Here is a 115343-nt window from a genome sequence, read left to right as displayed (position 1 = left end):
AAAGCCGCGCTTATCCCGGACAGGATAGCAGCGGCTACGGCGGCCAGCCCGACAATCAGGCCAGCCAGACGGCAGACAATGCGCGGCGCCAGGGCCGCATGAGCCCCGAGGAGCGCAAGGCGCTGCGCCGCCAGATCGACGAAGTGGGGCACGACATCTACGCGCCCAAGCGCTGAATTCACGCTTCGGGCAGGCGGCCGGCCTTGCGATTGTTGCAATTAGCCGGACATCCGGTCTGCTGCGTTCTTGCCGGGACAGCGCTTACTGCCCGTTCATTTCCGCCGCCTGGCCGCAATATCCGCGGTCAGTTTCCCGAACTGCTTGTACAGCGCTCCATAGCCCTCGTTCCAGGCATTGACTGCACGGTACTGCCGGACGGCCGTACCAATGTCGCCGCGCGCGATCGGACCGGTCAGCGCGTCCGTCGGTCCCAGGCGAAAGACATTCTCGACTGTCCCCCTTACCAGCGGCATCATCAGCTGCAGGGCGGTGTCTTCAGGGATGCCTGCCTTGACGTACGCCTGCTGCGCCGTATCCAGCAGCGTGACCAAGTAATTTGACGCGAAGACGGCGGCGGCATGATAGACGGTCTTGAAGGCGGCATCGATGGGCACCGCGATGCCGCCGACTGCGGACATCGCCGCGCTCAGCTTCTCCACGGCCGAAGGATCACCCTCGATTCCGCAGTAGGTGCCGCCGAAACTGGCCGCGACTTGGGCCGGGTCGGCAAAGCTTCGGATCGGATGCGCGCTTCCCGTGGCGGCGCCGGCGGCTGCAGCGGCCTGCAAAGCGGCGGAAGGCAGGGCACCGCTGCAGTGGAAGACGAGATTCCCTTGTGCAAATAGGCCAGCTTTGGCGAGTGCATCGCAACTGCTTCCGATGTCGTCGTCGGGCGTACCAATCAACCAGACATCGGCGGGACGCAGATCCTCAATCGATGCTGCCGCAGTACCCGTGCCGATGAATGCCGTTGCCTGCGTACTGCTGGTGGCGGAGCGGTTCATGACCTGCTCGATCGCAAACACGCCGGCCTCCGACCAGAGTTTTCCAAGCGTCATGCCGACCTTGCCGCAGCCGACGATATTGAGAGTAGGGCAAGGGTGCATGGTCTTCGTCAGCCTTCCTGCAAGTCGTTCCGCTGCCGCCAGTCCTGTTCCAGTATGGAATAGCAGTTGAGATCATGGAAGCGGCCGCCCCAATAGGCCTGTTCGCGGTGAACGCCCTCGAAGCGGAATCCCATGCGCTCCGCCAGCGCGATCGATGGATGATTGTCGGGATGGGTTTCGGCCTGTATGCGATGCAAATGCATCTCGGAAAAGCCGAACTCCAGAATCGCTTCCAGCGCCTCGCGCATGTATCCCTGCCGCTGGCAGAAGCGCGCAATTTCATAGCCGATCACGCAGTTGCGCCAGCTGCGGTTCCAGCGGAAGAGGCCGCAGGTGCCGATCAGCCGGTGATCGCTGCGGCGTTCCAGCGCCCATCGGAAGCCGGTCCCCGCATGGAACCAGCCCGCAAAAAGATTGGCCAGCTGGCTTGCCTGCGAAGGATCGACCAGGGGATCGACGCCGTACCAGCGCATCCATTCGGCATCGGAATGGATGGCGTAAAGCGCCTCATTATCCGTCGGCCTGATTTCCCTCAGCCGCAGGCGGGCGGTATGCAGCTCCGGAAAGGTCGACAGCATGCCGTGACGCTGGCTGGAGCTGCGGGAACCTGCGGAGTCATTCATGGAATTTCACCGCCGGGCCCGTCGCCCAATAGTCGCCTTCGGTCGGATGCTGCTGCTTGCGCACCATGCCGCGCGCCTGCATGAGCGGATGGGCGAGGGCTTCATCGGCCCGCAGGATCGGCGTCACGCAGCAGTCGGCCTGCGCGAAACGCTCGTTCCAGACCGCCAGGGTTTCGGTTGCGAAGAGCTGGTCCAGCTCTGCCTTGACATGCATCGCCTCCGCGCCGCCGACTTCCTGGCCGAGGCTCCAGTGTTGCTCCTTCAGCTCGGGGCGGCCGAGCACATCGCAGCAGGCCTGCCAGAACTTCAGTTCGAGCGCGCCGACCGCCATGTGGCGGCCGTCGCTGGTGCGGTAGACGTTGTAGCAGGGGACGCCGCCCGTCAGCAGGTCGCGTCCCGGCTGGGCCGGCTTGCCGAAATTGTTGACGGCGACCAGCGGCATGATGTTGTGGGCAAATACCGCGTCGGTCATCGACACGTCGATGAAACGTCCCGGGCCGCCGTTTCTGACGCCGAGCAGCGCCGCGAGTATGCCTTGCACGGCGGCTTGCGCGCCGCCCAGCAGGTCGCCGACCTGCAGGTTGCCCAGCGCCGGCGTACCGTCCGGCCCGACATTCTGTTCCAGCATGCCGGCCAGGCCGATGTAGTTGATGTCGTGCCCGGCCAGCTGTGCATGGGGGCCGTCCTTGCCGTAGCCGGAAATCGCACACATGACCAACTTGGGATTGCGTGCCTTGAGCGCTTCCCAGCCTACGCCCAGCCTGTCCATGACGCCGGGGCGGAAGCTTTCGACCACCACATCGGCCTGTTCGACCATCTTCAGGAAGGTGTCGCGCTGCGCAGCGTCCTTCAGGTCGAGCCGCATCTCGCGTTTGCCCCGGTTGACCGCGATGAAGAACTGCGACACCTCGTTGCCGACATGGCCCATGGTGCGCGCATAGTCGCCGGGCCCCGGGTCCTCGATCTTGATCACCTCCGCGCCCATGTCCGCCAGATGCATGGTGGCCACCGGCCCGGGAAGCAGGCGCGTCAGGTCCAGTACACGTATGCCTTGCAGCGGCTTGTCGATCGGTTGAGTCAAGCATGCCTCCTTCGTGTTGTGGAACGGTGCCGTAGCACTTGCACCGGCTTCGTTGCGCTGCCCCAAGCTGGGCGGCAGAAATTTTCTGGCAAACCCCGGTGCGTCTATATTTTGCTCCCTCTCCCGCAGGCGAGAGAGGGTTGGGGTAAGGGGGATTATGACGAAGATCGGTCTTGGCAAACCTTCTCATCCTCAACCCTCGCTCCGCGCCCCGTCTGCGGGAGAAGGGGGAAGACAAGACGCGTCCTGCAATTTTTGTTGTCCTGCCTGGTTACTCCCACCTCAGGCAGTCAGTTGCTCCAGCGCTTCCTGCTGCTCCAGCCATTCGGTTTCGAGCTGTTCCAGTTCCTTGGCAACATAGGCCTGGTCAAGGATAAGCTGCTTCAGGGCTTCCTTGTTTGCGTCCTCGTAAATGGCCGGATCGGCCAGCTTGGCGTCGATCTCGGACTTGCGTGCATTGGATTTGGCCATTTGTTCGTCGAGCCGCTTGATGCGGGATTCGATCGGCTTTTTCAGGGCCGACAGGCGCTGGCGCTCCTCGGCTTCCTGGCGGCGGCGTTCCTGCCTTTCCTCGCGCGATTCGGATGCGGTGGTGGCCGGAGCATCCTCCGCAGCCTTGCCGTTCGACGAAGGCAGCTGTACTTCGGCCTTGCCCAGCTTGGTCTTGAACAGCCAGTCCTTGTAATCGTCAAGGTCGCCGTCGAAGGGCTGCAGCTTGCCGTCGGCGACGATCATGAACTGATCGGTCGTGGCGCGCAGCAGATGGCGGTCGTGGGAAACCAGCACCAGCGTGCCTTCGAACTGGGCCAGGGCCATGGTGAGGGCTTCCCGGGTTTCCAGGTCGAGGTGGTTGGTCGGTTCGTCGAGCAGCAGCAGGTTGGGGCGCTGCCAAACGATGAGGGCCAGCGCCAGTCGCGCCTTCTCGCCGCCGGAGAATGGCGCGATCTTGCTCGTCACCATCTCGCCGCCGAAATTGAAGCCGCCGAGGAAGTTGCGCAGTTCCTGCTCCCGCGTGGTCGGTGCAATTTTTGCAAGATGCCACAGCGGCGATTCGTCATGCCGCAGCATTTCTACCTGGTGCTGGGCAAAGTAGCCGATCGACAGCCCCTTGCCGAGACGCGTGTCGCCGGCAAGCGGCGCAATCTCGCCGGCGATGGTCTTGACCATCGTGGATTTGCCCGCGCCGTTGACCCCGAGCAGGCCGATGCGCTGGCCGTTCTGCAGCGAGAAGTTGATGCGCGAAATGATGGTCTTGTCGACGGTGGCATCGCCCTGCTCGATCCGGTAGCCGGCCGCCACGTCTTCCATGACCAGGAGCGGATTCGGCGCATTGAGCGGTTCGCGGAACTCGAACGAGAATTCCGCCGCCGCCCGCAGTGGCGCGATTTCTTCCATCTTGGCCAGCATCTTCATCCGGCTCTGCGCCTGCCGGGCCTTGGTCGCCTTGGCCTTGAAGCGGTCGATGAAGGACTGGAGATGGGCGCGCTGGCGGGCCTGCTTGTCGGCGGCGGCCTGGGTCAGCGCCATCTGCGCGGCGCGCTGGCGTTCGAAGGCCGAATAATTGCCGGAATAGCGCTTGAGCTTGAGGTTGTCGATGTGCACGATCACATTGACCACGCCGTCCAGGAAATCACGGTCGTGGGAAATGATGATCAGCGTGCCCTCATAGCGCTTGAGCCAGTCTTCCAGCCAGATGATCGCATCGAGGTCGAGGTGGTTGGTCGGTTCGTCGAGCAGCAGCAGGTCGGACGGGCACATCAGGGCCTGCGCGAGGTTCAGACGCATGCGCCAGCCGCCAGAAAAGCTGGCCACCGGCTGCTGCATCTGGTCGTTGGAGAAGCCGAGGCCGGTGAGCAGCTGCTCGGCCCTCGACCGTACCGTATAGGCGTCGGCATCCGCGAGCGCCGCATGCAGTTCGGCGATGCGGTGGCCGTTGCCGGCACTTTCCGGCGCCTGTTCAAGCGCCGCCAGTTCGGTTTCGAGCCGGCGCAGATGGGCATCGCCGTCGATTGCGTATTCCAGTGCGGGGCGGTCGAGCGCAGGCGTCTCCTGCGCGACATAGGCCATGCGCCACTTGGTCGGGAAATCGACTTCCCCGAGATCGGGATGCAGCTCGCCACGCAGCATGGCGAACAGGCTGGATTTGCCGGCGCCGTTGGCCCCGATGAGGCCGATCTTGTCGCCCGGATTGAGGGTCACGTCGACATCTTCAAGCAGCGGCTTGATGCCCCGCGTCAGGCTGACTTGCTGAAATCGTATCATCGCGTCTTGGTGCTCTTCGTCGTCTTGGCGCTGCCGGCCAGCTGGTCGGCATGCAGCAGGAAAACCGTGTCGTCGCCCGCGCTGGTGGAGACCCAGGTCAGTTCAAGGTCGGGAAAGGCGGCTTCGGCGAAAGCCCGCTCGTTGCCGATCTCGACCATCAGGATGCCTTTCTTGGTCAGACGTTCGGCGGCGCCTGCGACGATGCGGCGCACCAGGTCCATGCCGTCATCGCCTCCGGCCAGGGCGATCTGCGGCTCGCGCAGGTATTCCGGCGGCAGCTTGCTCATCGAACCCGCGTTCACATAGGGCGGATTGGTGATGATCAGGTCGTATTTCTTTTTCGTCAGCTTGTCGTACAGGTCGGATTCGAACAGGCTGATGCGGTCCTGCAGCTGGTATTCGTCGACGTTGCGGCGCGCGACGGCAAGCGCGTCTGGCGAAATGTCGACTGCATCGATATGCGCGGCCGGAAACGCATCGGCCATCATGATAGGCAGGCAGCCCGAGCCGGTGCAGAGTTCCAGGATGTTTTCCACGCTGTCCGCATCCTCGACCCAGGGTGAGAACTGCTCGGGAATCAGTTCGGCGATGAAAGACCGCGGTACGATCACGCGTTCATCGACATAGAAGCGATAGTCGCCAAGCCAGGCTTCATTGGTGAGGTAGGCCGCAGGCACGCGTTCGCCCACGCGGCGCTCGATCACGTTCAGCACCGACCGGACTTCTTCCGGCAGCAGCCTGGCGTCGTAGAAGGGCTCAAGCTTGTCGAGCGGCAGGTTCAGCGTGTGCAGAATCAGGTAAGCCGCTTCGTCGAAAGCGTTGACGCTGCCATGCCCGAAAAACAGCTTGGCGCCGTTGAAGCGGGAGACCGCGTGGCGCAGCAGGTCGCGGATGGTGGTGAAGTTGTCTGGTGTCATTGATGAATGAAATCGTTGGGAGCGCTGTGCACTGTTTCCGCCACCGGCATGCATGTGCGGCGGTGAGGTATGGGCAAGTTACAGCAGCAGGTTTTCGAGAGTTCGTCGGTAGATGTTTTTCAGCGGATCGATATGGCGCAATTCCACATTTTCGTCGATCTTGTGAATGCTTTCATTCGACGGCCCGAATTCGATAACCTGCGGGCAGATTTCCGCGATGAAACGACCGTCCGAGGTGCCGCCCGTAGTGGACAGATCTGCATCGATGCCGGTTTCGCGCTTGATGGCTTGCATCAGCGCATCGCTCAGGTTGCCGCGCGGTGTCAGGAAAGGCCGGCCGCCGATGGTCCACTTGATGTCGTAGCCGAAATCGTACTTGTTCAGGATTTCATGGACGCGCTGCTGCAAGCCTTCTATCGTGCTCGCGGTGGAAAACCTGAAATTGAAATCAATGACGACCGTGCCGGGAATGACGTTGAGTGCGCCGGTGCCGCCATGGATGTTCGAGACCTGCCAGGAAGTGGGAAGGTAGTATTCGTTGCCTTCGTCCCATTTCTCTGCGGCCAGCTCAGCCAGGGCAGGGGCCATCAGATGGATGGGGTTTCTTGCCAGCTGCGGATAGGCGATATGGCCCTGCACCCCCTTGATGGTGAGCCGGCCGGACAGGGAACCGCGGCGGCCGTTCTTGATGACGTCGCCGAGCTGCTCGGTAGATGTGGGTTCGCCGACGATGCAGTAATCGAGCTGTTCGCCTCGCTCTTTCAGCCTTTCGCAGACGACGAGCGTGCCGTCCGTGGCCGGGCCTTCCTCGTCGCTGGTGATCAGAAAGCCGATGGAGCCCTTGTGATACGGGTGTTCGTGAATGAATTCCTCGGCGGCCACGACCATGGCGGCGATCGAGGTTTTCATGTCCGCGGCGCCCCGGCCATAGAGCCTGCCGTCGCGGCGGGTCGGCTGGAACGGCGGCGATGTCCATTGCTCCAGCGGGCCGGTGGGAACCACGTCGGTATGGCCGGCGAAGACGAGCAGGGGCTGGGCGGTGCCCTTCCGCGCCCACAGGTTGGTCACGCCGCCGGATTCGATGCGTTCGCATTCGAAGCCCAGCGGCGCCAGCAGGTCGGCGATGCGGCGCTGGCAGCCATTGTCATCCGGCGTTACGGAAGACAGGGCGATCAGTTTTTCCGCCAGTGCGAGAGTCCTGCTCATTGCAAGTTGCTCATCATGCGCATGCCGCTCATGTCCATCACTTGCCGAAAATTTGCCGGTAGGCCGCATCGGAGAAACCGACGTGCGCACTGCTGCCGTCGACCAGCACCGGGCGCTTGATGACCGAGGTCGTCTCCAGCATCAGCGCCTTCGCACTGGCGGCGTCGACGATGGACGCCTTGCGCTCGTCGGACAGGCCGCGCCAGGTGGTTCCCTTGCGGTTGACCAGCGTCTCCCACGGCACATGCTTCAGCCAGGAATCGACGGTGCCGGCGCTCAGGCCGGCTTTCTTGAAGTCGTGGAAGGTATGCGCAATGCCTTGCTCGTCGAGCCAGGTGCGGGCCTTCTTGACCGTATCGCAGTTGGGAATGCCGTAAAGAGTAATTGCCATCAAGTCAGACGTTGAGTGTGAATTCGGTGAATGTCGGGCCGTCGTCTTTCTTCGGCTCCGGCACGGGTTCGGGCGCCTTGCCGCCCTTGGAATTGTTGATCAGCCAGTAGAGATTGGTGGCCGAGTCGGCGTTGGCCAATGCTTCGTCCTGCGTGACCACATCGTCTTCGATGAGGCGCAGCAGGGCCTGTTCAAAGGTCTGCGAGCCGGGCGCCATGCTCTTCTCGATCGCGTCCTTGATCTGGCCGATTTCGCCTTGCTCGATCAGTTCGGCGATATGACGGGTATTGAGCATGACCTCCACCGCGGCGCGCCGGCCGCCGTCCTTGGCCACGATCAGGCGCTGGGAAATCACCGCCTTGATGGTCGCCGCCAAGTCGGGCAGCAGCGAGGGCCGGTTTTCCAGCGGATAGAAGTTGATGATGCGGGTCAGCGCCTGGTAGCTGTTGTTCGCATGCAAGGTGGCGACGACAAGATGGCCGGACTGCGCATAGGCGATGGCATTGGCCATGGTGTCCTTGTCGCGGATTTCGCCGATGAGGATGCAGTCGGGCGCCTGGCGCAGCGCATTCTTCAGGGCGACCTGCAGGCTTTCCGCATCGGTGCCGATTTCGCGCTGGTTGACGATGGATTTCTTGCTGGTGAACAGGAATTCGATCGGGTCTTCCAGCGTCAGGATGTGGCCGGTCCTGTTGATGTTGCGATGGTCCAGCATGGCGGCGATCGTGGTCGATTTGCCGGAGCCGGTGGCGCCGACCACCAGGACCAGGCCGCGCTTTTCCATGATGACGTCCGCGAGTATGGGCGGCACGTTGAGGTCGGCGAGGCGGGGAATGTCGCCGGGGATATAGCGGATCACGGCGGAGACCGAACCGCGCTGGCGGAACGCGGACAGGCGGAAGCTGCCGACCCCAGGCACCGGGATGCCCATGTTCAGCTCGTTGCGGGTATCGAGTTCATGCAGCTGGGCGGCGCTGACGACCTCGGCCAGCAGGGCCTTGATCGTCGCGTTGTCCATCTTCTGCTGGTTCACCGGCACCAGGCTGCCATTGATCTTGACCTGGATCGGCGAGTTCACGCTCATGAACAGGTCCGATGCCTTCTTGTCCTTCATCAGCTGGAACAGGCGGTCCATCGCCATCGTGTTCTCCTGCGTCATTGCTTGCGGGATTGCCGGGCGAATGCCACGGTTGATTCGCTTGATTCACTTTGCACGCCGGAGTCGCTCCGGCGCGCAAAGGCAGTGCGAAGCTGCGGTATGCGCCGGGTATCAGGCGTCGCGCAGCAGCTCGTTGATGCCGGTCTTGGCGCGGGTCTTTGCATCGACGCGCTTGACGATCACCGCGCAGTACAGGCTGTACTTGCCGTCGGCCGAAGGCAGGCTGCCCGAGACGACGACGGAGCCCGCCGGAATGCGGCCGTAGCTGACTTCGCCGGTGGCGCGGTCATAGATCTTGGTCGACTGGCCGATGTACACGCCCATGGAAATCACCGAGTTTTCCTCGACGATCACGCCTTCGACGATCTCGGAGCGCGCGCCGATGAAGCAGTTGTCTTCGATGATGGTGGGGTTGGCCTGCATCGGCTCCAGCACGCCGCCGATGCCGACGCCGCCGGACAGGTGCACGTTCTTGCCGATCTGCGCGCAGGAGCCGACGGTGGCCCAGGTATCGACCATGGTGCCTTCATCGACATAGGCGCCGATGTTGACGTAGGACGGCATCAGCACGACGTTCTTGCCGATGAAGCTGCCGCGGCGGGCGACGGCCGGCGGCACCACGCGGAAGCCGCCCTTGGCAAAGTCTTCGGCGGTGTAGTTGGCGAACTTGGTGGGCACCTTGTCGTAGAACTGCATGCTGCCGCCGGCCGGCATCGGCACGTTGTCTTCCAGGCGGAAGGACAGCAGCACGGCTTTCTTGATCCACTGGTTCACGACCCAGGCGCCGCTGTCTTTCTGCGCAACGCGCAGCGTGCCCTGGTTGAGCTGCTCGATGACATGGGCCACGGCGTCGCGCACTTCGGCGGGAGCGGATTTGGGCGAGAAGTCGGCGCGGTTTTCCCAGGCCTGGTCGATGATCTGTTGAATTTGCTGAGTCATGTGAAGGACGTTGTCAAAACGTTGAAAGGTGGGTGAATCAGGAAAGTTTCTTGGTGAATTCGACGATGCGCTGCGCCGCTTCCAGGCATTCCTCGACTTCGGCGACCAGCGCCATCCGGATGCGGCCCTGCCCGGGGTTGATGCCGTGGGCTTCGCGGGCGAGATAGCTGCCCGGCAGGACGGTCACATTATATTCGGCATACAGGCGCCGCGCGTATTCGGTATCCGACATGCCGGGCACCTTGGCCCAGAGATAGAAGCCGGCGTCGGGAAGCGCGACGTCCAGCACCTCCTCCAGCATCGGTGTGACCCGGTTGAACTTGGCAACATATTTGGCGCGGTTCTCCTCGACATGCATTTCGTCGTTCCAGGCGGCGACCGAGGCCGACTGGATGGCTGGGCTCATCGCGCTGCCGTGGTAGGTGCGGTAAAGCAGGAAATTCTTGAGCACCTCGGCATCGCCGGCGACGAAGCCGGAACGCATGCCCGGCACATTGGAGCGCTTGGACAGACTGGAGAAGGCGATCAGGCGCGGATAGCCGGTGCGTCCGAGCTTGTGCGCCGCTTCCAGGCCGCCGAGAGGCGCTTCCTGCTTGAAATAGATTTCGGAATAGCATTCGTCGGCGGCGATGATGAAGCCGTAGCGGTCCGACAGTTCGAACAGTTCCTTCCAGTCTTCCAGCGTCAGCACCGCGCCGGTCGGATTGCCGGGCGAGCAGAGATACAGCAGCTGCACGCGGGGCCAGACGTCGGCCGGAACGCTCTTGTAGTCGGGCGCGAAATTGCGCGCCGGGTCGGAATTGACGAAGTAGGGTGTAGCTCCCGCCAGGTAGGCCGCGCCTTCATAGATCTGGTAGAAGGGATTCGGGCACATCACCAGCGCATCGCGGGTCGGGTCGATGACCGTCTGCGCCAGGGCGAACAGGGCTTCGCGCGAACCGTTGACCGGCAATACCTGCGTCGCCGGGTCGATCTTCGACAAGCCGTAGCGGCGCTCCAGCCATCCTGCAATGGAAGCCCTGAGCGCCTCGGAGCCGGCAGTCGAAGGATAGCTTGCCAGACCGCCCAGGTTGTCGGTCAGCACCTGTTTGATGAATTCGGGCGTCGGATGCTTGGGCTCGCCGATGCCCAGGCTGATGGGCGCGTAGGCGGCATTGGGGGAGACACCGGCAAACAGCTGGCGCAGCTTTTCAAACGGATAAGGTTGTAATTTGGTTAAGAGCGGGTTCACGGGGACGGGCTCGGTCGAGAATGGATTGCAAAGGCGGCATTATACCGTCGCACCTGCGCCGCGCAGCGTTCCTGCGGCCGGGAAAGTGATGTGCGCAGGACTTGAAATGATATGATAAGGCCCTTTTACGGGGCGCTTGCCTCGACCCGAGTCAACTCGTCTGGAACAGTCGATAAAGTGCGTTTAACTTCTCTTAAATTAGCGGGATTCAAGTCGTTCGTGGATCCGACCAATTTCCAGGTTCCGGGCCAGCTGGTCGGCGTCGTCGGACCCAATGGCTGCGGCAAGTCGAACATCATGGATGCCGTCCGCTGGGTGCTGGGCGAGTCGAAGGCCTCGGAACTGCGCGGCGAATCCATGCAGGACGTCATCTTCAACGGCTCGACGTCCCGCAAGCCCGCCGGCCGGGCGTCGGTGGAACTGGTGTTCGACAACGCCGACGGCCGCGCCGCCGGGCAGTGGAGCCAGTATGCGGAGATCGCTGTCAAGCGCACGCTGACGCGCGACGGCACGTCGACCTATTACATCAACAACCAGGCGGTCCGCCGCCGCGACATCCAGGACATCTTCCTCGGCACCGGCCTCGGGCCGCGCGCCTACGCCATCATCGGCCAGGGCATGATCTCGCGCATCATCGAAGCGCGCCCCGAAGACCTGCGCATCTTCCTCGAAGAGGCGGCCGGGGTGTCGAAATACAAGGAACGGCGCCGGGAAACCGAAAACCGCCTGCACGATACCCGGGAGAACCTGACCCGCGTCGAGGACATTCTCCGCGAGCTGAATGCCAATCTCGAAAAACTCGAAGCCCAGGCCGCGGTGGCGCAGAAATTCCGCGAACTGCAGGCTGACCAGGACGAGAAGCAGAAGCTGCTCTGGCTGCTGCGCAAGAACGAAGCCAAGTCCGAGCAGGAAAAGTTCTTCCGCGACATCGAAAAGGCCCAGACCGATCTGGAAGAACAGACGGCAAAGCTGCGCCATGTCGAAACCGAACTCGAGCACATGCGCCAGGCGCATTACGGAGCGGGCGACCGCATGCATACGGCCCAAGGCAACCTGTACCAGACCAACTCCGAGATCGGCAGCCTCGAAGCGCAGATCAAGTTCGTGATCGAATCGCGCAGCCGCCTGCAGACCCAGCTCAATTCCCTGACCGCGCAGCGCGACCAGTGGCAGCGCCAGAGTTCCCAGCAGCAGGAAGAGCTGGAAGAAGCCGAGATGCATCTCGAAGAGCACGGCATGCGGGTGGAGCAGGCACAGCAGGCGGCGCACAACCAGAACGATCTGATTCCGGCGCTGGAACAGGCCTGGCGCGAAGCGCAGCTCAAGACCACCGAGTCGCGCGGCAAGATCATGCAGATTCAGCAGCAGATCGAATTGGAATCCGCCCATCAGCGCAATGCCTCCAACATCCTGGCCAACCTGGCCTCGCGCCGTGAGCGACTGTCGCAGGAAAAGAGCGGCATGTCGATGCCGGATGCCACGCATCTGAACAACCTGAAGATGCAGCTGGAAGAAAAACAGGCAACGCTGGAAGAGGCCCGCGAACAGCTGGAAGCCGCGCAGGAACAGCAGCCGAGACTCGAAGAGGAGCGCAGCGCCGCACAGCAGCAGGTCAATGCCGAGACTGCCAACAATGCCAAGCTGGAAGCGCGCCTGAATGCGCTCAAGCAGCTGCAGGAAAACGTACAGACCCAGGGCAAGGTGCAGCCCTGGCTGAAAAAGCATGAATTGGGCGAACTGCCGAGGCTGTGGCAGAAGCTGCATATCGACCAGGGCTGGGAAACCGCGCTGGAATCGGTGCTGCGCGAACGCACCTCGGCGCTGGAAGTGTCCAACCTCGAATGGGCGAAGGCCTTCTTCAACGACGCGCCGCCGGCCAAGCTGGCGCTGTTCACCGCAAACGACGTGGCGGCACCGGCGGCTTCCGACGCGCCTGCCGGTCTCAAGCCCTTCATCAGTCTGCTGCAGCTCAACGATCCCGGCCTGCGCGCGCTGATGCAGGACTGGCTCAACCATGTCTATGCGGCCGAGGATGTCAACGCCGCCTTCGTCGATCGCGCCAAGCTTCCGGCGGGCGGGTGTTTCGTCACCCGGCAGGGCCATGTGATCAGCCGGACCAGCGTGCGGTTCTACGCATCGGATTCCGAGCAGGACGGCATGCTGGCGCGGCAGCAGGAAATCGAGAACATCACCAAGCAGCTGCGTGCCCAGCAGATGCTTGCCGACGAAGCGAAATCGCGCGTGGTGCGCGCCGAGGCGGCAGTGACGGCGGCCACCCAGCGGCTGCAGGAACTGCGCCAGCGCGTCTCCGGCCTCACCCAGGCGGTTCACGGTCTGCAGCTGGATGTGATGAAGCTTTCGGAGGTGCAGGAGCGCTTCAATCAGCGCAGCACGCAGATCGCATCGGATCTCGCCGAAATTGCGGCCGAAGAGGCTGAGCAGCAGCAGGCCAGGGCGGAATCGGAAGCGAAGTTCGAACAGCTCGATCTCGAACTCGCCGCGCTGCAGGAAAGCCATGAGGACGGCCAGACGGCTTACCTCGCCAAGGAACAGCAGCTCAATGATGCCCGCCAGCGGCTGCGGGAACTGGAACGCGCGGCGCAGGAAGCCGAGTTTGCCGAAAAGGCGCACCGCAACAAGATTGAGGAACTCAAGCGCGGCATTTCAACTGCGAAGGAGCAGTCGGCCCAGCTGTTTGCCAGCATGGAGCAGGGCCATCTGGAACTGGAAAGCCTGGATGACCAGGCGGCGCAGGCCGGCCTGCAATCGCTGCTGGAACGGCGCTCCGACCAGGAACGGGCGCTGGCGGATGCCCGCCATGAACTCGACCAGCTGACGCAGAAACTGCGTCATACCGAAGAAGCCCGCATGCAGGCCGAACGCAGCCTGCAGCCGCAGCGCGACCGCATCATGGAACTGCAGCTGAAGGAACAGGCCGCGCGCCTGAACCAGGAACAGTTCGCGCAGCAGCTGGCGGAAGCCCAGGCCAATGAAGCTTCACTCGCCGAAAAGCTCAATCCCGACATGCGGCCGAGCTATTTGCAAGGCGAAGTCACCCGCCTGACCAATGCAATTGCCGCGCTCGGTGCCGTCAACCTGGCTGCGCTGGACGAACTCGCGCAAGCCTCCGAACGGAAAAACTTCCTCGACGCCCAGCATGCCGACCTGTCGGAAGCAATCAGCACGCTGGAAGATGCAATCAACAAGATCGACCGCGAAACCCGCGACCTGCTGCAGGATACCTTCGACAAGGTCAACAAGCACTTCGGGGAGCTGTTCCCGGTGCTGTTCGGCGGCGGTCAGGCCAAGCTGATCATGACAGGCGAGGAAATCCTGGATTCAGGCGTGCAGGTCATGGCCCAGCCGCCCGGCAAGAAGAACGCCACCATTCACCTGCTGTCGGGCGGCGAAAAGGCGCTGACGGCGACCGCGCTGGTGTTTTCGATGTTCCAGCTCAATCCCGCGCCGTTCTGCCTGCTGGACGAGGTCGATGCGCCGCTGGACGACGCCAATACCGAGCGCTTTTGCAACATGGTCAAGCGCATGTCGTCCCAGACGCAGTTCCTGTTCATCTCGCATAACAAGATCGCCATGGAAATGGCGCAGCAGCTGATCGGCGTGACCATGCAGGAACAGGGGGTGTCGCGTATCGTTGCCGTCGACATGGAGTCGGCAGCGAATTTCGCGAGCGAAGCGCAGGCTGCGTGAGTTCGAGAGTTGCAGCCGCCGCGTTCATAGAAACCGGCGAGTGTGGGGCAACGCCGGCCGCAAGCGGCTTGCCCCGCCCAGACAGGTTCAGATGCGGGAGGAACGGGCGAGGGCGGCGCGCTTCTGGTAATAGGCGACGTTCATCTGCGCTTCCTTTGCACGTTGCAGTTCGACGTCGGCGCAGATCAGGTAGTGCTTTTCTGCGCGCTGCAGCCACCAGTTCTGGATGGATCGGATGACGGGACTCAGTGACAACATCGCCAGTTCCTGCAGTTTGAATTCTTTTGCGGATACATCGAATTTCGATTTTTCCAGGTGTGTATTCATGTTTGCTCCTTGGATGCTGGTTGCCATTGTCCTGACCTGACGCACCTCGGGGAACATGTCTGACAGAGTCTGCGTCTGTTTCTGCAGCCTGTGCCGGACAGAGCCGTTCCCCATAAGGGAGAGGAAGTTGGTATGCTTTCCTGCGCAAGGTGAATACGGAGCGACTTTCATCAATCCAGTTTAACGGTGGAAATGTGTCGCTCCGGAACAGTTGTTATTCTTCAGCTCGCCGATGTAGCAAGTGTTGATGGCGGTCAACGGTGTGAACCCGCAGGTTCGGCAATGATCAATTCCGCACGTACATTTTTTCCTGGAAGCATCAAATAGAGCGGTTTTATCGTCCAAAGGTGTTCAGCTTGACAACGTTATCGAGGAACACTACCCTGATTTTCCAAATTTATCCGGTTCAACTATTTGTGTGTAACACGAACTCCCAAACCTGCATTGCAAGCTCGTCATGCCGCTATCTGGGAACTGCTGATCCGGTGATGAAAATAACTCAGTGCAGGCGGCAATGGAGCCGCCTCAAACTATCTATGCATTCGATCCACCTCCTTGAACCTCTTCGGAAGGCAAGCGCATGACCGACCTTCAAGCTAGCCTCATGGCCATTGGCGGCACGATCCTTGTCGGCGTTATCAGCTATAACAAATGGCAGGAGCACAAGGCAAAGAAAACCGTACAGCGTGCTTTTGCTTCCGAGCATGACGATGTGCTGATGCAGCCCGGCACCGCGGAAAAGAAGCCAGTTGCCGACCGCCACGAACCCACCCTGGCGCCGGAAGACATGATTTCCGGCAACGAAGCCGCACCGCCCGTTGCAACAGCAGTGGACGCCACCTTCACCGAAGGCGCTGTCGCACCCGAGGAAGCGGTGGAAGCGCCCGCACCCGCGGCCGCGGCCGTACAGAAGGAATTGCCCATCGATGAACTCATCGACTGCGCAATCGCGCTGGAACTGGCTTCGCCGCCGGTCAGCGGCGAGAAGATCCTGCCCAAGCTGCAGCCCCTGCGCCATGTGGGCAACAAGCCTGTGCAGTTCATCGGACAGCGCGAGGACGGCAACTGGGAACCGGTCACCAACGGCGTGACCTACTACGGACTGTTTGCGGGCGTGCAGCTGGCGAACCGCAGCAGCGCGCTCAATGAAATCGAATACTCTGAGCTGATCATGCGCCTGCGCCAGATCGCCGACGAGATCGATGCCGAACCCGACGTGCCCGACATGGGCGCGGTGATGGCGAGCGCCAAGTCGTTGCACCAGTTCGTCGCCGAATACGATGCCCAGCTCAGCGTCAATGTCCATGCGCGCAGTGCGCCTTGGGCCATCAACACTTTGCTCGGCGCGCTGGAGCGTCAGGGATTCGATCTGCGTCCGGACGGACGGCTGGTGATGCCCGACGGCGAAGGCGGCGTGCTGTTTTCGCTGTCGACCAATGTCACGCTCGCGGAAGAGACGACGTCGCGCCTGACCCTGCTGCTCGACGTGCCGCGCGTAACACCATCGCACGACGGCTTCGGTGCGATGATTGCATGCGCGCGCATGCTGGCATCCCGCCTAGACGGCGTCGTGGTTGACGACGGCAACCAGCCCTTGTCCGACACGGCTCTTGCCGAAATCGCCGAGCAGGTCAACGACTTCTACCGCCATATGGAGTCATCGAATGTGCCCGCGGGTTCGACCCGTGCCCTCCGCCTGTTCAGTTGACGATGCAGCCAGATATGTTCACCGAACCCTCCGCCGCCGAGTCGATGGCCGGCCGGCCGGAGGAAAGCCACTGGCAGGAGCGTGCCGCCTGGCTGAAGTCAGAGCTCAACCGGCATAGCCACGCCTATTACGTGCTCGACAATCCGACCATTCCGGACGCCGAATACGACAAGCTGTTCCGCGAGCTCGTTGAGCTGGAACAGGCGCATCCTGACCTGCTGACCTCGGATTCGCCGTCCCAGCGCGTGGGCGGCAAGCCCTTGCCCCAGTTCGAGCAGGTGCGGCACGCGATTCCGATGCTGTCGCTGAATAACGCCTTCGGCGAGGAAGACATCGTTTCCTTCGACCGCCGCGTCCGCGAAGGCCTGGGCCAGGCGGAAGAGGTCGTCTATTCGGCGGAGCTGAAATTCGACGGCCTGGCCATCAGCCTGCGTTACGAAAACGGCAGGCTGGTGCAGGCGGCCACCCGCGGTGACGGCACCACCGGGGAAAACGTCACTCCCAATATCCGCACGGTGCGCGCCATCCCGTTGCGCCTGCATACCGACAATCCGCCTGCTGTGCTCGATGTGCGCGGCGAGGTGCTGATGTTCAAGGCGGACTTTGCGCGGCTCAACGAGCGCCAGCGCGAGGCCGGGCAGAAGGAATTCGCCAATCCCCGCAATGCGGCTGCGGGCAGTCTGCGCCAGCTCGACTCCAGGATTACCGCCCAGCGCACGCTGCGCTTCTTCGCCTACGGCATCGGCGTCCTGGAAGGCGCGGAAATGCCGCATTCCCATTCCGCCTTGCTGGACTGGTATGCATCGCTCGGCCTGCCCGTATGCCGCGAGCGAGCGGTCGCCGAAGGCGCGAGCGGCTTGCTGAAATTCTTCCATGAGATCGGCGAAAAGCGGCGCGGGCTGGCCTATGACATCGACGGCGTGGTCTACAAGGTGGACCGGCTCGAGCAGCAGCAGAAGCTCGGTTTCGTTTCCCGGGCACCGCGTTTTGCGATTGCCCACAAGTTCCCGGCCGAAGAGGCGATGACGGTGGTGCAGGACATCGGCGTCCAGGTTGGCCGTACCGGCGCCATTACGCCGGTGGCGCGGCTGGCTTCCGTCTTCGTCGGAGGCGTCAACGTGACGAACGCGACGCTGCACAACGAAGATGAAGTCAGGCGCAAGGACATCCAGATCGGCGATACCGTCATCGTGCGCCGTGCCGGCGACGTGATACCGGAAGTGGTTTCCTTCGTGCCCGAGCTGCGGCCGGCCGATGTGCGTCCCTTTGTCATGCCTTCGGCGTGCCCGGTGTGCGGTTCTCCCATCGTGCGTCCGGAAGAAGAGGCGGTGGCACGCTGTTCCGGCGGCTGGGTCAAGTGCCCGGCCCAGCGCAAGGGCGGCCTGCTGCATTTCGTTTCGCGGCGGGCGATGGATATCGAAGGTCTCGGCGACCAGCTGGTGGAACAGCTGGTGGACAAGCACATCATCACCACCGCCGCCGATCTGTACAAGCTCGGCCTGACTTCGCTGGCGGAGCTGGACCGCATGGCGGAAAAGTCTGCGAAGAACGTGCTCAACGCGCTGGAAAAATCCAAGTCCACGACACTTGCGCGCTTCATTTATGCACTGGGCATCCGGCATGTGGGCGAGGCGACCGCGAAAGAGCTCGCACGGCATTTCGGCAAGCTGGACGGCTTCCTTGAGGCCAGCGAAGAGCAGCTCCTTGAGGTGGCCGATATCGGCCCGGTGGTGGCGCGTTCCATCACCAGCTTCCTGGCGGACCCGCTCAATCGGGAATTGATCGAACAGCTGCGCGCCGCAGGCATCCATTGGCCGGAAAGCGAACCGGCTGCGATAGCGCCCAAGCCGATGGCAGGCAAGACCTTCGTGCTGACCGGCACCTTGCCCAACCTGACGCGCGACGAGGCGGCTGCAAAGATCGAGGCTGCCGGCGGCAAGGTGGCTGGCTCGGTGTCCAAGAAAACCAGCTATGTCGTTGCAGGCGAAGAAGCCGGCAGCAAGCTTGTCAAGGCGCAGGAACTTGGGGTGCCGATTCTCGACGAAGCCGCGCTGTTGGCCTTGTTGGACGAAACATAGGATCGAGGAGCAGAACATGGCTGTCAGAGACATTCTGAAAATGGGCGATCCGCGCCTGCTGCGGCAGGCGGAGCCGGTGCGGGAATTCGGCACGCCGGAACTGAACGCGCTGATCGAAGACATGTTCGATACGATGCGCGCGGCCAACGGCGCCGGTCTTGCCGCGCCCCAGATCGGCGTCAACCTGCAGGTGGTGATCTTCGGTTTCAAGCAGAATCCGCGCTATCCCGATGCACCGCCGGTGCCCGAGACGGTCCTGATCAATCCGGTCATCACGCCGCTGTCCGATGACATGGAGGACGGCTGGGAAGGATGCCTGTCGGTGCCCGGCCTGCGGGGTGTGGTGCCGCGCTGGAGGCGGCTGCATTACGAAGGCGTCGACCAGTTCGGCAACGCGATCAGCCGTGACGCCGAGGATTTCCATGCGCGCGTGGTGCAGCATGAGTGCGATCACCTGACCGGCACGCTATATCCGATGCGCATCAAGGATTTCAGCCAGTTCGGCTTTACCGAGATCCTGTTTCCGCAGCTCGATGCTGCAAGCGACGACTGATGCGTAGTATTGAAGGAATGCGAATGCACTCCGGGCGCCTGATATCACGAATCTCCGTTACGCGCCGATCCAAATGACAACGCCGCCTTCCATACTCATCGTCTACGCCCATCCCGCCAGCCATCTTTCCCATATCAACAAGCGGATGCTGGAGCATGTCAGGGACCTGCACAATGTCCGCGTGCACGATCTTTACCAGACCTATCCCGACTTCTATATCGACGTCGCCCGAGAGCAGGCGCTGCTTGAGGAAAGCGACCTGATCGTCCTGCAGCATCCGGTCCAGTGGTACAGCATGCCCGGCCTGCTGAAGGAGTGGATCGATGTCGTGTTCGAGCATGGATGGGCTTACGGGCGCGAAGGCCGTGCCTTGCGCGGCAAGGACATCTGGCTCGTGGCGTCCACCGGCAGTCCGGCCGGCGCCTATCAGCCCGGAGGTTCCCACCGCCGCCATTTCAGCGATTTCCTTCCGCCCTACGAGCAGACCGCGCACCTGTGCGGCATGCGCTGGCTGCCGCCGCTCATCGTGCACGGATTGCGCAAGGAGGAGGCAACCGAAGTCGAGCCGTTGGCGGCGGAATACCGCAACCGGCTGATCGAATATCCGTCCTGGTCTCGGACCATCTTGACACGCGCGGACGAAGACCCCATCACACCCGAACTTCAGCCGGAAGATCCTCATGACGAATGACCTGCTGCCCAATGCGCTGATCTACCTGTCGGCGGCGGTCGTCGCCGTTCCGATCGCCAAGAAGCTCGGCCTGGGTTCGGTGCTGGGCTACCTGATGGCCGGCGTAGCAATCGGCCCCTGGGGTCTGCGCCTCATCAGCGGCGTCGAGGATATCCTGCATTTCTCGGAATTCGGCGTCGTGCTGCTGCTGTTCCTGATCGGGCTCGAACTCGAGCCGCGCCGGCTCTGGTCGCTGCGCCGCTCCATTTTCGGCTGGGGCAGTGCGCAGGTGGGTTTCGTGTCCCTCGGGCTGTTCCTTGCCGGACTTGCCCTGGGCATCGACTGGAAAACCGCGCTGATCGGCTCGCTCGGCCTGTCGCTGTCGTCGACCGCCATCGCGCTGGCCACGCTGGGAGAGCGTCACCTGATGGCGACGGCGGCGGGCTCCGCCGGCTTTGCCATTCTGCTGTTCCAAGATATTGCCGCGATTCCGATGATTGCCATCGTTCCCATGCTGGGCGGCACCGTCGCCGACAGCGATGCCAACGGCTGGATGACCGCGCTCAAGGTGATCGCGGTGCTGGCCGTGCTGGTGTTCGCCGGGCGTTATCTGATGCGTCCGCTTTTTCGATTGATTACCAAGAGCGGAATCCGTGAAATCTTCACTGCTTTTGCGCTTCTGCTGGTGATTGCCATCGGATTGCTGATGCAGTCGGTCGGCATGTCGATGGCCTTGGGCACTTTCCTGGCCGGCGTGCTGCTCGCCGACTCCGAATACCGGCATGCATTGGAAACCGATCTGGAGCCGTTCAAGGGCTTGCTGCTCGGGCTGTTTTTCATCGCGGTCGGCATGTCGATCGACTTCGGCGTGCTGGTGCGCGAGCCGCTGCTGGTGCTGGGACTGGTAGCCGGTTTCCTGGCGATCAAGGCCGTTATTCTGTACCTCCTGGGCAAGCGCTTCGGCATCCTGCCGGGCCAGCAGCCTTTCTTTGCCATCCTGCTGTCGCAGGGCGGCGAATTTGCCTTCGTCATCTTCGCTGCGGCCGCTGCCGCGCGGGTGTTTTCGGAGGAGGTTGCAGCGACGCTGCTGGTTGTCGTGGCGCTGTCCATGGTCACCACGCCGCTGCTGCTGGTCCTGCACGACAAGCTGATCGCGCCATACTTTGCCGGCGACAGGACGCGGTCCGACGATGCCATCGACGGCGAAATGCAGCCGGTCATCATTGCCGGTTTCGGCAGGTTCGGGCAGATCATCGGCCGCCTGTTGGTTGCGAACCGTATCGGCGTCACGGTGCTCGACCACGATCCGGACCAGATCGACCTGCTGCGCCGGTTCGGCCTGAAGGTGTACTACGGCGACGCGACCCGCATCGACCTGCTGCGCGCGGCAGGTGCGCAAAAGGCGAGGGCGCTGATCGTTGCGCTCGACGCTGTGGAAGACAGCATCAGGCTGGTTGACGCGGTGAGGCATGAATTTCCCGACCTGCCCATCCTGGCTCGCGCGCGCAACGTCACCCATTATTACGACCTGATGGACAGGGGTGTTACCGTCATCGAACGTGAAACGTTCGAGGCGGCGCTGCAACTTGGACGGCGCACCCTTGAAACGCTAGGCTTCAACGCGTTCCAGGCCCGGCAGGCGGCAATGAAATTCCGGGCCCATAACCTCAGGACGCTGCACAACGTCTATCCGTACTACAAGGACCAGGAGCAGATGGTTTCGCTGGCGGTGCAGGCGCGCGAGGAACTGGAAGCGATGTTCGCGCGCGACGCCGAAATCACGGTGGAAAAGCATAGCCGCGACTGGGGGCGGGAAGGCCAGTCCCCGATTGCCGCGATGGTGGATCAGAATCTTTCGTCGGAACCCAAATAGCGCCATTGGCCGGGGGGCAGGTCGCCAAGCATCACGCGGCCGATCCGCACCCGCTTGAGCCCCAATACTTTCAATCCCACGGCTTCGCACATGCGGCGTATCTGCCGCTTCTTGCCTTCGCGCAGCACAAAGCTGAGCTGGTCGTCATTCTGCCAGCGCACCTTGGCCGGCAGCAGCTTCTTGCCGTCGAGCGACAGGCCGTGGTTAAGCAGCTTGAGATCGGCATCGGGCAGGCGGCCGGGCTTGGAGTATTGCACCCGCACCAGGTACTCCTTCTCGATCGAGGTGTCCTCGCCGATCAGTTGCTTGGCGATGCGTCCGTCCTGGGTCAGCACCAGCAGGCCGACGGAATCGATATCCAGGCGGCCTGCAGGAACGAGGCTGCGCAGCTGGCTGGGATGGAACTGGATCGGTGCCTTGTCTTCCTTCCAGCGGGTTTCCGGGCCAACGAGAGTGACGGCGGGCTTGTAGCCGTCCTCGGCCTGGCCGCTCACATAGCCGACCGGCTTGTTGATCAGCACGGTGACGCGGCGCGCCTGCTGGGCGCTCGCCTGGCGCTCTACCGTGATGCGCTGGTTCGGCAGCACCTTGCTGCCGAGTTCGGACACGATCTTGCCGTCCACGCGGACCCAGCCGCGTTCTATCCATTCATCGGCTTCACGGCGCGAGCAAAGTCCCAGTTCGGACATGCGTTTGGAAAGGCGGACAGGTTCGGTCATCGGAAATGCAATACAAAAGAGTGAATGGCTATATGCGCAGCGCGTCGAGCAGGTCGCGCTCGAGCTGAATCTGGCTGCGCGCGTTGTTGAGCACGGGACCGTCGACCAGAAACACGTCTTCGACCCGTTCGCCGAGCGTCATGATCTTGGCCGTATGCAGATTGATCCGATACTTGGCGAGCACATTGGCGATGGAATACAGCAGGCCGTTGCGGTCATTGGCCGACACCGACAGCAGGTAGTACTGGCCCCGCTCGTCGGGGCGCAGGTCCACCGTCGGGGTGATCGGGAAGGTGCGCGACAGGCGTGACAGGCGGCCGACGGTAGGCGGCGGCAGTTCAGCGCGGGCCTGCAGGAGTTCGGTCAGTTCGTGTTCGATCAGGCTGATGATGTCGCGGTAGCTGTTGGCAAATGCAGGCTCGGTGACCAGGAAGGTATCGAGCGCATAGCCGTTGCGGGTGGTATGGATCTTCGCATCCAGGATGCTGAAATTCTTGCGGTCGAAGTAGCTGCAGATGCGGGCAAACAGGTCCGGCTGGTCCTTGACGTAGACGGCGACCTGCACGCCTTCGCCGATGGGCGCAAGGCGGCATTTGACGACGGGCGTGGCGCTGTCGGTCTTGTTGTACAGCGAGCGCGTCTGCCAGGCGATGTCGGCGGCGTCATGCCGCAGGAAATAGCCGACGTCCAGCTGTTTCCACAGGCGTTCGTGGGCGTTTTCAGGCAGGCCGTAGAGGCGCAGCGTCTTCAGCGCCGCATCCTGGCGGTTCTTGAGTTCGTGTTCCGTGGAAGGATCCTCGCCGCCGAGCACGCGCAGGGTCATCCGGTACAAATCTTCCAGCAGCTTGCCTTTCCATGCATTCCAGACCTTGGGACTGGTGCCGCGGATGTCGGCCACCGTCAGCAGATAGAGAGCCGTCAGGTGGCGTTCATCCTTGACCACGCCGGCGAAGTTGCGGATCACGTCGGGGTCCGACAAGTCCTGCTTCTGGGCGACCTGCGACATCGACAGGTGATGTTCCACCAGGAAGACCACGAGTTCGGTGTCTTCCCTCGACAAGCCGTGATCGCGGCAGAACTTGCGGGCGTCGGCCATGCCGAGCTGCGAATGGTCGCCGCCGCGGCCCTTGGCGATATCGTGGAAGAGGGCGGCGATGTACAGCAGCCACGGCTGGGCGAAATTCGCCATCAGCTGGCTGCAGAACGGATATTCGTGGGCATGCTCCGTCATCGTGAAGCGCCGCACGTTGCGCACCACCATCAGGATATGCTGGTCTACGGTGTAGACATGGAACAGGTCATGCTGCATCTGCCCGATGATGCGCCTGAAATTGGGCAGGTAGCGGCCCAGGATGCTGGTCTGGTTCATGCCCCGCAGCGCGTGGGTGATGCCCTTGGGCGCCTGAATGATTTTCAGGAACAGCGCCCGGTTCGCAGGATCGCGGCGGAACTCGCTGTCGATGCGGAAGCGTGCATGCCAGAGCGCGCGCAGGGTGCGTGCGGTCATGCCTTGCAGTTCCGAATGCTGGGCGAGCAGCAGGAACACTTCCAGCATTGCCGACGGAGTGACTTCAAAGGTGTCGTCCTGTGCGATATCGATCAGGCCGTTGACTGCATTGAAGCGTTCGTTGATCGGCTGGGCATTCGCCGGCTGGGGAAACAGCTGGGCTTCGATGTTCTGCAGCAGGATGGTGTTGAGCTGCGTGACCGCCTTGGCCGCCCAGTAGTAATGCTGCATCAGGTATTCGCTGGCACGCCGGGTCTCGGTGGTCTGGAAGCCGAAGGTTTCGGCGATCGGCGTCTGCACGTCGAATACCAGCCGGTCTTCGCGCCGCCCGGTATGGATATGCAGCCGGATCCGGATGTCCTTGAAGGCGCGTTCCTTCTGCGTCAGCTGGCGAGCTTCGGTTTGCGTGATCAGGCCGCGTTCGGCGAGCTTGCGCCAGGAATCGCCCAGGCCGGCCGCCTTGGCGACCCAGAGGATGACCTGCAGATCGCGCAGGCCGCCCGGGCTTTCCTTGCAGTTCGGCTCGAGGCTGTACGGCGTGTCTTCATATTTCACATGCCGCTGCCGCATTTCCAGGGTCTTTGCCTGAAAGAAGGCCTGAGGATTCATTGCGGCATTGAATCGATCCTGCAGGAAGTGGAAGAGCTTGCGGTTTCCGGTCACCAGGCGCGCTTCGAGCAGACTGGTCTGCACGGTGATGTCGGCTTCGGATTCCGTCAGGCATTCGTCGATGGTGCGTATGCTGTGGCCAATCTCGAGACCGATATCCCAGAACAGCTGGACCAGTTCTTCCAGCTTTTCCCGCAGCGCAGGATCGGGCGCCGATTCCAGCAGGACCAGGACATCCACGTCGGAATGAGGGAAAAGCTCCCCGCGCCCGTACCCGCCGACGGCAACCAGCGCCGCGCTGGAAGGAAGGGCGATCGTGTTCCATGCGCGGATCAGCGCGGCATCGACATCCTGGCGCAGGCAGGCCAGCAGCTTCTCGGGCTTGCGGTGTTCGTTGAACGCCGCCATCGCCGCCTGCCGTTCGGTCTTCAGCTGCTCCTTGAGCGCCAGTGCGAGAGAAACCATGCTCAGGCCGTGACTGTGCTGGACGCACCCGCTCCTGTAATGAAGGCCGGCGGCGGCGGCATGCCGGCGGAAACCGTCAGCACTTCATAGCCCGTTTCGGTGACGAGCACCGTGTGTTCCCATTGCGCCGACAGGCTGCGGTCCTTGGTTTTGATGGTCCAGCCGTCGCCCATCTCGCGGATATCGCGCTTGCCGGCATTGATCATCGGCTCGACCGTAAAGATCATGCCCGGAACCAGCTTGTCCAGCGTTCCCGGCCGGCCGTAATGCAGTACCTGCGGCTCTTCGTGGAAGACCTTGCCGATGCCGTGGCCGCAAAATTCCCGGACCACGCTGTAACCGGCCTTTTCCGCATACTGCTGGATGACATGGCCGATGTCGCCGAGATGCGCACCGGGCTTGATCTTAGAGATGCCCAGCCACATGCAGTCGTAGGTGATCTCGGCCAGCCGCTTGGCGAGGATGGAGGGTTCGCCGACGAAGAACATGCGGCTGGTATCGCCGTGATACCCGTCCTTGATGACGGTGATGTCGATGTTGACGACGTCGCCGCTCTTGAGCACCTTGTCGCCGGGAATGCCGTGGCAGACGACGTCGTTGACCGAGGTGCAGATGGACTTGGGAAACGGCGTGTAGCCGGGAGGGCAATAATTCAGCGGAGCGGGGACGCAGCCTTGCACATTTGTCATGTAATCATGGCAAAGGCGGTCCAGTTCACCGGTGGTGATCCCGGGCTTGACATGCGGCGCAATGAAATCAAGCACTTCGGCGGCGAGTCGGCCAGCGATGCGCATGCCCTTGATATCTTCTTCGGTTTTGATCGTAATGGAGCCCATAGCTAGCCAGACTGCGCAAAAGCGCAAACAATTGATGATGGTCGATGCGAAATTATAGACGAGCCGACAAAGCTTCGCCGGAATCCGGCTGCAGAGCAGCTTGAATAGTTCGGGAAAATTGGGGTAGAATCTCGGGTTAGCTTGATTTGTGTACGAGCTGACCTTCGACTTTTTGGAAATCGCGAATCCGGTCGCAAAGGGTGCTTCACTGGCCGTCATCCGTATTTACCCGGATGCGGCTCATGAAGTCACTGGCCGGATTCCAGACCTAACCCTGGAGAAATTCTCATGTCCGTTACTATGCGCGAAATGCTGGAAGCAGGTGTCCATTTCGGTCACCAGACCCGCTTCTGGAACCCCAAGATGGCTCCCTATATCTTCGGCCATCGCAACAAGATTCATATCGTCAACCTGGAAAAGACCCTGGGCATGTACCAGGAGGCGATGAAGTACATTCGCCAGTTGGCCTCCAACCGCGGCACCATCCTGTTCGTCGGCACCAAGCGCCAGGCTCGCGACATCCTCGCGGCTGAGGCCCAGCGCGCAGGCATGCCTTACGTCGACCAGCGCTGGCTCGGCGGCATGCTGACCAACTTCAAGACCATCAAGACCTCCCTCAAGCGCCTGAAGGACATGGAAGCCACAATCGAAGACGGTTCCATCGAAAAGCTGAGCAAGAAGGAAGCGCTGATGTTCTCCCGCGAGATGGAAAAGCTGCAGAAGTCCATCGGCGGCATCAAGGAAATGGGCGGCATTCCTGACGCTATCTTCGTGATCGACGTCGGCTACCACAAGGGCGCCATCACCGAGGCTGCAAAGCTCGGCATCCCCGTCATCGGCGTGGTCGATACCAACCATTCCCCGGAAGGCGTTACCTACGTCATCCCGGGCAACGATGACTCTTCCAAGGCAATCGCGCTGTACGCACGCGGCGTTGCTGACGCGATCCTCGAAGGCCGTGCCAACGCAACCAACGAAGTGCTGGAAGCCGTCAAGGGTGGCAGCGACGAATTCGTTGAGGTCAACGAGCAGGCATAAGCCCTGCGCCTGATGTGTCGGGCAATCCAAAAGGGGGCAACTGTCGTTCGCCCCTTTTTTGTACCCGTGCTGAACGTATTGTGATTGAACGCGTCGCATAGACGCTTATTGAATTGAGGAGAATGACATGGCGGCAATTACCGCAGCGATGGTAGGCGAACTGCGCGCGAAAACCGACGCGCCGATGATGGAGTGCAAGAAGGCACTGACCGAAGCAGAAGGCGATCTGGCACGCGCGGAAGAAATCCTGCGCGTGAAGCTGGGCAGCAAGGCTTCCAAGGCGGCTTCCCGTATCACTGCGGAAGGCGTGGTCACGGCATTTATCTCCGGCGGCGTCGGCGCGCTGGTTGAAGTCAACTGCGAAACCGACTTCGTCACCAAGAACGACGATTTCATCGCCCTGGCCAATACCGCGGCGAAGCTGGTTGCAGAAAAGAACCCCGCCGACGTCGCGGCCCTGTCCGCTCTGCCGGTCGACGGCAAGACTCTGGATGAAGTGCGCGCAGCGCTGGTCGGTAAGATCGGCGAAAACATGTCGTTCCGCCGCTTCAAGCGTTACGAAACGGGTTCCAAGCTGGTTTCCTATCTGCACGGCACCCGCATCGGCGTCATCGTTGAATTCGACGGCGCGGACGAGCAGGTCGGCAAGGACGTCGCCATGCACATCGCGGCGATGAAGCCTGTGGCGCTGTCGTCGAAAGACGTGCCCGCGGACCTGATCGAAAAGGAGCGTTCGATCGCGACGCAAAAGGCTGCCGAATCCGGCAAGCCTGCTGATATCGTTGCCAAGATGGTCGAAGGCACGGTTCAGAAGTACCTGAAAGAGGTATCGCTGTTCGACCAGCCGTTCGTCAAGAACGACAAGCAGACCGTCGAGCAGATGCTGAAAGCGTCGAATGCGTCGGTCAAGTCCTTCACCATGTTCGTCGTCGGCGAAGGCATTGAAAAGAAGCAGGACGATTTCGCAGCCGAAGTCGCCGCACAGGTTGCTGCGGCGAAGCAAGCCTAAGCAGCAGCGCAATAAAAAACGGGCCGAAAGGCCCGTTTTTGTAGGTGAGCCGATATCATAATGTTCACCTGCAGTTTCAATCTCTTGACCGAGATCCGACATCAATGGAAGGCGTGCAATTGAGCCGTCTGCAGTAGGACGAGACCTCGTTTTATTGCCAAATGACATTGATTTAAGTTTCGTCAATAGTAAAGCACCCCCGTACCGCCGGATTTCATCTAATCTGGAGCTTCATGAAGGCTTTTCGAAGATGATCTCCGGAAACGGAATGATTTCATCTTGAATCGGACAATGATTAGGAGTCCAAGCCCATGACAAAACCAGCTTACAAGCGCGTCCTCCTCAAACTCTCGGGTGAAGCGTTGATGGGCGATGATGCCTACGGCATCAACCGTTCAACCATCGAGCGCATGGTGGCGGACGTAGCCGAAGTGGCAAGGCTGGGAGTGGAACTGGCAATCGTGATTGGTGGCGGCAACATCTTTCGTGGCGTCGCGCCGGGTGCACAGGGCATGGACCGTGCAACCGCAGACTACATGGGCATGCTGGCAACCGTGATGAACTCGCTTGCGCTGGCTGATGCCATGCGCCAGGTAGGCATTACGGCGCGCGTCATGTCGGCGATCAGCATCGAGCAGGTCGTCGAGCCCTATGTTCGCCCGAAAGCGCTGCAGTATCTTGAAGAAGGAAAGGTTGTGGTCTTCGCAGCCGGAACCGGCAACCCGTTCTTCACGACCGATACCGCAGCAGCGCTGCGCGGATCGGAGATCGGCGCGGAGATCGTGCTGAAAGCCACCAAGGTCGACGGCGTCTACAGCGCGGATCCCAACAAGGACCGCAATGCGACGCGGTATTCGACCATCACCTTCGACGAGGCGATTGCCAAGCACCTGCAAGTCATGGATGCGACTGCCTTCGCGCTCTGCCGCGATCAAAAACTGCCGATCAAGGTGTTTTCCATCGTTAAACCGGGCGCCCTGAAAAACGTGATCATGGGCGATGACGAGGGGACATTGGTTCACGTATAAATCGAGTCTTACTCGTTGCAACTGAGGAGAGCAGCATGACAGTCGTTGACGTCAAAAAGAATGCCGAACAAAAAATGCAAAAATCGATCGAGACGTTGAAGGCCGATCTCGCCAAGGTTCGCACCGGCCGTGCGCACGTGGGTATTCTCGATCACATCCAGGTCGATTATTACGGATCGCCGACGCAGATCAGTCAGGTTGCCAATGTCACCCTGATCGACGCCCGCACCATCGGTGTTCAGCCTTGGGAAAAGAAAATGGTCGCGGTGATCGAGAAGGCGATCCGCGAGTCCGATCTCGGGCTCAATCCCTCCACGCAGGGCGATCTGATCCGCGTTCCGACACCGCCGCTGACCGAAGAGCGCCGCAAGGAAATCGTCAAGCTCGTCAAGGGCGAGGGCGAAGATTCCAAGGTGGCGATTCGCAATATTCGCCGCGACTCCAACGAGGCGCTGAAGAAGCTGTTGAAGGACAAGGCCTGCTCGGAAGACGATGAGCGCCGCGCGCAGGACGATGTACAGAAACTGACTGACAAGTTTGTCGCGGAAGTCGACAAGCTGATTGCAGAAAAAGAAAAAGAACTGCTGACCGTATAAATTTGCAGTTGCGGTCAAGGCGGCAAGCCTCATGGGCTTCTGCGCAATGGCGGAAGACATGAGGTGGAGGCGACGGTGCCATGCCGGATTTTGCCGGTGTCGGCAAAAGCAGGGCGCCAGCGGCGATGGACGGTTCGGGGAGGAAGTTGCAGTTTGCTTCGCCGGCCATTCGTTATAACCAAACTTATTTCGCTTAAGCCATTACATGACCTATAAAAGCTCAACGCAAGCAGTACCCGAAGTGTCCATCGTGCCGAAGCACGTCGCCATCATCATGGACGGAAACGGGCGCTGGGCCACCAGACGCTTCCTGCCTCGCGTCGCAGGACATGCCAAAGGCGTGGAAGCCGTGCGCACCATCGTGGAAGCCTGCGTTGAACGTGGCATCGAATATCTGACGCTGTTCGCATTCAGCTCGGAAAACTGGCGTCGTCCTGCGGAGGAAGTGTCGCTGCTGATGCGCCTGTTCGTGACGGCGCTGGAGCGGGAAGTCGCCAAGATGCACGCGAACGACATTCGGCTCAAGGTCGTCGGCGATCTCAGCCGCTTCGATGCGAAGCTGCGCCAGCTGATTGCCAACGCAGAGCGCCGCACGGCAAACAATTCGCGGCTGACTGTTACCATCTGCGCCAACTACGGCGGCCGCTGGGACATCATGCAGGCTGTCAACAAGATGACGGCGGCCAATCCCGGAGTCACTGACTTCACCGAGGAACAGCTGTCCGAACACCTTTCCATGGCGTACGCTCCGGAACCTGACCTCTTCATCCGCACCGGCGGGGAGGAACGCATCTCCAACTTCCTGCTCTGGCAGCTTGCCTATACCGAATTCTATTTCACGGAAACCTACTGGCCGGACTTCGATGGCGCAGCGCTCGACGCCGCCGTGGCGTCCTACCAGCAACGCGAGCGCCGTTTCGGGCGCACCAGCGCACAGTTGATCGAGCAGAAGAAGGCATCCTGATGCTGAGGACGCGAGTTATTACCGCGGTCGTGTTGCTGGCGGTATTGCTTTCCGTACTGTATTCAAAGTCCTTCCTGTTTTTCGCGCTGGTAGTTGCGGCATTTTTCGCTGCCGCATCATGGGAAAGCTTCCGGCTTTTCCATAGCCGCCAGCCGGTCGTCGGTGCGGCCGTCTGGACCGCGGTATTCCTCTATCTGCTTTACACAGGGAATGCCGCGACCGCCCGGCTGCTCTTCATGCTGAGCGCAGCCATCTGGCTCATCCGCCTGATTCCATCGCTGAAGATCGGCTTGCCGCCGATCGAAGCGCTGGGAAGCCGGCTGCTGAACGGCATCTACGGCATTGCCATTCTTGCCTGCTTCATCGCCATCATCGCGCTGTTCCAGCAATCCCCGCTCTATCTCCTGTCAGTGATGGCCCTGATCTGGATCGCCGATATCGGCGCCTATTTCGCCGGCAAGGCCTTCGGCAAGCGCAAGCTCGCGCCATCGATTTCACCGGGTAAATCCTGGGAGGGCGCCATTGGCGGCTGGATCGCGGTGCTGGTCATCGCCGGCGCATCGACAATGCATCCTGCGCTCCAAGGCACGTTCGCCGCGCAGATCCTGGCGCGCTGGGGGTGGGGCGGCTTCAGTATCGTCATGACCGTCATCGTGGCCTTCAGCATCGCCGGCGACTTGTTCGAGTCGCAGCTCAAGCGCCGCGCCGGCATGAAGGACAGCAGCAATCTTCTTCCGGGCCACGGCGGCGTACTGGACCGGATCGATGCCCTGATACCGACACTGCCGCTGGCAGTATTGTTCGGTTCCTGGCTTTAGCTTCTATACAGGTAAGGCAGCATGCAGCACATCACAATACTCGGCGCGACCGGCTCCATTGGCGCTTCAACACTGGACGTGGTTGAACGCCACCCCGACCGCTACCGGGTGTATGCACTGACCGCTCACCAGCGCGTCGAAGAACTGGCGGAACAGTGCCTGCGGTTCCGGCCGCAGGTCGCCGTCGTCGGCAATGCCGATGCGGCGCTGCGCCTGTCGAAGCTGCTCGATGCCAACGGATTGAAAATCGACATCGGCCATGGGGAGACAGACCTCTGCGCGGTCGCCAGTGCATCGGGGTGCGATACGGTCATGGCCGCGATCGTCGGTGCGGCAGGATTGGCACCCACGATGGCAGCTGCAAAGGCCGGGAAGAAAGTGCTTCTCGCAAACAAGGAAGCGCTGGTCATGTCCGGCAGGCTGCTCATGGATGCCGTGTCGGAAAGCGGCGCGACGCTGCTTCCCATCGACAGCGAACACAATGCGATTTTCCAGTGCCTGCCGCATTCCTACCAGCGGGTGCCGGAGCAGCACGGCGTCGCCAAGATACTTCTGACCGCCTCGGGCGGCCCCTTCCTGAACCGGGCAGTCGAAACCCTGGAAAATGTCACGCCGGAAGAAGCGGTGGCGCATCCGAACTGGGTCATGGGGCGCAAGATTTCCGTGGATTCCGCCACCATGATGAACAAGGGCCTCGAAGTCATCGAGGCGCACTGGCTGTTCGGTGCGCCGGCCGACCGCATCGAGGTCGTGATTCATCCCCAGAGCGTAATTCATTCCATGGTGTCCTACGTCGACGGGTCGGTGCTGGCGCAACTGGGCAATCCTGATATGCGCACGCCGATTGCGCATGCCCTGGCCTACCCGGAACGCGTTGCCTCCGGCGTGGAACCGCTGGATCTCGTCCTCATCGGTCAGCTGGCATTCCAGCGTCCCGACTTCGAACGCTTCCCTTGCCTGAAGCTGGCCTACGACGCGCTCACTGCCGGCGGTACCGCGCCGGCGATACTGAACGCGGCCAACGAGGTTGCGGTCCAAGCATTTCTGGACGGGGAAATCGGATTTCGGACGATAGCCCGGACCATCTGCCGTGTCATGAACGAACTTCCCCATGACGAGATGTCCGACATCGAAGCGCTTATCGAACAGGACCTGCGGGCGAGAGCACTCGCTCGATCTTACATTTCATAGATTCCATAGGCGGTCAGTATGAGTCTGCTGCAAACAGTGCTTGCTTTTCTTGTGGCCCTCGCGGTTCTGGTTGTGGTTCATGAACTCGGGCATTATTGGGTGGCGCGCTGGTGCGGCGTCAAGGTGCTGCGCTTTTCCGTCGGCATGGGAAAGATCGTCTGTTCGCGGCGCTTCGGTCCCGATCAGACGGAATGGGCCGTGTCCATGCTGCCGTTCGGCGGTTACGTCAAGATGCTCGATGCGCGTGAGCAGGACATCAGCGCCTTGCCTCCGGAAGACCTGAAGCGCGAGTTCACGCGCCAGTCGGTCTGGAAACGTATTGCCATCGTCGCGGCCGGTCCGCTTGCCAATTTCCTGCTGGCGATCGCCGTCTTTGCGGGACTTTACACCTACGGCATGCCCGAGCCCACCGCCCGCCTCAGGGAAGTTGCTCCAGCCACCGCAGCCTATCAGGCAGGCTTGCGTGGCGGAGAGCTCGTGACCGCCATCAATGGCGAGCCGGTCAGGAACTGGTCCGACATGCGCTGGAAGATCCTGCAGCTTGCACTGGAAAAAAATCCTGTCCGTCTCGAAGTGCAGCGCCCCAATCCGGCCGACCCGAAAGGTTCGCTGAACGAATCCATGAATCTGCGCCTGGACGGGCTGCAAACATCGGATCTCGAGGGAGATTTCCTCGCCAAGCTCGGCCTGGACCTTGCACGTCCGAAAGCCGTCCTCGGGCGGATCGTCGAAGGCGGACCGGCGACGCGCGCCGGCCTGCGTGAAGGCGACCTGATCACAGCCGTCAACGGCAACGCGGTGACGGACGGACTGGCCTTCGTCGAACTGGTGCGGTCATCTCCCGGGCAGGCGTTGAACCTGAGCGGCCTTCGCAACGGACAGGAATTCAGCGCTACAGTGACGCCCGAAACCGTCAACCGCAACAATCAAACCGTTGGCCGCATCCAGGTCGAGGTGCCGCTGGCGCCCGAAATGGTGGTAACGGGCGATGCGCCTGTCGCCGCCTTGGGCCGGGCGGTTGCCAAGACTTGGGATACAAGCGTACTGACACTCAAAATGCTTGGTAAAATGCTCATCGGTGAAGTTTCCTGGAAGAACATCACAGGTCCGATCACAATTGCCGACTATGCCGGGCAGACCGCCCGCATCGGCATCATCAGCTATCTCACCTTCATCGCGTTCATCAGCATCAGCCTGGGCGTGATGAACCTGCTCCCGATACCGGTGTTAGACGGGGGGCTTTTAATGTATTATTCGCTGGAACTTTTGACCGGACGCGCTTTACCAGAGCGGTTCGGAGAGATGGCCCAGCGTGCAGGAGTGGGCATTCTGATGACGTTGATGGCAGTAGCCGTCTTCAACGACATTGTGCGGCTTATGTCCTGAGTCCCGGCTGGTCTGCCCATAGGCGCATCGGCGGGGAGTTTGATTACAAAATACCCGATGAAATTACAATCCGAGCGCCTTTCCCAGTCATTTTTCCCCCGTCGTCTCATCGCCTTCGCTGCATTCGCCCTTTGCGCAGGCAGCGCATGGGCCGTCGATCCTTTCACGGTCAAGGATATCCGCGTCGAAGGCATTCAGCGCACCGAGGCGGGCACCGTATTCAGCTATCTGCCGGTGCGCGTCGGCGAGACCTACACTGACGAGAAGGGTGCGGCGGCGATCAAGGCGCTGTACGCGACCGGCTTCTTCAAGGATGTGCGGATCGAAGTCGAAGGAGACGTGCTGGTCGTCATGATCGAGGAAAGGCCGGCAATTGCCGGCGTCGATTTTTCGGGCACCAAGGAATTCGAAAAGGACCAGCTAACCAAGGCGCTCAAGGACATCGGCCTCGGTGAATCCCGTATCTTCGACCGCGCGCTGGTTGATCGCGCCGAGCAGGAACTCAAGCGCCAGTATCTGTCGCGCGGCCTGTACGGCGTTCAGATCACCACCACAGTCACGCCGATCGAACGCAATCGCGTCAACATCAGCTTTGCCGTCGACGAAGGCGAAGTCACCCGCATCAAGCAGATCAATATCATCGGAAACAAAGCCTTCTCGGAAAAGGAACTGCTGAGCCTCCTCAATCTGCGCACGCCCGGCTGGTTCACCTGGTATACCAAGGCCGATCAGTATTCGAAGCAGAAGCTGACCGGTGACATCGAGGCGCTTCGTTCCTATTATCTGAATCGCGGCTATCTGGAGATGCAGGTCGAGTCGACCCAGGTTTCCATCACGCCCGACAAGAAAGACATCTACATCACCATCAACATCAACGAAGGTGAGAAGTACACGGTTTCAGGCGTCAAGCTCGAAGGCGAAATGCTGGGGCGCGAGGGTGAACTGAGGTCCCTGGTGCAGCTCCAGCCCGGTGATGTCTACTCCGGCGAAAAGCTGGCCGAGAGCGTGAAGAAGATCACCGAACGCATGGGCAATTTCGGCTATGCCTTTGCGAACGTCAACGCCAATCCCGATATCAACCGCGAGAAGCGGGAAGTAAGCTTCACCGTCCTGATCGATCCGGGCAAGCGGGTCTATGTGCGCCGCATCAATATTGCAGGCAACACGAAGACGCGCGACGAAGTCGTCCGGCGCGAATTCCGCCAGTTCGAGGATTCCTGGTACGACGGCGAAAAAATCCGCCTGTCTCGGGACAGGGTTGACCGTCTCGGCTATTTCACGGAAGTCGGCATCGAAACGCCCGAGGTGCCCGGTACGACCGACCAGGTCGATCTCAACATGTCGGTGAAGGAAAAGCCGACAGGTAACATCCTCCTCGGCGCCGGTTTCTCAAGCAGCGAGAAAGTGATGCTGACCGGCTCGATCCAGCAGGCCAATGCCTTCGGCAGCGGCAATACGCTCGGCGTCGACGTCAACACCAGCCGCCGCAACCGTACCATTGCGCTGACCCAGTCCACACCGTATTTCACGGATGACGGCGTCAGCCGCAGCTATGAAGTCTTCCTGCGCACGACACGTCCGCCGGAAGTCAATACCGGTGACTATGTCGTCAAGACCACCGGTGCCAACGTCAAGTTCGGCGTTCCGTTCTCTGAGGTCGATACCGTGTTCTTCGGCGCCGGCGTCGAACGTACTCAGGTGACGACCTATACCGGCGTACCCGGCTTCAACGACAGCCCGGAGCTCTACAAGCGCTATGTTCAGGATTTCGGAAACGGCACTGAAGCGACCACGACCAGTTTCCCGCTGACGGCGGCCTGGCAGCGCGACAACCGTGACAGTGCGCTGGTCCCGACCACCGGCCGCTATCAGCGGGTCAACTTTGAAGTCGCGCCGACCGGCAGCCTGAAATACTATCGCGCAGTCTATCAGCACCAGTATTTCACACCCATCCTGCGCGCGATCACGCTGGCGTTGAACGGCGAGATCGACTACGGACGCGGCCTTGGCGGCAAGCCTTATCCGATCTTCAAGAATTTCTATGCGGGCGGCATCGGCTCGGTACGAGGCTACGAAGGTTCATCGCTTGGCCCGAAAGCGTCCAATGGCGACCCGCTGGGCGGCGCGTCCCGTATCATCGCGAACGTGGAATTGCAATTCCCGTTCCCGGGTTCAGGCAACGACCGCACCTTGCGCTGGTTCACCTTCTTCGACGCCGGCAACGTCTACGCGGAAGGCGCCAAGTTCCAGGTGTCGGATCTGCGTTATTCGGTGGGTGCGGGCATCAGCTGGGTGTCGCCGATCGGCCCCCTGAAGCTGAGCTTCGGCGTACCTCTGAACAAGAAGGAAGACGATCGCAAGCAAAGCTTCCAGTTCCAGCTCGGAACCGGGTTCTAACGCACTAGTGGCATAATAGTAATTTGATTTGCGGAGAACGATCTTGAAGTTTCCAATGACAATTTCAGCACTGCTCGGGCGCATCGCGGTATTTGCGGCGCTGACGCTCCCGCTGGCCGGCGTGCAGGCGCAGGAGTCCCGCGTGGGATTCGTCAGTACCGAGCGCATTTTCCGCGAAGCCGCGCCTGCCAAGGCTGCCCAGGCAAAAATCGAACAGGAATTTTCCAGGCGCGAGAAGGAATTGCAGGAGATGGCGGCACGGCTGAAGTCCATGTCCGACCGGCTCGACAAGGACACGGCGATCCTTCCCGAATCCGATCGCCTTAAGCGCCAGCGCGAACTCTCGGATCTGGACAAGGATTTCCAGCGCAAGCAGCGGGAATTCCGCGAAGACCTGAACCAGCGCCGCAATGAAGAGCTGGCCATCGTCCTGGAGCGTACCAACAAGGTGATCAAGCAGATCGCCGAATCGGAAAAGTACGACATCGTTTTCCAGGAAGCGGTTTATGCCAGCCCGCGCATCGACATCACCGACAAGGTGCTGAAGGCACTGAACAAGTAATCGCCGCATCCGCGCACTTATCGCTGCGCAATTAACCATGGGCAATGCATGGCAGCTGGTTTTGCCGCAGCCCGCCGGGTCGGGCCGACAGTGACGCGCTGTTCAAGTCACGGGATCATCTCCAGGCCAACCCGGTCGAATCACCTTTCCATCATCACAAGAGGGCCGCAATGAGCTATCGGCTGAGCATGCTGGTCGAACGCCTGGGAGGCCAACTGTTCGGAGATGCGGACATTGAGGTATCCGGCATCGCGCCGCTCGATACCGCCGACGCATCCCATATCACCTTCCTGTCGAATTCGAAACTGCGCTCGGCTGCGGCGCAGACGAAGGCATCCGCGCTTATCCTTTCACCGGTGGATCACGACGAGCTGCAGCATGCCTACGGCGGCGCCCGCATCGTCACGAACAATCCCTACGCCTATTTCGCCCGGGTCGCGCAGCTCTTCGTCGAACAATCCAGAATCGTGCCCGAGCCGGGAGTTCACCCCACCGCGAGCGTGCACCCCGAGGCTCAGGTGGATCCGGCTGCAACCATCGGTCCGCATGTCACCATCGATGCGGGCGCGCGTATCGCCGCCGGCGTCGTCATCGACGCGGGAAGTTTCGTCGGCAGGAATGCCGTGGTCGGCGAGGGCACGCATTTCCATGCCAATGTCAGCTTCCATGCGGGCTGCCGTATCGGACGCAACGGCATCGTTCATTCGGGCGCGGTCATCGGCGCCGACGGTTTCGGCTTCGCCAAGGAGAACGGCGCCTGGGTGAAGATTCCGCAGACCGGAGGGGTGAACATCGGCGACGACGTTGAAATCGGTGCAAACACCAGCATCGATCGCGGAGCACTGAGCGACACGGTCATCGAGGACGGTGTCAAGCTCGATAACCAGATCCAGATCGGACACAATTGCCATATCGGCGCTCACACCGCCATGGCCGGCTGCGTGGGCGTGGCCGGCAGCGCGAAAATCGGCAAGTACTGCACCTTCGGCGGCGCCGCCATGGTACTTGGGCACTTGACCATCGTCGATAATGTGCATGTGTCATCCGGCAGCATGGTCTCCCGTTCCATCCTCGAACCGGGGCAATATACCGGTTTTTACCCGTTGGCAAAAAATGCCGATTGGGAAAAAACCGCAGCCATCGTGCGCAATCTGGGAACAATGCGTGAGAAAATCCGCGAGCTGGAAAAAACCATCAAAACGCTTACAAAAGACAAGTAATAATGGAAACGCAAGAAGTCATGAAAACGCTCGACATCAACCAGATCAAGCAATACCTGCCGCATCGCTATCCGCTGCTGCTGGTTGATCGGGTGCTGGAGTGGGAGTCCGGAAAATCGATCACCGCGATCAAGAATGTGACCGTCAATGAAGAGTTCTTCAACGGCCATTTCCCGCACAAGCCCGTGATGCCGGGTGTGCTGATGATCGAAGCGCTGGCGCAGACCGCAGCCTTGCTCTCCTTCCTTACCATGGGACAGAAGCCGGACGACAGCAGCGTCGTGTATTTCGTCGGCATCGACGGCGCACGCTTCAAGCGCCCGGTGGAGCCGGGCGACCAGCTCCGGATGCAGGTTGAAATCCTGCGCACCGCGCGCGGCATCTGGAAGTACAAGGCGCAAGCCACGGTGGACGGCCAGGTTGCGGTGGAAGCCGAACTGATGTGCACCATGCGCAGTGCCACCGACGCGAGCCAGCCAGCGGGGCAGTAATGACGATCATCCATCCTACCGCCATCGTCGATCCGAAAGCGGAGCTGGACGACACGGTCGAGATTGGCGCCTATTCCATCATCGGGCCGAATGTGAAGATCGGCGCGCGTACCCATGTCGGTCCGCATGTCGTGATCGACGGCCATACCACGATCGGTACCGACAACCGCTTCTTCCAGTTTTCCTCGATCGGCGGTCCGCCGCAGGACAAGAAATATGCCGGCGAGCCGACCCGGCTGGTGATCGGCGATCGCAACACGGTCCGGGAATTCTGCACCTTCAACCTCGGCACGGCACAGGATGAAGGCATCACCTCGCTCGGCAACGACAATCTCATGCTGGCCTATGTGCATCTGGCCCATGACTGCCGCGTCGGCAACAACACGGTGTTTTCCAACAATGCCTCGCTCGCAGGGCATGTTCACGTCGGCGACTGGGTCATTCTGAGCGGTTTTGCGGCCGTTCATCAATTCTGCAAGATCGGCGACCATGCCTTTGTCGGCATGAACACCAGCCTGACGCAGGATGTACCGCCGTTCGTGCTGCTGTCGGGGAATCCGGCCGAGCCGCACGGCATCAATATCGAAGGGCTCAAGCGCAGGGGCTTCACCCGCGAGCAGATCAATGATCTGCGCAATGCCTACAAGCTGATCTACAAGTCCGGCCTGACCCTTGAAGCAGCCAAGACCGCGCTCGCCGAGGCCGAAGCGCTGTCGCCGTCGTCGGCGCAGCATCTGCGCCAGCTGCGTGAATTTCTGGATACGACCACCCGTGGCATCGTCCGATAAGCTGTCGCTCGCCATGGTGGCCGGAGAAAGCTCCGGCGACCTGCTTGCCAGCCGCCTGCTGTCCGGCTTGCGGCCGCATCTGCCGCAAGCCGACATTCATGGGATCGGCGGCGCCCGCATGGCCGAGTACGGTTTCCGCAGTGACTGGCCGATGGAGAAGCTGTCGGTGCGCGGTCTGTTCGAGGTACTTGCGCATTACCGCGAGATCAAGGGCATTCAAAACTCTTTGCGCGATCAATTGCTGGCGGAAAGGCCGGCCGCCTTCATCGGCGTCGATGCGCCGGATTTCAATTTCGGTCTGGAGGCCCAGCTGCGCCAGGCCGGTATCCCGACCATGCATTTCATCAGCCCGTCGATCTGGGCCTGGCGGGGCGGGCGCATCAAGAAGATCGCGCGCGCAGTGTCCCACATGCTAGTGGTGTTTCCGTTCGAAGAGGAAATCTACCGCAAGGCGGGCATCCCGGTAACGTATGTCGGCTATCCGCTTGCCGAAGTCATTCCTATGGTGCCAGATGTATCGACCGCGCGGACCGAGCTTGATCTTCCGGCCAGTGCGCCCGTGGTCGCCATTCTTCCCGGCAGCCGACTGTCGGAACTCAAGTACAACACGGCGGCTTTCATCGAGGCGGCGCGCATCCTGCATCGCCGGGATCCATCGATACGCTTTGTCGTGCCCATGGCGGGAGAGCGCCAGCAAAACTATTTCCGTTCGCTGGTGGCCAGCGCCGGGCTCGGCGACGTGCCGCTGGAAATCGTTCCGGGCAAGTCACATGCGGCGATTGCTGCGGCGGATGCAGTCCTCGTGGCCTCAGGCACGGCAACGCTGGAAGTCGCATTGTTCAAGAAACCCATGGTCATCGCCTACAAGATGATGCGCGCGTCATGGGAAATCCTGCGGCACATGGGATATCAGCCGTGGATCGGCTTGCCGAATATCCTGGAGCGGGAGTTCGTCGTGCCGGAACTGCTGCAGGATGCGGCCACGCCCCAGGCGCTGGCCGACGCATTGGGCAGGCAGCTCGACGATGCCGGATATCGCGAGCGCCTTTGGCAGCGCTTCACCGACATGCATCATTCCCTGCTGCGTGACAGCGCCAAGGAAAGCGCGGAGGCGGTATTGAGACTGATCGGGTTTTCGGAGCGGGCACATGAAGCACGATGACATCAGCCTTTCTCTCTTCGACAATGCCAATGAAATCATCTGCGGCGTCGACGAAGCGGGACGCGGTCCGCTTGCCGGCGCTGTCTATGCCGCCGCCGTCATTCTCGACCCGGCACGGCCGGTGTCCGGACTGCGCGATTCCAAGAAGCTCAGCGAAGCGCGGCGCGATGCCCTGGCGGAAGAGATCAAGAGCAATGCACTGGCGTGGGCGATTGCATACTGCACCGAAGCCGAGATCGACGAGCTGAACATCCTGCACGCATCCATGCTGGCGATGCGCCGTGCCGTCGAAGGACTGCAGGTAGCACCGACATTGGCGCTTATCGACGGCAATCGCTGTCCGGTCATGCAGATCCGCTCGGAAGCGATCGTCAAGGGCGACGACAAGGTGGCCGCCATCTCGGCCGCTTCCATTCTGGCCAAGACCGCGCGCGATGCCTCGCTGATGCATCTTCACCAGCAATACCCGATGTACGGTTTCGACCGGCACAAGGGATACCCGACGGCACTGCATCTGGAGCGCCTGCGCCTGCATGGCGTATCACCGGTACACCGGCGCTCCTATGCGCCGGTGCGCGAGCTGCTCGGGCAAGAGGTCAAGGCCTGACATGAAAAGCATTACATCGCGCGACAATCCGCTCTACAAGGAAATCAAGCTGCTGGCGTCCAGTTCGCAGGCGCGCAGGAAAGCGGGCCGCACGCTGCTCGACGGCGTGCATCTGTGCGAAGTTTATCTCGATCAGGTCGGACCGCCCTCGCTCTGCGTCATCAGCGAAAGCGCGCGTCAGGGAGGAGAAGTGGAAGCCTTGCTCGTACGCTGCGAGAGCCGCCGCGTACACTGCGTAATGCTGCCCGACGCGCTGTATCAGGCAATCAGCCAGGTAGAAAGCGGAGTAGGGGTGCTGTTCGTGGCGGAGACGCCGCATTTGGAAATGCCGGGCCGGCTGAACATGTCTGCCGTCCTGCTCGACAATCTGCAGGACCCCGGAAACATGGGGTCAATCCTGCGCAGTGCGGCGGCGGCTGGCATCAATCACGTTTTCTGCAGCAAGGGAACGGTTTTCGCGTGGTCGCCCAAAGTGTTAAGAGCGGGTATGGGAGCCCACTTTCTGCTCAAGATTTTCGAGAATGTCGATCTGCAGGCCCTGCTTGCCGACGCAAGCGTGCCGGTACTTGCCACGAGTTCCCATGCAAGCCAGCGTGTCTTCGACATGGATCTGAGCGGCCCGGTCGCCTGGCTGTTCGGCCATGAAGGCCAGGGCGTGTCGGACCAGCTGCTCGCCAGCGCCACGCATAGAGTCGCCATACCGCATCTGGGAAAAGTGGAATCGCTAAATGTGGCGGCAAGCGCCGCCATCTGCTTCTTCGAGCAGGTCAGGCAGAAAACCCTGCGCTGATCCTCGGTTCTCGCATCAGGTGCCGGTCAGCGGCACCTGGCCGCAGTCGCTGCATTCCTGATAAACAAGGCCCGGTGCCAGGCAGCGTTCATCGGCGTCTATCGAAGCGCCGCTCTCCATGGGGCAGACACGGTCGAACTGATAGGTTCTTCCCTGTATTACCGCATAGCGATATATCTGGGTATCGCCATAAGAGCCGATGGGCTCGGCTACCCGCTCCGCCTTATGAAAACTCAACGGCTGCATGCCGTGGTTCATGCCGCGGCCCTGACGGGCGAGGCTCAAGGCTTCGATATCCGACTCGACTTGACCCAGGCCTTCCTTGAGCGCCCAGAAAAAAAACAGCAGACCCACCCACAGCACTATCTCTATGAGTACCAGATCCATATGACCCCCTTCTGATCCGTACTTTCGTTATAGTTGATCTGTAAGTTTGGCGTAAGTTTCCTTTTTGCGACGCAAAATATTTTTTCGAAGCGAAAAGGCCGCGCGAGGCAGCTTGCGCCTCGCGCGGCCATGGGCAGCCGACCGGTTGCCTTGCACGACCGACAGCTAAATCAACTCGTGCAATGTAGATAGATCAATACGCTCGCTTGTCCGACTTGATCTCCTGAAGAATCATCGTTGCAATTTCCTCAATGGATTTTGCGGTCGACGATACACAGCGGATGCCTTCCCGCCGCATCATCTTCTCTGCCTCATTGACCTCGTAACGGCATTGCTCCAGGGCTGCGTACTTGCTGCCGGGACGGCGCTCATTGCGCACTTCAGCCAGGCGATCGGGTGCAATGGACAAGCCGAACAGTTTCTTTTTGAATCCGAGCAAGGCGCTCGGCAGCTTGTTGCGTTCGAAGTCGTCCGGAATCAGGGGATAGTTGGCTGCCTTGACTCCATACTGCATCGCCAGGTAGAGGCTGGTCGGCGTCTTGCCTGAGCGAGACACGCCGACGAGAATGACGTCGGCCGCGGCAAGATTCTGGTTCGATTGCCCGTCGTCATGCGCCAGCGAGAAATTGATGGCCTCGATCCGGTTCTTGTATTCGTCCGAGTCGGCAATGTTGTGGCTGCGGCCGATGGTGTGGGTCGACTTGACGCCCAGTTCCTGCTCCAGCGGTTCCACGAAGGTCTGGATAAGGTCCATGTGCATTCCCTTGGACTGGCGCACGACGGACGACAGCTCTGCCTTGACCAGTGTGGAAAACACGATAGGACGCTTGCCGTCGTGTTCAAACGCCTGGTTGATGTCGCGTACCGCATCGTAAGCCTTGTCCAAGGTATCGATGAACGGCAGGCGGACCTCCTTGAAGCGCAGCTCGAATTGCGTCAGGACGGAGTGGCCGAAGGTTTCGGCAGTGATGCCGGTGCCGTCCGACACGAAAAATACGGTGCGGTTCGGGGGCGGCAGTTGGTGTGCAGGCAAGTCTGGCATAATCAGATTGAAGATAGATCAACGAATAGTTCTACTTTGTGGTCGGCAGGATGCTGTTGCACACTGTAAAATGACGGTTAATTCATGACCAACATCCTGCCCATGAAGAATAACAAAAAGATTCGGGCGGCGAGGGCGCATATGCAGATTTCTCATCATCAAAACAGGTGCAGTTATGTCCAACGCAGTTCCAACCGGGGCAACCCAGGGGGCTACCTACGTAGCTTCGTTTGAAAATCTTCGCATGACGGACGTCGAGTCCGTCGGCGGCAAGAACGCATCGCTCGGCGAGATGATCAGTCAGCTCGCCGGTGCCGGCGTTCGCGTGCCAGGCGGTTTCGCGACCACCGCGCAGGCTTTCCGCGACTTCCTCAGCCACGGTGCCAATGGCGGCGCCACGCTCGCCAAGCGCATCGAGGACCGCCTGTCCTCGCTGAACGTCGACGATGTGCGCGCTCTGGCCCAAGCCGGCGCCGACATTCGCCAATGGATCATCGACACGCCTTTCCAGCCGCGACTGGAACAGGAGATTCGCGAGTTCTACCAGCGTCTGGTCGCCGAGTCGTCGGCAGAAATGTCGTTCGCCGTGCGTTCCTCCGCAACCGCCGAAGATTTGCCTGACGCCTCCTTCGCCGGACAGCAGGAAACATTCCTGAACGTGGTCGGCATCGACAACGTGCTGGAAGCAATCAAGCATGTCTTTGCATCGCTCTATAACGACCGTGCGATTTCCTACCGCGTCCACAAGGGCTTCACCCATGCCGAAGTGGCTCTGTCCGCGGGCGTGCAGCGCATGGTGCGTTCCGACGTCGGCGCCGCCGGCGTCATGTTCACCCTGGATACCGAATCCGGCTTCAAGGATGTCGTGTTCATCACCTCCAGCTACGGTCTGGGTGAAACAGTGGTGCAGGGCGCAGTCAATCCGGACGAGTTCTATGTTCACAAGCCGATGCTGGAGCAGGGAAAGCTGCCGATCATCCGGCGCAACATCGGTTCCAAGCTGATCAAGATGGAATTCACCGGCGAAGCCAAGGCCGGACGCTCGGTCAAGACCGTCGATGTGCCGATCGAGCTGCGCAACCGCTACTCGCTGAACGACCAGGAAATCGTCGAGCTGGCAAAATACGCGGTGATCATCGAAAAGCATTATGGCCGCCCGATGGACATCGAATGGGGCAAGGACGGCCGTGACGGCAAGCTCTACATCCTTCAGGCACGCCCGGAGACCGTCAAGTCGCAGCAGAAATCGACCGACGCCCAGCAGCGCTTCAAGCTCAAGGGCAGCGGTACAGTGCTGGCTTCCGGCCGCGCCATCGGCCAGAAGATCGGCGCCGGCCCGGTCCGCGTGATCCATGATCCTTCGGAAATGGAGCGCGTGCAGCCCGGCGACGTGCTGGTGGCCGACATGACCGACCCCAACTGGGAGCCGGTGATGAAGCGTGCATCGGCCATCGTTACCAACCGCGGCGGGCGTACCTGCCATGCCGCCATCATTGCGCGCGAGCTCGGTGTGCCGGCAGTCGTGGGCTGCGGCAATGCCACCGACATGCTCAAGGATGGCACGCTGGTCACCGTCTCCTGCGCCGAAGGCGACGAAGGCAAGATCTACGACGGTCTGCTGGAAACGGAAGTCACCGAAGTGTCGCGCGGCGAATTGCCGTCGCTGCCTTTGAAGATCATGATGAACGTCGGCAATCCGCAGCTTGCCTTCGATTTCCAGTCGATTCCCAATGGCGGCGTCGGCCTGGCACGTCTCGAGTTCATCATCAACAACAACATCGGCGTGCATCCTAAAGCGATTCTGGAATACCCGGGTATCGACGCGGATCTGAAGAAGGCGGTGGAATCGGTGGCGCGCGGTCATGCATCGCCCAAGGCTTTCTACATCGACAAGCTGGCCGAGGGTATCGCCACGATTGCCGCGGCCTTCTGGCCGAAGCCTGTCATCGTGCGTCTGTCGGACTTCAAGTCGAACGAGTACAAGAAGCTGATCGGGGGCTCCCGCTACGAGCCGGATGAAGAAAACCCGATGCTCGGCTTCCGTGGTGCCGCGCGCTACCTTGCGCAAGACTTCGCCGAGTCGTTCGAAATGGAGTGCGAAGCGATGAAACGCGTGCGCAACGACATGGGCCTGACCAACGTCGAGATCATGGTGCCGTTCGTGCGTACCCTTGGCCAGGCGGAGAAGGTGGTCGAGCTGCTGGCGAAAAACGGCCTGAAGCGGGGCGAGAACGGTCTGCGCCTGATCATGATGTGCGAAGTGCCGTCCAATGCCATCCTGGCCGAGCGCTTCCTCGAGTACTTCGACGGCTTCTCCATCGGTTCCAACGACCTGACCCAGCTGACGCTCGGTCTGGACCGCGATTCCGGCATGGAATTGCTGGCGGCGGACTTCGACGAGCGCGATGATGCCGTGCGTGCCTTGCTGTCGAAGGCCATCAGTGCCTGCCGAGCCCAGGGCAAATACATCGGCATCTGCGGTCAGGGTCCTTCCGATCATCCGGATTTTGCGGAATGGTTGATGAAGGAAGGAATTGCTTCCATTTCCCTGAATCCCGATACGGTGATCGATACGTGGCAGCAGCTGGCTGACAATGCGTGATGGATGACGGCTAGCCGCGAACTGCGGCTCATGCGGCGTTAAAACGCTGCAACAAAAAGCGCGGGCTGGTCCCGCGCTTTTTACTGTTGGCTAAAATTCGACGGTCGATTGAGGCTAACTAGATCATTGTGTTGTAACGATGCAAATAACCGGCCTGTTTCTGCCGAAATGATAGGAAGCATTGTTTTCTTCGTTTAGACTTAAGGCTGTTTTTGTTTCTGAACAACAACCAACAAAAACAGCTGTACTTTGTTGTATTGTAGCCCTCGCAGTCTTTTGACTCCGGGGGCTTTTTATTATTTTCAATAATGGCTGAATGGCAATATCGGGCGATGATGGCAGACTGGATGATCTGGATGATGCTGGCAGGCGGTTTGGTGGTCCTCGAAATGTTCAGCGGCACCTTCTACCTGCTGATGATTGCGATAGGCATGGCTTGCGGCGGCCTCGTGGCATTGGCAGGAGGGCAGCTTTCCGTGCAGTTGTTAACGGCTGCAGTGCTCGGCATTGCCTGCACCGTGATTCTCCGGCGAAGCAAATGGGGCAGGCGGCCGCGCAGCGATGCGGCGCGCGATCCGAACGTGAATCTCGACATCGGGCAGACCATCGAGATCGATGAGTGGAATGCAGACCACGGCATGCCGAGGCGGGCGCGAGCCATGTACCGCGGCGCATTGTGGGATGTCGAGCTGGAGGAGGGTGTTGCACCTGTGACGGGCACCTTCGTCATTCGGGAGGTGCGCGGCAGCCGCCTCATCGTTTCCAATCGCGCGCAATAAGCATGCATCAGCCTCGTTGCATCCGGCATCCAGGTTCGACATAAGCATCGTCATTCAAAGGAATCTCCATGGAGCTCAGTTTCGGAACGTTCAGCCTGGTTCTCTTTATCGTCGCGGTGGTGTTCGTCATCAAGACGATCAACGTCGTCCCGCAACAGCATGCCTGGGTGGTCGAGCGGCTCGGCAAATACCACTCCACGCTGGGTCCGGGATTGAACATCGTGCTTCCTTTCGTCGACCGCATCGCCTACAAGCATTCGCTCAAGGAGATCCCGCTCGACGTTCCCAGCCAGATCTGCATCACCAAGGACAATACCCAGCTCCAGGTGGACGGCATCCTGTATTTCCAGGTCACGGATGCGATGCGCGCCTCCTACGGCTCGTCCAACTATATCGCCGCAATCACACAGCTGGCGCAGACGACGCTGCGTTCCGTCATCGGCCGGATGGAGCTCGACAAGACTTTCGAGGAGCGCGACCACATCAACAAGGCCATCGTCAATGCCATCGACGAATCCGCGGCCAACTGGGGCGTGAAAGTGCTGCGCTACGAAATCAAGGATCTCACGCCGCCAAAGGAAATCCTGCATGCGATGCAGGCGCAGATCACGGCCGAACGAGAAAAGCGGGCGCTGATCGCGGCTTCGGAAGGACGCAGGCAGGAACAGATCAATATCGCGAGCGGCGAGCGGGAAGCGGCGATTGCACGTTCCGAAGGTGAAAAGCAGGCTGCCATCAACCGCGCGCAGGGTCAGGCAGCATCCATCCTGGCAATTGCGGAAGCCACCGCCTCGGCACTGCGCCAGACCGCCGCGGCGATACGCGAGCCGGGCGGTTCCGACGCGGTCAACCTCAAGGTCGCCGAGCAATATGTCAATGCTTTCGCGCAGCTCGCCAAGACGAACAATTCCCTCATCATTCCCGCAAACCTGAGCGACGTCGGCGGTCTCATTGCGAGCGCAATGCAGGTGGTGAAGTCGCAGCAGAAAACCTGAACCTCGTAATCCGCGTGCATGCGCTTTCCCGATCCGGCACCCGGCCGCCCATGGGAAATCAGCGACGGTTCTGCTTCAGGATGGATTGCTGCTCGCGCTGCCAGTCGCGCTTCTTCTCGCTATCGCGCTTGTCATGCTGCTTCTTGCCCTTGGCAAGCCCCACCTCGCACTTGATGCGTCCCTTGGTGTAGTGGAGATTGAGCGGCACCAGCGTATAGCCCGCGCGCTCCACCTTGCCGATCAGCTTCTTGATTTCTTCGCCGTTCAGCAGCAGCTTCCGGGTGCGCACCGGGTCCGGCGAAATGTGTGTCGAGGCGGTCGGCAGCGGGCTGATGTGCGAGCCGAACAGGAAGACTTCGCCCTGGCGCACGATGACATAGGCTTCCTTCAGCTGCACGCGGCCGGCGCGAATCGATTTGACTTCCCAGCCTTCGAGCACCATGCCGGCTTCGTAGCGTTCCTCGATGAAGTAGTCATGGAAGGCTTTTTTATTATCGATAATGCTCATGAATGTGGGAAAGAAGGGGCTCGGTTAAAATCAAGGGTTCGTATTTTATCAAACGGTATTTTCAATGGCTGTCGTGCACAAATCCGTATTGCTCGGCTACAGCGCGGAACAGATGTTCGCACTGGTAGACAATATCGAGGATTACCCCAAGTTTCTGCCCTGGTGCGGCGGCACCGAAGTGCGCTCGCGCGAGGGAAACAAGGTGGTTGCGTCCATCAAGATCAACTACCATGGCGTCAAGCAATCATTCTCCACCGAAAATCTCAATACGCCACCGACATCGATCAAGATGGTGCTGCTGGAGGGACCTTTCAAGCAGCTGCACGGCGAATGGACTTTCAAGGCGTTGCGCGCCGACGCCTGCAGGATTGACTTCGATCTGCATTACGAGTTTTCCAGCCGCATGCTGGAAGGCTTGATCGGTCCGGTCTTCAACATGATCGCAAGCAGTTTTGTCGATTCCTTCAGCAAGCGCGCCGAGGCCGTCTATGGCTGAGATCCGCGTCGAAGTCTGCTATGCGCTTCCGGAGCGCCAGTTCCTGAAGGCACTGCGCCTGCCGGAAGGATCGACGCTCAGGCAGGCCGTCGAGCAGAGCAATCTCCTGCGCGAGGTGCCCCAGCTCAACCTGGAGTCAGCGCATGTAGGCATCTACGGCAAGCTCAAGACGCTTGATACTGTCGTCCGGGACCATGACAGAATCGAAATCTACCGGCCCTTGATCGCCGACCCCAAGGAGGCGCGCCGCCGCCGGGCAGGCAAGAAAATGCGGGTTGCCTGAACCGCCGCACTTGCTCTTGCACCGCTAGTGTACGCTGCGCCCTTACGCGGCCTGCCGGCAAACTTGAATTCACCTCCTCATGACTTGCATTCGTTCAGAATGCGCCGGGTCTCACCAAGTTCGCGCTGGCGTTGTTCATCCGTCAAGAATGCGTGCTCGCCGTTCTTGTCTTTCCGGCTGATGCGCTCACCGGATTCGAGAGTGCGCTGATATTCATGCGCACGCTCACAGTTCCTGGCTTTGTCCGAGACCAGCTTTGCCTCTTCCGCAAGTTTCTTTTCCTTGTCTTCCCGTTCCAGCTGGCGCTTGCGGAAGTCGGCATTTTTCTCCGCAATTGTCTTTTCGGCATCCGGGCGCGTGGCGGCAGACTGCGCATGGACGGAAGATGCCGAAGTCACTGTAGCGGAGGACGGAGGGATGCCTGCGCCTCCGGGCTGTTTAAGGATGCGATTCGCCGGTACGGAAGAAGGCGGCGGACGATCGGAAAATTGCTTCGTTCCCTTTTCATCAAGCCAGACGTACTGCGCAGCGGCAGCGCCACAGGCGCCGACAAGCATGACGGATGCGGCAGCGACGATGCAGCGACGAAAAAGCGGGGCAGTCATTGAGGTCCTTGCAGATGAGACATATACGGATTTCGCCACGCTTTGACGCGGCTGTCAATGAGGCCGGGCGCGCGTTCCATGCCCGTTTTCCGCTGCACGGGAACTTGACGACGGCAAACAGGGTTTTCTGTATAATTCGCTTTTGCGCCTATAGGAATTACTATGCGTCTCCTCCAAAAAGCACTCACATTCGATGACGTGCTGCTCGTTCCGGCACACTCGGACATCCTTCCCAAAGATACCTCCCTGAAAACGCGCCTGACGCGCAACATCACCCTGAACATTCCCCTGCTGTCGGCGGCGATGGATACGGTGACCGAAGCCCGTCTGGCCATCGCGATGGCGCAGGAGGGGGGCATCGGCATCGTTCACAAGAATCTCAAGCCGAAGGAGCAGGCGCGCGAAGTCGCCAAGGTCAAGCGTTTCGAGTCCGGCGTGGTGCGCGACCCGATCACCATCCCGCCGACCATGCGCATCCGCGACGTCATGGCGCTGTCTGAACAGCACGGCATCAGCGGCTTCCCTGTCGTTGAAGGCAAGACCGTAGTAGGCATCATCACCAACCGCGATCTGCGTTTCGAGGAAGAGCTGGATGCGGAAGTGCGCGCAAAGATGACGCCGCGCGAAAAGCTGGTCGTGGTGAAGGAGGGCGCAGAGCTGTCCGAAGCCAAGCGACTGATGAACAAGCACCGCCTCGAGCGCGTGATCGTCGTCAATGACGCCTTCGAACTACGTGGCCTCATTACCGTCAAGGACATCCAGAAAGCCACCGAACACCCGAATGCCTGCAAGGACGAACACGGCAAGCTGCGCGTGGGCGCGGCCGTCGGCGTCGGTGCGGACAACGACGAGCGCATCGATCTGCTGGTCAAGGCCGGCGTGGACGTGATCGTCGTCGATACCGCCCACGGTCATTCAAAAGGCGTACTCGACCGCGTGCGCTGGGTCAAGAACAACTATCCTCAGGTCGACGTCATCGGCGGCAACATCGCCACGGCGGCGGCGGCCATTGCACTGGCCGAACATGGCGCCGACGGCGTCAAGGTCGGCATCGGTCCCGGTTCGATCTGCACCACGCGCATCGTCGCCGGTGTCGGCGTCCCGCAGATCACCGCAATCTCCAACGTGTCCGAAGCGCTCAAGGGCACCAATATCCCCTGCATCGCCGACGGCGGCATCCGCTTCTCCGGCGACATCGCCAAGGCACTGGCGGCCGGCGCTTCCAGCGTGATGATGGGCAGCATGTTCGCGGGTACTGAAGAAGCTCCCGGCGAAGTGATCCTGTTCCAGGGCCGCTCCTACAAGTCCTATCGCGGCATGGGCAGCCTCGGCGCGATGGCGGAAGGCTCCGCAGACCGCTACTTCCAGGATTCGTCGAATAATGCCGACAAGCTCGTCCCGGAAGGCATCGAAGGCCGTGTTCCCTACAAGGGCAGCGTACTGGCGATCCTGTACCAGTTGGTCGGCGGCGTGCGCTCCTCCATGGGCTATTGTGGCTGCTCGTCGATCGACGAGTTCCGCGAAAAGGCGGAGTTCGTCGAGATTACCGCGGCAGGCATGCGGGAGTCCCACGTCCATGACGTGCAGATCACCAAGGAAGCACCGAACTATCGTGCCGACTGACCGGGTTGCGCATCGGGTATCGCCATGAGCAAAACGGCCGCTCCGCTGCAGTTTGAAACGACAATCGCACCGACGGAGCCGGTCGGGCTGCCGTCGCGCGACGATGCCCAGATATTGCGCATCCGCTGCATCGGCAAGAAACTGTTCAATGTCGCCGACTGCATCGTCACCTTCAATCCTGCGACGAATGCAGCGGGATCATTGAATCCGGCAATCGATATCGAGCAGACGATGGTGGAGCGCGAAGAGGCGTTCTGTCTCGACATCGCGCCGTCCGACGAGGCTGTCGTCGTGCCCGATGCAAGCCGGCATGCCTTGCTCAGGGAGCACCCGGCCGTGAGCGGCGCTCCGCATATCCGTTTCTATGCCTCGCATCCGGTTTGCAGCCAGGACAAGACGCTTGCCGGCACCGTACACCTGATCGACTATTCCCTGCGTCCGGTGTTCGGAGAAAGCGACCGCCAGACGCTGGCGGACCTTGCCGGACTGGTCGAGCGGGAGCTCGAGCTGCGTATCGTCAATGCTTCGCAGCTCGACCTGCAGAAAAAGAACAAGAACCTGCGCCGCAAGTCCCTGATCGATCCCTTGCTCGGCACCTGGAACCGGGGCGCGATCATGCGCATCCTGACGATCGAGGCGATACGCTGCGACAAGCTCGGCCTGCCGCTTGGGCTGATCGTCGCCGATCTCGATCACTTCAAGAAGATCAACGATACCTACGGCCATCCGGCCGGCGATGCGGTTCTCGTCAAGGTGGCAAGCCGCCTGCGATCCTGCATACGCCCCCAGGAAGCCCTGGGCCGATACGGCGGCGAGGAATTCCTGATCGTCCTGCCCGGCGCCTCGCAGGCGACCGCAATGGCGGTGGCCGAACGCATGCGTGCGGCGATCGCATCGCAGCCCGAAATCATCAATGGCGTGACGCTGAACCTCACGATCAGCGCCGGCGTCGCCGCAACCGACCAGTTTCCCGCGGCGACGACGGAAGAACTGATCAGCCGTGCCGACATGGCGCTCTATGTCGCCAAGGACGCCGGACGCAACCGTGTCGTCGACGCCAATCCGGATTCAAACTGATTACTCAAACCAGCACTTTCCATGCATTCTAAAATTCTCATTCTCGATTTCGGCTCCCAGGTCACGCAACTGATTGCGCGTCGCGTACGCGAAGCAGGCGTGTTCTCCGAGGTTTATCCCTATGACGTCAGCGACGAGTTCGTCCGCAGCTACGGCGCGGCCGGCGTCATCCTCTCGGGCGGCCCGAATTCGGTAACCGAAGGCGACACGCCGCGCGCGCCGCAGGCGGTATTCGATATCGGCGTGCCGGTGCTCGGCATCTGCTACGGCATGCAGACCATGGCCGAACAGCTCGGCGGCAAGGTCGAAAATGGAAAGGTGCGGGAATTCGGCTATGCGGAAGTGCGCGCACGCGGCCATACCGCGCTGCTGAACGGCATCGCGGATTTCGTCACCTCCGAAGGCCACGGCATGCTGAAGGTGTGGATGAGCCACGGCGACAAGATCATCGACATGCCGCCCGGCTTCAAGCTGATGGCCTCGACCGACAATTGCCCGATCGCCGGCATGGCCGACGAAGAGCGCAAGCTGTATGCGGTACAGTTCCATCCCGAAGTCACGCATACCGTGCAGGGCAAGGCGATGCTGAGCCGCTTCGTGCACGAGATCTGCGGCTGCAAGTCCGACTGGAACATGCCCGACTATATCTCGGAAGCCGTCGAAGCCATCCGCAAGCAGGTCGGCACCGACGAAGTGATCCTCGGCCTGTCCGGCGGCGTCGACAGCAGCGTGGCGGCGGCATTGATCCACCGCGCCATCGGCGACCAGCTGACCTGCGTGTTCGTCGACCACGGCCTGCTGCGCCTCGACGAAGGCAAGATGGTCATGAACATGTTCGGCAAGAACCTCGGCGTGAAGGTGATCCATGTCGACGCCACCGCGCAGTTCATGGGACAGCTGGCCGGCGTGACCGATCCCGAAGCCAAGCGCAAGATCATCGGCCGCGAATTCGTGGAGGTGTTCCAGGCCGAAGCCGGCAAGCTGAAAAACGCGAAGTGGCTGGCGCAGGGCACCATCTATCCCGACGTCATCGAAAGCGCAGGCAAGGGCAAGAAGACTGCGCATACGATCAAGAGCCACCACAACGTCGGCGGTCTTCCGGAAACGCTGAACCTGAAGCTGCTGGAACCGCTGCGCGAACTGTTCAAGGACGAAGTGCGCGAACTCGGCGTGGCGCTCGGTCTGCCGCACGACATGGTCTACCGCCATCCCTTCCCGGGACCGGGCCTCGGCGTACGCATCCTAGGTGAAGTAAAGATGGAGTATGCGGACCTACTTCGCCGCGCCGATGCCATCTTCATCGAAGAACTGCGCAACACCAAGGATGACGAGGGCAAGTCCTGGTACGACAAGACCAGCCAGGCATTCGCCGTGTTCCTGCCGGTGAAATCGGTCGGCGTGATGGGCGACGGCCGCACCTACGAGTACGTAGTTGCCCTGCGCGCGGTGCAGACCCAGGACTTCATGACGGCGCATTGGGCGCATCTGCCGCATGAGTTGCTGGGCCGGGTGTCGAACCGCATCATCAATGAAGTGCGCGGCCTGAATCGCGTCGTCTACGATATTTCCGGCAAGCCGCCGGCGACGATCGAGTGGGAATGACGAGGCAGCAGGGCATGGCGCCTTACTACTAAAGCGTCATCGCGTCTTGCCTCGCCACGCACTCCGACGCAGCCCAGCGTCGCCTGGTCACGCTTCATCGCTCGACAAAGCGGCGTTCGGCAACAGCCCCTGCCGATCAGGGGCTGTTGCGTTTTCTCTTCCGACATTTGCTCGTTCTTCATTCGCCGGCCGATACTGCCAGCGCGCGAGCAACACAATCACCAGCGCCGCATACCACATCGACCACAGTGTATGCGTCATGAAGTGTGCGCCGCGCATCTGCTGCACCCAGCCGAGAATGGCACCCGGTATCATTCCCATAGCAATCCCGGCCTTGGCCAGCCTCGGACGCGCGGGAAGCCAGAACACGGCGAACGAGGCAAGCCACAATCCGCTGGACGCATGCCCAGCCGGAAAGCAATGGCCGGCCGCGATATGGGATGTCGGCAATTCAAACAGCCTCAGATAGGGCGCAGTGCCTCCATATCGCTGCAGATCCCAGGGGCAGGCATGAATCGAGGTCGATTTCAGCATGCTGATCGTGGTCGGGATGAGGACGAAAGAAGCGGCCACTACACGCAGTCCCCGCCGCATGTCGTTGTCGAGGAAGCCGGAAAGCATCATGTAGTCCGCCGCAAGCAAGGCCACCAGCGCCACGCCGAAGGCAATCAATGCGACCTTCATGGAGCCGTGCATGAACACAGCGGCAAACCAGTGCTCCTTCCATGGAAATTCATGCCTTGAGAAATCGAACATCCAGTCGGCCAGCATGATATCGACGTTCGTGTACTCGCCCAGCCAAAACAAAACCGCAGCGGCGATGCCCAGGACGAACAGGCATTGCCCGAATATTCTGTTGTTCATGACTTGTGCGGCTCACGCCGGCGGGCGATGTTCCGATGTCTTCCGGCAGGCTGCCGTCAGGTCGTAATCCGGTTCGTACACCTTCGTCGTCACCTGCAGGATGCCGAGGATGGAATGGAAGAGATAGTCATGGCTGACCGGATGCGCTGCCTGATCTTTCAGGCATTGGGTATCCAGGTTGAAGCTCGATGCGAATCCCGGCGACAGCCACATCAGCATCGGTACTTCGGTCTGCTCCTTGGGTGCGATCGCACGAGGCAGGCCGTGCAGGTAAAACCCTTTTTCTCCCAGCGATTCGCCATGGTCGGAAACATAGATCATGGCGGCGTCATGCGACCTCTGCGCCTTCAGCCGGTGTATGACCTGATCGAGGAAATGATCCGTGTATAGCAGGGCGTTGTCGTAGCTGTTGACGATCTGCTCGCGGTTGCACTTGCCCAGATCGGGGGTATCGCAGGTTGGCGTGAAACGGCGAAAGGCTTCCGGATAGCGTCTCGAATAGGCAGGGCCGTGGTTGCCGAGCTGATGCAGGACGAGCACCAGGTTGCCTTGGGCTTTTGCGATTTGTGCTTCCAGATCGTCGATGAGGATCTCGTCGAGACAGCGCTCGCCATCGCACAGCGTCGCATTGCGCTTCTGATCCATCTGCTGCAGTTCCAGTCCGTCGCAAACGCCTTTGCAGCCTGACTGGTTGTCGCGCCAGATCGTCTTGATTCCGCTGTGATCCAGCACGTGCAGCAGCGATTCATGCCGCCGGATGCTGGTTTCGTCATATTGCTTGCGGCCGAACGGCGAGAACATGCACGGCACCGATACCTCGGTATTGGTGCCGCAGGACGTGACATGCGGATAGTTGATCACGTCCAGGTTCGCCAGACTCGGCGTCGTCTGCCGCTCATAACCGTTGAGTCCCCAATTGGCCGCACGCGCGGTCTCTCCGACCACCACCACGAGCAGCGCCGGCTTGCTGCGGCCAGCCCAGGATGCGGCCAGCGCGGCATCGGTTCCGACCGGAATCCGCGCGGTGCGCACGTCTCCCGTATCGGACGCCAGAACACGCACCGATGAAACCAGGTAGTTCGCCGGAGTCATCAGATAGCGTACTTCCTTCTGGTTGCGCATTACGGACGAGAGATCCTGGAAAACAAGGACGGTGCCGGTACAGGCAGCCGCCACGCAGCCGCAAAGGAAGGAAAGCCGGACGAGCATGGCGCGCCGTCTGGGACGTTCGCGGAACTCCAGGCGCGACAGCAGGTAGGCAGGCAATGCGCCGTACAACAGGATGCTGAAAAGCAATGGCAGGGTCAGCAATTCCCTCGCTTCCTTGACATCGGTATGGAAGATGTTCCTGAGCATGCCGGCATCGAGATACACCTTGTAGTGCTGTATGTAATAGCTGGCGCATGCCGTGAGCATGAGCAATATGGCAAGCAGCGGCTTCGCGGTGCGCCGTGTTGTCAGCAGTCCAAGGATGAAGGCATGCAGGGCGGTGAGGACGATGAATGTCGCCGCGCCGAACAGCCATGTACCGGCCGAAGCCCAGCTGCGTCCGGACAGGATGGCCGACCAGAACGGGCTGTTGGCAAAAATGGAGAAGAACAAGCTGGCCGTCACAATCAGCAATTCAGTGCTGACGGGCGGGATGCGTCTCTTCGCGGCGCCTCCGACCAGCGGGTCCAGGCTATCGCGACCTGTCCCGAGGGCGCCGGCAGCGGCCTTGGATGATGTGGCATGAAGCGTCTTGAACACTGATTTCCCGTTTCCTAGCTTTGACCAAGCCAAGATAGTCGGGACGGTGTTAAGGACGCGTTAAGGATGAACCGGGAGCAACCGGAACGGAAGCAGGATCAGGCCGGCGTTGCCGTTTCAACAGGCGATGGCTGCTGGAAGGAAAGAATGAAGCGGCTGCCGCCGCTCTCGGAAGGCTCGTATCGGATGGTCCAGCCGATATGTTCGACGACGCGTTTCACGATGGACAGGCCAAGCCCGGTGCCTTCGGGCGAATCGTTGTTTCCCCGGACGAAACGCTCGAACAGCTGTGACTGCACCGTTTCGGGAAGGCCTGAGCCGTCATCTTCAATGACCAGCTGATCTGTTGCCAGTCTTGCAAGCACTGTTCCCTCGTCGGTATGCAGGCAGGCATTGCGCAGCAGGTTGCCGACGATGATGCCGACCAGTTCGGGCCGCGCCTGGATCCATACTTCCTGCGAAGTCTCGAGACGGCATTCGACCGGCTTGCCGAGCAGGAGATTGCGGCAGCGGTCCATTTCCGACAGCAGGATGGGATTCAGCGGGATCTGCGGGGCGTCCAGCAGTTCCGGTGAGCGCGACAGCAGCAGCATGGCGCTGACCCGTTCTGCCGTTTCGGCGGCGACGCGGCGGATGCGTTCGGCGACGGCGCTTTGCTGGGGGCGGTCCGCCAGCTGTGCGATCAGCACTTCCGCTGCGCCCAGCATGACGGTCAGCGGCGTGCGCAATTCGTGGCTTACATCGCCAGTGAAGAGGCGCTCGCGCATCAGGTAGCGTTGCAGATCGTCGGTGCGCTTGGCAAACGCGCGGGCCAGAATGCCGATTTCATCGTGGGCATGCAGCGACGGCAGGTCCGCGGGATTCGCGTTGCGGTTGACCGCATCGGCCAGCGCCGACACGGGAGCGACGATATGGCGTGCGGTCGTCCATCCGAGCACGAGCGCCAGCAGCAGGCTGGAGATGAATCCGGCGCCCAGTGCCGAAAAGACGACATGTTCGATATGTTCGAAATCATCCATGTCGAGCATGACAGCGTAGCGGTTGCCTTCGTCAACCCGGATCAGCGCCTGCTGCTCATGGCCTTCGAAGATCACTTCATGAATGCCCGGACTAGCCTTCTGCAGTTCTTTCGGTATTTCCTCGTTTGCAAAGAAGGTGATGCCCGGCGGCATATCGACGTTGTCCTTGGCAAGATGATGGGCGATCAGGCTTTCGGCTGATTTTTCCAGCCTGGCATCGACCACCTGGGCCTCGATGACTTCGACCGCTATATACGACACCACCGAAAAAAAACCGGCCAGCATCAAGGCCAGCAGGAAGAATGCGCGCGTGATGCGCCGCTTCAGGGAACGACCGGGATTCACCGGGAGCCTCCCAGCCGGTAACCGCTGCCGGCCACAGTGATCAGCAAGGGACTTGCGAACGGCTTGTCCATGGCCTGGCGCAATGCATGGATATGCGTGCGAAGCGCGTCGCTGTCGGGCGGATTGTCGCCCCACACCTCGCGCTCAAGCGTTTCGCGCGTCACCAGCGTGGGCGCATTGCGCATGAGCGCGGCAAGTATCTTGTAGCCGGTGGGCGTCAGCGCCAGCGGCTGCCCGGCGCGGGACGCTTGGCCGGTACTGGTGTCGAGACGCAGTTCATCGAAGGTCAGCACATAGTCGACGGTTTCCTTGCGGGAGCGGCGCACCAGCGCTTTCAGGCGGGCGTCCAGTTCCGGCAGTGAGTACGGCTTGACCAGATAGTCGTCGGCGCCGACATCGAATCCGGTCAGCTTGTCCTGTACGGTATCGCGTGCGGTCAGCATCAGGATGGGAGTGGCCAGCCGATATTCCTTGCGCAGCCGGCGGCACACTTCCAGCCCGTCGAGGCCGGGCAGCGACAGGTCGAGCACGACCACATCGTGAAAGGCATTGACGGCGCGTTCCAGTCCAGCGGTGCCCGTGCGCGCAACATCCAGCGTGTAACCGAGCGGCTCGAGAAAACCATACAGGTTGGCAATAATATCCGGGTTGTCTTCCACGATCAGGACATGCATAAGCGTTTTCGTCGATACATCGATTCTCTGATCATGTCCTCGAAACCGAAACGGGTCAAGTCTGGTGCGGGAGAGATGTCGATTTCACATGACGGCCTGAATGAAATACGGGAACGCCAGGGCGGTGTTGATGCAAGCCCACGCTCGTGGTGCGAACACATGAAGGCTGCATGGCCAGACAGCTTCAAGACCGCCTGCTTCTTGATAGCGGATATGTCAGGACAAATGCGCCATGCGTCCGATGGATGATTCGCTGCTTCGGCGATCATGCGTGCGATATTGGCTATTCGATGACCGCCGCATGACAAACAGATGACATGAAATCGTCATGTGCTTATAGGCCGAATGCATGAACGCGATCCTTCATCGACTTGAACGCATGAGGCATATCGATGAAACGCTCAATCATCTGTCGAGCAAAATGACTACATCGAAAACATCCCTTTCCGGCACCTGTCCGATGCTGCATTGGATCGATTTTTAATACTTATTTTTTGCGCACGCATGGCTACACTTTAGCAGCCTGAAGCACGGGACTTCACCGTGCATTGATCGCAAAGCTTCTTTGCATCGCCGAGTTGGACACTGATGTTTTACAGCCGGGTTGTCTCTGGACGAACCGGCTGAACATGACATCCAGTTCGGGGCATGACATGAGAACCAGGCCTGACGCGCTTCGCGCCGTCATGTCGCTGGACCATCCACCATGCAGACTGAACAGACCGAGCGCCAATGAATTTTCCGATTCAGCAGATCACGCCCCAACTTTCGAGAGAAGATGCCTTGCCATGGCGTCGCTACTGGACTCTCTTGCGGAACAATGCGCTTCTCGTTTTCAGCATCGCCTTTCTGGTCACTTCCGCGGGCATCGTCTATGCGCTGCTTGCCCAGCCGGTATATCAGTCCAACATACTAATCCAGGTTGCCGACCCTTCGCCGCTGCCAACCGGAGTACTCGGTGAGGGAGGGGTCAACCGGAAACGAGAAAACCCGAAGCCAATGCCGAAATCGGCGTGCTGAAATCCCGCCGCATCATCGCCGCGGCGGTAGACCGCACCCATGCCTACATCGAGGTCCGGCCATTTTACTTTCCCCTGATCGGTGCCGGCATTGCACGCCGCAATCCCGAGCTGTCGGAGCCGGGTCTGTTCGGCTACGGCGGCTTCGCCTGGGGCAGGGAGCGCGCCGACGTATCGCGGTTCGACGTGCCCAGAGGTTTGGAAAACACCGACTTTCGGCTGACAGCCGACGACGAGGGAGGCTATACCCTGACGCAGGAAGGCATGTCGTTCAAGGGACGCGTCGGCGTGCTGGAGCAGTGGCAGGAAGGCGGCGCCGTCATTTCACTGCAGGTGGACCGGCTGGACGGAAAACCCGGCGTGCAGTTCATCCTGCTGCGCACTTCTCGTCTGGAGACGATAGAAGACTTGCAAAACACGCTCAAGATCTCGGAGACCGGCAAGCAGTCTGGCATCATCTCGGTCGGTCTCGAAAGTTCCGATCCGGCAGAGGCGACAAGCCTGCTCAAGGAAATCGGCGCGGAATATCTTCGTCAGAATGAAGAGCGCAAGGCGCAGGATGCCGAGCGCGCGCTGGCTTCGCTCAACCGGCAGCTGCCTCAGCTCAAGCATGAGCTTGCCAGGGCGGAAAGTGAATACAACGAAGTGCGCCATGCGCTCGGCACCATCGATCTGCAGGAAGAGGCTAAGAGCATCCTGCAGCAGTCGGTGAGCTCGCAGATACGCATGTCGGAGCTTCGTCAACGCAAGGAAGACCTGCTTGTGCGCTTCCAGGAAGATGCGCCGGCGGTGGTGGCCGTCACGCAGCAGATGCAGGTCGTCGCACGCGATCTGGCCGGCGTGGAAGCACGCATCAAGCGTCTGCCGTCGGTTGAACAGGATGTGCTGAGGCTGAGCCGGGATGTGAAGGTCAATACCGCGGTCTATTCGGCCATGCTGACCACGGCGCAGCAGCTGCAGCTGATCATGGCCAGCAAGGGCGGCTTTGCGCGCTTGCTGGATGCACCCGAGCTGACGGAGCGACCCGTGAAGACCAAGCGCTTGATGATCGTTGCCGCGTCGGCAGCGGCCGGACTGCTTCTGGGCTTCCTCTGCGCATGGTTCAGAAAGGTGTACTACCGGCGTGTCGATGAGCCTGGGGAAATCGTCGAGGAGCTTGGCCTGCCGGTGAGAGCGTCCATCCCTTACAGCGCTACGCTGGCAGGCAGCGGTATGCATGAAGTCGAGAGCCGGAAAATCGGTGCGATTCCCGGCGAGCAACCGGCATACCGGAGAGCGGCTGCCGAGCTTCCCGTGCCGCATGACGATCTCGTGGACGACGCCGGCGTCGAATGCCTGCGCCGTTTCCGGTCCACGCTGCAATTCGACCTGCAGGAGGCCGGCAACAATATCGTAGCGATCATCGGGGCGACACCCGGCGTCGGCAAATTCTTCGTCTCGGCAAACCTGGCGGCGGTCATGGCGGCCAGCGGCAGGAAAGTCCTGCTGATAGACGCCGACCTGCGCACAGGCAATCTGCACCGGCGCTTCGGCCTGCATCGGCGGGCCGGGCTCTGCGATGCCGTGCAGGAGCAGTTGCCACCCGAAGAAGCCATTCATCGGAACGTACTGAAGAACCTGGATTTCATGTCGACGGGATCCTCGTCTTCAAGCCCCGCGGAAGTGTTGGCAAACGAACAGCTTGTACACCTGCTGCAGGACCTTTCGTCCCGATATGACTTGATCGTGATCGATACCGCGCCTGTACTGATGGCAGCGGATGCGCTGGCAGTGGCATTGCATGCCGGCTCTACCTTCACGGTGGTGCGTGCCGGCGTCAGTACCGTCGATGAAATCGAAGAAGCGGTCGGTCAGCTCAATGCCGCTGGCGCTTCGATTGCAGGGGTGGTGTTCAACGGGCATCACATGCACTCGAACGCATACGGCGGTTACGGCCGCCATGACAGGTACGGCAGGAGTGGGCGCCATGGACGCTATGGCCGTGACGTCGAGGCTGCACGCACGCGAAACGGCGGAGAGCTCGTAGCGGAGGGCAATTGAAGGGGAAGCGCGGCGCAGATGCCGCAAATGCTCCCTATTCCGCCAATGCCAAAGATGAGGAAGTTGCCAAAGTTGCCAGGGACGCCGGCTCGCAAAGAAGGAGTTTTCGATATGTATCAGTGCTGGTAGGCGGCACGGTCTCGGCGCAGGCCGTCACGATAATCGCAGCTCCTCTGCTGACTCGCCTGTATTCACCGCACGCATTCGGCCTGTTAGGTATTTTCATTGCGCTGCTGATGCTGCTGACGGTCGTGATGAGCCTGCGTTACGAACAGGCCATTCCCTTGCCTGAGGATGACCGAGAGGCCGGTGCATTGCTCCTCCTCAGCACGGGAATTGCGATAGTGATGGCAGCCCTGATATCGGCGCCGCTGATCTGGTTCGGCGATGAATTTGCGCGCCTGCTCAACGCCCCTGATCTGGCTGCCTTTTTTTACCTGGTCCCGCTCGGCGGGCTGCTGGCCGGCGGGTACAACATCTTGCAGTCATGGGCGGTGCGTACACGTGAATTCGGTGCGCTCGCTGCAACCCGGCTGAACCAGTCTCTCACCTGCACGGCCATCCAGGCGGGCGCATCGATGCTGGGGCCGGGAGCCCTCCTGATAGGCCAGGCGGCAGGCGGCGGCATGGGGGTGGGTTCGCTCGGCTGGCGCACGGTGCGCCCGCGGCTTGGACTGCTGGCATCGATACGTTGGCCCGACATCGCCGCAGCCGCACGCCGGTACAGGCGCTTTCCCTTGTGATCGTCCTGGGCCGCACTCTTCAACACCATCGGTTCGCAGTTGCCGCCGCTGCTGTTCGCCGCGCTGTTCGATCCGGTGGTCGCAGGCATGTACAGCCTCGCCAATCGCGTCCTGTCCATGCCCATGCTGGTGCTGGGCAAGTCGGTGGCCAATGTCTTCCTGTCTGGGGCGGCGCAGGCATGGCGGGAAGGGCGGTTCGGCATGCGGGTAGCCGAAGTTCATGGGCGTCTGGCACAGATCGGCATGCCGCCGGCGCTCACGCTCGCACTGGCCGGCCCGCAGCTGTTCGCCTGGGTGTTCGGTGCCGAGTGGCGGGATGCGGGCGTCATTGCCCAATGGCTGTCGCCATGGCTTTACCTGGTGTTCGTCACGTCGCCCTTGTCGGCCGCCTTCGACGTGCTGGGCCGCCAGGCTGCAGGGCTGAGTTTCCAGTTGCTGCTGCTGGGCGTGCGTGCATCGGCGATTGCCTTTGGTGCATGGAGGGGCGATGCGACGTTGGCCATCGTGCTGTTTGCGATGGGGAGCGGCGTCTGCTGGAGCGTGCAGCTTCTGTGGATATTGCGGGAGTCCGGGAGCTACGGCCGTGCAATCCGGATTGCGGTTGCGACGGCTCTCGGCTGGAGCCTGCTGCTGAATTCGCCGCTGATAGCCGTTTTTTTCCGGCGCGACATGGGCGCCTCATGGCCTCATGCCGTCGCTGGCGTTGCGGCGCTGGCGGCCGTGCGTTACGGAGTGTTGATCAGGAGCGCTTTACGATGAAGGATGTGATCGTACATTTTGCTGCGAGACAGTGGCAGTTTGATGCCGAACACGGCATGCATTGGCGCGGCACGGCCTTCCATCAGGGATGCATGTGCAGCCGTGCGGTACAGATCGCTCAGCTCATACCGGAACGCCATGCGAAATCCGAATACTGGCGTCGTTTGCTGAAGCGGCTCAACGGCTTTCACGCCATGGGGTGGATACACGAGAACCGGATCATTGCAGCAGTCGATCATGTGCGCAGCATTCCGCTGTTCTACGCCGAATCAACGGTCGGGACGAATTGAGCATTGCCGAAAAGGTCAGGCTGGACGTGGAATACCTTCAGCGGCCTTCGCTGGTCTTCGACCTGAAGATTCTTCTGCTGACTGCTCACAAAGTGATGCGCCGTGAAGGGGGCTCGCATTGAACCGCGCACCCGGTATCCAGCCCACTTCCTCACTCGTGTCATAACCGTTTTTTCAACAATTCCCTCCACCGGCGCACGCATTCCCGCAGGCGTCCTGATTGCCCGGCTATTGCCGCTATATGCGCGCGCTGCTGGGCGATTTCCCCGTTAAATGCGAAAATAGCGGATTGATCCGAAATTCGCGGACTTTTCCCTCATTGCATTCTGTCTCCCGGACCTGACACCTGACACCTGACAGTTGACACATGGCGAGTGCCTGCCGCAACCACGGCACCACCGCATTTTGTCAATTTGGCATGGCGCGCCTCGTCCCACCGATTTTCTGTAGGAATACATTTTGAAGTACAGTGTGAAAGAAATTTTCTATACGCTGCAGGGCGAAGGCACGCACGCCGGCCGCCCCGCGGTGTTTTGCCGTTTCTCCGGCTGCAACCTGTGGTCAGGCCGCGAAGCCGACCGCAGCGAAGCCGTCTGCAAGTTCTGCGACACCGACTTCGTCGGCACCAACGGCGAACGCGGCGGCAAGTATGATGCCGCATTGCTGTCCGCGACCATCGATTCGCTCTGGCCGAGCAACTATGCGGGCAGCAAGTTCGTCGTCTTCACCGGCGGCGAACCGCTGCTTCAGCTCGACGGGCCGCTGATCGACGCCATGCATGCACGCGGCTTCGAGATCGCGATCGAAACCAATGGCACGCTGCCAGTACCTGCAGGCGTGGACTGGATCTGCGTCAGTCCGAAGATGGGCTCGCAGCTGAAGGTCACCAAGGGCAACGAGCTCAAGGTGGTCATTCCGCAGGAAGGCCAGCCGCTGGACGAATATGCATCGCTCGACTTCGAGCATTTTTACCTGCAGCCGATGGACGGCCCCGACGCCGCCCGCAACACCCGGCTGGCCATCGAGACCTGCAAACAGAATCCGCGCTGGAAGCTGAGCATCCAGACGCACAAGCTGCTGCAAATACCATGAATACCCCAATGCTGACGATTACAAGAAAACTCGAATTCGATGCGGGCCACCGCATCCCCGATCACAAGAGCCAGTGCCGCAATCTGCACGGCCACCGCTATACGCTGGAAATCACTCTCGTCGGTGCCGTCATCGAAGAGGAGGGCAGTTCCGACAATGGCATGATCATGGACTTTTCCGACGTGAAGACGCTGGCGAAGCAGCACCTGGTCGATGTCTGGGACCATGCCTTTCTCGCCTATGAAAAGGATACCGCCGTGCTGGAATTCCTAGCCAGCCTGCCCAACCACAAGACCGTCGTGATCGACCGCATCCCCACTGTGGAGAACCTGGCGCGCACCGCTTTCGACATCCTCAAGAGCGTATTCCACGACCGCTTCGGCACCGGCCTGCGCCTGCAGAAACTGGTGCTGCACGAAACGCCCAACTGCTGGGCCGAGATCACGGCGGACTGAGGCGGCGATGGACGACGCAGTCTTCATGCAGCAGGCGATCTCCCACGCGCACAATGCCTGGGCGCTTGGAGAAGTGCCGGTCGGCGCGGTGATCGTAAAGGATGGCGAAGTGATCGCAACCGGCTTCAACCAGCCCATCGGCACGCATGACCCCACCGCGCATGCGGAAATCATGGCCCTGCGCGCCGCGGCCGGCATCCTGGGCAATTACCGCCTTCCGGGCTGCGAACTGTTCGTGACGCTGGAGCCCTGCGCCATGTGTTCGGGCGCGATGATGCATGCCAGGCTGGCAAGGGTGGTCTATGGCGCCCACGATCCCAAGACCGGCGCCTGCGGTTCCATCGTCGACTTGTTCGCGCAGGAGCGGCTCAATCATCACACCGAGGTCAAGGGCGGCGTCCTGGCGGAGGAGTGCGGAACATTGCTGCGCAGCTTCTTTGCCGAGCGCCGCCGTTCGCTGCAGCGCAAACTGGGTGTCAGTCCGCTGCCGCCAGAATTGTCCGGAAGCGACGCGCCGCTTGCCTGAGTCTCAGGCTGCACGGCCATGGCCGCTCATGTACAGTGGAAGCTTGGTGGCTTGACAGTTTGTATTGCTGCTAATGTTTCTTCCGGTTAATGGTAGTGTTTTGCTGCAGTGCGAGCAGATTTTGCCGTTGGGTAGCGCCGGAATTACATTGACCGACGTCTCGATAACGCTGTCATGCATGCTTCACTCGGGCACGGCGCTTGCTGCCATGGCGAGGGTCATGGGCTTGATGGAACAAGGCAGCACACCTGCAAATGCCGGTAGTCCGGCCGCCATGGCATCACCAAGGTTCAACAATGAAAACACTGTCGTCACTGCAAAGGGGAGGTCCCATTGCCTGTAATTGAAACCAACGGCATCCAGCTGGCCTATGATGTGCAGGGCAATCCAGAAGGCGAAACGGTCGTCCTGATATCGGGCCTCGGCCTGCAACTGATTTCCTGGTCGGAACAGTTCTGCCAGACGCTGGTGAAGCAAGGCTTTCGCGTGGTGCGATTCGACAATCGCGACAGCGGACTGTCTTCCAAGATGAATCATTTCGGCAAGGCGCATCCGCATCTTGCCATGTTCAAACCTCTGTTCCGCATGCCCATGTTCAGCACTTATACGCTGTACGACATGGCGCGCGACACGATAGGCTTGATGAATGCGCTGGAGATCAAGCAGGCGCATATCGTCGGGGCGTCGATGGGCGGCATGATTGCGCAGATCATCGCGGCGCGCTATCCCGAGCGAACGCTGACGCTGACTTCCATCATGTCGACCAGCGGACGGCCGGGGCTGCCGGGGCCAACCCTTGAGGCGAGCACTGCGATGCTGTCCACGCCGTCCAATCCGCGCGACTTCGAGAGCGTTGTCGCATACTACATCCGCCTGTTCCAGGTGCTTGGCGGGCCGGCCTATCCGACGCCGGAAGCGGTGCTGCGCCAGCGCATCATGCAGAGCGTTCGCCGCAATCCCAGCATCAGCGGCACTTCACGCCAGATGATGGCGGTAGCGTCAACTGGTGACCTGGTAGCGCAGCTGCGCACCATCCGTTCGCCTGCCCTGGTCATCCACGGTACCGACGATCCTCTGGTGCCGGTCGCCTGCGGACGCGACAGCGCGCGCTGGATTCCGCATGCAATCCTGCACGAGATCGAGGGCATGGGTCACGACATTCCGCCGCAGCTCGAAGTATCGATCGCGAACTTGATTGCAGCGCATTGCCGGCGCGAGCTGGCCACCGCGGCCAGCAGCGCCTGAGACAATCGACGGGCTGCGAGCGATCGCAGATGAACAACACACGATATCAGGGAAGCATGGGGAAAGAAGCACAGCTGTCGGGCGCGACAGTCGCCATCGTTGCGGCGAGCGGCTATGCAGCCGATCCACTGGCCGTCGGGCGGGCCACCGCGAGATTGGAAGAGCAGGGCTGCAGAGTCAGGAACTTCTACGACGCCGGGGCGAAGTTCCAGCGTTTCGGAGGCACCGACGAAGCGCGCATCACGCAATTGCACCAGGCCGCGGTGGATCCCGACATCGACATCGTGTTCGCGCTGCGCGGCGGCTATGGATTGTCCCGCCTGCTGCCCAGACTCGATCTCGGCGCCTTGTCGGCAAGCGGCAAGCTGTTCGTCGGCCACAGCGACTTCACTGCGCTGCAGATGGCCATGCTCGCCCATGACGGCACCATCAGTTTTGCCGGTCCGATGATCTGCGATGATTTTTCACGGGAAGATCCGAGCGACTACACCCTCGGCAATTTCTGGCAATGCGTGTCTTCGTCATCGCATGCGATTGCGCTGGCACCCGCCGAAGATGCCGAACAGCCCGAGGTGGATGTCGCCGGCATCCTATGGGGCGGCAATCTCACCATGCTGACGCATCTCGTGGGCACGCCTTATCTGCCGCATATCAAGGGCGGCATCCTGTTCATCGAAGATGTGAATGAACATCCCTACCGGGTCGAGCGCATGCTGCTGCAGCTGGCGCATGCCGGCCTGCTGGACCAGAAAGCCATCGTGCTCGGCGATTTTTCCGCCTACCGGCTGTTCGACTACGATAATGGCTACGATTTCGATGCGATGCTTGCCTACCTGCGCAGCACACTGCATCTGCCTATCCTCGCAGGACTGCCGTTCGGTCACATCCGCGACAAGGCCACGCTTGCCGTCGGCAGCCATGCGCGGCTTCAGTCAGACGGCCGGCACGCCGTGCTGACGATGAGCGGCTATCCCAATCTGACTGCGCACCGCTCAGCCGACGCTTGACCCGCTTACCAGGAACTTGGCGCGCAGCGCCAGGCTGTCGCCATGCCCCAGGATCGCCAGACCGGGCTGGTCAGGCATGTGGAAGGCATCGATCGGATGGGTGATTGGTTCGAAGCAGAAATAATCGAAACCGGGCGGCCGGTACATCAGGCTGTAGCCGTTGCAGTCGGGCATGACCATGGTGAGAGTCAGTGCGCGGTCCGGATATTCGATGACCGCCTTGCCGTTCCAGCCGCTGAAGCAGTTGTCGATCATCGGGCCTTCCAGCGGCGCCGGGGTGTTGTAGTCCCAGCTTTCGGGAAAGTTGGTCGTATGCTCGACCGGGATGGGATCGTCGCCGGATAGCCAGACGCCTTCGGCCTTGGCCATGAAGCGGGTCTGTGCATTGCGCATGAAATACGGATGCAGGCCGAGTCCATAGGGCAGCGTGCCCTGGCCGAGGTGGGTGACCGTCAGGTCGATCTGCAAACCGTCAGGCAGCAAGAGGAAGGTCTGGGTGCTGCGGTAGTGGTAAGGGTTGGCATCGAACTTGTCCGATTCGAGCATGAGCTTGATCCTGTCATCCGTCCGCTCGCTCACCTGCCAGGCCTGCAGCCAGCCGTCGCCGTGTATCGGATAACTCTCGCCCGTGCGGTTCAGGCGTATCGGATGGAAGATGCCTTCATGCTCGAAGCCGCCGCCGGTGATCCGGTTCGACCACGGCACCAGTGGAAAACAGGACAGCGTATAGCGGTCTTCGGAGTGGCCGTTCCAGGGGCGAAACAGCGGAGACCATTGTGCGCCCAGCTTCCAGTCCCAGGCGATCACGCTACCGCCGTATTCGGGGGCCAGCTTGAGTCGTTGTCGGTCGGATTCCAGCGTCAGGGTGTCGGTTTTCATGGCAGCAGGCATCATCCGCGAAATGGATTGGCAGGGACCCCGGCAATGTCGAGATCGAGCGCAAATAGACCGCCGGCCAGCGGCTCTTGTTCCAGTTGCTGCGGTGACAGTCCGACGCTGGCGCTGGTGATGAACAAGGTGCGCAGCGAGGGACCGCCAAATGCGCAACTGGTGATCTGGCTGCAGGGCAGGTCGATGCGCTGCAGTTCCTTGCCCTGCGCGTCGTGACGCGTGATTCTGCTCGCGCCCCAATGCGCGATCCAGAGTCCGCCTTCCGCATCGGTCGTCATGCCGTCCGGTGAGCCGTCCTCCTTGCTGAATTGCAGAAACAGACGCTTGTTCGAAATCTCGCCGCGTTCCATGTCATAGTCGAAGGCATAGACATGGCCCTGCGCGCTGTCGTTGTGATATAGCGTCTTGTAGTCGGACGACCAGGCCGGGCCGTTGGTGACCAGATAGCCGGTATCCATGCGTTTGCACTCGCCGCCCGCGGTCAGGCGATAAAGTGAGCCGCTAGGTTGGCCGACGTCGAAATCCATGGTGCCTGCCCAGAAGCGGCCGGCTCGGTCGCATTTGCCGTCGTTGAAGCGGTTGCCGGGCAGATCCGTCTCGACGCTGGCCACCGGCGTCAGCTCCTCGGATGCCGGATTGAAATAGGCGAAGCCATGCCGGCGGGTAATCACCAGGCCGTCGGTATCGGCGCGCTCGGCAATCGCCGAGATTTCTTCCTCGAACTGCCAGGTGCGCGTTCCTTCCCTGAGCGAGTAGCGGTGCAGCCGATAATTGAGAATGTCCACCCAGTACAGCGCCTGCTCCCTGACCGACCACAGCGGTCCTTCGCCGAGCAGCGCACGGGCCTCCCATATGCATTCGGGCGTCTTCATTTGCGCCTCCTGTCCTTGTCAGTTGTTGTCTGGCTTCGTCAATGCGATTCGCGCGGCACCGGGGCACCGCTGCGGCCTACCAAGAAATCGAGATCGGCGCCGAGATGGGCCTGCTGCACATGGTCGACATACAGCTTCGCATAACCCCTGGTCGGCCGCTCCGGCGGCGTCCATTCGGTACGGCGCCGCGCAAGCTCCTCGTCGCTGACTTCCAGGTGCAGGCTGCGCTCGCCGACGTCGAGCTGGATCATGTCGCCGGTGCGCACCAGTGCAAGCGGACCGCCGACGGCAGCTTCGGGCGAGGTGTGCAGCACTACCGTGCCGTAGGCGGTGCCGCTCATGCGCGCATCGGAAATGCGCACCATGTCGCTGATGCCTTTCATCAGGACCTTGCTCGGCAAAGGCATGTTGCCGACCTCGGCCATGCCCGGATATCCGCACGGACCGCAGTTCTTGAGCACCATCACGCAGGTCTCGTCGATGTCCAGATTCGGATCGTCGAGCCGCGCATGCAAGTCTTCAATCGATTCGAACACCACGGCCCGCCCGCGATGCTTGAGTAGCTGGGGCGATGCGGCCGACGGCTTGATGACGGCGCCGTCAGGAGCGAGATTTCCCTTCAGGACCGCGATGCCGGCGGCTTCCTTGAACGGTTCGTCGATCGTCTTGATGACATCGCGGTTGTAGCAGGGCGCATCCTTGATGTTGTCGCCGATGGCCCTGCCGTTGACCGTCGGCGCATCGAGGTGCAGCAGATGCTTTATCTCGCGCATCACCGCCGGCACTCCGCCGGCATAGTAGAAGTCTTCCATCAGGTAATGGCCCGAGGGCTGCAGGTTGACCAGGCAGGGCAGGTGGCTGCCGAGCTTGTCCCAGTCTTCCAGCGTAAGTTCGATGCCCATGCGCCCCGCCATCGCAAGCAGGTGGATCACGGCATTGGTCGAGCCGCCGATGGCGGCATTGACGCGGATCGCGTTTTCGAAGGCTTCGCGCGTCATGATCTTGTCCATGGTCAGGTCTTCCTCGACCATCTGCACGATGCGCCGCCCGCTCAGCTGCGCGAGCCTGTTGCGCCGCGTATCAGGCGCAGGTATTGCCGCATTGCCGGGCAGCGACATGCCGAGCGCTTCGATCATGCTCGCCATCGTGGAAGCGGTGCCCATGGTCATGCAGGTGCCGGAGGAACGGTTCATGCAGCCTTCGGCCTCGACGAATTCCTCCTGCGTCATCTGGCCGCCGCGCACCATTTCCGACATCATCCAGACGCCGGTGCCGGAGCCGATGTCCTTGCCGCGGAATTTGCCGTTGAGCATGGGACCGCCGGATACGCCTATGGTCGGCAGCCCGCAGCTTGCCGCACCCATCATCAGGGCGGGCGTCGTCTTGTCGCAGCCCATCAGCAGCACCACGCCGTCGATGGGATTGCCGCGTATCGACTCCTCGACATCCATGCTGGCAAGATTGCGAAACAGCATGGCGGTAGGCCGAAGCTGCGTTTCGCCAAGCGACATGACGGGGAACTCCAGCGGGAATCCTCCTGCCTCAAGTACACCCCGCTTGACGAATTCGGCGAGTTCGCGGAAGTGGCTGTTGCAGGGCGTCAATTCCGACCAGGTGTTGCAGATGCCGATGACGGGGCGTCCGTCGAACTCATCAGGAGGATGGCCGGCTTTTGATGTCCAGCTTCGATGCACGAATCCATCGCGGTCCTGCTTTTCGAACCAGGCGCGGCTGCGACGTTTGGGTTTCTCCATGGTCATAGAGCTCTCGTGGGGACATTGAATGAAAAAGGGTGAAACAGTGAACTTGGTGAACTGCGAGGGAAGGGTTTCGACTTAGCATCAATATTGATTAGTCATCGATTCGAAAGTTCAGGAGAAAATCATGGCAGCACAAGCTGAGCTGGCGCGTTTCGGCAGCCTCAAGGGCAAGCGGGTATTCATCACGGGGGGCGGATCAGGGATCGGTGAAAGCATCGTCACCGCGTTTGCGGAACAGGGCGCGAAGGTGGCCTTCGTCGATATTGCGGTCGACGCCAGCCTGGCCCTGTGCGAAAAGCTTGCCGTGGCCGGCCATGAGAAGCCGGTGTTCCGCGAGTGCGACATCAGGGACATTCCGGCCTTGCAGGAAGTCATGCGCACGGTCGCTGCGGATATCGGCGACTTCGATGTGCTGGTCAACAATGCCGGTAACGACCAGCGCCACAAGCCCGAGGATGTCACGCTCGACTACTGGAACGACCGCATTGCGATCAACCAGCGTCCGATGTTTTTTACCTGCCAGGCGGTCATAGAAGGGATGAAGCGGCGCGGCGGCGGCGCCATCATCAACCTCGGGTCCACCAGCTGGCACATCGCCAACGGCGGCTATCCGGTCTACACGACGACCAAGGCCGCAGTCAGCGGACTGACGCGCGGCCTCGCCCGTGATCTCGGCCCCTACAATATCCGGGTCAATACCGTCACGCCGGGCTGGGTGATGACGGAGCGCCAGCTCACCATGTGGGTCGATGAGGCGGGGGAAAAGGCGATCGACCAGAACCAGTGCCTCAAGGGCAGGGTCATGCCCTGGCATGTGGCAAGGATGGTGCTGTTTCTCGCTTCCGATGATGCCGCGATGTGCACCGCGCAGGAGTATATTGTCGACGGCGGCTGGGCGTAAGTTCTCGGCATCGGTTCATTCCATGACGATCACAACCACGACGATGATGCATTCCTGACGGAAGATCCATTCATGACAGCACAAGACACGACCATGCTCGGCATCGACTGGGGCACCAGCAACCGCAGGAGCTACGTGCTCGATGCACGCGGCGACCTGCTGCGGCAGCACGACGATGATGCCGGCATCCTGAACGTCAACGGCGATTTCGCCGGTTCGCTGCGGGAGCTGCTGCAGACGCTGGGCCTGCAGCGGGCCAATATCGTGATGTCGGGCATGGTGGGCAGCCGCAACGGCTGGCGCGAGGCGCCTTACCTGAGCGTGGACCGGCCGCTGACCGCCCTGCATGAAAACCTGATGGCGATCGATACCGGTATTGACGGCGTGCGCTGCCGCGTGGCGCCGGGCTACAAGTACATCGACTCCAACGGCATTCCGGATGTGATGCGCGGCGAAGAGGCGCAGCTGCTGGGCGCGCTGTCCTTGAGCGGCGGCGAAGGTGCAGGGGACGGAGGCTGGTACCTGCTGCCCGGCACGCACAGCAAATGGGCGAGGGTGGAGCAGGGCCGCATCATGGAATTCCTCACCTTCATGACCGGCGAATTCTATGCACTGTTTTCCCGGCACGGCACCTTGTCGAAGGTGATCAGCGGCAAGGACGAGTCCCATCCCGATGCCTTCGCCGCCGGCGTGCGCGCTGCCGGACAGGGCAGTTTTCCGCACACGGCCTTCGGCTGCCGCGCCCTGGTAGTGACCGACATGATGCCGCCGGAGCATACCGCTTCCTACCTGTCGGGCCTGCTGATCGGCACCGAAATCCACGACATCCTGCAGCGCACGAAATCCGTCCCCGGCATGCCGGTGCAGGTCGTCGGCAGTCCCGGCCTGTCGGCCCGTTATCATAATGCGCTGGAGCTGCTGGGCATCCCTTCGCGTGCCTGGCAGCCGGACAAGGTCTATCTTGCCGCCCTGAAGGCGCTGTTCAATCTTCCGAGGTAAAACATGACAGACATCTTCCGCCCCGCAGTCCTGCCCATGGTAGCCATCCTGCGCGGACTCACTCCCCAGGAGGCGCCCATGGTGGGGCGCGTGCTGTTCAATGCCGGCTTCCGCATGCTGGAAGTCCCGCTGAATCGCCCTGGTGCGATCGAAGCCATGCAGCGACTGATCGGAATGGCGCCGGATGATGCGCTGATCGGCGCCGGCACGGTGTTGAAAGTCGCCGACGTCAATGCGGTCAAGGATGTCGGCGGCAGGCTGATCGTATCGCCGCATTGCGCCGAGGATGTGATCTCGCATGCGGCGGCCAACGGCATGATCGCCTTGCCCGGCGTCGCCACGCCAACCGAGGCGTTCCGGGCGCTGGCCGCCGGCGCTCATGGACTCAAGCTGTTCCCGGCGGAGATGATTCCACCGTCGGCGCTCAAGGCCATCCGCTCCATCCTGCCCCCGAATACGCCGCTGCTTCCGGTCGGCGGCATCAATCCGCAGAACATGGCTGGCTATGTGGCGGCCGGCGCCACCGGTTTCGGCATCGGCGGCCAGCTGTACCAGCCTGGCGTGGAAGAAGCCGCCTTGACGCGTTCGGCGCAGGCCTTCGTCGCCGCCAGAGAGAAATTGTTGCAAGGTGCATAACAGTCTTTGGGGCATTTCGGCTGCAAGGCGCTGAATCCTTGGTGCGGAATGATAAAATGGCCGGTTTCGTATTCAATCCGCAAGAAAAGGCTTCTCCGTGCTATCAACAGCAAACATCACCATGCAGTTCGGCCCCAAGCCGCTGTTTGAAAACATCTCCGTCAAATTCGGCGAAGGCAACCGCTACGGCCTGATCGGCGCCAACGGCTGCGGCAAGTCGACGTTCATGAAGATTCTCGGCGGCGATCTCGAGCCGAGCGCCGGCAACGTCATGCTCGATGCGAACGAGCGTCTCGGCAAGCTGCGCCAGGACCAGTTCGCCTACGAGGAAATGCGCGTGCTGGATGTGGTGATGATGGGCCACACGGAAATGTGGGCGGCGATGACCGAGCGCGACGCCATCTACGCCAATCCCGACGCGACCGACGACGATTACATGAAGGCCGCCGATCTCGAGGCGAAGTTCGCCGAGTACGACGGCTATACCGCCGAAGCGCGCGCAGGTGAACTGCTGCTCGGCGTCGGTGTGCCGATCGAACAGCACCAGGGGCCGATGAGCAACGTCGCACCCGGCTGGAAGCTGCGCGTGCTGCTGGCGCAGGCGCTGTTCTCGAATCCGGACATCCTGCTGCTCGACGAGCCGACCAACAACCTCGACATCAATACCATCCGCTGGCTGGAAAACGTGCTCAACGAGCGCAATTCCACCATGATCATCATTTCCCACGATCGTCACTTCCTGAACCAGGTCTGCACCCACATGGCGGACATGGATTACGGCACGCTGAAGATCTACCCCGGCAACTACGACGACTACATGCTGGCATCGTCGCAGGCCCGCGCGCAGCAGATGGCGGCCAACGCCAAGGCCAAGGAGCGCGTGGCGGAACTGCAGGAATTCGTGCGTCGCTTCTCGGCCAACAAGTCCAAGGCGCGCCAGGCCACGTCCCGCGCCAAGCAGATCGACAAGATCAAGGTCGAGGACATCAAGCCGTCCAGCCGCCAGAATCCCTTCGTGCGGTTTGAAGGCGAAAAGAAACTGCATCGCCTTGCCGTGGAGATCCAGAGCCTGTCGAAGACATACGACCGGCCGATTTTCAACAACATCGACCTGCTGGTGGAAGCGGGCGAAAAGATCGCGATCATCGGCGCCAACGGCGCGGGTAAAACCACGCTGCTGCGCTGCATCGGCGGCATGGAAATCTGCGGCCTGGCGCCTGATCACGGCGTGGCCAAATGGGCTGAAAACGCCAATGTCGGCTACATGCCGCAGGATCCGACCGAGGAGTTTGCGGTCGACAAGAACCTGACCGACTGGATGGGCCAATGGACCAAGGAAGGCGACGACGACCAGGCGGTCCGTTCCATCCTGGGTCGCCTGCTGTTTGGCGGCGACGATGTGAAGAAGTCGGTCAAGGTGCTGTCAGGCGGGGAAAAGGGCCGCATGATGTACGGCAAGCTGATGCTGGGCCGCCATAATACGCTGCTGATGGACGAGCCGACCAACCACATGGACATGGAGTCGATCGAGTCTCTCAACATCGCCCTGGACAAGTACGCCGGGACGTTGATCTTCGTCTCGCATGACCGCGAATTCGTTTCCTCGCTGGCCACGCGCATCCTGGAAGTGAAGGACGGCGAAGTGATCGACTTCCAGGGCAATTACGAAGACTACCTGAAGAGCCAGGGCATCGAGTAAAGGCTGCGGCAGGGGGGGCTTGCCGGCTCAGGTGGGCAAGCCGGCGATGGTCGTCGTTTCCGGAACCGGCTCTCCCAGATACAGCAGCTTGTCCAGCCTGTCGCGCAGGCTGCGTGCCATTTCCTGGCCCTTTGCCTTCTCCACGGCTTCGAGATACGGCTTCTTCAGCAGACGGAAGTCTTCGATCGAAGCCGCTTTCTCCACCTTGAGCTGGAGAGCGTAGCCTCGAAGGCCTATCGTGCTCTTGATGGTTTCGTTGTAGAAGCGGTAGATCGCTTCGAACTGGGTCTGTCCTTCAGGCAGCAAGGATTCGGAAGCCGGCAGCGGGGCCGGTACGTTAGCGGAACTCTCGATCTGCGCCACTGCAGAGGTGGCGGCTTGCAAAGGTACGGCGTTTGAGCCGGCTGCAACCGTCGCGACCGCGGTCGTCGCTTCCTTGATGAATCCGTCTTGCAGCAGATCGGAGATGGCTTGTTCGGTGAGCCCGATTCCCGCGACTTTTTTCAGGAGCTCATCCGCGTTCTGCTTCCCGTCGATCATGACCAGCAGGCTGCGCACTCGCGGCGAGAGGTGATATTTGCGGGTGGCGATCTCTTCGCGTCCCTTTTCAGTCTTGTCGAAAACCTTCGTCATGATTGTCTTCCTCACGTCGCAGCGCAGCATGGGCTGCCTTGTTCAGGGCCTGTTGTCGTTATTCGAAGGACAGCATGCGTCCGCTTAGCCCTTCCATCGTTCTTTTCGGAAACATGGTTCTACCGTTTTATCTTGGATGTTTCCCTAGAACATTGATATTTCTCAGCAAGTATCATCCGCTTTACTTCTAGGGTAAACGAATAAATTGCATCAAGGCAACTATTGTCGTATAAAACCCATGGCCTGGAAGTGTGCCGTTTTGGTACGGATGCCTCACCGAACATCAATTTCTCCTTGAATACGGTCATGCCGCACTTACATCGAAAGTATCGGGCATACTCTCGTTTTCGTACCGCTGGCCGTTGTTTCAATATCGACATCATGCAGATCCAACCCATCAAAACCATCGAATTCGAGCGTCCGCAGATGGATGCCGGCACCAGCTGCACCGCCAATGCGTGGGCACGCGTTCCGGCCGCGCCATCGCCTGCCGAAAAAGCCGCGCTCAAGGAGCGCATCCGCAAGCTGCTCAAGGAAAAGCAGGCCGTTCTGGTTGCGCATTACTATGTGGATGCCGATCTGCAGGATCTTGCGGAAGAAACCGGCGGCTGCGTGTCCGATTCCCTGGAGATGGCGCGTTTCGGGCGCGACCATCCGGCCAAGACCCTGGTCGTGGCAGGGGTCAAGTTCATGGGCGAAACCGCGAAAATCCTGAGCCCGGAAAAAACCATCCTGATGCCGGACCTCGACGCGACCTGTTCGCTCGATCTCGGCTGCCCGGCCGATGAATTCGCCGCTTTCTGCGATGCCCATCCCGACCGCACCGTGGTCGTCTACGCCAATACCAGCGCCGCCGTGAAGGCGAGGGCGGACTGGATGGTGACATCGTCCATCGGACTGCAGATCGTCGAACACCTGCATGCGCAGGGCAAGAAGATCCTGTGGGCGCCGGACAAGCATCTCGGCGGCTATATCCAGAAAAAAACCGGTGCCGACATGCTGCTGTGGCAGGGTTCCTGCCTGGTGCACGACGAATTCAAGGGCATCGAACTCGAATTGCTGAAGAAGGAACACCCGGGCGCGAAGATTCTGGTCCACCCGGAATCGCCGGAAGCCGTGGTCGCGCAGGCCGACGTGGTCGGTTCGACCTCGCAGCTGATCGCAGCCGCGCAATCGCTGGATGCGAAGGAATTCATCGTCGCCACCGACAACGGCATCCTGCACAAGATGCGCATGGCTGCGCCGGGCAAGATCTTCATCGACGCGCCGACCGCCGGCAACAGCGCGACCTGCAAGAGCTGCGCACACTGCCCCTGGATGGCGATGAACGGCCTGCAGAACCTGGCGGACGTGCTGGAAACCGGGCGCAATCAAATCCATGTCGATCCGGAGATCGGCCGCCAGGCTTACCGCTGCATCGACCGCATGCTGGCTTTCGCAGCCGCGCAGAAAGCCAATGTCCGCCCGAGCGGCGACCTGGCCAAGGAACAGAAACTGTTTTCGGGGATCGGTCCGGCATGAGCACATTGAAGAATCCATTCGCGCCTTTCGATGCGGGGCTGGCCGCGGCATTCGAAGCCAATATCCGCACGGCGCTGGCCGAAGACGTCGGCACAGGCGATGTGACGGGGCTGCTGGTGCCGGAACATGAAATGGTGCAGGCCCGCGTGCTGGTACGGGAAGATGCCGTGCTCTGCGGCGCCCCCTGGTTTGAAGGCGTGATGTGCCAGCTCGACCCGCGCATCAAGATCCAATGGCATTACGCCGAAGGCGCCGGGATGACGGCGGATTCTCAGGTTTGCCTGATCGAGGCGCCGGCGCGCGCCTTGCTGACGGCGGAACGCTCTGCGCTCAATTTCCTTCAGCTGCTGTCGGGCGTGGCCACGGCGACCCGCCAGTATGCGGATGTCGTCGCCGGAACCCGCGCTTCGGTACTGGATACGCGCAAGACATTGCCGGGCTTGCGGCTGGCGCAGAAATACGCGGTGCGCGTCGGCGGAGGCAGGAATCAGCGCCTGGCGCTGTACGACGGCATTCTGATCAAGGAAAACCATATTGCGGCTGCCGGCGGCATCACCGCAGCGATGCGGGCCGCGCAGGCGCTCAATGCCGGGGTGTCGATCCAGATCGAGGTCGAGAATCTCGCGGAACTCGAAGAAGCGCTGAATGCGGGCGCCAAGTCCATCCTGCTGGACAATTTTTCGCTGGACATGATGCGCGATGCCGTCAAGCTCACGGCCGACCGCGCAGTGCTCGAAGCCTCGGGCGGCATCAACATGTCGACCGTGCGCGCGATTGCCGAAACGGGCGTCGACCGCATTTCCATCGGTAGCCTGACCAAGGATGTGCGCGCTACTGATTATTCACTGCGGGTGATCGGCTGAACTGGCTGCATGCCTGCCGTTGACGGGAGAAATAGAAATGGCCGGTCGAGTGACCGGCCATTTTGCGTTAAGCCCCTGCGTTGACCAACATCCTTACCGCTTCGACGGCGGCAGCACCGTCGGCAAGGCCTTGGGCAGGGTGTCCGGATAATCCTGGCTGTAATGCAGCCCGCGGCTCTCGCGGCGCGAGAGGGCGCTTTCTACGATCATTGAAGCCACATCGACCAGATTGCGCAGTTCCAGCAGGTCGCGGGTGATGCGGAAATGCGAGTAGTACTCGTAGATCTCTTCGCGCAGCAGGCGGATGCGGTGCTGAGCGCGCTCCAGGCGCTTCGTGGTGCGCACGATGCCGACGTAATTCCACATGAAGCGCCGCAGTTCGTCCCAGTTGTGCGCAATCACCACTTCCTCGTCCGCATCCGTCACCCGGCTCTCGTCCCAGGCCGGCAAGGGCAGGGACCGCGGCTTCGGCTGCTGCTCAATGTGCTGCGCCGCCGCGCGGCCGAGCACCAGGCATTCCAATAGCGAATTGCTGGCCAGGCGGTTGGCGCCGTGCAGGCCGGTATAGGCGGTCTCTCCGACGGCATACAGGCCCGGCAGGTCGGTGCGGCCCATGGAGTCGGTCACCACTCCGCCGCAGGTATAGTGCGCGGCCGGCACCACCGGAATCGGCTGCTTGGTGATATCGATGCCGAATTCCAGGCAGCGCGCATAGATCGTCGGGAAATGCTCCTTCAGGAATTCCGGCGGCTGGTGGCTGATATCGAGGTCGACATGATCCAGGCCGCGCTTCTTGATTTCGAAGTCGATGGCGCGCGCCACCACGTCGCGCGGCGCCAGTTCCGCCCGCTCGTCATGCCACTCCATGAAACGCTGGCCGGCCGCCGCGCCCGCCGTATCCGGCAGTTTCAGCAGCCCGCCTTCGCCACGCACGGCCTCGCTGATCAGGAAGGATTTGGCATACGGATGATAGAGGCAGGTCGGATGGAACTGGATGAACTCCATGTTGGCGACGCGGCAGCCGGCCCGCCAGGCCATCGCGATGCCGTCGCCGGTGGCGGTATCCGGATTGGTGGTGTAGAGATACACCTTGCCTGCGCCGCCGGTAGCCAGCACCGTCTGGTCGGCCGCAAGCGTCATCACCTTGCCGGAATTGACATCCTGCACATACAGTCCGACGCAGCAGGGTGTGCTGCGGGGAGCTGTGGCGGGAGCAGTGCCGTCGAGCTTGTCGGACTTGATCAGGTCGATGGCGTAATGATGCTCGAGTATCGTGATGTTCGGATGGGCCCGTGCTTTCTCTTCCAGCGTGACCTGGACCGCATGGCCGGTTGCATCGGCCGCGTGGATGATGCGCCGCTGGCTGTGGCCGCCTTCGCGCGTCAGGTGGTAGCCGAGTTCCGCGGTGGGATCCTTGGTGAACGGCACCCCCTGTTCGATCAGCCATTCGATCGCGGCGCGGCTGTGTTCGACGATGTAGCGCGTCGCCGTTTCATCGCACAGGCCGGCGCCCGCAACCAGGGTATCCGCGATATGCTGCTCATGGCTGTCGCCGGAATCGAGGACGGCGGCAATGCCGCCCTGCGCCCAGTTGCTGGCGCCGTCGAGCAGGGTACGCTTGGAAATCACCGCAACCTTGCGGGTTTTGGCAAGATGCAGGGCAACGGACAATCCGGCGAGACCGCTTCCTACAATGGCAACGTCAAATTTCATAAGATAAGAACGGTTTTGTTGCGGTTTCATGACATGACTCCACATCTTACCATCTGACAATGGACGCGGTTTTGAAGCGTACGGAGAAAAGGGCCCGGGAGCGGCCGTGCAATTCAGGAGGATGACACTTATGACAACAACATCAAGAAAAGTTGCCCGCGCCGCGGGTTTGCTGCTGGCCTTTCTCTTGGCCGCTGCGCTTGCGGCCGCCTTCTGGTACCGGTCGGCGAGCCAGCCGGCCGTCGATGGAACGATACGGCTCAGCGGCGTGCAGGCCGAGGTAGACATTGTGCGCGATGCGGAAGGCATCCCGCATATCTATGCGAAATCGGAGCAGGATGCCTATTTCGCGCTCGGTTTCGTGCATGCTCAGGACAGGCTGTGGCAAATGGAAATGAACCGCCGCATCGCTGCCGGGCGCATGGCTGAAATCCTTGGTCCCAACGCCGTCGATACCGACCGTTTCCTGCGCACGCTCGGTGTACGCCGCAATGCGGAGCGCATTTTCGCCAACCTGTCCGCCGAAACCCGGACCGGACTGGAATCGTATGCAAAGGGCGTGAACGCCTACCTTTCGACCCGCAAGTCGCCCTTGCCGCCGGAATTTCTCCTCACCGGTGCTGCGGCACCCGAACCCTGGCATCCCGTCGATTCCATCGGCTGGCAGACCATGATGGCTTGGGACCTCGGTGCGAACTGGTCGCAGGAAATCCTGCGCATGCGCCTGTCGCAGCGAATGCCGCTCGACCGCATCAACGAATTCCTTCCGCCTTACCCCGGCGACCCGGTGCTCGAAACCCGGGATTACACCCTCATGTACGGCGACATGATGACCATTGCCGGCGAACTGACGAAAATCGCCGCCATCGCACCGCCTTCGCTGGTGGAAGGCATGGGCTCGAACAACTGGGCGGTCAGCGGAGCCTTGTCCGCCACAGGCAAGCCCTTGCTTGCCAATGATCCCCATCTAGGATTATCGGCGCCGGCGCTATGGTATTTCGCCCATCTTTCCGCGCCGGGCTTCGATGTGGTCGGTGCAACCCTGCCCGGCATACCGAGCGTGGTCCTCGGGCGCAACAGCCGGATCGCATGGGCATTCACCAATACCGCATCTGACGTGCAGGACTTGTACATCGAGCGGATCGACCCGGACAACGCCGCGCAATACCAGACGCCCGATGGCTGGGCGGCATTCACCGTGCGCAATGAGACCATCAAGGTCAAGGGCGCGCCGGACCAGCAGCTGACGGTGCGCGAGACCCGCCACGGTCCGGTCATCAGCGGCGCGCTGCCGGTAGTCGACCGCAGTGCGCTCGATGCAAAGAAATACGCGGTCTCGTTTGCCTGGACCGCCTTGCGTGCCGATGACATGACGCTGCAGGCCGGCATGAAGATCAACCATGCCGCCAGCTGGGAGCAGTTCCTGGCAGGGGCGGCCGAATTTACGTCGCCGCATCAGAACATGGTCTATGCCGATGTCGATGGCAATATCGGTTTCGTCGCCGCGGGCAGGGTGCCGGTCCGCAAGCCGGAAAACGACTTGAAAGGCCTTGCGCCGGCACCGGGCTGGGATGCGCGCTACGACTGGGACGGCTTTCTTTCCTTCCGCGACCTGCCGCAGGAATTCAATCCCCCAACCGGAAAGATCGTCACCGCTAATCACAAGATCGTCGGACCCGGCTACAAGCACTTTCTGACGAGCGAATGGAGCATGCCGTACCGCGCCGACCGCATCCATTTCCTTCTGGAAGGAACGCCCAGGCACAGCCTGGACAGCTTCGCGCAGATGCAGAAAGATGACGTCTCGCTGGCCGCCCGGGAAGTGCTTCCGCTGCTGCGCAAGACGGCGCCGAGATCGGAACGCGCCCGCGCGGCGCTCGGGCTGCTCGCGAACTGGAATGGAGAAATGCGGACGGACAGTACAGCCGCGCTGATCTACAGCGCCTGGATGCGGGAAATCTCGAGCGAAATTTTCCGCGATGAACTGGGAGAGGCGCTGATGAAGGATTATTTCGAGCACCGCAACGTCCAGCAGTCGACAGTGAATGTCCTGTTCGACAGGCAGGGGCAGGGCAGGTGGTGCGCGGATGTGAGCAAGCCCGCCGATGAAAAGCCGCAGACCTGCGCAGAACTGCTGTCGACCGCGCTGGAAGTCAGCTTGGCCGATCTTGAGAGACGTTACGGGAGCGACATGGATAAGTGGCGCTGGGGCGACGCCCATGTCGCGCGCTCCGAGCACCGTCCTTTCTCGAAGGTTGATTTCCTTGCGCGATTCTTCGATATCCGGGTGCCGTCACCGGGCGATACGCATACCGTCAACGTCGGCAGATACAGCCTGCGCGATGACAAGGAGCCGTTCGCCAACCGCCACGCAGCCAGTTTGCGGGCAATCTACGACCTTGCTGACCTGGAAAACTCGCGCTTCATTCATTCGACCGGGCAGTCCGGCAACCTGCTGTCACCGCTGTACCGAAATCTCTCCCAGCGCTGGGTCGACGTGCAATATATCCCGTTGAAGACCCGGCGCCCGGCTGTGGAAAAAGGCAGCGTCGGCGTCCTGAAGCTGACGCCCGGCTAAACAGAGTCAATTGGGCACGACAGGCCGCACCTTTGCAGCCGCTTCCTTGGCGAGGCGACGCGCCGTATCGGTGTCGGATGCGGTCGCCAGCGCCACGCCCATGCGGCGGCGGGCAAAGGACTCCGGCTTGCCGAACAGCCGGATATCGGTGCCCGGAACGGCAAGCGCTTCCGCCACGCCTTCGAAGGCAATGCCCTTGGCTTCATGCCGGCCATAGATCACGGCCGAGGCGGCCGGCGACTGCAGCGACACATCGACCGGCAGGCCGAGGATGGCCTTCGCATGCAGTTCGAATTCGCTTTGGCGCTGGCTCGCCATCGTCACCATGCCGGTGTCATGCGGGCGAGGGCTGACTTCGGAAAACCATACCATGTCGCCCTTGACGAAAAGCTCCACCCCGAACAGCCCCAGCCCGCCGAGATCGTCGGTTACCTTCTTCGCGATATCGCGCGCCTTCGCGATGGCCATGGCCGGCATGGCATGCGGCTGCCAGGATTCGATGTAATCGCCTTTTTCCTGCACATGCCCGATCGGCTCGCAGAAATGGGTTACGGTCTCGCCTTGCGCATCCAGTGCGCGCACGGTCAGCTGGGTGATTTCATAATCGAAATCGATGAAGCCTTCCACGATGACGCGTCCCGCATCGACCCGGCTGCCGGAAGCGGCGTAGCGCCACGCTTCGTCGACTTCGCCCGCATGGTCGACCTTGGACTGCCCCTTGCCCGACGACGACATCACCGGCTTCACCACGCAGGGAAAGCCGACGGCGTCGCAGGCGGCCTTCAGTTCTTCCAGGCTGTCGGCGAAGCGGTAGGGCGAGGTCGGCAAGCCCAGGGTTTCCGCTGCCAACCGGCGGATGCCTTCGCGGTTCATGGTCAGCCATGCGGCGCGCGCCGTGGGGATGAAGGTGACGTTCCCTTTCTTTTCGAGTTCGATCAGCGCCGGCGTGGCAATCGCCTCGATTTCCGGCACGACGAGATGCGGCGCTTCGTGTTCGATGAGTGCCGTCAGCGCGGCGGGGTCGGTCATGTCGATCACATGGGAGCGGTGTGCGACCTGGTGGCCGGGCGCGCCCGCATAGCGGTCCACGGCAATGACTTCCGCGCCGAGCCGCTGCAGCGCGATGATGACTTCCTTGCCGAGTTCACCCGAGCCTAGCAGCATCACTTTGACTGCGGACGGGGAAAGCGGTGTGCCGAGGCGGATGGGTCTGTTCATGATAGGGCGAAATAAGAGTGTTGAAAATAAACGGGAGGATTCTGCTTGAATGGATTCAAACCGCGACAATACCAAACTTGCGCCGCCTTGGCAGTCGGCTTGATCCGTCAGGCCATGCCCAAAAGAAAACCGCCTGGCAGGCAGGCGGTCGGGTTTGATGCTTCCCGGCATGCATTGCATGCCGGGCGATGCTTTGGCGTTTAGTCCGCAGCGTAGATGTCGTTGTCCTTGGACTCGCGGACGAACAGCATGCCGATGACTACCGTGACCAGCGCGATGATGATCGGATACCACAGACCGTAGTAGATGTCGCCCTTGAAGGCAACCAGAGCAAACGCCGTGGTGGGCAGCAGACCGCCGAACCAGCCGTTGCCGATATGGTAGGGCAGGGACATCGAGGTGTAGCGGATGCGGGTCGGGAACATTTCGACCAGCATGGCAGCGATCGGACCGTAGACCATGGTCACGTAGATCACTAGGATGACCAGCAGCAGCAGAACCATGCCCTTGTTCATCTGGGCCGGATCAGCCTTGGTCGGATAGCCGGCTGCCTTGATGGCGTCAGCCACGTCCTTCGAGAAGGCCTTTTCCTTGGCTGCGGCATCGTCCTTCGACAGGCCGTTTGCGCTGTACGACGGGATGACCTTGTCGCCGATCTTGACAGATGCAACGGTGCCGGCAGGTGCGGCTTCGTTGGAGTAGTTCACCGAGGCAGCCGCCAGTTTTGCCTTCACGATGTCGCAGGAAGACGTGAACTTCTTGGTGCCGGTCGGGTTGAACTGGAACTGGCAGTCGGCCGGATCGGCAGTCACCACCACCGGTGCGTTCTTGATCGCGTTTTCCAGGGCCGGGTTGGCATAGTGGGTCAGAGCGTGGAAGATCGGGAAGTAAGTTACTGCAGCGATCAGGCAGCCGCCGAGAATGATGGGCTTGCGGCCGATCTTGTCCGAGAGCGTCCCGAAGATGATGAAGAACGGTGTGCCGATGACCAGCGAAGCGGCGATCAGCAGGTTGGCCGTTGCACCATCAACCTTCAGTGTCTGCGTCAGGAAGAACAGCGCATAGAACTGGCCGGTGTACCAGACGACTGCCTGGCCGGCTGTCAGGCCGATCAGCGCCAGGATGACGATCTTCAGGTTCTTCCACTGACCGAAGGACTCGGCCAGAGGTGCCTTCGATGTCTTGCCTTCGGCTTTCATCTTGGCAAACGCCGGCGATTCATTCATCGACAGGCGGATCCAGACGGAAATGGCCAGCAGGAATACCGACACCAGGAAGGGAACGCGCCAGCCCCAGTCGGCAAATGCGGCTTCACCGACGGCGGTACGAGTACCCAGGATCACCATCAGCGACAGGAACAGACCCAGTGTCGCAGTGGTCTGGATCCAGGCGGTGTAGGCGCCGCGGCGTCCGTGCGGAGCATGCTCGGCAACGTAGGTTGCCGCGCCGCCATATTCGCCGCCGAGCGCCAGGCCCTGCAGGATACGCAGCGTGATCAGGATGATCGGAGCCGCAATGCCGATCGATGCGTAGTTGGGCAGCAGGCCGACGATGAACGTCGAGACGCCCATAATCAGGATAGTGACCAGGAAGGTGTATTTGCGGCCGATCATGTCGCCGAGGCGACCGAAGACCAATGCGCCGAACGGGCGGACGATGAAGCCCGCGGCAAATGCCAGCAACGCGAAAATGAACGCCGTATTCGGGTCGGTACCGGCAAAGAACTGCTTCGCGATAATCGCGGCCAGTGAACCATACAGATAAAAGTCGTACCACTCGAATACCGTCCCGAGCGAAGATGCGAAAATGACTTTCCGTTCCTCCGCCGTCATGCCGCGTGCAGTCGTAGTCTGTACTGTCGCCATGCTTATCTCCTCAAACTCAAATAATTAATATTCATGTGCAAAGCTTCTTGCCCATATTGCACGATTGGAGTGTGCGACCCGAACCTTACGCGACGCTTGCTTCAAACTTACAGAAACTTACATGGAATGCTTGTTTGAAAGCAAAATCAGGAAAACCGGATTGCGGTATACCGCGATCCTGGAGGCCTTGATGAAAGTCTTATCTTTTACGAACGATCGTGCTAAAACTGTGCTATTCTCGAAATACAAAAAGATCTTCGCCAGATTAAAACGCAAGCTCGAGCACAGATTCGAACATCCACAATTCAACTCAAGGAGCCTCAAATGACTGACGCCGTCATCGTATCCACAGCCCGCACCGGCCTGGCCAAATCCTGGAAAGGTGCCTTCAACATGACGCACGGCGCCACCATGGGCGGTCACGTGCTCAAGGCCGCCATCGAGCGCGCCAAGATCGAGGCGGGCGAAGTCGAAGACGTGATCATGGGCTGCGCCACGCCCGAAGGCGCCACCGGCAGCAACATCGCGCGCCAGATCGCGTTGCGCGCCGGCTGCCCCGTCACCACCGCCGGCATGACCATCAACCGCTTCTGCTCGTCCGGCCTGCAGACCATTGCCACGGCGGCGCAGCGCGTCATCGCCGGCGAAGGCGACATCTATGCGGCAGGCGGCGTGGAGTCGATTTCCTGCGTGCAGAACGAAGCCAATTCCCACATGCTGGCCGAAGTCTGGCTCAAGCAGAACAAGCCGGAAATCTACTGGCCGATGCTGCAGACTGCCGAGACGGTCGCCAAGCGCTACAACATAAGCAAGGAGCGCCAGGACGAATACGGCGTGCAGAGCCAGCAGCGCGCCGCCGCTGCCCAGGCCGCCGGCAAGTTCAACGATGAAATCGTGCCGATGACCACCATCATGGGCGTCGCCGACAAGGACAGCGGCATGCTGCTGACGCGCGAAGTCACGATTTCCGCCGATGAAGGCATCCGTGCCGACACCACGATGGAAGGCGTCTCCAAGATCCGTACCGCGATTCCCGGCGGCGTGATCACGGCAGGCAATGCCAGCCAGTTCTCCGACGGCGCTTCGGTGGCCATCGTCATGAACAGCAAGCTTGCCGAACAGAAGGGCCTGCAGCCGCTGGGTATCTACCGCGGTTTCGCGATTGCCGGCTGCGAGCCGGATGAAATGGGTATCGGTCCCGTGTTCGCCATTCCCAAGCTGCTGAAGAAGGCCGGCCTGAAGGTCGAGGACATCGGCCTGTGGGAACTGAACGAAGCCTTTGCCGTGCAGGTGCTGTACTGCCGCGACAAGCTCGGCATTCCCGCCGACCGCCTGAATGTCAACGGCGGTGCGATCGCCGTTGGCCATCCCTATGGCGTATCGGGCGCCCGCCTGACCGGCCATGCGCTGATCGAAGGCAAGCGGCGCGGCGCCAAGTACGTGGTGGTCACCATGTGCATCGGCGGCGGACAGGGTGCTGCCGGCCTGTTCGAAGTGGTCTAAGGGAATCGACACTGTGGGCGCTGCGGCGCCCACATGCATTTCTGCACTTATTTCTGCGTCTTTGGACCGGACATGGCAATGTCCATCTTCCTGACAACGGCTTATTGAAACTTGAAACGCAGCGCCGCTCCTGCCGGCGCTGCGCGGGGCTTATCATGCAATCGAAAATCCTTTCCCGGCGCGATATCGACTTCCTGCTCTACGAATGGCTCGATGCCGAATCCCTCACGAAGCGGGCCCGCTACGCAGACCACTCACGCGAAACCTTCACCGCAGCCATGGATACCTGCGAAAAGGTGGCCACTGATCTGTTCGCGCCGCACAACAAGAAGAGCGACCAGCAAGAGCCGCACTTCGACGGCGAAACCGTGCACATTATTCCCGAGGTGAAGGCGGCGCTGAAAGTCTTCTGCGATGCAGGTCTCATGGCAGCCGGCCAGGATTATGAATACGGCGGCATGCAGCTGCCGGTGCTGATCGAGAAGGCGAGCTTCGCCTATTTCAAGGCGGCCAATGTCGGCACGTCGTCCTATCCCTTCCTCACCATCGGCAACGCCAACACGCTGCTCAAGTGCGGTACGCCGGAGCAGATCGACACCTTCGTCAAGCCCATGCTGGAAGGCCGCTTCTTCGGCACCATGTGCCTGTCGGAGCCGCAGGCGGGATCGTCGCTGTCCGACATCGTGACGCGCGCCGAGCCGCAGGAGGACGGCACCTATCGGCTCAAGGGAAACAAGATGTGGATTTCCGCCGGCGAGCATGAGCTGTCGGAGAACATCGTGCACCTCGTGCTGGCCAAGGTGCCCGACGAGAACGGCAAGCTGATTCCCGGCGTGAAGGGCATCTCGCTGTTCATCGTGCCGAAGAAGCTGGTGAATGCCGACGGCTCGCTCGGCGAACGCAACGACGTGGTCCTGGCCGGGCTCAACCACAAGATGGGTTATCGCGGCACGACCAACTGCCTGCTCAACTTCGGCGAAGGCAAGTTCAAGCCGGGCGGCAAGGCCGGCGCGGTCGGCTATCTGGTAGGTGAAAAGCACAAGGGCCTCGCCAACATGTTCCACATGATGAACGAAGCCCGCATCGGCGTCGGCCTCGGCGCGGTGGTGCTCGGCTACACCGGTTATCTGCACGCGCTCGAGTATGCGCGCGAGCGTCCGCAGGGCCGCCACCCGATGGCGAAGGATCCGGCCCAGCCGCAGATTCCCATCGTGCAGCACACCGACGTCAAGCGCATGCTGCTGGCGCAGAAGTCCTATGTCGAAGGCGGCCTTGCGCTCAACCTGTATTGCGCTCGCCTCGTGGACGAGGAAAAGACGGCGGAATCCGAAGACGCGAAGCGGCATGCCAGCCTGCTGCTCGATATCCTGACACCGATCGCCAAGTCCTGGCCGTCGCAGTGGTGCCTGGAAGCCAACAGCCTGGCCATCCAGGTGCACGGCGGCTACGGCTATACGCGCGAGTACAACGTCGAGCAGTTCTACCGCGACAACCGCCTCAACCCCATCCATGAGGGAACGCACGGCATCCAGGGCCTAGACCTGCTGGGCCGCAAGGTCTCGATGCAGAATGGCGCCGCCTTCAAGGCCTTTGGCGACGAGGTCCAGAAAACCATCGCGAAGGCGTCGGAAGTGCCCGAACTTGCTGCCTACGCCCAGTCGCTCGCAGCCGTGCTGCAGCGGATCGCCAAGGTCACGCAGGCCCTGTATGCGGCAGGCGACATGAACAAGACGCTGGCCAATGCCTCGGTCTACCTGGAAGCCTTCGGGCATGCGGTGGTGGCCTGGATGTGGCTGCAGCAGGCAATGGTTGCGGTCGGCAAATCCGGCCACGACGCCGATTTCTACAAGGGCAAGCTGCAGGCCTGCGCCTATTTCTTCAAGTGGGAATTGCCCAAGGTGCAGCCCCAGCTCGATCTGCTGGAAAGTATCGACACCACCACGCTCGACATGCAGGACGCCTGGTTCTGACGGCGGCTGCAAGTACGGGATAATGCAAAAACAGAACCGATGAAGGAGACTCCTATGCGTACCATTCAACAACTCTTCGATCTCAACGGCAAGACCGCCCTGGTTACCGGCGGCTCGCGCGGCCTGGGACTGCAGATCGCCGAAGCGCTGGGCGAGCAGGGCGCGAAGATCGTGCTGTCCTCGCGCAAGCAATCGGATCTCGACGAGGCCGTCGCCCACTTGAAGGAGCGCGGCATCGAAGCCAGCGCCATCGCGGCCGACCTGTCTGAGGAAGCCAATGTCGCGCCGCTGGTGGCGGAAGCCCTCAAGCGCCTTGGCCATATCGATATCCTGGTCAACAACGCCGGCGCAACCTGGGGCGCACCCGCCGAAGATCATCCGGTCGAAGCCTGGGACAAGGTCATGAACCTCAACATCCGCAGCATCTTCCTGCTGTCGCAGGCGGTCGGCAAGCAGTCGATGATTCCGCGCAAGTACGGACGCATCATCAACGTGGCATCCATCGCCGGCCTGTCGGGCAACGGCCCGGAGTCGATGCAGACGATTTCCTACAACACCTCCAAGGGCGCGGTGGTCAACTTCACCCGCACTCTGGCCGGCGAATGGGGCAAGCACGGCATTACCGTCAATGCGCTGGCACCGGGCTTCTTCCCGTCCAAGATGACCAAGGGCGTGCTGGAAAACCTCGGCGTCGACAACCTAACACGACGCGCGCCGCTGCAGCGCATCGGCGACGATGAAGACCTGAAGGGCGCTGCCTTGCTGTTCGCGTCCGACGCGGGCAAGCACATCACCGGCCAGATCCTGGCGGTAGACGGCGGCGTATCGGCGGTTCACTGATGAGTCGTCTCAATACCGAATCGAAGGCGCAGCCGTTTCCGGTCGAGATTCCGTTCCTGCACGACATGGGCGTGGAGTTTCTCGGCATGGGAAACGGCGAAGCGCAGGTGGCGCTCGAACTGCAGGAGCGCCACATGAACAGCTGGCACGTGACCCACGGCGGCGTAGTCATGACGCTGCTGGATGTGGTGATGTCGATGGCCGGACGTTCGCTCGATCCGAATGCGCGCGGCGGCGTCACCGTCGAAATGAAAACCAGTTTTTTCCAACCGTCTGGCCGGGCGGGCTCGCGGCTCGTCGCCAAGGGCAAGGCGGTGCATCGCTCGACCAGCATCTGCTTCTGCGACGGCGAACTCTGGAGCGCCGACACATTGGTGGCCAAGGCTTCGGGTACCTTCAAATACCTGAAGCGTCTGGATGTGGCCGAGAAGATCAACCACGAGTAAGGTCAATTTCGACCGATCACGCCGGCTCCAGACCAGCCGGCATTTACCGAATGCGAGATGAACGATGACAACGTACAAACGCCTGGTGCTGGCTTCCCGTCCGAAGGGCACGGTTTCTCCTGAAAATTTCCGCCTCGAAGAAGTCCAGGCGCCGGAACTTAAGGATGGCGAAGTGCTGATCCGCAACCATTACCTGTCGCTCGACCCCTACATGCGCATGCGCATGGAAGACGTGAAGAGCTATGCCGCGCCGCAGGCGCTGGGTGAAACCATGATCGGCGGCACGGTCGGCGAGATCGTGGAATCGAAGAATCCCAAGTTCGCCGTCGGCGACAAGGTGCAGGGCATGATGGGCTGGTCCGAGATGGGTGTGTCGGACGGCGTCATGCTGCGCAAGCTGGATACGACACATGTGCCGCTGTCCGCCTATCTCGGCTCGGTCGGCATGCCGGGCATGACTGCATGGTATGGCCTGACCCAGATCATGCAGCCCAAGGAAGGCGAGACCATCGTCGTGTCCGCTGCCAGCGGCGCGGTCGGCAGCGTGGTCGGGCAGCTCGCGAAGCAGCGCGGCTGCCGCGCGGTGGGCATTGCGGGCGGCAAGGAAAAGTGCGATTACGTGGTCAACGAGCTCGGCTTCGATGCCTGCGTCGACTACAAGGCGGGCAACCTCGTCGAGGATCTCGCACGCGCAACGCCGAACGGCATCGATGCCGTCTTCGAGAACGTCGGCGGAAAGATTTTCGACGAATGCGTCGCCCGCATGAATCCATTCGGCCGGATCGCGCTGTGCGGCCTGATCGCCGGCTATGACGGCGAGCCGATGTCGCTCAACAACGTGCGCAACTTCCTGACCATGCGGCTGACGATGCGCGGCTTCATCGTCTCCGAGCACATGGACCTGTGGCCGCAGGGGCTCAAGGAACTCGGGACGCTGGTCGCTACCGGCAAGCTCAAGTTCCGCGAATCCGTCGCACAGGGACTGGAGGCGGCGCCGGAAGCCTTCATCGGCATGTTGAAGGGCAAGAACTTCGGCAAGCAGCTGGTCAAGCTGGTCTAAGTCTTAGGTCCTGGATTCACCCGGCACGCAAGCGCCATTCAGCCGCCGGTTGAATGGCCTATTGCAGGCGTGGCGGCAAAAGTATAAGAAGGAGACAGCATGTCCGACATCATCCTGCATCACTATCCGATTTCGCCTTTTTCGGAAAAGGTCCGGCTCATCCTGGGGTACAAGAAGCTGGCATGGAAGTCCGTGGTCATCCCGACCATCATGCCCAAGCCGGATGTGGTCGCGCTGACGGGCGGCTACCGCCGCACGCCGTTCATGCAGATCGGCGCCGATATCTATTGCGACAGCGCGCTCATTGCGGAAGTACTGGAGCGGATGGCGCCGGAGTCTTCGCTGTTTCCGGCAGAGAGCTCGGGACTGGCGCGCACGCTGGCGCAATGGGCCGATGCCACGCTATTCTGGACGGTGATCGGTTATGTCTTCCAGCCGTCTGCGGTTCCTTACCTGCTGGGCAACGTGACCCCCGAGCAGATGAAGGCATTTTCCGTCGACCGCGCCGCGATGCGGGGCAACGCGCCCCGCATGTCGGTCGCGGAAGCCAGCGGCGCACTGACCGAGTACCTGCATCGCCTGGAAAGCATGCTCGCCGGCGGCAAGCCTTACCTGCTCGGGCAGCAAGCGACGATCGCCGACTTCTCGGTGTACCACTGCCTGTGGTTCGTAAAGAAGGCCGAGCCGGTCGCAGGCATACTCGACATCGCTCCCGCTCTCAAGCAATGGCTCGCGCGCATGTCGGAGTTCGGTCATCACGAGTTCGAAGCGCTGGATTCCGAACAGGCAGTGGCCATCGCACGCAGCTCTACGCCTGCCACCGGCCAGGACAGCGAGTTTTACGATGCGCACGGCATTTCGCTCGGCGAGCGCGTGACGATCACGCCCACCGACTACGCGCTCGACCCGGTCGAGGGCGAACTGGTGCTGTCCACCGCTTCGGAAATCGCGGTCCGCCGCGAGGATGCCCGGGCCGGCGTGGTGGTTGTCCATTTCCCGCGGGTCGGCTTTCAGCTCAAGAAAGCCTGATCGGCGCAGATCCATCCAGATCAATTATTTCCATCTCATCGACGAGAGGCAGGAGACTACATGAACGACTTCAAGGGCAAGGTAGCAGTCATTACCGGCGGCGCAAGCGGCTTCGGCAAGGAGTTCGCGCAGATCGGCGCGCGCCTGGGCATGAAACTGGTGCTGGCCGACGTGCAGCAGGATGCGCTGGATGCCGCCAAAGCGGAACTCGAAGCAAAGGGCGCGGAAGTGCTGGCGGTGCGCTGCGACGTGCGCAAGGCCGAGCAGGTGCAGGCGCTTGCGGATGCAACGATGCAGCGGTTCAACAGCGTGCATCTGGTCTTCAACAATGCCGGCGTCGGGTCCGGCGGCCTGATCTGGGAAAATTCAATCGCCGACTGGGAGTGGGTGCTCGGCGTCAATCTCTGGGGCGTGGTGCACGGCGTGCGCACGTTCACGCCGCTGATGCTGGAATGCGCGAAGAAGGAAGCCGGCTACCAGGGCCACATCGTCAACACGGCATCGATGGCGGGCCTGCTCAATGCGCCGAACATGGGCATCTACAACGTCTCTAAGCATGCGGTGGTGTCCCTGTCCGAAACGCTGTACCAGGACCTGCAACTGATCGGCGCCCCGATCGGCGCCTCGGTCCTGTGCCCGTACTTCGTGCCGACCGGCATCAGCCAGTCGCACCGCAACCGTCCGGAAGACGTGAAGGAAGAAGGCGGTCCGACGCTGAGCCAGACCGTAGCCCAGGCCGTCTCGGACAAGGCCGTGTCGTCCGGCAAGGTGACCGCCGCCGAAGTCGCGGAGCGCACCTTCAACGCCATCCGCGACGGCCAGTTCTACATCTACTCCCATCCCCAGGCGCTCGGCAATGTGCAGACGCGGATGGAAGACATCATTACCCAGCGCAATCCCAGCGATCCTTTCGCCGCCGCGCCGCAGATCCGCGAAATGCTGCAGGCAAAGCTGAGGCAGCAGTAAGCCGTTTCGATAGCGCAGATGACAGCGCGATAACAACGCGACAACAACGCCATGACGCGAGGAGACCGCATGACAGCTGAAATCAGGGAAGGCCAGTACGCGGCGCTTTCCAACGGGATGCGCCTGCATTATGCAAGCGCTGGCGAAAAGGGAAAGCCGCTGCTGCTGTTCGTTCATGGCTTTCCCGAGTTCTGGTATGAATGGGAAGCCCAGCTTCGGGAGTTCGGCGGCGAATATTTTGCGGTGGCGCCCGATCTGAGGGGCTTCAATCTGTCGTCGATGCCGTCGGAGCTGCCGGCCTACAAGGCCAAGCATATCGTCGAGGATCTGCGCCTGCTTGCATCCGAGCTGGGATACGACAGCTTCGTGATGGTGGCGCACGACTGGGGCGGAGCGATCGCTTGGAATTTCGCGATTGCGCTGCCGCAGCTGCTGCGCAAGCTGATCATTGTGAATTCGCCGCACCCCTATCTGTTCATGCGGGCGCTTGCGCAAGACCCGGAGCAGGGCAAGGCCAGCGCCTACATGAACTGGCTGCGTGCCGAAGGCTCCGAGACGGCGCTTGCCAAGGACGATTTCAAGCTGCTGGAAAGCCTGCTGAACGGCATGGGACAATCGCCCACGCCATGGTTCACGGACGAGGTGCGCGCCAGGTATCATGCCTGCTGGTCGCGCGGACTGACCGGCGGCGTCAATTACTACCGGGCGTCGCCGCTGCATCCGCCGACCGAGGATCATCCCGGCCCGCTGAAACTGGAGCTGAATCCGGAAGATTTCCGCATCAGAGTGCCGACACGGGTGATCTGGGGCGAGCAGGATATCGCCCTGCCGAAGTCGCTGGTGGACGGGCTCGACGGCTTGGTCGACGACCTGAAGATCGAGCGCATCCCCGAAGGCTCGCACTGGGTTATTCATGAGCAGCCGCAGCGCGTCAACCGACTGATTCACGGCTTTTTGACGGATTGATTTGAGGACGGACTAGACACGACATGGCACGCGAAGATTTTTCGTTTTTTCATTCCCTGCGGGTGCGCTGGGCGGAAGTCGACATGCAGGGCATCGTCTTCAACGGGCATTACCTGACTTACTTCGATGTCGCATTCACCGAGTACTGGCGCGCTACCGGCTTGCCGACGGCCTTGCAGCAGGCCGAAGAGGGACGCGAAATGTTTGCCCGCAAGGCGACCATCGAATACCAGGCCCCGGCGCGTTTCGACGACGTGGTCGACATCGGCGTGCGCTGCGCCAGCTTCGGACGGACGTCGGCGCGCTTCGTGGTGGAAATTCATCTCGGCGACCAGCACCTGATTTCCGGCGAACTGGTCTATGTGTACGCGGATACGACATTGCGCAAGGGCGTGGCCTGGCCGCAGTCCTGGAAGGACGGCATACAGCGCATGGAGAAGCTGAAGCCGGAAATGGCGCCGGCCTGAACCGGCACCGGTGTTAACAGGGCAGTGCGCGTTCTTCGAGAGCCGCGCTGCCGTCACCGAACAGCCTGACGACGGTCGAAGTCCGTGTGCCGTATTCGGGCGACTGGATGCAGACCGCCGAAAGGACGCGCTCCCATTCCAGGCTCACGCCGGTTTTCGGCAGCCTGCAGTCTGGCGCACGCGTGGTATCGGTCAGCATCTCGAAGTAGGCATCTTCCGGCGCGCCCTGGCAAATCAGGCTGGAAAACTGCGCCTTCGTGCGCACCACCTTTGGCCAGGGAGAATCGAGTGACGCGTTGGATAAGCCATAGATGCCCGGCGGCAGGAGCTTGCCGTTTCTCTCATCCTGGACCGCGGCATTCGAATACCAGACGAGCTTGTCCTTGTCGCCGACCAGAAGATTGAATCCGTTGTACTCGGACGCATGCACCTCCAGTGCGGCGATATAGTCCTCGGCGTTCATGTCGGCGGCAAGGAAGTCCGCTACCAGCGCGCCGCGAGACGGCGCGTCCGTTCGTTTGGACGATGGATCGCGGAAGTTGGTGATGGCCGCAAAACGCCCTTCGCGCGAGATGCCCATCCATGTTCCTCCATCCTGCAGGTCCCTGCCGGCGTAGACCTGCGGATGATCCGTCCACCATGCTGCGGATGCCGTGGGCCGGCTGAAGAATTCATCACGGTTTCCAGCTGCGACCAGCGGAATGCCGGGTATCACCTGCCAGGCAAAAACGATCAGGCACATGTAGGTAGATCCACAAAATGTTCGGTATGACGCCCTCCGTCGATCAGGTCCGACAGACCATGATGCGACATGGCTTGCTCAAGCTTCGCCTCGAATCCGGCCGGCACCGACTGGTAGATTTCCATCCAGGTCTGCCTGCCGTCTCGGGTCTCGGGACGGCGCTTGAGTCCGGTGACGATACCACATTCTTGCGCCAGAGATTGCTGCAGTGCCGTGACGCGCGGAAGCAGTTCGGCCGCTGCTTCTTCGCGGACGCGGTAGTAGATGTAAAGATCCATCGATGTCTCGGCGGCCGGTTCAGGCCGGCAGGGAGTAGGGAAGTGCGGCGAAGCTCAGCGCAGGACCCTGGGCCGAACCGAGATGCACCGAAGCGTCTTCGGCTGCGGCGATCTTGATCTCCACCAGCATGTCGGTTGCACCCTGCAGGTTGGGCGCGGCGTTGACCACCATGCCGCAAGGCTGATCCGGGTCGGCGCTCGAGAACACCTCCATTCCGGCCCTGGCTTCGGCCGCAACCGACGCCAGCAGCATGCGGCGCTTGAGCTTGCCGAGATACTGGCTGCGCGCGACGATTTCCTGGCCGGGATAGCAGCCTTTCTTGAAATTGACGCCGCCGACCAGCTCGAAATTGATCATCTGCGGCACGAACTGCTCCTGCGTCGGCAGGGTGATCTGCGGAATGCCGGAATGGATTTCGGTGAGGCGCCAGATATCCGTTCCGACCGGATGCGCGATTCTGGTAATCTCGGGCCAAAGATTGGCTGCGGACTCGGCGGGCAGGATCCATTGATAGCGGGCCGCGCCGAAGGCATCAGGAAGGCGGATCAGGCTGCCGTGATCCGAATCAAGCTTGGCGTAAGCCTGCGCGGGCAGGATCGGAAACCAGGCCGCGAGCATTTCACCGGATCCGGCGCCTCCGATGCCGAGCAATGCAAGCCTGTCGCCGGCGTCCTGCAGTTTGGCCTTGGCGCGCAGCACGTACATCTGCAGGCGCTTCTGGATAGGAGGCTGTATCTGCCGCGGCAGCTGCAGCAGGATCTCCTCGCCGGTCTTCCACATCAGGAAGGAGGCCAGCAGGCGTCCTTTCGGCGAACAGTAACCCGCAAGGCGGGCCTCGGTCTGCGGCAGATTCTCGACATCGTTGGTAATCTGGTTGTGCAGGAAGCTGGCGGCATCATCGCCGCTCAATCCGATCAACCCCTGGTCGGCCAGCGGCGCGACATAGATGCGCGGCAACTCTCCGGCCGGCGGCGTGCCGTCGAACCGGACCGAGGCATCGTTTTCGTCAATGCGGGCGCCGTTCGCAGCGAGGAATTGCAACCAAGTATTCATGGATCAAGTCTTAGTGATTGATTAAATAGGCATTATCATTCCGGCTTGATTATAGAGATGTCTCGAAAATCCTGTTTGAAGGCTTTTGCGCCTCCGGCGCCTGCTCGGACGGCGCGAATAGCCGCGGCCGCTATGGTGCTTGCAATCGGAAGACATCGGATTCGGATGGAAACACGGTCTTGATTAAAAAATTTCTCTTTTTTATCTTCCTGTCGGTGGCGCTTGCGGCCGCGGCGGTGACGTTCATTGCCAATCAGCCGATTATCGGCGCTGGCGTGCAGCCGCTGGAATTTGCCATCAAACCCGGCAGCAGCGTACGCAGCACCGCCGATCAGATCGCCGATGCCGGCGTCCCGGTCAATCCCTACGTGTTTGAACTGCTGGCGAGAGCCACCGGCAAGGCGCCGAGGCTGAAGGCCGGCCATTACGAACTCAAGCCGGGCACGACCCCGCTTGCTCTGATCGACCAGCTCGTGCGCGGCGAATTCGCTCAGGAGTCGCTGGCGATCATCGAAGGGTGGTCGTTCAGGCAGATGCGCGAGGCAATCGCCGCGCATCCGGCGCTCAAGCACGATACGGCGGCGCTGTCGGACAAGGAGCTGCTTGCCCGGATCACTTCCGACCATGCGGCTCCGGAAGGACTGTTTTTTCCGGATACCTACCGTTTTGCGAAGGGATCGAGCGACTTGGCGATCTACCGGCAAGCCTATGCGCTGTTGCAAAAACGCCTGAACGAAGCCTGGGCGAGGCGTGACCCTTCCGTTCCCTACAAGTCGCCGTACGAGGCACTGATCATGGCCTCGATCATCGAAAAGGAAACCGGACAGCGCTCGGAGCGCAACATGATCTCGGCAGTGTTCGTCAATCGCCTCAAGCGCGGCATGCTGCTGCAGACCGACCCGACGGTCATCTACGGCATGGGGGACAAGTTCCAGGGCAATATCCGCAAGCGCGACCTGGAAACCGATACACCTTACAACACCTATACGCGGGCAGGCCTGCCGCCGACGCCGATCGCGCTGCCGGGCAGCGAATCGATCGAGGCGGCACTGAATCCGTCCAAATCGGACGTGCTGTATTTCGTTGCCCGGGGTAACGGTACCAGCGAATTTTCCAACAATCTGAACGACCACAACCGCGCCGTCAACAAATACCAGCGATAATGCCGAGTAGACATATTTGACTGCTGCACCATGACACTTGGCAAACTGATTACTTTCGAAGGCATCGACGGCGCCGGCAAGTCGACTCATCTTGCCTTTTTCGCCGAGCTGCTGAAGGAGCGCGGCCGGCGCGTGGTGGTCACCCGGGAGCCGGGCGGCACGCCCTTGGGAGAAAAACTGCGCGAGCTGCTGCTGCATGAAAAAATGCACCTCGAGACGGAGGCGCTGCTCATGTTCGCCGCCCGCCGCGAGCATCTCGCGCAAGTGATCGAACCCGCACTCGAGCGCGGCGACTGGGTCATCTCCGACCGCTTTACCGACGCCAGCTTCGCCTACCAGGGTGGCGGCCGCAAGCTGGCGGAGGATAAGCTCGTGGCGCTCGAACAGTGGGTGCATCCGCGTCTGCAGCCCGATTTGACGCTGCTGTTCGATGTGCCGCTCGACGTGGCGCGCGCCCGGCTCGACGCCAGCCGCGAACTCGACAAGTTCGAGCAGGAAAAAGCGGAGTTTTTTGCGGCCACCCGCGAGGGCTATCTGCGCCGCGTCAGCCAGTTTCCGCAGCGTTTCCGAGTGATCGATTCCACGCGTCCGATCGAGGCCATTCGCGACGAGCTGCGCGAAATCGCCGGCAAGCTGTGAGACGGAGGCAACGCCGCATATGACTCCACCAATGTTTCCCTGGCAGGAAAGCGCATGGCAGCAACTGCAGCAGCTGCGTGAGCGTTTGCCGCATGCCATTCTGTTTCACGGCGCCGAAGGCATAGGCAAAACCTTCTTTGCCGAACGTTTCGCGCAGTCGCTTCTTTGTCAGTCGCCCGTGGCAGGCGGGCATCCCTGCGGCCGCTGCGATTCCTGCGGCTGGTTTTCCCAGTACAGCCATCCCGACTACCGCCGCGTACGCCCGGAATTGCTCGATGAAAGCGAGGCCGGCGAAGGCGAGGAGGGCGAGCCCGCCGAAACCAAGAAGTCGAAGAGCACCAAGGCCCCGTCCAAGGAAATCAAGATCGACCAGATCCGTGCGCTGGCCGATTTCATGAATATCTCCACGCACCGCCAGGGCATGCGCGTCATCCTGCTTTATCCCGCAGAAGCATTGAACACGGCCGCGGCGAATGCACTCCTGAAAACCCTGGAGGAGCCGCCACCGGCTACCATGTTCCTGCTGGTGTCGAACAACATCGAACGGCTGCTGCCCACCATTTTGTCGCGCTGCCGGAAATTCGCGCTCGCGATGCCGGCTCCGGAACAGGCGCTTGCCTGGCTGAAGGAACAGGGCGTGGACGATGCCGATGTCTGGCTGGCCGAACAGGGCGGTGCGCCGCTTGCCGCCTACGCGCTGGCGCAGAGCGAGGTGCGCGAGGTGATGGACGAATTTCTGCGTACCCTGGCGCATCCCGGCGTGGAAACGGCTCTGAAAACCGCCGACCGGATGCAGAAGATGCCGCTCAACGAACTCGTCGCTTGGATGCAGCGCTGGCTCTACGACATGTTTTCATTAAAGCTTGCCGAAAGAATCCGGTATTATCCCCGTTACCGGAGAGAAATCGGGGCGCTGGCAGAGCGCGTCAGGATGGACGATCTGCTGCGGGTGCTGAAGTCGGTGAAGGAACGGCGTGCCGTAGCCGACCATCCGCTTTCGGCCAAGTTGTTCATTGAAGACATGCTGCTCGACTATGCGTCACTTTTCACTGACAGTCGATGATTTTCCATTCCTGATGATCCAGATGACGGTTCGCCATGGCTGATACTCCTGCGACTACTCAAGCAAGCACTGCGGCAAGCAATACGGCAAATTCGGCGGCGGTAGCCCGCCCTTCGGTGCTTTCATTGCCGATCAAGGAAAAGGCTGCGCTGTATGCCGCCTACATGCCGTTTCTGAATAACGGCGGCATCTTCGTTCCGACTTCGAAGCCGTATCGCATCGGCGACGAAATCTATCTGATTCTCACCCTGATGGACGATCCGACCAAGTATCCGATCGCCGGCAAGGTGGCATGGATTACGCCTGCCGGCGCGGCCAACAACAAGGCTCAGGGCATCGGCGTGCATTTCTCTGCCGATGAAAGCGGGCAGCGCGTCAAGGCGCGTATCGAAGAACTGCTCGGCGCCGCATTGCGGTCTTCCCGCGCCACGCACACCCTATAGCAAAACCAACAATATTTTTCGTTTCATGTCTCTAACGTCTCAATCTACCTATACGCACCGGCTTGCCCGCTTCGACGATCTGCCTGCCATCGTGGAGATCTACAACAGCACAGTGGCTTCGCGTGAAGTTACCGCCGATACCGAACCGGTCAGCGTGGAATCGCGTCATCAATGGTTCGCCGACCATACGCCTGATCGCCGTCCGCTATGGGTGGTCGAGCAGGACGGCGCAATACTCGGCTGGATGTCCTACTCGAATTTCTATGGCCGTCCCGCCTATTCGGGTACGGCGGAATTGTCGATCTACATCCATGAAGATGCGCGCGGAAAGGGGCTTGGCCGTTATTTCTTGGAACAGGCCATCCAGCATGCGCCGTCAATCGGCGTGCACACGCTTCTCGGATTCATTTTCGGCCACAACCTCCCGAGCCTGAAGTTGTTCGAAGCATTCGGTTTCGAGCGCTGGGCCGACATGCCGCGGGTCGCCACTCTGGACGGCATTGAGCGTGATCTGATCATCATGGGCAAGCGTATTGCCTGAGCCTTGCGTTGGTTGAGTGCCGCTGGGCAATCAATTCATCATTGACGGCGGGTTGCTGAAGCGCAGGTGGGGCCGGTCGTCGCGTCCGCGTGCATCAGCGCATGACAGCGTAAAATATGCGTCATGTATATCGATTCCCATTGCCATATCAACTTCCCGGAACTCGCCGCCCGCTTGCCCGACATCTTCGGCAAGATGGCGGAGAATCAGGTAACGCACGCCCTGTGCGTGTCGGTCGATCTTCCCGACTTTCCGCAGGTCCTGCAACTTGCAGAGCGTCATTCGAACGTGTTTGCCTCCGTCGGCGTGCACCCGGACTATGAAGAGACTCCCGAGCCCGGCGTCGAGGAACTCGTGCGGCTTTCCGAGCATCCGAAGATTGTCGCCATCGGCGAAACCGGGCTCGACTACTACCGACTGCAGGGCGATCTCGAATGGCAGCGCGAGCGCTTCCGCACCCATATTCGCGCATCGCGCGCCACCGGCAAACCCCTGATCATCCATACCCGCGCGGCGGCCGAGGATACGATACGCATCATGCGCGAAGAGGGCGCCGGTACCGATGCCGGCGGGGCAGGAGGTGTCATGCACTGCTTTACCGAATCGCTTGATGTCGCCCGGGCAGCGATGGAGATGGGGTTCTACATCTCGTTTTCAGGGATTGTCACCTTCAAGAGTGCGAAGGATTTGCAAGCCGTTGCCATGGAGGTACCCTTGGAACGCATGCTTATCGAGACCGACTCTCCGTATCTCGCGCCGGTGCCGCATCGCGGAAAGATGAATGAACCCGGTTTTGTCTGCCATGTCGCCGAATTTCTTGCGCGTTTGAAAGGCGAACCTCTTGAACGCGTTGCCCAGCAGACGACGGACAACTTTTTCAAGCTCTTCAAGATTGCACGCTGATGTTTCGGACCCCGGGAAGAACAACGATGAATACGGTCGGCATTTCCAACCTTCGTCGCAGCATGGTTGCTGCAATGGGTGCGGTTGCGCTAGGCCTGGCTGCTGCCTCCAGCCAGGCAAGAGCGGGCGCCTATGATGATTTTTTTCGCGCAGTCAAGATAGACGATGCGAAAGCCGTGGCCTCCCTGCTTGCGAGGGGACTGGACCCCAACCTGATCGAACCCGAACGCGGCGAGACGGGATTGATCATGGCGCTGCGCGCCGATTCGATGAAGGTCTTCGAGACCTTGCTGAAATCGAAGCAGATCGACCTGGAGGTCAAGGCCTTCAATGGCGACAATGCGCTGATGATGGCCGCCTACAAGGGGAATCTGCCTGCGGTCGAGGCCCTGATCGAGCAGGGCGCCGAAATCAACAAGACCGGCTGGACGCCGCTGCACTACGCGGCATTCGTCGGCAACAATGACATCGTCAAGCTTCTGCTCGACAAGTCGGCCTATATCGATGCGGAATCTCCGAACAAGACTACGCCCATCATGATGGCAGCACGTGCCGGCCATATTCTTACCGTCAAGCTGCTGCTCGACGAGGGCGCCGATGCCACCCTCAAGAATGATGCCGGCATGACTGCCATCGACTTTGCCAACAAGTACGAGTTCAAGGATATCGCCGAAGGACTGACTTTCCGGTTAAGGAAAGCAGGCAAGCTGCAGTAGCGCGCAATTTGCACGCTTCGCAATGGCGCTCATGCCGTCCTGCGGGATGACGTAAGTTCTACAGCTTGCTTTTGCCGGTTGCACGCATTTATCAAAAGAGAGGCTGGTGATGCCATCTAGCGGCCTGCGTTCCGCCGGTTACAGTGGCATTCCATTAGTGTAGACCTGCGCTGCCTTCAACGTCGAGCGCTGCCATGTTGAAAGGCGCGTCAGGGCAGGCTGATGACGATGTGTGCCAGCTTCGGCGCCAGCTTGACGAGGTCGTAGTATTGGCTTAACACGCCGTTCACCTCTGAAGCCAATGCCCAGTTCAGGCTCGCGAATCCAACCATGCCCAGGCAGGCGAAACCCGCAGCGATGATCCACATCGGCATTTCCGCCCTGATCAGATGCGCTACGCTGTCCGGCGCTCTCCAGAATGGCGCAAATGCCGCACGATTGCCCTTCAGATGGGCGATTTCCTTGTCCAGCGTGGCGATCAGGTAATCAAGTTTTTCCTTGCTTTCCAGCGCATTTTCCCTGATAGCCGGTCAGCAGGCACATGTAGAACACTTCGAGCGCCTGCACGCTGGAAGCGCCGCGCCGGCGGACTTCGTCCAGCTCCGTGAAGAACTGCTCGCCGGCGAGCTGATCGCCGAAGAGCTTCAACTGCAGAGGGAACGTTCCCATTCCTCGCGGATCGCCATGTCGGCTCCGAGTACGGCTTCATCGATCGCGGCACAGAACGCATATTTGGCCGCATAGACATCCTCGGCGGAGACATCCATTTCCCGTGCCTCTAGTTCGAAGCGATCGAGCAACTGCATTACATCGCCGGAAAACGTCGCGGCATCTCCAGGAAAGTAACGGCTTTTCAGCAGCAGAAGCAGATAGAAGCCGTCATGCAGCAAATCGACCAGCGCACGCGGCGAGCTGTACGTGTCGGCATATTCGATGATGGTGTTTCCGTATAGGGAACCAGCGCCGTCTTTCACGTACTCGATGCACTGGAGCCGCCGCCCGGCAAGCAGCGCATGCTGCGCGGCGGACTCATACTTTTGGCAGGAGCGTGTCTGATCGTGGCAATGGGACTGTTGCTTGGCCGCTACACTGATGACATCCGTGTCCGTCCCGAAGCGATGAGCCGCCAGGCGGCGGACAGGATTGCAAGCGATGAGCTGCCGGAGGCGATTGAGGGTACGGAAAAGCAGCAGGTCATTCCCGATGCTTTCGCAGCGATGGCTGCAAGCCACCTATCGCCGGAAGCGGCTGGTCCGGACGTACGACGAGCGCCAATCATCGAGCAGCCTCTTGCGGCAAGTGCAGTGCAGCCGCCTGACGTCCGCAAGGCGGCTGAGGAGCGTCCCTCCGGCCCTGCAGCGCGCAAGCCGCAGTATGAAGCGCAGAAGCAGGCAACACGAAAAACAGCGCTGAAAGGAACAAATACTCGTGCAGTGGCAGGCAGCCGCGAACGTAACTCGAAGGCTGGCCGACAGCCGGAGCAGCCCGCGAAGCGAATGCTTGCAAAGGGAAAAACTATCGCCCCCGACAAGAGCAAACGCAATGATGCCGATGTGGATCTGATTGCAGCGCTTCTTTCGCGGGTGCAGAACAAGACGTCCAAACCGGGCAACGTCAGTGCCGTTGAAAAACCTGCGCAAGCCATCACAGCCACGGAAGCAAGCTCGCCCGAGCTGCATGCAAGTCTCGGCAGTCGAACGGCAAAGTCCGATGTCGTCATCCGCACGCAGGTAGATACGACGGAATCACTGGTGAAGCGCTGCGGCGCACTCGGTTTTATCGAGGGCCAGTTCTGCCGCGCAAGGATATGTTCGGGCTTATGGGGCAAGGACGCGGCTTGCCCGCTCAGCAGCCCGGCGAATCTGCATTAATGACTGCGGTTAGCCGTGGCGGGTACCAGCCGGCCAGTCATTCCTGTTTGCGTGAGGCTGCAACCGTGCCGGAACGTTCTGCCGCCCGTTGCCTCACGTAATCCGCTTTTTGCACGACGCGTACATTCCTTGCCGCTGTGCCTTCCTGCGGACGTTACGGCGTTCCGACAGACGATACCCACCCCGTTCCATGACCATAGCAAGCGGCTTGAAGCCTTTACGAGGGGCGTATGCCTATGCAGGGGGCGCTAGGCACCCCGGTGCCGGGTTCAAGTCGCGCCCCAAGCGCTCAAGCCGCTGCTTAGCCTTGAGTAGAGGCAGTACTTGAAGCAGTGACGGAACCGGAGAGACCAAGCGGAAGCTTCAGCGTGACTTCGAGACCGCCTTCTTCATGATTGCGCAGCGCGATGCTGCCGCCGTGCTGTTCCGCAATATTCTTTGCAATCGTCAAGCCGATGCCGGTTCCCCCGGTATGACGCGAACGCGAACTTTCCAGGCGGTAGAAGGGTTCGAATACCTTTTCGAACTCTTCCTGCGGAATTCCGGTGCCCTTGTCACGTATGCGTATGACGGCGTTGCCGTCTTGTCTTGCAACGCTGACGCGTGCTTCTTGGCCATACTTGACCGCGTTGTCGAGCAGATTGGTGAGGCAGCGCCGCAAGGCAATCGGGCGCGCCATCAGCGATGCACCTATACTGCCATTGACCTGAACATTCTGGCCGGCATCGCTTGCGTCGGCGCAGACACTGTCGATCAGGGAATCAAGATCGAGACGCTGTACCGCTTCCGCCGAGTCCATGCTGCGCGCAAGATCCAGGCCTTCGCGCACCATGCCCTGCATCGCCGACAGATCGCTGATCAGCTTGTCCCGCAGTTCGATATCGTCCACCTTTTCCAGCCGCAGGCGCAGCCGCGTCAGGGGCGTCTGCAAATCATGGGTGATGGCCGCTAGGATGTGCGCGCGCTGGCGGATATGACTGCGGATTCTCGACTGCATCGCATTGAAGGCCGCTGCCGCCTGCCGCAATTCGGTGGCGCCGCGCTCGGGCAGGGGCGGGCGTTCGATGTTATTGCCGAGCTCGGTAGCGGCCTCCGCCAGCTGCTTGAGCGGGCGCATCGCGGTACGCGCAACGACGGCGGCAACGACGGCGATGCTTGCCAGCAGCAGCGCGGCGTAGGTCTGCAGGTCGATCCCCGGCGCCATGGGCGGAGGCCGGGGCGGCAATACCGAAATCCGCAGCCGGGACCCGTCATGCAGGGTGATCAGCATGGCTTCGCAGCTGGCACGCTGGTCCGCATTGCGGCGAAAGCCCCGTCCGCCCGTACCGCAGTCTTCAGCGGCTGCAGGCGTGGAAACGATTCGATAGTTTTCCGGCAGCCGCTGGTCCAGCATGCCCGCCAGTGCCGAGCGCGGTTCCTTGACAGGCTCTTCGCCGCTGGCGATCTCGGCACGCATGCCGACTCCGGCTGCGGCGTTGAAAAACGGTTCGCGCAGATGCGCCGGCACGGTCTCCAGCGACAGCACGAACTGGGCAATCCTTTCCACCGCATGAAAGTCGCGGAACTGGCCGATCATGCGCTGGCGCTCCCTGGCTGCCAGGCCGAAGGAGAGCAGGGTGCTGATCACGACGCCGATGAACAGCATCAGGAACACCCGCGTCGTCATCGACTGCAGAAGCTTCCTCATTCCTTTGCGACCTGCGTGGCCAGCACATAACCCTCGTTGCGTACCGTCTTGATGATCTGCGGCGACCGGGCGTCGTCACCGAGCTTTTGCCTCAGGCGGCTGATCTGCAAGTCGATCGAGCGGTCGAAGGGATCGGCGTCGCGGCCCTGGGTCAGGTTCAGAAGGTGGTCCCGGCTCAGCACGCGGTTCGCATGATCCAGGAAGATTTTCAGCAGGCGGTATTCGGCGCCGGAAAGAGCGACCACGACGCCGGAGGGATTGACGAGATGGCGCGCCGTGACATCCATGGTCCATCCGGCGAACTTGATCTGCTGCGTCTCGCTAGCCTGCATGTTCGGAGGCAGCGCTTGGGTGCGGCGGAGCACGCTGCGGATGCGGGCAAACAGCTCGCGCGGCTCGAAAGGCTTGGGCACGTAGTCATCGGCGCCCATTTCCAGGCCGAGAATGCGATCGACCGGTTCTCCGCGGGCGGTCAGCATGATGACGGGAATGGCGGAATGACTGCGCAGGTTGCGGCAAAGGGTCAGGCCGTCCTCGCCCGGCAGATTGAGATCGAGGACGATGAGGTCGATGCGATGATCCTGCAGGGCTTTCTGCATGGCCTTGCCGTCGCCGGCAGTCACGGCGCGGTACCCGTTCTTTTCGAGGTATTCCGCCAGCAGCGAGCTGATTTCGCGGTCGTCGTCGACAATCAGAATTTTCTGTGGATGTTCCATGGGAGGATTATGGCAAGTTGAAACGCATCGATGTGCGTTAATTGTATCGCGGTGTTTCCCTCCCAAACCCGGATACAGAGCGATACAAAGATGTCCGCTCCGCGTACTTGCCGCTACAACAATGCGACGCGCGGACATGCGTTGGATACACGCGATCGTCATGATGGAGCCCGTGCATGAAGCGAAACGCAACCGGAAGCACTGGAGACGGACCGTGTACTGTCCATCCCGCGTCTCCCTCGCGAAGCGCTTCAGGGCATCGATCAATCCAGGAAGGAATCATGATGAAACGCACTCACAAAGCTCTTGTTACCACCTTGCTCGCCATCTCGGTCGGCGCCGGATCGCTGGCTGCGCAGGCACAGCCGGCTCCGGGAGCGCCGGCTGCCGGCAGCCAGGAGCGCTCTCCCGAGAAAATGCGCGAGCGCATGGAGAAGCGTCAGGCCGAACTGCGGGCGAAGCTCAATCTGAACGCCAATCAGGACACTGCCTGGAAAGCCTACGTTGCGAGGATCCGTCCCGCCGACATGCCGCAGCGCCCCGACCGCGCCGAGATGGAAAAACTGAGCGTGCCGGAGCGGATGGAAAAGCGGCTTGCCTTCATGAAGCAGGCCGAGCAGCGCCTGACCGACAGGCTCGCTGCCACGCGCGATTTCTATGCGGTGCTGTCGCCCGAGCAGCAGAAAATCTTCAATGAGGAATTCAAGTTCCGCGGCGGAATGCGTCATCACGGTGGACACCGTTAAGCATCTTGAAGTCCCTGTGAAGATGACCCGAAGCAGATTCGAAGGCTTATCAGAAGGTCTGATTCGGGATCGCTGCAGTCGAACTGCGATGCTCAGGGTAGAAGGGCCTGACGAACCTGATGATACAGGTTCGTCGGCTGTTCAAAAAAGGGAGAGGCGCAGCCTCTCCCTTTTTTACGTTCAATGCAGCTTGATGCGCGGATTGCGTACCCAGTTGATGGTTTCCGACCATGTCTGCAGCCAGGTCCGGAACCAGCCGTTCACCGTAATCTGGTGGTTCTTGTGCAGCCACCAGTACATCCACTTGGCGATGCTGCCCTCGATGAAGACCGACCCGCGCGCAATTGCGCCCATCAGGCTGCCGACGGTGCTGTAGTTGCCGAGCGAGACCAGCGAGCCGTGATCGCGGTAATGAAACTCGAGCAGCGATTTGCCCTGCAGCATGCGCACCAGCGACTTGCCAAGCGTACTGGCCTGCTGGTGCGCCGACTGCGCACGCGGCGGGACGGTGGACTTTCCGTCTTCCATCGGGCAGGCGGCGCAGTCGCCGATGGCAAAGATGTTCGGGTCGCGCGTCGTCTGCATGGTCCGGTGCACGACCAGCTGGTTGATCCTGTTGGTCTCCAGCCCGCCGAGATCCTTCATGAAGTCGGCAATCTTGATGCCGGCCGCCCAGACCACGATGCTGCTGGGGATGAACTTTCCGCTTGCCATCCTGACGCCCTCCTTGGTGACCTCGGTTACCCGTTCATTAGTATGCACTTCAATGGCGAGCTCCTTGAGTTCATGGCTGACGGCGGCCGACAGCCTTTCCGGCAAGGCCTGCAGGATGCGCGGTCCGGCATCGACGACCACGATCTTCAGGTCCTTTTCCGGATCGAAGTTGGCCAGCCCGTAGCTGGTGATGATCTTGGCCGTCATGTGCAGTTCGGCCGACAGCTCCACGCCGGTCGCGCCGCCGCCGATGATGGTGACGGTGAAGCGGTCCTGCCCAGGTGTCTGCGGCCTTGCCTGTGCTCGGATGCAGGAGTTGATGAGCCGGGTGTGGAAACGCTCGGCGGCTTCGGGCGAATCGAGCATGATGCTGTGCTCATGAACGCCGGGCGTGTTGAAATCGTTGGTCTGGCTGCCCAGCGCGAGCACCAGGGTATCGTAAGGTACGGCCTGACTCGGCAGGATCTCTTCGCCGTTCTCGTCGTAGATCGGTGCAAGATAGATCTCCTTCGCGTCGCGGTCCAGTCCTTCCATGCGGCCGAGACGGAAGTTGAAATGGTAATTGCGGGCAAGCGCGAGATATTCGAGTTCATCGGAATGGGTATCGAGCGTGCCTGCCGCAACCTGGTGCAGCAGCGGTTTCCAGAGGTGGGTACGGGATGCATCGACCAGCGTGATCTCCGCACGTTTTCTCTTTCCCAGTCGCTTGCCCAGGCGTACCGCAAGTTCAAGACCGCCGGCACCGCCGCCGACGATCGTGATGCGGTGAAGCGCCGCGTTTGCTGTCTGACTCAAGCTGTCCTCCGTGAAATTAGCTATCGGCGGCATCCCGCCGGAAGAATGTCTCTTTCCGTCTCGCCATTTCCGTTTCCATGTGCGCATTCGATTCCTCGCCATGCGGCTTGCGCCGCCTTCAGGCCTTGAGGAAGTTACGCTTTATTAAAGTGACAACGGTGCTGCTATGGAGTTCGCGCCGCCAATTCATACTTTTGATACCGCCGGTACGGTGATGCTCTAAATATGCAACGCTCTCCTTGTATTCCGGACCATAAAGCATGGTCCGGAATAATTGACTGAGATCAATGATTTTACAGTGCCTGCTTGCTACATTCGCTCGTCATTTTCGAACCAAGCCTACAGGGAAACTCCGTGCTCCAGATCCAGACTGCATTGAAACCGCTTCGCATCAAGGGAAGGGAACTGCTTCCCATCGTCCAGGGAGGAATGGGGGTCGGCGTGTCTGCGCATCGCCTCGCAGGCAGCGTTGCCGCGCTGGGCGCGGTCGGCACCATTTCCAGCGTCGACCTGCGGCGGCATCATCCCGATCTGATGGCGCAAACCGGTAAGAGCCGGAACAAGACGATGATCGACAAAGCTAATCTGACGGCGCTGGATCGGGAAATCAAGGCAGCTTTACGGCTCGCAGGTGGACGGGGCATGGTCGGCGTCAATATCATGCGCGCCGTCGCCGAGTATGCCGCCTATGTCAGGCAAGCCTGCGAAAGCGGCGCGCAGGCGGTGGTCGTCGGTGCCGGCCTGCCGCTGGATTTGCCGGAGCTTGCCGCCGACCATCCCGGCGTGGCGCTCATTCCCATTCTTTCCGATGCGCGCGGGGTTGCACTGGTGCTCAAAAAATGGATGCGCAAAAACCGCCTGCCGGATGCGATCGTGCTTGAAAATCCCAGGCATGCCGCAGGACATCTCGGTGCCGCGCGCATCGAAGATGTGGACCAGCCGCACTTCGCTTTCCCTGTCGTTCTCGAAGCGACGCATCAGGTGCTGCGCGAACTCGGGCTGGAACGTGAAAACATTCCCCTGATCGCGGGCGGCGGCGTCAACAGCCATGAGCAGGTATGTGAACTGCTCGCCATGGGCGCAAGCGCCGTCCAGCTGGGAACCGCATTTGCCGTCACGGAGGAAGGCGATGCGCACATCAATTTCAAGAAGGTGCTGGCCGAAGCCAGCCCGGAAGACATCGTCACTTTCATGAGCGTCGCCGGCTTGCCGGCGCGGGGCGTGCGGACCCCGTGGCTCGTCAATTATCTGGAAAAGGAAGAGAAGCTGCAGCGCAAGGCGGGGCCGAAGGAATGTACGGTCGGCTTCGATTGCCTGCACCAGTGCGGGCTGCGCGACGGCATCGCCAAGGCAGGGCAGTTCTGCATCGATACACGGCTGGCATTCGCGCTGGAGGGCGATGTCAAGCGCGGCCTGTTCTTCCGCGGCTCCGAGCGGCTGCCGTTCGGCGGCGAGATCCGTCCGGTGCGGGAGCTTGTCGAATTTCTGCTGAATGGAAAGGTGTCTTCGACAGATGCCAACGCACGCGCTGCGGCATAGTCCTTCCGAAACACCAGCTTCCATCGTTCGCTGCGGGTAACGGCAGCGAACGGTGAATTGCGTCTTTCGCGTCCGTTCGGGACGCATGCCTGAATCGCAGCGGCAACCTCCATCCACATGCTTGCCAACTTCTGCAATCCGGAGCGTTTTGACCTGGATCAATGTTGCAGCCGGCGCTTGCCTCGTACACTGCGAGCCATTCCAGATGCGTCCAATCGTTGGGACGCACGACAGCCGGAGTACGACATGGCAGTTCCTGCAACAGCAATTCCTCATAGTCCCACCGTCCAGTTCGATGCGGCACTGATCCGCAAGCTGAGCAGGCAGGGTCCTCGCTACACCTCGTATCCCACGGCGGATCGCTTCGCCGACAGCTTCGGCATGGGCGATTACCTGCAGGCAGTCAACCAGGTACGCGCACTCGGCGCGCGCAATCCCTTGTCGCTTTATGTGCATATCCCGTTCTGCGACAAGCTTTGCTATTACTGCGCCTGCAACAAGGTCATCACCAAGAACCGCAGCAAGGCCGAGGTCTATCTCACCTACCTGAAGCGCGAGATCGACATGCAGGGCAAGCTGATGGGTGACATGAACATCGTGACCCAGCTGCACTTCGGCGGCGGCACCCCGACATACCTGTCCGATGAACAGATGGGCGAACTCCTGGCACACCTGCGCAGCCGTTTCCGTTTTGCCAATGACGACGATGGCGAGTTCTCCATCGAGATCGATCCGCGCACCGTGACGCCGGAGCGCGTGCGCACCCTGCGCAACCAGGGTTTCAACCGCATCAGTTTCGGTGTGCAGGATTTCGACATCGACGTGCAGAAGGCAGTCAACCGCATCCAGCCGGAAGAAGTGACGCTGGCGGTGATGAATGCCGCCCGCGAGGCCGGCTTCCGCTCCATCAGCATCGATCTCATCTACGGCTTGCCGAAGCAGACACTGATGACCATGGAACAGACGCTCGGCAAGGTGATCGCTGCCAATCCCGACCGCATCTCGGTCTACAACTATGCCCACATGCCGGCACTGTTCAAGCCCCAGCGCCGCATCAATGAAGACGAACTGCCCAATGCCGAGACGAAGCTCGACATGCTATCGCTGTGCATCCGCCGTCTGACTGCTGCCGGTTACGTCTATATCGGCATGGACCATTTCGCCAAGCCGGATGACGATCTGGCAATCGCCCAGCGGCAGGGCCGGCTGCATCGCAATTTCCAAGGGTATTCGACCCATGCCGATGCCGAAATGGTCTCGGTGGGCGTGTCCGCCATCAGCTCGGTCGGATCGACCTACAGCCAGAACGAAAAGACGCTTGAGGCGTATTACGAACGCATCGAGCAGGGCGAACTGCCGATCGCACGCGGCACCAGGCTCAGCGTCGACGACCTGCTGCGCCGGGTCATCATCCAGATGCTGATGTGCAATTTCGAACTGTCGATACGTTCGCTCGAACTCGCTTATCCGATCAGCTTCGCCAAGTATTTCGAAACCGAACTGGAGCAGCTGCGCGTGATGGAGGCCGACGGCCTGCTCAGCATCGATGACGACTGGCTGACCGTCAGCCCCAAGGGCCGGCTGCTGATCCGCAATATCTGCATGGTGTTCGACTCCTATCTCAACGGGAAGCAGGAAGTGAAACCGGAACGCCTGCGTTATTCGAAAACCATCTGACGCATGCGAAGCGCAAGACAGTGAGCGATTTCTCTTTAATATCTTTTTTCATCGTTGGCCTGGTGGGCAGCGTTCACTGCATCGGCATGTGCGGCGGCATCGTCAGCGCGTTTTCCGCCGGCGGCGGGCGCAGGATCATCCCGATAGCGGCAATGCAGGGCGGCGCCGCGGTCCGGCCATTGACGAGTTCTGCAATGGCGGACGAAGCCGCACGCACGCTGGCCTATAACGCCGGCCGTCTTTCCTCGTATGCAGTAGCCGGCGCGATTGCCGGCGGCGTTGCACAGGGTGTGCGCACGCTTTCGCTGATGTCTTCACTGCAGGCCGTTCTGTATTGGCTTGCCAATTTGATGCTGATCGCTCTCGGCCTCTACCTGATGGGTACATGGCGCGGGCTCGCGCACCTCGAATCCGCCGGGCAGGTCATCTGGCGCCGGATACAGCCGCTGACTGGCAAGCTGCTGCCCATCGACACCGCAGGAAAGGCTTTCGCCCTCGGCGGCCTTTGGGGATGGGTGCCGTGCGGCATGGTCTACAGTGTTCTGCTCAGTGCCATGCTGAGCGGCTCGGCGAGCAAGGGCGCCGCGATCATGCTGGCCTTCGGTGCCGGAACGTTGCCGATGCTGCTCGGCCTGGGCATGCTCGGGACGAGATTGCAGCACTGGTCCCGTTCGCCGCGGCTGCGCATGGCGGGCGGCATGCTGGTGCTAGCATTTGGCCTGCTCGGGCTGGTGCGCGCCACCGACGGCATGAAGGCGGGTTGGCTGGATGCCATCTGCATCACGCCTGCGCAAACCGCCGGTCACGCAGTCCATATCGGAGGATGGAAATGACGGCCGTCGCCTCACGCTCCGCAGCCGACACTTCGGCCTGCTTCCATTGCGGGCAATCCATTGCCGCCTCCTCGCATTGGACTGTACGCATCGACGGCGTGGACCGGGCTATGTGCTGTCCGGGCTGCGAAACTGTTGCACGCACCATCGTTGAAAGCGGCTTGTCGGATTATTATCTCAGTCGCGAGGGCTATTCCCCGAACGCCGCTGACGCCTCGCTGGTGCCGGACGAACTGCGTCTTTACGATGCGCCGGAAGTTGTCGGACAATTTGCCGCCGGCGATGACGGCAAAACCCCTGCATGCGAAGCCGTCTTTACAGTCGAGGGCATACGCTGCGCCGCCTGCGTCTGGCTGATCGAGCGACGCCTTGCCCGCGTGCCCGGCATCGGAACCTTCAATCTCAACGTGGCCACCGCAAAGCTGCATGTGCGCTGGAATCCAGAAGCCTGCAAGCCCAGCGATATCCTGCTGGCGGTAAGGGAAGTCGGCTACATGGCCTATCCCTTCGACGCCGCCCGTCATGAGCAGCAGATGCAGCGTGCGGGCAAAACGCTGTTCCGGCAATTGTTCATCGCCGGCCTGTCCATGATGCAGGTAATGATGTATGCGGTGCCGGTTTATCTCGCTACCGACGGCACGCTTGATGCCGATATGGAAACGCTGATGCGCTGGGCGAGCCTGCTGCTGACCGTTCCGGCGGTCTGCTATTCCGCGCTGCCTTTCTTCCAGGGCGCATGGAGCAATCTGAAAAGCGGCATGCTGGGCATGGATGTGCCGGTCGCGCTTGGTATCGGTGCGGCGTTTGCGGGCAGTGTGGCCGCCACGTTCGAAGGCCGAGGTGACGTCTACTTCGATTCGGTGACGATGTTCATCTTCCTGCTCTTGTGCAGTCGCTACCTGGAATTCATCGCGCGGCGCAAGGCGGCTTCCGGGCTGGAAAGGCTGCAGGCGGCGTTGCCGGCATCGGCGGCACGCATGCCCGCGTATCCGGAAGATCGGCTAATCGAAGTCGTGCCTGCGGCGCGGCTCACGGAAGGCGAATATCTGCTGGTGAAGCCGGGCGAGGCATTTCCCGCCGATGCGGTTCTTGTCGAAGGCTCAACATCGATCGACGTCTCGCTGCTGAGCGGAGAAAGCCTGCCGCTGGCGAAGCAGGCCGGGGACGCCTTGCCGGGCGGCGCGGTCAATGCCAGCCAGCCAGTGGTGGTGAAAATTACCAGAACCGTGCGCGAAAGCACGCTGTCGCGGCTGGTCAAGCTGGTTGAAAGGGCGGGACAGGAAAAGCCGCAGCTTTCCCTCTGGGCTGACAAGGTGGCGGCATGGTTCGTCGCTGCGCTCCTGCTGCTCGCAATCGTTGTCTTCATTGCCTGGCAGATCATCGACCCTGCGCGCGCGTGGCCGATTGCCATCGCGGTCTTGGTGGTGTCCTGTCCATGCGCGTTGTCGCTGGCAACACCAAGCGCGCTCGCGGCGGCAACCGACAGGCTGGTGTCGCAGGGTGTGCTGGTATTGCAATCGCATGTACTGGAAACCCTGCATCGCACCACGCATGTCGTATTCGACAAGACTGGTACGCTGACCAAAGGCAAGCCCGCGTTGGCAGACAGCCTGAAGCTCGGCGAACGCGATACGGCGCAATGCCTGCAGCTTGCGGCAGCGCTTGAGTCCGGCAGCGCGCATCCGCTGGCTCGGGCAATCATTGAAGCGGCTGAATTGGACGGCTCAGCCATGCCAGCACATGCCGTGTCGGAATCGCATCATGTGGCAGGCAAGGGCATCGAAGCCGTCGTCCACGGCGAGCGTTATCGTCTAGGCACCATGTCCTTCGTCGAAGAGCTCGTCGGCCGTGCGCCGGCGTCTGCTGCAACACCTCCGGCAGCACATGCGACCCCGGTCTATCTCGGCAGCGATGCCGGATGGCTGGCGCGGTTCGATCTTGCCGATGCACTGCGTGAAGATGCCGCAAGGGTGGTAAGGCAGTTCC

General features: G+C 61.0%; 105 protein-coding genes and 2 pseudogenes (2 of these 107 running past the window's edge). 71 read left to right on the top strand and 36 right to left on the bottom strand.

Translation table 11 applies throughout. The features are described from left to right. Positions 1–176: the end of a hypothetical protein gene (locus IGW03_RS04870; RefSeq protein ID WP_194721400.1), read on the top strand. The gene continues 223 nt to the left of window position 1, outside the view; only the last 176 of its 399 coding nucleotides appear in the window; its start codon lies off the left edge, out of view; it ends in the stop codon at positions 174–176. A gap of 96 nt (positions 177–272) precedes the next feature. Here IGW03_RS04870 and IGW03_RS04865 read toward each other — a convergent pair whose 3' ends face one another. The 10 genes from IGW03_RS04865 to dapC all read right to left on the bottom strand — a co-directional run bounded on the left by IGW03_RS04865 (position 273) and on the right by dapC (position 10915). Next, positions 273–1106, bottom strand: coding sequence for a Rossmann-like and DUF2520 domain-containing protein (locus tag IGW03_RS04865; protein WP_194721399.1), 834 nt, complete (start codon positions 1104–1106; stop codon positions 273–275). A gap of 8 nt (positions 1107–1114) precedes the next feature. Beyond that, positions 1115–1729 (bottom strand): GNAT family N-acetyltransferase, encoded by a 615-nt coding sequence (locus IGW03_RS04860; protein ID WP_228535035.1) that lies wholly within the window; start codon positions 1727–1729, stop codon positions 1115–1117. Further along, entirely contained in the window at positions 1722–2810 is a 1089-nt protein-coding gene (locus IGW03_RS04855; RefSeq protein WP_228535033.1) for a CaiB/BaiF CoA transferase family protein, read from the bottom strand. Before IGW03_RS04855 ends, IGW03_RS04860 begins: the two co-directional genes overlap by 8 nt. A gap of 282 nt (positions 2811–3092) precedes the next feature. Continuing rightward, the gene (locus tag IGW03_RS04850; RefSeq protein ID WP_194721398.1) at positions 3093–5072 is read right to left on the bottom strand and encodes an ATP-binding cassette domain-containing protein; all 1980 of its coding nucleotides are present in this window, start codon (positions 5070–5072) and stop codon (positions 3093–3095) included. Continuing rightward, the gene (gene prmB / locus IGW03_RS04845) at positions 5069–5989 is read right to left on the bottom strand and encodes a 50S ribosomal protein L3 N(5)-glutamine methyltransferase (protein WP_194721397.1); all 921 of its coding nucleotides are present in this window, start codon (positions 5987–5989) and stop codon (positions 5069–5071) included. The genes IGW03_RS04850 and prmB overlap by 4 nt, the downstream gene beginning before the upstream one ends. Before the next feature lie 78 nt (positions 5990–6067). Further along, positions 6068–7195 carry a succinyl-diaminopimelate desuccinylase gene (gene dapE, locus IGW03_RS04840; RefSeq protein WP_194721396.1) on the bottom strand — a complete coding sequence of 376 codons (1128 nt, stop codon included), beginning with the start codon at positions 7193–7195 and terminating at the stop codon, positions 6068–6070. 37 nt (positions 7196–7232) lie between these two features. Continuing rightward, the gene (locus tag IGW03_RS04835; RefSeq protein WP_194721395.1) at positions 7233–7586 is read right to left on the bottom strand and encodes an ArsC family reductase; all 354 of its coding nucleotides are present in this window, start codon (positions 7584–7586) and stop codon (positions 7233–7235) included. A 4-nt stretch (positions 7587–7590) separates the two neighbouring features. Then, positions 7591–8727, bottom strand: a complete 1137-nt coding sequence (locus IGW03_RS04830; RefSeq protein WP_194721394.1) for a PilT/PilU family type 4a pilus ATPase — start codon at positions 8725–8727, stop codon at positions 7591–7593. A gap of 129 nt (positions 8728–8856) precedes the next feature. Continuing rightward, complete coding sequence (dapD, locus tag IGW03_RS04825) at positions 8857–9684, bottom strand: 2,3,4,5-tetrahydropyridine-2,6-dicarboxylate N-succinyltransferase (RefSeq protein ID WP_194721393.1); 828 nt, start codon at positions 9682–9684, stop codon at positions 8857–8859. A 37-nt stretch (positions 9685–9721) separates the two neighbouring features. Then, positions 9722–10915, bottom strand: coding sequence for a succinyldiaminopimelate transaminase (gene dapC, locus IGW03_RS04820; RefSeq protein WP_194721392.1), 1194 nt, complete (start codon positions 10913–10915; stop codon positions 9722–9724). 177 nt (positions 10916–11092) lie between these two features. On the opposite strand from dapC, the gene smc reads away from it, so the two are divergent. Further along, positions 11093–14623, top strand: a complete 3531-nt coding sequence (gene smc / locus IGW03_RS04815) for a chromosome segregation protein SMC (protein WP_194721391.1) — start codon at positions 11093–11095, stop codon at positions 14621–14623. Positions 14624–14710: 87 nt separating this feature from the next. On the opposite strand, the gene IGW03_RS04810 is transcribed toward smc, so the two are convergent. Then, positions 14711–14950 carry a hypothetical protein gene (locus IGW03_RS04810; RefSeq protein WP_194721390.1) on the bottom strand — a complete coding sequence of 80 codons (240 nt, stop codon included), beginning with the start codon at positions 14948–14950 and terminating at the stop codon, positions 14711–14713. Positions 14951–15530: 580 nt separating this feature from the next. Here IGW03_RS04810 and IGW03_RS04805 point away from each other — a divergent pair. The 5 genes from IGW03_RS04805 (at position 15531) to kefC (ending at position 21832) form a co-directional block, all read left to right on the top strand. After that, positions 15531–16658 carry a cell division protein ZipA C-terminal FtsZ-binding domain-containing protein gene (locus tag IGW03_RS04805; RefSeq protein ID WP_194721389.1) on the top strand — a complete coding sequence of 376 codons (1128 nt, stop codon included), beginning with the start codon at positions 15531–15533 and terminating at the stop codon, positions 16656–16658. Positions 16659–16660: 2 nt separating this feature from the next. After that, on the top strand, positions 16661–18736 hold the full coding sequence (gene ligA, locus IGW03_RS04800) for an NAD-dependent DNA ligase LigA (protein WP_194721388.1): 2076 nt from the start codon (positions 16661–16663) through the stop codon (positions 18734–18736). A gap of 16 nt (positions 18737–18752) precedes the next feature. Beyond that, positions 18753–19289, top strand: a complete 537-nt coding sequence (def, locus tag IGW03_RS04795; protein WP_194721387.1) for a peptide deformylase — start codon at positions 18753–18755, stop codon at positions 19287–19289. A 73-nt stretch (positions 19290–19362) separates the two neighbouring features. Then, positions 19363–19980, top strand: a complete 618-nt coding sequence (gene kefF / locus IGW03_RS04790; RefSeq protein ID WP_194721386.1) for a glutathione-regulated potassium-efflux system oxidoreductase KefF — start codon at positions 19363–19365, stop codon at positions 19978–19980. Then, positions 19970–21832 (top strand): glutathione-regulated potassium-efflux system protein KefC, encoded by a 1863-nt coding sequence (gene kefC, locus IGW03_RS04785; RefSeq protein WP_194721385.1) that lies wholly within the window; start codon positions 19970–19972, stop codon positions 21830–21832. The genes kefF and kefC overlap by 11 nt, the downstream gene beginning before the upstream one ends. On the opposite strand, the gene IGW03_RS04780 is transcribed toward kefC, so the two are convergent. Genes IGW03_RS04780 through map form a run of 3 tightly spaced genes read right to left on the bottom strand, consistent with a single transcriptional unit; the run spans position 21805 to position 25968 of the window. Beyond that, complete coding sequence (locus IGW03_RS04780; protein WP_194721384.1) at positions 21805–22551, bottom strand: pseudouridine synthase; 747 nt, start codon at positions 22549–22551, stop codon at positions 21805–21807. The two genes, kefC and IGW03_RS04780, sit on opposite strands and share 28 nt — an antisense overlap. Before the next feature lie 28 nt (positions 22552–22579). Beyond that, on the bottom strand, positions 22580–25132 hold the full coding sequence (locus tag IGW03_RS04775; protein ID WP_194721383.1) for a [protein-PII] uridylyltransferase: 2553 nt from the start codon (positions 25130–25132) through the stop codon (positions 22580–22582). 2 nt (positions 25133–25134) lie between these two features. Next, complete coding sequence (gene map / locus IGW03_RS04770; RefSeq protein WP_194721382.1) at positions 25135–25968, bottom strand: type I methionyl aminopeptidase; 834 nt, start codon at positions 25966–25968, stop codon at positions 25135–25137. 288 nt (positions 25969–26256) lie between these two features. On the opposite strand from map, the gene rpsB reads away from it, so the two are divergent. The 16 genes from rpsB (at position 26257) to IGW03_RS04690 (ending at position 42015) form a co-directional block, all read left to right on the top strand. Then, the gene (gene rpsB / locus IGW03_RS04765; RefSeq protein WP_194721381.1) at positions 26257–27006 is read left to right on the top strand and encodes a 30S ribosomal protein S2; all 750 of its coding nucleotides are present in this window, start codon (positions 26257–26259) and stop codon (positions 27004–27006) included. Between the two features lie 127 nt (positions 27007–27133). Continuing rightward, complete coding sequence (tsf, locus tag IGW03_RS04760; protein ID WP_194721380.1) at positions 27134–28015, top strand: translation elongation factor Ts; 882 nt, start codon at positions 27134–27136, stop codon at positions 28013–28015. Between the two features lie 311 nt (positions 28016–28326). Next, the gene (gene pyrH / locus IGW03_RS04755; protein ID WP_194721379.1) at positions 28327–29043 is read left to right on the top strand and encodes a UMP kinase; all 717 of its coding nucleotides are present in this window, start codon (positions 28327–28329) and stop codon (positions 29041–29043) included. Positions 29044–29078: 35 nt separating this feature from the next. Further along, positions 29079–29639 (top strand): ribosome recycling factor, encoded by a 561-nt coding sequence (gene frr, locus IGW03_RS04750; RefSeq protein WP_194721378.1) that lies wholly within the window; start codon positions 29079–29081, stop codon positions 29637–29639. Positions 29640–29844: 205 nt separating this feature from the next. Continuing rightward, complete coding sequence (uppS, locus tag IGW03_RS04745; protein ID WP_194721377.1) at positions 29845–30603, top strand: polyprenyl diphosphate synthase; 759 nt, start codon at positions 29845–29847, stop codon at positions 30601–30603. Further along, on the top strand, positions 30603–31421 hold the full coding sequence (locus IGW03_RS04740) for a phosphatidate cytidylyltransferase (RefSeq protein WP_194721376.1): 819 nt from the start codon (positions 30603–30605) through the stop codon (positions 31419–31421). The genes uppS and IGW03_RS04740 overlap by 1 nt, the downstream gene beginning before the upstream one ends. A 21-nt stretch (positions 31422–31442) precedes the next feature. After that, complete coding sequence (ispC, locus tag IGW03_RS04735) at positions 31443–32612, top strand: 1-deoxy-D-xylulose-5-phosphate reductoisomerase (RefSeq protein ID WP_194721375.1); 1170 nt, start codon at positions 31443–31445, stop codon at positions 32610–32612. Between the two features lie 18 nt (positions 32613–32630). Next, positions 32631–33998: an RIP metalloprotease RseP gene (gene rseP / locus IGW03_RS04730; protein WP_194721374.1), complete on the top strand. Its 1368-nt coding sequence runs from the start codon at positions 32631–32633 to the stop codon at positions 33996–33998. A gap of 57 nt (positions 33999–34055) precedes the next feature. Next, entirely contained in the window at positions 34056–36395 is a 2340-nt protein-coding gene (gene bamA, locus IGW03_RS04725; RefSeq protein WP_194721373.1) for an outer membrane protein assembly factor BamA, read from the top strand. A 55-nt stretch (positions 36396–36450) separates the two neighbouring features. Continuing rightward, positions 36451–36957, top strand: a complete 507-nt coding sequence (locus IGW03_RS04720) for an OmpH/Skp family outer membrane protein (RefSeq protein WP_194721372.1) — start codon at positions 36451–36453, stop codon at positions 36955–36957. Between the two features lie 170 nt (positions 36958–37127). After that, entirely contained in the window at positions 37128–38177 is a 1050-nt protein-coding gene (gene lpxD / locus IGW03_RS04715; RefSeq protein ID WP_194721371.1) for a UDP-3-O-(3-hydroxymyristoyl)glucosamine N-acyltransferase, read from the top strand. 20 nt (positions 38178–38197) lie between these two features. Continuing rightward, positions 38198–38668, top strand: a complete 471-nt coding sequence (fabZ, locus tag IGW03_RS04710; RefSeq protein WP_194721682.1) for a 3-hydroxyacyl-ACP dehydratase FabZ — start codon at positions 38198–38200, stop codon at positions 38666–38668. Next, the gene (lpxA, locus tag IGW03_RS04705; protein ID WP_194721370.1) at positions 38668–39456 is read left to right on the top strand and encodes an acyl-ACP--UDP-N-acetylglucosamine O-acyltransferase; all 789 of its coding nucleotides are present in this window, start codon (positions 38668–38670) and stop codon (positions 39454–39456) included. Before fabZ ends, lpxA begins: the two co-directional genes overlap by 1 nt. A 13-nt stretch (positions 39457–39469) precedes the next feature. Next, positions 39470–40618 carry a lipid-A-disaccharide synthase gene (gene lpxB / locus IGW03_RS04700; RefSeq protein ID WP_194721681.1) on the top strand — a complete coding sequence of 383 codons (1149 nt, stop codon included), beginning with the start codon at positions 39470–39472 and terminating at the stop codon, positions 40616–40618. After that, the gene (rnhB, locus tag IGW03_RS04695) at positions 40605–41225 is read left to right on the top strand and encodes a ribonuclease HII (protein WP_194721369.1); all 621 of its coding nucleotides are present in this window, start codon (positions 40605–40607) and stop codon (positions 41223–41225) included. Before lpxB ends, rnhB begins: the two co-directional genes overlap by 14 nt. 1 nt (position 41226) lies before the next feature. Next, the gene (locus IGW03_RS04690; protein WP_194721368.1) at positions 41227–42015 is read left to right on the top strand and encodes a TrmH family RNA methyltransferase; all 789 of its coding nucleotides are present in this window, start codon (positions 41227–41229) and stop codon (positions 42013–42015) included. Positions 42016–42030: 15 nt separating this feature from the next. On the opposite strand, the gene IGW03_RS04685 is transcribed toward IGW03_RS04690, so the two are convergent. Together IGW03_RS04685 and ppsR are read right to left on the bottom strand one after the other, a co-directional pair. Continuing rightward, positions 42031–42402: a hypothetical protein gene (locus IGW03_RS04685; protein WP_194721367.1), complete on the bottom strand. Its 372-nt coding sequence runs from the start codon at positions 42400–42402 to the stop codon at positions 42031–42033. 193 nt (positions 42403–42595) lie between these two features. Next, positions 42596–43444: a posphoenolpyruvate synthetase regulatory kinase/phosphorylase PpsR gene (gene ppsR, locus IGW03_RS04680; protein WP_194721366.1), complete on the bottom strand. Its 849-nt coding sequence runs from the start codon at positions 43442–43444 to the stop codon at positions 42596–42598. A gap of 175 nt (positions 43445–43619) precedes the next feature. On the opposite strand from ppsR, the gene ppsA reads away from it, so the two are divergent. The 3 genes from ppsA to IGW03_RS04665 all read left to right on the top strand — a co-directional run bounded on the left by ppsA (position 43620) and on the right by IGW03_RS04665 (position 47820). Beyond that, positions 43620–46046: a phosphoenolpyruvate synthase gene (ppsA, locus tag IGW03_RS04675; protein WP_194721365.1), complete on the top strand. Its 2427-nt coding sequence runs from the start codon at positions 43620–43622 to the stop codon at positions 46044–46046. Between the two features lie 332 nt (positions 46047–46378). Beyond that, entirely contained in the window at positions 46379–46825 is a 447-nt protein-coding gene (locus IGW03_RS04670; RefSeq protein WP_323744926.1) for an NfeD family protein, read from the top strand. Positions 46826–46893: 68 nt separating this feature from the next. Beyond that, on the top strand, positions 46894–47820 hold the full coding sequence (locus IGW03_RS04665) for an SPFH domain-containing protein (RefSeq protein WP_194721364.1): 927 nt from the start codon (positions 46894–46896) through the stop codon (positions 47818–47820). Positions 47821–47878: 58 nt separating this feature from the next. On the opposite strand, the gene smpB is transcribed toward IGW03_RS04665, so the two are convergent. After that, on the bottom strand, positions 47879–48328 hold the full coding sequence (smpB, locus tag IGW03_RS04660; RefSeq protein ID WP_194721363.1) for an SsrA-binding protein SmpB: 450 nt from the start codon (positions 48326–48328) through the stop codon (positions 47879–47881). 64 nt (positions 48329–48392) lie between these two features. Here smpB and IGW03_RS04655 point away from each other — a divergent pair, with 64 nt between their 5' ends. Together IGW03_RS04655 and IGW03_RS04650 are read left to right on the top strand one after the other, a co-directional pair. Continuing rightward, complete coding sequence (locus IGW03_RS04655) at positions 48393–48824, top strand: type II toxin-antitoxin system RatA family toxin (protein WP_194721362.1); 432 nt, start codon at positions 48393–48395, stop codon at positions 48822–48824. Next, on the top strand, positions 48817–49107 hold the full coding sequence (locus tag IGW03_RS04650) for an RnfH family protein (protein WP_194721361.1): 291 nt from the start codon (positions 48817–48819) through the stop codon (positions 49105–49107). Before IGW03_RS04655 ends, IGW03_RS04650 begins: the two co-directional genes overlap by 8 nt. A 77-nt stretch (positions 49108–49184) precedes the next feature. Here the strand turns inward: IGW03_RS04650 and IGW03_RS04645 are convergent, their stop codons facing one another. After that, positions 49185–49712 carry a DUF4124 domain-containing protein gene (locus tag IGW03_RS04645; RefSeq protein ID WP_228535029.1) on the bottom strand — a complete coding sequence of 176 codons (528 nt, stop codon included), beginning with the start codon at positions 49710–49712 and terminating at the stop codon, positions 49185–49187. A gap of 162 nt (positions 49713–49874) precedes the next feature. On the opposite strand from IGW03_RS04645, the gene guaB reads away from it, so the two are divergent. Genes guaB through guaA form a run of 3 tightly spaced genes read left to right on the top strand, consistent with a single transcriptional unit; the run spans position 49875 to position 54014 of the window. Beyond that, positions 49875–51335 carry an IMP dehydrogenase gene (guaB, locus tag IGW03_RS04640; RefSeq protein ID WP_194721360.1) on the top strand — a complete coding sequence of 487 codons (1461 nt, stop codon included), beginning with the start codon at positions 49875–49877 and terminating at the stop codon, positions 51333–51335. 24 nt (positions 51336–51359) lie between these two features. After that, complete coding sequence (locus tag IGW03_RS04635) at positions 51360–52412, top strand: sensor domain-containing diguanylate cyclase (protein ID WP_194721359.1); 1053 nt, start codon at positions 51360–51362, stop codon at positions 52410–52412. Between the two features lie 21 nt (positions 52413–52433). Further along, complete coding sequence (gene guaA / locus IGW03_RS04630; RefSeq protein WP_194721358.1) at positions 52434–54014, top strand: glutamine-hydrolyzing GMP synthase; 1581 nt, start codon at positions 52434–52436, stop codon at positions 54012–54014. Between the two features lie 87 nt (positions 54015–54101). Here guaA and IGW03_RS04625 read toward each other — a convergent pair whose 3' ends face one another. From IGW03_RS04625 to IGW03_RS04610, 4 genes are all read right to left on the bottom strand, one after another. After that, a complete protein-coding gene (locus tag IGW03_RS04625; RefSeq protein WP_194721357.1) occupies positions 54102–54878 on the bottom strand; it encodes a phosphatase PAP2 family protein in 777 nt (258 codons plus the stop codon). Positions 54879–54890: 12 nt separating this feature from the next. Next, positions 54891–56627, bottom strand: coding sequence for a phosphoethanolamine transferase (locus tag IGW03_RS04620; protein ID WP_323744925.1), 1737 nt, complete (start codon positions 56625–56627; stop codon positions 54891–54893). Positions 56628–56725: 98 nt separating this feature from the next. Further along, on the bottom strand, positions 56726–57991 hold the full coding sequence (locus IGW03_RS04615) for an ATP-binding protein (RefSeq protein ID WP_194721356.1): 1266 nt from the start codon (positions 57989–57991) through the stop codon (positions 56726–56728). Then, positions 57988–58665, bottom strand: a complete 678-nt coding sequence (locus IGW03_RS04610; RefSeq protein WP_194721355.1) for a response regulator transcription factor — start codon at positions 58663–58665, stop codon at positions 57988–57990. The genes IGW03_RS04615 and IGW03_RS04610 overlap by 4 nt, the downstream gene beginning before the upstream one ends. Between IGW03_RS04610 and IGW03_RS04605 the strand changes: the two genes are divergently transcribed. From IGW03_RS04605 to ldcA, 11 genes and pseudogenes are all read left to right on the top strand, one after another. Continuing rightward, positions 58660–58914 (top strand): hypothetical protein, encoded by a 255-nt coding sequence (locus IGW03_RS04605; protein WP_194721354.1) that lies wholly within the window; start codon positions 58660–58662, stop codon positions 58912–58914. The genes IGW03_RS04610 and IGW03_RS04605 overlap by 6 nt on opposite strands. 483 nt (positions 58915–59397) lie before the next feature. Continuing rightward, positions 59398–59685, top strand: a complete 288-nt coding sequence (locus IGW03_RS04600; RefSeq protein WP_194721353.1) for a Wzz/FepE/Etk N-terminal domain-containing protein — start codon at positions 59398–59400, stop codon at positions 59683–59685. Then, positions 59679–61724: a polysaccharide biosynthesis tyrosine autokinase gene (locus IGW03_RS04595; protein WP_194721352.1), complete on the top strand. Its 2046-nt coding sequence runs from the start codon at positions 59679–59681 to the stop codon at positions 61722–61724. Before IGW03_RS04600 ends, IGW03_RS04595 begins: the two co-directional genes overlap by 7 nt. 119 nt (positions 61725–61843) lie before the next feature. Continuing rightward, positions 61844–63226 (top strand): annotated as a pseudogene (locus IGW03_RS37910) (lipopolysaccharide biosynthesis protein). Further along, positions 63223–63516: a hypothetical protein gene (locus IGW03_RS37905; protein WP_228535144.1), complete on the top strand. Its 294-nt coding sequence runs from the start codon at positions 63223–63225 to the stop codon at positions 63514–63516. The pseudogene IGW03_RS37910 and the gene IGW03_RS37905 overlap by 4 nt, the downstream one beginning before the upstream one ends. After that, positions 63426–63638, top strand: a complete 213-nt coding sequence (locus tag IGW03_RS37900) for a sugar transferase (RefSeq protein ID WP_323744933.1) — start codon at positions 63426–63428, stop codon at positions 63636–63638. The genes IGW03_RS37905 and IGW03_RS37900 overlap by 91 nt, the downstream gene beginning before the upstream one ends. A 337-nt stretch (positions 63639–63975) precedes the next feature. Further along, positions 63976–64608, top strand: a complete 633-nt coding sequence (gene queE, locus IGW03_RS04575; protein WP_194721348.1) for a 7-carboxy-7-deazaguanine synthase — start codon at positions 63976–63978, stop codon at positions 64606–64608. 8 nt (positions 64609–64616) lie between these two features. Then, positions 64617–65063 carry a 6-carboxytetrahydropterin synthase QueD gene (queD, locus tag IGW03_RS04570; protein WP_194721677.1) on the top strand — a complete coding sequence of 149 codons (447 nt, stop codon included), beginning with the start codon at positions 64617–64619 and terminating at the stop codon, positions 65061–65063. 7 nt (positions 65064–65070) lie between these two features. Beyond that, positions 65071–65589: a tRNA adenosine(34) deaminase TadA gene (gene tadA, locus IGW03_RS04565; RefSeq protein ID WP_194721347.1), complete on the top strand. Its 519-nt coding sequence runs from the start codon at positions 65071–65073 to the stop codon at positions 65587–65589. A gap of 333 nt (positions 65590–65922) precedes the next feature. Continuing rightward, positions 65923–66834, top strand: coding sequence for an alpha/beta fold hydrolase (locus IGW03_RS04560; protein ID WP_194721346.1), 912 nt, complete (start codon positions 65923–65925; stop codon positions 66832–66834). Positions 66835–66890: 56 nt separating this feature from the next. Continuing rightward, positions 66891–67841, top strand: a complete 951-nt coding sequence (ldcA, locus tag IGW03_RS04555; RefSeq protein WP_194721345.1) for a muramoyltetrapeptide carboxypeptidase — start codon at positions 66891–66893, stop codon at positions 67839–67841. Here the strand turns inward: ldcA and IGW03_RS04550 are convergent. Genes IGW03_RS04550 through araD form a run of 3 tightly spaced genes read right to left on the bottom strand, consistent with a single transcriptional unit; the run spans position 67827 to position 71364 of the window. Continuing rightward, positions 67827–68720 (bottom strand): aldose 1-epimerase, encoded by an 894-nt coding sequence (locus tag IGW03_RS04550; RefSeq protein ID WP_194721344.1) that lies wholly within the window; start codon positions 68718–68720, stop codon positions 67827–67829. The genes ldcA and IGW03_RS04550 overlap by 15 nt on opposite strands. Before the next feature lie 11 nt (positions 68721–68731). After that, positions 68732–69604, bottom strand: a complete 873-nt coding sequence (locus tag IGW03_RS04545; protein WP_194721343.1) for an SMP-30/gluconolactonase/LRE family protein — start codon at positions 69602–69604, stop codon at positions 68732–68734. Between the two features lie 38 nt (positions 69605–69642). Continuing rightward, positions 69643–71364, bottom strand: a complete 1722-nt coding sequence (araD, locus tag IGW03_RS04540; RefSeq protein ID WP_194721342.1) for an L-arabinonate dehydratase — start codon at positions 71362–71364, stop codon at positions 69643–69645. Between the two features lie 124 nt (positions 71365–71488). On the opposite strand from araD, the gene IGW03_RS04535 reads away from it, so the two are divergent. From IGW03_RS04535 to IGW03_RS04520, 4 genes are all read left to right on the top strand, one after another. Further along, a complete protein-coding gene (locus IGW03_RS04535) occupies positions 71489–72265 on the top strand; it encodes an SDR family NAD(P)-dependent oxidoreductase (protein WP_194721341.1) in 777 nt (258 codons plus the stop codon). A 72-nt stretch (positions 72266–72337) separates the two neighbouring features. Next, on the top strand, positions 72338–73264 hold the full coding sequence (locus tag IGW03_RS04530; protein WP_194721340.1) for a 2-dehydro-3-deoxygalactonokinase: 927 nt from the start codon (positions 72338–72340) through the stop codon (positions 73262–73264). Between the two features lie 3 nt (positions 73265–73267). Next, the gene (locus IGW03_RS04525) at positions 73268–73900 is read left to right on the top strand and encodes a 2-dehydro-3-deoxy-6-phosphogalactonate aldolase (protein ID WP_194721339.1); all 633 of its coding nucleotides are present in this window, start codon (positions 73268–73270) and stop codon (positions 73898–73900) included. Between the two features lie 97 nt (positions 73901–73997). Continuing rightward, complete coding sequence (locus IGW03_RS04520) at positions 73998–75599, top strand: ABC-F family ATPase (protein WP_194721338.1); 1602 nt, start codon at positions 73998–74000, stop codon at positions 75597–75599. A 27-nt stretch (positions 75600–75626) separates the two neighbouring features. Here IGW03_RS04520 and IGW03_RS04515 read toward each other — a convergent pair whose 3' ends face one another. Next, on the bottom strand, positions 75627–76232 hold the full coding sequence (locus IGW03_RS04515; RefSeq protein WP_194721337.1) for a hypothetical protein: 606 nt from the start codon (positions 76230–76232) through the stop codon (positions 75627–75629). A gap of 381 nt (positions 76233–76613) precedes the next feature. Between IGW03_RS04515 and nadA the strand changes: the two genes are divergently transcribed. Beyond that, positions 76614–77753: a quinolinate synthase NadA gene (gene nadA / locus IGW03_RS04510; protein WP_194721336.1), complete on the top strand. Its 1140-nt coding sequence runs from the start codon at positions 76614–76616 to the stop codon at positions 77751–77753. Then, on the top strand, positions 77750–78616 hold the full coding sequence (gene nadC, locus IGW03_RS04505; protein WP_194721335.1) for a carboxylating nicotinate-nucleotide diphosphorylase: 867 nt from the start codon (positions 77750–77752) through the stop codon (positions 78614–78616). Before nadA ends, nadC begins: the two co-directional genes overlap by 4 nt. A 93-nt stretch (positions 78617–78709) precedes the next feature. On the opposite strand, the gene nadB is transcribed toward nadC, so the two are convergent. Next, on the bottom strand, positions 78710–80329 hold the full coding sequence (nadB, locus tag IGW03_RS04500) for an L-aspartate oxidase (protein ID WP_194721676.1): 1620 nt from the start codon (positions 80327–80329) through the stop codon (positions 78710–78712). 130 nt (positions 80330–80459) lie between these two features. Between nadB and IGW03_RS04495 the strand changes: the two genes are divergently transcribed. Then, complete coding sequence (locus IGW03_RS04495; RefSeq protein WP_194721334.1) at positions 80460–82907, top strand: penicillin acylase family protein; 2448 nt, start codon at positions 80460–80462, stop codon at positions 82905–82907. Between the two features lie 6 nt (positions 82908–82913). Here IGW03_RS04495 and purT read toward each other — a convergent pair whose 3' ends face one another. Then, complete coding sequence (gene purT / locus IGW03_RS04490) at positions 82914–84125, bottom strand: formate-dependent phosphoribosylglycinamide formyltransferase (RefSeq protein ID WP_194721333.1); 1212 nt, start codon at positions 84123–84125, stop codon at positions 82914–82916. 200 nt (positions 84126–84325) lie between these two features. Next, entirely contained in the window at positions 84326–85990 is a 1665-nt protein-coding gene (locus IGW03_RS04485) for an MFS transporter (RefSeq protein ID WP_194721332.1), read from the bottom strand. Between the two features lie 324 nt (positions 85991–86314). Between IGW03_RS04485 and IGW03_RS04480 the strand changes: the two genes are divergently transcribed. The 9 genes from IGW03_RS04480 to IGW03_RS04440 all read left to right on the top strand — a co-directional run bounded on the left by IGW03_RS04480 (position 86315) and on the right by IGW03_RS04440 (position 95237). Continuing rightward, positions 86315–87493: an acetyl-CoA C-acyltransferase gene (locus tag IGW03_RS04480; RefSeq protein ID WP_194721331.1), complete on the top strand. Its 1179-nt coding sequence runs from the start codon at positions 86315–86317 to the stop codon at positions 87491–87493. A gap of 155 nt (positions 87494–87648) precedes the next feature. Beyond that, entirely contained in the window at positions 87649–89463 is a 1815-nt protein-coding gene (locus IGW03_RS04475) for an acyl-CoA dehydrogenase (RefSeq protein ID WP_194721330.1), read from the top strand. Positions 89464–89517: 54 nt separating this feature from the next. Continuing rightward, positions 89518–90303, top strand: a complete 786-nt coding sequence (locus IGW03_RS04470; protein WP_194721329.1) for an SDR family oxidoreductase — start codon at positions 89518–89520, stop codon at positions 90301–90303. Next, complete coding sequence (locus IGW03_RS04465) at positions 90303–90749, top strand: PaaI family thioesterase (RefSeq protein WP_194721328.1); 447 nt, start codon at positions 90303–90305, stop codon at positions 90747–90749. Before IGW03_RS04470 ends, IGW03_RS04465 begins: the two co-directional genes overlap by 1 nt. A 64-nt stretch (positions 90750–90813) precedes the next feature. Further along, a complete protein-coding gene (locus IGW03_RS04460) occupies positions 90814–91809 on the top strand; it encodes an NADP-dependent oxidoreductase (RefSeq protein WP_194721327.1) in 996 nt (331 codons plus the stop codon). Between the two features lie 99 nt (positions 91810–91908). Next, on the top strand, positions 91909–92838 hold the full coding sequence (locus IGW03_RS04455) for a glutathione S-transferase family protein (protein ID WP_194721326.1): 930 nt from the start codon (positions 91909–91911) through the stop codon (positions 92836–92838). Positions 92839–92898: 60 nt separating this feature from the next. Further along, positions 92899–93804 (top strand): SDR family oxidoreductase, encoded by a 906-nt coding sequence (locus IGW03_RS04450; protein ID WP_194721325.1) that lies wholly within the window; start codon positions 92899–92901, stop codon positions 93802–93804. 69 nt (positions 93805–93873) lie between these two features. Further along, positions 93874–94770, top strand: a complete 897-nt coding sequence (locus tag IGW03_RS04445; protein WP_194721324.1) for an alpha/beta fold hydrolase — start codon at positions 93874–93876, stop codon at positions 94768–94770. 23 nt (positions 94771–94793) lie between these two features. Beyond that, positions 94794–95237 (top strand): acyl-CoA thioesterase, encoded by a 444-nt coding sequence (locus tag IGW03_RS04440; RefSeq protein ID WP_194721323.1) that lies wholly within the window; start codon positions 94794–94796, stop codon positions 95235–95237. A gap of 13 nt (positions 95238–95250) precedes the next feature. On the opposite strand, the gene IGW03_RS04435 is transcribed toward IGW03_RS04440, so the two are convergent. The 3 genes from IGW03_RS04435 to ygfZ are packed head-to-tail and all read right to left on the bottom strand — an operon-like array spanning position 95251 to position 97311. After that, complete coding sequence (locus tag IGW03_RS04435) at positions 95251–95979, bottom strand: NRDE family protein (protein ID WP_194721322.1); 729 nt, start codon at positions 95977–95979, stop codon at positions 95251–95253. Continuing rightward, on the bottom strand, positions 95970–96257 hold the full coding sequence (locus IGW03_RS04430; RefSeq protein WP_194721321.1) for a DUF4936 family protein: 288 nt from the start codon (positions 96255–96257) through the stop codon (positions 95970–95972). Before IGW03_RS04430 ends, IGW03_RS04435 begins: the two co-directional genes overlap by 10 nt. A 19-nt stretch (positions 96258–96276) precedes the next feature. Further along, on the bottom strand, positions 96277–97311 hold the full coding sequence (gene ygfZ, locus IGW03_RS04425) for a CAF17-like 4Fe-4S cluster assembly/insertion protein YgfZ (protein WP_194721320.1): 1035 nt from the start codon (positions 97309–97311) through the stop codon (positions 96277–96279). Between the two features lie 182 nt (positions 97312–97493). Here ygfZ and mltG point away from each other — a divergent pair, with 182 nt between their 5' ends. From mltG to IGW03_RS04390, 7 genes are all read left to right on the top strand, one after another. Next, complete coding sequence (gene mltG / locus IGW03_RS04420) at positions 97494–98474, top strand: endolytic transglycosylase MltG (protein WP_323744932.1); 981 nt, start codon at positions 97494–97496, stop codon at positions 98472–98474. A gap of 30 nt (positions 98475–98504) precedes the next feature. Then, positions 98505–99113, top strand: coding sequence for a dTMP kinase (tmk, locus tag IGW03_RS04415; protein WP_194721318.1), 609 nt, complete (start codon positions 98505–98507; stop codon positions 99111–99113). A 19-nt stretch (positions 99114–99132) separates the two neighbouring features. Then, complete coding sequence (locus IGW03_RS04410; protein ID WP_194721317.1) at positions 99133–100176, top strand: DNA polymerase III subunit delta'; 1044 nt, start codon at positions 99133–99135, stop codon at positions 100174–100176. A 35-nt stretch (positions 100177–100211) separates the two neighbouring features. Further along, positions 100212–100619 carry a PilZ domain-containing protein gene (locus IGW03_RS04405; RefSeq protein WP_194721316.1) on the top strand — a complete coding sequence of 136 codons (408 nt, stop codon included), beginning with the start codon at positions 100212–100214 and terminating at the stop codon, positions 100617–100619. A 25-nt stretch (positions 100620–100644) separates the two neighbouring features. Continuing rightward, positions 100645–101160, top strand: coding sequence for a GNAT family N-acetyltransferase (locus IGW03_RS04400; RefSeq protein ID WP_194721315.1), 516 nt, complete (start codon positions 100645–100647; stop codon positions 101158–101160). Positions 101161–101283: 123 nt separating this feature from the next. Next, positions 101284–102063: a TatD family hydrolase gene (locus IGW03_RS04395; RefSeq protein ID WP_194721314.1), complete on the top strand. Its 780-nt coding sequence runs from the start codon at positions 101284–101286 to the stop codon at positions 102061–102063. A 26-nt stretch (positions 102064–102089) separates the two neighbouring features. After that, positions 102090–102779 carry an ankyrin repeat domain-containing protein gene (locus tag IGW03_RS04390; protein WP_194721313.1) on the top strand — a complete coding sequence of 230 codons (690 nt, stop codon included), beginning with the start codon at positions 102090–102092 and terminating at the stop codon, positions 102777–102779. A gap of 209 nt (positions 102780–102988) precedes the next feature. Here IGW03_RS04390 and icmH read toward each other — a convergent pair. Next, positions 102989–103753, bottom strand: a pseudogene (icmH, locus tag IGW03_RS04385) (type IVB secretion system protein IcmH/DotU). A gap of 39 nt (positions 103754–103792) precedes the next feature. On the opposite strand from icmH, the gene IGW03_RS04380 reads away from it, so the two are divergent. Continuing rightward, positions 103793–104650: a hypothetical protein gene (locus IGW03_RS04380; protein ID WP_194721717.1), complete on the top strand. Its 858-nt coding sequence runs from the start codon at positions 103793–103795 to the stop codon at positions 104648–104650. 301 nt (positions 104651–104951) lie between these two features. Here the strand turns inward: IGW03_RS04380 and IGW03_RS04375 are convergent, their stop codons facing one another. Beyond that, entirely contained in the window at positions 104952–106337 is a 1386-nt protein-coding gene (locus tag IGW03_RS04375) for an ATP-binding protein (RefSeq protein ID WP_194721312.1), read from the bottom strand. Then, positions 106334–107053 (bottom strand): response regulator, encoded by a 720-nt coding sequence (locus tag IGW03_RS04370; protein ID WP_194721311.1) that lies wholly within the window; start codon positions 107051–107053, stop codon positions 106334–106336. The genes IGW03_RS04375 and IGW03_RS04370 overlap by 4 nt, the downstream gene beginning before the upstream one ends. Positions 107054–107334: 281 nt before the next feature. Between IGW03_RS04370 and IGW03_RS04365 the strand changes: the two genes are divergently transcribed. Then, positions 107335–107799: a Spy/CpxP family protein refolding chaperone gene (locus IGW03_RS04365; RefSeq protein WP_194721310.1), complete on the top strand. Its 465-nt coding sequence runs from the start codon at positions 107335–107337 to the stop codon at positions 107797–107799. 180 nt (positions 107800–107979) lie between these two features. Here the strand turns inward: IGW03_RS04365 and IGW03_RS04360 are convergent, their stop codons facing one another. Continuing rightward, positions 107980–109308: an NAD(P)/FAD-dependent oxidoreductase gene (locus tag IGW03_RS04360; RefSeq protein ID WP_323744924.1), complete on the bottom strand. Its 1329-nt coding sequence runs from the start codon at positions 109306–109308 to the stop codon at positions 107980–107982. Positions 109309–109662: 354 nt separating this feature from the next. On the opposite strand from IGW03_RS04360, the gene IGW03_RS04355 reads away from it, so the two are divergent. The 4 genes from IGW03_RS04355 to IGW03_RS04340 form a co-directional block, all read left to right on the top strand. Beyond that, positions 109663–110847, top strand: a complete 1185-nt coding sequence (locus IGW03_RS04355; RefSeq protein WP_194721308.1) for an NAD(P)H-dependent flavin oxidoreductase — start codon at positions 109663–109665, stop codon at positions 110845–110847. Positions 110848–111093: 246 nt separating this feature from the next. Further along, positions 111094–112524, top strand: coding sequence for an oxygen-independent coproporphyrinogen III oxidase (gene hemN, locus IGW03_RS04350; RefSeq protein WP_194721307.1), 1431 nt, complete (start codon positions 111094–111096; stop codon positions 112522–112524). 20 nt (positions 112525–112544) lie between these two features. Further along, a complete protein-coding gene (locus IGW03_RS04345; protein ID WP_194721306.1) occupies positions 112545–113357 on the top strand; it encodes a sulfite exporter TauE/SafE family protein in 813 nt (270 codons plus the stop codon). After that, positions 113354–115343, top strand: partial view of a heavy metal translocating P-type ATPase gene (locus IGW03_RS04340; RefSeq protein WP_194721305.1) — the 5' portion only. 590 nt of this gene lie beyond the right edge of the window; the window shows 1990 of its 2580 coding nt (coding positions 1–1990); it begins with the start codon at positions 113354–113356; its stop codon lies off the right edge, out of view. Before IGW03_RS04345 ends, IGW03_RS04340 begins: the two co-directional genes overlap by 4 nt.

Origin of the sequence: Noviherbaspirillum malthae (genome assembly GCF_015352985.1) — a bacterium.
In the GTDB taxonomy this organism is placed as follows: Bacteria; Pseudomonadota; Gammaproteobacteria; order Burkholderiales; family Burkholderiaceae_D; genus Noviherbaspirillum; species Noviherbaspirillum malthae.
This window is presented reverse-complemented; position numbering and strand designations above follow the sequence as displayed.

Bases quoted from the DNA above. Each gene is read 5' to 3' on its own strand.
- IGW03_RS04395 (WP_194721314.1), top strand. From the start codon at position 101,284: ATGTATATCGATTCCCATTGCCATATCAACTTCCCGGAACTCGCCGCC.
- queD (WP_194721677.1), top strand. From the start codon at position 64,617: ATGCTGACGATTACAAGAAAACTCGAATTCGATGCGGGCCACCGCATC.
- rseP (WP_194721374.1), top strand. From the start codon at position 32,631: ATGAGTCTGCTGCAAACAGTGCTTGCTTTTCTTGTGGCCCTCGCGGTT.
- IGW03_RS04400 (WP_194721315.1), top strand. From the start codon at position 100,645: ATGTCTCTAACGTCTCAATCTACCTATACGCACCGGCTTGCCCGCTTC.
- IGW03_RS04635 (WP_194721359.1), top strand. From the start codon at position 51,360: ATGAGCAAAACGGCCGCTCCGCTGCAGTTTGAAACGACAATCGCACCG.
- IGW03_RS04685 (WP_194721367.1), bottom strand. From the start codon at position 42,402: ATGGATCTGGTACTCATAGAGATAGTGCTGTGGGTGGGTCTGCTGTTT.
- dapD (WP_194721393.1), bottom strand. From the start codon at position 9,684: ATGACTCAGCAAATTCAACAGATCATCGACCAGGCCTGGGAAAACCGC.
- hemN (WP_194721307.1), top strand. From the start codon at position 111,094: ATGGCAGTTCCTGCAACAGCAATTCCTCATAGTCCCACCGTCCAGTTC.
- ispC (WP_194721375.1), top strand. From the start codon at position 31,443: ATGCAGCACATCACAATACTCGGCGCGACCGGCTCCATTGGCGCTTCA.
- IGW03_RS04670 (WP_323744926.1), top strand. From the start codon at position 46,379: ATGATGGCAGACTGGATGATCTGGATGATGCTGGCAGGCGGTTTGGTG.
- IGW03_RS04655 (WP_194721362.1), top strand. From the start codon at position 48,393: ATGGCTGTCGTGCACAAATCCGTATTGCTCGGCTACAGCGCGGAACAG.
- ygfZ (WP_194721320.1), bottom strand. From the start codon at position 97,311: ATGAATACTTGGTTGCAATTCCTCGCTGCGAACGGCGCCCGCATTGAC.
- guaA (WP_194721358.1), top strand. From the start codon at position 52,434: ATGCATTCTAAAATTCTCATTCTCGATTTCGGCTCCCAGGTCACGCAA.
- ppsR (WP_194721366.1), bottom strand. From the start codon at position 43,444: ATGCCAGACTTGCCTGCACACCAACTGCCGCCCCCGAACCGCACCGTA.
- IGW03_RS04780 (WP_194721384.1), bottom strand. From the start codon at position 22,551: ATGACCGAACCTGTCCGCCTTTCCAAACGCATGTCCGAACTGGGACTT.
- ldcA (WP_194721345.1), top strand. From the start codon at position 66,891: ATGGGGAAAGAAGCACAGCTGTCGGGCGCGACAGTCGCCATCGTTGCG.
- lpxB (WP_194721681.1), top strand. From the start codon at position 39,470: ATGGTGGCCGGAGAAAGCTCCGGCGACCTGCTTGCCAGCCGCCTGCTG.
- IGW03_RS04470 (WP_194721329.1), top strand. From the start codon at position 89,518: ATGCGTACCATTCAACAACTCTTCGATCTCAACGGCAAGACCGCCCTG.
- prmB (WP_194721397.1), bottom strand. From the start codon at position 5,989: ATGACACCAGACAACTTCACCACCATCCGCGACCTGCTGCGCCACGCG.
- ppsA (WP_194721365.1), top strand. From the start codon at position 43,620: ATGTCCAACGCAGTTCCAACCGGGGCAACCCAGGGGGCTACCTACGTA.
- IGW03_RS04545 (WP_194721343.1), bottom strand. From the start codon at position 69,604: ATGAAGACGCCCGAATGCATATGGGAGGCCCGTGCGCTGCTCGGCGAA.
- purT (WP_194721333.1), bottom strand. From the start codon at position 84,125: ATGAACAGACCCATCCGCCTCGGCACACCGCTTTCCCCGTCCGCAGTC.
- IGW03_RS04515 (WP_194721337.1), bottom strand. From the start codon at position 76,232: ATGACGAAGGTTTTCGACAAGACTGAAAAGGGACGCGAAGAGATCGCC.
- IGW03_RS04390 (WP_194721313.1), top strand. From the start codon at position 102,090: ATGAATACGGTCGGCATTTCCAACCTTCGTCGCAGCATGGTTGCTGCA.
- IGW03_RS04465 (WP_194721328.1), top strand. From the start codon at position 90,303: ATGAGTCGTCTCAATACCGAATCGAAGGCGCAGCCGTTTCCGGTCGAG.
- IGW03_RS04835 (WP_194721395.1), bottom strand. From the start codon at position 7,586: ATGGCAATTACTCTTTACGGCATTCCCAACTGCGATACGGTCAAGAAG.
- IGW03_RS04860 (WP_228535035.1), bottom strand. From the start codon at position 1,729: ATGAATGACTCCGCAGGTTCCCGCAGCTCCAGCCAGCGTCACGGCATG.
- IGW03_RS04645 (WP_228535029.1), bottom strand. From the start codon at position 49,712: ATGACTGCCCCGCTTTTTCGTCGCTGCATCGTCGCTGCCGCATCCGTC.
- IGW03_RS04495 (WP_194721334.1), top strand. From the start codon at position 80,460: ATGACAACAACATCAAGAAAAGTTGCCCGCGCCGCGGGTTTGCTGCTG.
- kefF (WP_194721386.1), top strand. From the start codon at position 19,363: ATGACAACGCCGCCTTCCATACTCATCGTCTACGCCCATCCCGCCAGC.
- IGW03_RS04485 (WP_194721332.1), bottom strand. From the start codon at position 85,990: ATGGCGACAGTACAGACTACGACTGCACGCGGCATGACGGCGGAGGAA.
- frr (WP_194721378.1), top strand. From the start codon at position 29,079: ATGACAGTCGTTGACGTCAAAAAGAATGCCGAACAAAAAATGCAAAAA.
- ligA (WP_194721388.1), top strand. From the start codon at position 16,661: ATGCAGCCAGATATGTTCACCGAACCCTCCGCCGCCGAGTCGATGGCC.
- rnhB (WP_194721369.1), top strand. From the start codon at position 40,605: ATGAAGCACGATGACATCAGCCTTTCTCTCTTCGACAATGCCAATGAA.
- IGW03_RS04610 (WP_194721355.1), bottom strand. From the start codon at position 58,665: ATGCATGTCCTGATCGTGGAAGACAACCCGGATATTATTGCCAACCTG.
- IGW03_RS04450 (WP_194721325.1), top strand. From the start codon at position 92,899: ATGAACGACTTCAAGGGCAAGGTAGCAGTCATTACCGGCGGCGCAAGC.
- tsf (WP_194721380.1), top strand. From the start codon at position 27,134: ATGGCGGCAATTACCGCAGCGATGGTAGGCGAACTGCGCGCGAAAACC.
- IGW03_RS04550 (WP_194721344.1), bottom strand. From the start codon at position 68,720: ATGAAAACCGACACCCTGACGCTGGAATCCGACCGACAACGACTCAAG.
- IGW03_RS04740 (WP_194721376.1), top strand. From the start codon at position 30,603: ATGCTGAGGACGCGAGTTATTACCGCGGTCGTGTTGCTGGCGGTATTG.
- tmk (WP_194721318.1), top strand. From the start codon at position 98,505: ATGACACTTGGCAAACTGATTACTTTCGAAGGCATCGACGGCGCCGGC.
- IGW03_RS04650 (WP_194721361.1), top strand. From the start codon at position 48,817: ATGGCTGAGATCCGCGTCGAAGTCTGCTATGCGCTTCCGGAGCGCCAG.
- IGW03_RS04720 (WP_194721372.1), top strand. From the start codon at position 36,451: ATGACAATTTCAGCACTGCTCGGGCGCATCGCGGTATTTGCGGCGCTG.
- IGW03_RS04535 (WP_194721341.1), top strand. From the start codon at position 71,489: ATGGCAGCACAAGCTGAGCTGGCGCGTTTCGGCAGCCTCAAGGGCAAG.
- def (WP_194721387.1), top strand. From the start codon at position 18,753: ATGGCTGTCAGAGACATTCTGAAAATGGGCGATCCGCGCCTGCTGCGG.
- IGW03_RS04830 (WP_194721394.1), bottom strand. From the start codon at position 8,727: ATGGCGATGGACCGCCTGTTCCAGCTGATGAAGGACAAGAAGGCATCG.
- IGW03_RS04850 (WP_194721398.1), bottom strand. From the start codon at position 5,072: ATGATACGATTTCAGCAAGTCAGCCTGACGCGGGGCATCAAGCCGCTG.
- IGW03_RS04440 (WP_194721323.1), top strand. From the start codon at position 94,794: ATGGCACGCGAAGATTTTTCGTTTTTTCATTCCCTGCGGGTGCGCTGG.
- IGW03_RS04625 (WP_194721357.1), bottom strand. From the start codon at position 54,878: ATGAACAACAGAATATTCGGGCAATGCCTGTTCGTCCTGGGCATCGCC.
- IGW03_RS04530 (WP_194721340.1), top strand. From the start codon at position 72,338: ATGACAGCACAAGACACGACCATGCTCGGCATCGACTGGGGCACCAGC.
- nadC (WP_194721335.1), top strand. From the start codon at position 77,750: ATGAGCACATTGAAGAATCCATTCGCGCCTTTCGATGCGGGGCTGGCC.
- IGW03_RS04445 (WP_194721324.1), top strand. From the start codon at position 93,874: ATGACAGCTGAAATCAGGGAAGGCCAGTACGCGGCGCTTTCCAACGGG.
- bamA (WP_194721373.1), top strand. From the start codon at position 34,056: ATGAAATTACAATCCGAGCGCCTTTCCCAGTCATTTTTCCCCCGTCGT.
- IGW03_RS04690 (WP_194721368.1), top strand. From the start codon at position 41,227: ATGAAAAGCATTACATCGCGCGACAATCCGCTCTACAAGGAAATCAAG.
- uppS (WP_194721377.1), top strand. From the start codon at position 29,845: ATGACCTATAAAAGCTCAACGCAAGCAGTACCCGAAGTGTCCATCGTG.
- IGW03_RS04410 (WP_194721317.1), top strand. From the start codon at position 99,133: ATGACTCCACCAATGTTTCCCTGGCAGGAAAGCGCATGGCAGCAACTG.
- rpsB (WP_194721381.1), top strand. From the start codon at position 26,257: ATGTCCGTTACTATGCGCGAAATGCTGGAAGCAGGTGTCCATTTCGGT.
- nadA (WP_194721336.1), top strand. From the start codon at position 76,614: ATGCAGATCCAACCCATCAAAACCATCGAATTCGAGCGTCCGCAGATG.
- IGW03_RS04605 (WP_194721354.1), top strand. From the start codon at position 58,660: ATGCATAAGCGTTTTCGTCGATACATCGATTCTCTGATCATGTCCTCG.
- IGW03_RS04405 (WP_194721316.1), top strand. From the start codon at position 100,212: ATGGCTGATACTCCTGCGACTACTCAAGCAAGCACTGCGGCAAGCAAT.
- map (WP_194721382.1), bottom strand. From the start codon at position 25,968: ATGGGCTCCATTACGATCAAAACCGAAGAAGATATCAAGGGCATGCGC.
- lpxA (WP_194721370.1), top strand. From the start codon at position 38,668: ATGACGATCATCCATCCTACCGCCATCGTCGATCCGAAAGCGGAGCTG.
- lpxD (WP_194721371.1), top strand. From the start codon at position 37,128: ATGAGCTATCGGCTGAGCATGCTGGTCGAACGCCTGGGAGGCCAACTG.
- kefC (WP_194721385.1), top strand. From the start codon at position 19,970: ATGACGAATGACCTGCTGCCCAATGCGCTGATCTACCTGTCGGCGGCG.
- fabZ (WP_194721682.1), top strand. From the start codon at position 38,198: ATGAAAACGCTCGACATCAACCAGATCAAGCAATACCTGCCGCATCGC.
- IGW03_RS04430 (WP_194721321.1), bottom strand. From the start codon at position 96,257: ATGGATCTTTACATCTACTACCGCGTCCGCGAAGAAGCAGCGGCCGAA.
- IGW03_RS04600 (WP_194721353.1), top strand. From the start codon at position 59,398: ATGAATTTTCCGATTCAGCAGATCACGCCCCAACTTTCGAGAGAAGAT.
- IGW03_RS04865 (WP_194721399.1), bottom strand. From the start codon at position 1,106: ATGCACCCTTGCCCTACTCTCAATATCGTCGGCTGCGGCAAGGTCGGC.
- IGW03_RS37905 (WP_228535144.1), top strand. From the start codon at position 63,223: ATGAAGGATGTGATCGTACATTTTGCTGCGAGACAGTGGCAGTTTGAT.
- dapE (WP_194721396.1), bottom strand. From the start codon at position 7,195: ATGAGCAGGACTCTCGCACTGGCGGAAAAACTGATCGCCCTGTCTTCC.
- IGW03_RS04775 (WP_194721383.1), bottom strand. From the start codon at position 25,132: ATGGTTTCTCTCGCACTGGCGCTCAAGGAGCAGCTGAAGACCGAACGG.
- IGW03_RS04370 (WP_194721311.1), bottom strand. From the start codon at position 107,053: ATGGAACATCCACAGAAAATTCTGATTGTCGACGACGACCGCGAAATC.
- smpB (WP_194721363.1), bottom strand. From the start codon at position 48,328: ATGAGCATTATCGATAATAAAAAAGCCTTCCATGACTACTTCATCGAG.
- IGW03_RS04455 (WP_194721326.1), top strand. From the start codon at position 91,909: ATGTCCGACATCATCCTGCATCACTATCCGATTTCGCCTTTTTCGGAA.
- IGW03_RS04525 (WP_194721339.1), top strand. From the start codon at position 73,268: ATGACAGACATCTTCCGCCCCGCAGTCCTGCCCATGGTAGCCATCCTG.
- tadA (WP_194721347.1), top strand. From the start codon at position 65,071: ATGGACGACGCAGTCTTCATGCAGCAGGCGATCTCCCACGCGCACAAT.
- IGW03_RS04365 (WP_194721310.1), top strand. From the start codon at position 107,335: ATGATGAAACGCACTCACAAAGCTCTTGTTACCACCTTGCTCGCCATC.
- araD (WP_194721342.1), bottom strand. From the start codon at position 71,364: ATGACCATGGAGAAACCCAAACGTCGCAGCCGCGCCTGGTTCGAAAAG.
- IGW03_RS04380 (WP_194721717.1), top strand. From the start codon at position 103,793: ATGCTGCGCGGCGGACTCATACTTTTGGCAGGAGCGTGTCTGATCGTG.
- IGW03_RS04805 (WP_194721389.1), top strand. From the start codon at position 15,531: ATGACCGACCTTCAAGCTAGCCTCATGGCCATTGGCGGCACGATCCTT.
- IGW03_RS04665 (WP_194721364.1), top strand. From the start codon at position 46,894: ATGGAGCTCAGTTTCGGAACGTTCAGCCTGGTTCTCTTTATCGTCGCG.
- nadB (WP_194721676.1), bottom strand. From the start codon at position 80,329: ATGAAATTTGACGTTGCCATTGTAGGAAGCGGTCTCGCCGGATTGTCC.
- IGW03_RS04475 (WP_194721330.1), top strand. From the start codon at position 87,649: ATGCAATCGAAAATCCTTTCCCGGCGCGATATCGACTTCCTGCTCTAC.
- IGW03_RS04810 (WP_194721390.1), bottom strand. From the start codon at position 14,950: ATGAATACACACCTGGAAAAATCGAAATTCGATGTATCCGCAAAAGAA.
- IGW03_RS04480 (WP_194721331.1), top strand. From the start codon at position 86,315: ATGACTGACGCCGTCATCGTATCCACAGCCCGCACCGGCCTGGCCAAA.
- IGW03_RS04460 (WP_194721327.1), top strand. From the start codon at position 90,814: ATGACAACGTACAAACGCCTGGTGCTGGCTTCCCGTCCGAAGGGCACG.
- pyrH (WP_194721379.1), top strand. From the start codon at position 28,327: ATGACAAAACCAGCTTACAAGCGCGTCCTCCTCAAACTCTCGGGTGAA.
- IGW03_RS04375 (WP_194721312.1), bottom strand. From the start codon at position 106,337: ATGAGGAAGCTTCTGCAGTCGATGACGACGCGGGTGTTCCTGATGCTG.
- guaB (WP_194721360.1), top strand. From the start codon at position 49,875: ATGCGTCTCCTCCAAAAAGCACTCACATTCGATGACGTGCTGCTCGTT.
- IGW03_RS04435 (WP_194721322.1), bottom strand. From the start codon at position 95,979: ATGTGCCTGATCGTTTTTGCCTGGCAGGTGATACCCGGCATTCCGCTG.